Annotated in this window: 117 protein-coding genes, 2 tRNA genes and 1 other RNA gene (1 of these 120 running past the window's edge); 66 read left to right on the top strand and 54 right to left on the bottom strand. The window is 67.1% G+C overall.

Annotated elements, in window-relative coordinates; translation table 11 throughout:
* The 4 genes in view from ELY12_RS04990 to ELY12_RS04975 are tightly spaced (at most 13 nt apart) and all read right to left on the bottom strand, a layout consistent with a single transcriptional unit that may run on beyond the window.
* Nucleotides 1–93: the 5' end (the start) of a VOC family protein gene (locus tag ELY12_RS04990; RefSeq protein ID WP_126175599.1), read on the bottom strand. Its footprint begins 387 nt before the window's first position; only the first 93 of its 480 coding nucleotides appear in the window; it begins with the start codon at nt 91–93; its stop codon lies off the left edge, out of view.
* Nucleotides 94–98: 5 nt separating this feature from the next.
* Nucleotides 99–896 carry a VOC family protein gene (locus tag ELY12_RS04985; RefSeq protein ID WP_126175598.1) on the bottom strand — a complete coding sequence of 266 codons (798 nt, stop codon included), beginning with the start codon at nt 894–896 and terminating at the stop codon, nt 99–101.
* A complete protein-coding gene (locus ELY12_RS14665) occupies nt 896–1,633 on the bottom strand; it encodes a DUF1428 domain-containing protein (RefSeq protein ID WP_126175597.1) in 738 nt (245 codons plus the stop codon). The genes ELY12_RS04985 and ELY12_RS14665 overlap by 1 nt, the downstream gene beginning before the upstream one ends.
* Nucleotides 1,634–1,646: 13 nt before the next feature.
* On the bottom strand, nt 1,647–2,084 hold the full coding sequence (locus ELY12_RS04975; protein WP_126175596.1) for a VOC family protein: 438 nt from the start codon (nt 2,082–2,084) through the stop codon (nt 1,647–1,649).
* A gap of 69 nt (nt 2,085–2,153) precedes the next feature.
* Between ELY12_RS04975 and ELY12_RS04970 the strand changes: the two genes are divergently transcribed.
* Nucleotides 2,154–2,852: a winged helix-turn-helix transcriptional regulator gene (locus ELY12_RS04970; protein ID WP_126175595.1), complete on the top strand. Its 699-nt coding sequence runs from the start codon at nt 2,154–2,156 to the stop codon at nt 2,850–2,852.
* Here ELY12_RS04970 and ELY12_RS04965 read toward each other — a convergent pair.
* Nucleotides 2,849–3,694: an oxygenase MpaB family protein gene (locus ELY12_RS04965; protein WP_126175594.1), complete on the bottom strand. Its 846-nt coding sequence runs from the start codon at nt 3,692–3,694 to the stop codon at nt 2,849–2,851. The genes ELY12_RS04970 and ELY12_RS04965 overlap by 4 nt on opposite strands.
* Before the next feature lie 81 nt (nt 3,695–3,775).
* Here ELY12_RS04965 and cobS point away from each other — a divergent pair, with 81 nt between their 5' ends.
* Together cobS and ELY12_RS04955 are read left to right on the top strand one after the other, a co-directional pair.
* Nucleotides 3,776–4,765, top strand: a complete 990-nt coding sequence (cobS, locus tag ELY12_RS04960) for a cobaltochelatase subunit CobS (RefSeq protein WP_126175593.1) — start codon at nt 3,776–3,778, stop codon at nt 4,763–4,765.
* Between the two features lie 39 nt (nt 4,766–4,804).
* A complete protein-coding gene (locus ELY12_RS04955) occupies nt 4,805–6,940 on the top strand; it encodes a transglycosylase domain-containing protein (RefSeq protein WP_126175592.1) in 2,136 nt (711 codons plus the stop codon).
* On the opposite strand, the gene ELY12_RS04950 is transcribed toward ELY12_RS04955, so the two are convergent.
* The 5 genes from ELY12_RS04950 to ELY12_RS04930 form a co-directional block, all read right to left on the bottom strand.
* Entirely contained in the window at nt 6,937–7,332 is a 396-nt protein-coding gene (locus ELY12_RS04950; protein WP_126175591.1) for a PaaI family thioesterase, read from the bottom strand. The genes ELY12_RS04955 and ELY12_RS04950 overlap by 4 nt on opposite strands.
* Nucleotides 7,329–7,769, bottom strand: a complete 441-nt coding sequence (locus ELY12_RS04945) for a PaaI family thioesterase (protein WP_126175820.1) — start codon at nt 7,767–7,769, stop codon at nt 7,329–7,331. Before ELY12_RS04945 ends, ELY12_RS04950 begins: the two co-directional genes overlap by 4 nt.
* 127 nt (nt 7,770–7,896) lie before the next feature.
* Nucleotides 7,897–8,109: a hypothetical protein gene (locus ELY12_RS04940; protein WP_126175590.1), complete on the bottom strand. Its 213-nt coding sequence runs from the start codon at nt 8,107–8,109 to the stop codon at nt 7,897–7,899.
* 298 nt (nt 8,110–8,407) lie between these two features.
* Complete coding sequence (locus ELY12_RS04935) at nt 8,408–10,084, bottom strand: amidohydrolase (RefSeq protein WP_126175589.1); 1,677 nt, start codon at nt 10,082–10,084, stop codon at nt 8,408–8,410.
* An 8-nt stretch (nt 10,085–10,092) separates the two neighbouring features.
* Nucleotides 10,093–10,683 (bottom strand): J domain-containing protein, encoded by a 591-nt coding sequence (locus tag ELY12_RS04930; RefSeq protein WP_126175588.1) that lies wholly within the window; start codon nt 10,681–10,683, stop codon nt 10,093–10,095.
* Nucleotides 10,684–10,760: 77 nt separating this feature from the next.
* Here ELY12_RS04930 and ELY12_RS04925 point away from each other — a divergent pair, with 77 nt between their 5' ends.
* The 7 genes from ELY12_RS04925 to ELY12_RS04895 all read left to right on the top strand — a co-directional run bounded on the left by ELY12_RS04925 (nt 10,761) and on the right by ELY12_RS04895 (nt 15,209).
* Nucleotides 10,761–11,330: a 2OG-Fe(II) oxygenase gene (locus ELY12_RS04925; protein WP_126175587.1), complete on the top strand. Its 570-nt coding sequence runs from the start codon at nt 10,761–10,763 to the stop codon at nt 11,328–11,330.
* Complete coding sequence (locus ELY12_RS04920; RefSeq protein ID WP_479258776.1) at nt 11,327–11,602, top strand: BolA family protein; 276 nt, start codon at nt 11,327–11,329, stop codon at nt 11,600–11,602. Before ELY12_RS04925 ends, ELY12_RS04920 begins: the two co-directional genes overlap by 4 nt.
* Nucleotides 11,599–12,318: a glutathione S-transferase gene (locus ELY12_RS04915; protein WP_126175586.1), complete on the top strand. Its 720-nt coding sequence runs from the start codon at nt 11,599–11,601 to the stop codon at nt 12,316–12,318. The genes ELY12_RS04920 and ELY12_RS04915 overlap by 4 nt, the downstream gene beginning before the upstream one ends.
* Nucleotides 12,315–13,193 carry a pirin family protein gene (locus ELY12_RS04910; protein ID WP_126175585.1) on the top strand — a complete coding sequence of 293 codons (879 nt, stop codon included), beginning with the start codon at nt 12,315–12,317 and terminating at the stop codon, nt 13,191–13,193. Before ELY12_RS04915 ends, ELY12_RS04910 begins: the two co-directional genes overlap by 4 nt.
* A complete protein-coding gene (locus tag ELY12_RS04905) occupies nt 13,190–14,002 on the top strand; it encodes an SDR family NAD(P)-dependent oxidoreductase (protein WP_126175584.1) in 813 nt (270 codons plus the stop codon). The genes ELY12_RS04910 and ELY12_RS04905 overlap by 4 nt, the downstream gene beginning before the upstream one ends.
* Nucleotides 14,003–14,004: 2 nt before the next feature.
* Nucleotides 14,005–14,895, top strand: a complete 891-nt coding sequence (locus ELY12_RS04900) for an alpha/beta fold hydrolase (RefSeq protein ID WP_126175583.1) — start codon at nt 14,005–14,007, stop codon at nt 14,893–14,895.
* Between the two features lie 107 nt (nt 14,896–15,002).
* Entirely contained in the window at nt 15,003–15,209 is a 207-nt protein-coding gene (locus ELY12_RS04895; RefSeq protein WP_126175582.1) for a hypothetical protein, read from the top strand.
* Between the two features lie 9 nt (nt 15,210–15,218).
* On the opposite strand, the gene arr is transcribed toward ELY12_RS04895, so the two are convergent.
* On the bottom strand, nt 15,219–15,641 hold the full coding sequence (arr, locus tag ELY12_RS04890; RefSeq protein ID WP_126175581.1) for an NAD(+)--rifampin ADP-ribosyltransferase: 423 nt from the start codon (nt 15,639–15,641) through the stop codon (nt 15,219–15,221).
* Nucleotides 15,642–15,817: 176 nt separating this feature from the next.
* Here arr and ELY12_RS04885 point away from each other — a divergent pair, with 176 nt between their 5' ends.
* Nucleotides 15,818–16,675 carry a hypothetical protein gene (locus tag ELY12_RS04885; protein WP_126175580.1) on the top strand — a complete coding sequence of 286 codons (858 nt, stop codon included), beginning with the start codon at nt 15,818–15,820 and terminating at the stop codon, nt 16,673–16,675.
* Between the two features lie 49 nt (nt 16,676–16,724).
* Here the strand turns inward: ELY12_RS04885 and ELY12_RS04880 are convergent, their stop codons facing one another.
* Nucleotides 16,725–17,831: a DUF2332 domain-containing protein gene (locus ELY12_RS04880; protein WP_126175579.1), complete on the bottom strand. Its 1,107-nt coding sequence runs from the start codon at nt 17,829–17,831 to the stop codon at nt 16,725–16,727.
* A 42-nt stretch (nt 17,832–17,873) separates the two neighbouring features.
* On the opposite strand from ELY12_RS04880, the gene hisG reads away from it, so the two are divergent.
* The 10 genes from hisG to ELY12_RS04830 all read left to right on the top strand — a co-directional run bounded on the left by hisG (nt 17,874) and on the right by ELY12_RS04830 (nt 28,317).
* Nucleotides 17,874–18,515: an ATP phosphoribosyltransferase gene (gene hisG, locus ELY12_RS04875; RefSeq protein ID WP_126175578.1), complete on the top strand. Its 642-nt coding sequence runs from the start codon at nt 17,874–17,876 to the stop codon at nt 18,513–18,515.
* The gene (gene hisD / locus ELY12_RS04870) at nt 18,512–19,801 is read left to right on the top strand and encodes a histidinol dehydrogenase (RefSeq protein WP_126175577.1); all 1,290 of its coding nucleotides are present in this window, start codon (nt 18,512–18,514) and stop codon (nt 19,799–19,801) included. Before hisG ends, hisD begins: the two co-directional genes overlap by 4 nt.
* Nucleotides 19,798–20,253, top strand: coding sequence for a transcription antitermination factor NusB (gene nusB, locus ELY12_RS04865; protein WP_126175576.1), 456 nt, complete (start codon nt 19,798–19,800; stop codon nt 20,251–20,253). Before hisD ends, nusB begins: the two co-directional genes overlap by 4 nt.
* Nucleotides 20,250–21,122: a thiamine-phosphate kinase gene (gene thiL / locus ELY12_RS04860; RefSeq protein ID WP_126175818.1), complete on the top strand. Its 873-nt coding sequence runs from the start codon at nt 20,250–20,252 to the stop codon at nt 21,120–21,122. The genes nusB and thiL overlap by 4 nt, the downstream gene beginning before the upstream one ends.
* A 125-nt stretch (nt 21,123–21,247) precedes the next feature.
* Nucleotides 21,248–23,389, top strand: a complete 2,142-nt coding sequence (locus ELY12_RS04855) for a sodium-translocating pyrophosphatase (RefSeq protein WP_126175575.1) — start codon at nt 21,248–21,250, stop codon at nt 23,387–23,389.
* 111 nt (nt 23,390–23,500) lie between these two features.
* Nucleotides 23,501–24,631, top strand: a complete 1,131-nt coding sequence (locus ELY12_RS04850; RefSeq protein WP_241229729.1) for a GNAT family N-acetyltransferase — start codon at nt 23,501–23,503, stop codon at nt 24,629–24,631.
* 1 nt (nt 24,632) lies between these two features.
* Nucleotides 24,633–25,505 (top strand): cupin domain-containing protein, encoded by an 873-nt coding sequence (locus ELY12_RS04845; protein WP_126175573.1) that lies wholly within the window; start codon nt 24,633–24,635, stop codon nt 25,503–25,505.
* A gap of 32 nt (nt 25,506–25,537) precedes the next feature.
* A complete protein-coding gene (locus tag ELY12_RS04840) occupies nt 25,538–26,461 on the top strand; it encodes an acyl-CoA thioesterase (protein ID WP_126175572.1) in 924 nt (307 codons plus the stop codon).
* Between the two features lie 58 nt (nt 26,462–26,519).
* On the top strand, nt 26,520–27,158 hold the full coding sequence (locus ELY12_RS04835) for a helix-turn-helix domain-containing protein (RefSeq protein ID WP_126175571.1): 639 nt from the start codon (nt 26,520–26,522) through the stop codon (nt 27,156–27,158).
* Nucleotides 27,159–27,402: 244 nt separating this feature from the next.
* Nucleotides 27,403–28,317, top strand: coding sequence for a sensor domain-containing diguanylate cyclase (locus ELY12_RS04830; protein ID WP_164549408.1), 915 nt, complete (start codon nt 27,403–27,405; stop codon nt 28,315–28,317).
* A gap of 1 nt (nt 28,318) precedes the next feature.
* Here ELY12_RS04830 and gatB read toward each other — a convergent pair whose 3' ends face one another.
* The 4 genes from gatB to ELY12_RS14610 are packed head-to-tail and all read right to left on the bottom strand — an operon-like array spanning nt 28,319 to nt 31,883.
* Nucleotides 28,319–29,830 (bottom strand): Asp-tRNA(Asn)/Glu-tRNA(Gln) amidotransferase subunit GatB, encoded by a 1,512-nt coding sequence (gene gatB / locus ELY12_RS04825; RefSeq protein ID WP_126175569.1) that lies wholly within the window; start codon nt 29,828–29,830, stop codon nt 28,319–28,321.
* Between the two features lie 45 nt (nt 29,831–29,875).
* Entirely contained in the window at nt 29,876–30,853 is a 978-nt protein-coding gene (locus ELY12_RS04820) for a class I SAM-dependent methyltransferase (protein ID WP_126175568.1), read from the bottom strand.
* Nucleotides 30,853–31,518, bottom strand: a complete 666-nt coding sequence (locus tag ELY12_RS14480) for an acyltransferase family protein (protein WP_338142047.1) — start codon at nt 31,516–31,518, stop codon at nt 30,853–30,855. Before ELY12_RS14480 ends, ELY12_RS04820 begins: the two co-directional genes overlap by 1 nt.
* On the bottom strand, nt 31,446–31,883 hold the full coding sequence (locus tag ELY12_RS14610; RefSeq protein ID WP_126175566.1) for an acyltransferase family protein: 438 nt from the start codon (nt 31,881–31,883) through the stop codon (nt 31,446–31,448). Before ELY12_RS14610 ends, ELY12_RS14480 begins: the two co-directional genes overlap by 73 nt.
* On the opposite strand from ELY12_RS14610, the gene ELY12_RS04805 reads away from it, so the two are divergent.
* Complete coding sequence (locus tag ELY12_RS04805) at nt 31,863–32,195, top strand: hypothetical protein (RefSeq protein ID WP_126175565.1); 333 nt, start codon at nt 31,863–31,865, stop codon at nt 32,193–32,195. The genes ELY12_RS14610 and ELY12_RS04805 overlap by 21 nt on opposite strands.
* A 21-nt stretch (nt 32,196–32,216) precedes the next feature.
* Here the strand turns inward: ELY12_RS04805 and gatA are convergent, their stop codons facing one another.
* The 5 genes from gatA to rpsU form a co-directional block, all read right to left on the bottom strand.
* The gene (gatA, locus tag ELY12_RS04800) at nt 32,217–33,704 is read right to left on the bottom strand and encodes an Asp-tRNA(Asn)/Glu-tRNA(Gln) amidotransferase subunit GatA (RefSeq protein WP_126175564.1); all 1,488 of its coding nucleotides are present in this window, start codon (nt 33,702–33,704) and stop codon (nt 32,217–32,219) included.
* Complete coding sequence (gene gatC / locus ELY12_RS04795) at nt 33,705–34,007, bottom strand: Asp-tRNA(Asn)/Glu-tRNA(Gln) amidotransferase subunit GatC (protein ID WP_126175563.1); 303 nt, start codon at nt 34,005–34,007, stop codon at nt 33,705–33,707. It lies immediately after the preceding gene.
* 10 nt (nt 34,008–34,017) lie between these two features.
* Entirely contained in the window at nt 34,018–35,733 is a 1,716-nt protein-coding gene (locus tag ELY12_RS04790; RefSeq protein WP_126175562.1) for a DUF4153 domain-containing protein, read from the bottom strand.
* 85 nt (nt 35,734–35,818) lie between these two features.
* Nucleotides 35,819–36,406, bottom strand: a complete 588-nt coding sequence (locus ELY12_RS04785) for an FKBP-type peptidyl-prolyl cis-trans isomerase (RefSeq protein WP_126175561.1) — start codon at nt 36,404–36,406, stop codon at nt 35,819–35,821.
* A gap of 133 nt (nt 36,407–36,539) precedes the next feature.
* Nucleotides 36,540–36,746, bottom strand: a complete 207-nt coding sequence (gene rpsU, locus ELY12_RS04780) for a 30S ribosomal protein S21 (RefSeq protein WP_126175817.1) — start codon at nt 36,744–36,746, stop codon at nt 36,540–36,542.
* A gap of 199 nt (nt 36,747–36,945) precedes the next feature.
* Between rpsU and crcB the strand changes: the two genes are divergently transcribed.
* Genes crcB through ELY12_RS04750 form a run of 6 tightly spaced genes read left to right on the top strand, consistent with a single transcriptional unit; the run spans nt 36,946 to nt 40,665 of the window.
* Nucleotides 36,946–37,353, top strand: a complete 408-nt coding sequence (gene crcB / locus ELY12_RS04775; RefSeq protein WP_126175560.1) for a fluoride efflux transporter CrcB — start codon at nt 36,946–36,948, stop codon at nt 37,351–37,353.
* Nucleotides 37,350–38,468: an RluA family pseudouridine synthase gene (locus ELY12_RS04770; protein WP_126175559.1), complete on the top strand. Its 1,119-nt coding sequence runs from the start codon at nt 37,350–37,352 to the stop codon at nt 38,466–38,468. Before crcB ends, ELY12_RS04770 begins: the two co-directional genes overlap by 4 nt.
* A complete protein-coding gene (locus tag ELY12_RS04765) occupies nt 38,468–39,067 on the top strand; it encodes an FMN-binding negative transcriptional regulator (RefSeq protein WP_126175558.1) in 600 nt (199 codons plus the stop codon). Before ELY12_RS04770 ends, ELY12_RS04765 begins: the two co-directional genes overlap by 1 nt.
* Entirely contained in the window at nt 39,064–39,714 is a 651-nt protein-coding gene (locus tag ELY12_RS04760) for an HAD-IA family hydrolase (RefSeq protein ID WP_126175557.1), read from the top strand. Before ELY12_RS04765 ends, ELY12_RS04760 begins: the two co-directional genes overlap by 4 nt.
* Nucleotides 39,707–39,961, top strand: coding sequence for a hypothetical protein (locus ELY12_RS04755; RefSeq protein WP_126175556.1), 255 nt, complete (start codon nt 39,707–39,709; stop codon nt 39,959–39,961). The genes ELY12_RS04760 and ELY12_RS04755 overlap by 8 nt, the downstream gene beginning before the upstream one ends.
* Entirely contained in the window at nt 39,958–40,665 is a 708-nt protein-coding gene (locus tag ELY12_RS04750) for an ATP12 family chaperone protein (protein WP_126175555.1), read from the top strand. The genes ELY12_RS04755 and ELY12_RS04750 overlap by 4 nt, the downstream gene beginning before the upstream one ends.
* Here the strand turns inward: ELY12_RS04750 and ELY12_RS04745 are convergent.
* From ELY12_RS04745 to ELY12_RS04725, 5 genes are all read right to left on the bottom strand, one after another.
* The gene (locus tag ELY12_RS04745; RefSeq protein WP_126175554.1) at nt 40,662–41,534 is read right to left on the bottom strand and encodes a hypothetical protein; all 873 of its coding nucleotides are present in this window, start codon (nt 41,532–41,534) and stop codon (nt 40,662–40,664) included. The two genes, ELY12_RS04750 and ELY12_RS04745, sit on opposite strands and share 4 nt — an antisense overlap.
* Nucleotides 41,535–41,638: 104 nt before the next feature.
* The gene (locus tag ELY12_RS04740; protein ID WP_126175553.1) at nt 41,639–42,220 is read right to left on the bottom strand and encodes an ABC-type transport auxiliary lipoprotein family protein; all 582 of its coding nucleotides are present in this window, start codon (nt 42,218–42,220) and stop codon (nt 41,639–41,641) included.
* A gap of 11 nt (nt 42,221–42,231) precedes the next feature.
* Nucleotides 42,232–43,197, bottom strand: coding sequence for an MlaD family protein (locus tag ELY12_RS04735; RefSeq protein ID WP_126175552.1), 966 nt, complete (start codon nt 43,195–43,197; stop codon nt 42,232–42,234).
* Between the two features lie 10 nt (nt 43,198–43,207).
* Complete coding sequence (locus ELY12_RS04730) at nt 43,208–44,167, bottom strand: ABC transporter ATP-binding protein (RefSeq protein WP_126175551.1); 960 nt, start codon at nt 44,165–44,167, stop codon at nt 43,208–43,210.
* Nucleotides 44,164–45,267 (bottom strand): ABC transporter permease, encoded by a 1,104-nt coding sequence (locus ELY12_RS04725; RefSeq protein WP_126175550.1) that lies wholly within the window; start codon nt 45,265–45,267, stop codon nt 44,164–44,166. Before ELY12_RS04725 ends, ELY12_RS04730 begins: the two co-directional genes overlap by 4 nt.
* A 103-nt stretch (nt 45,268–45,370) precedes the next feature.
* Between ELY12_RS04725 and ELY12_RS04720 the strand changes: the two genes are divergently transcribed.
* The 9 genes from ELY12_RS04720 to nhaA all read left to right on the top strand — a co-directional run bounded on the left by ELY12_RS04720 (nt 45,371) and on the right by nhaA (nt 57,948).
* Nucleotides 45,371–48,175: a valine--tRNA ligase gene (locus tag ELY12_RS04720; RefSeq protein WP_126175549.1), complete on the top strand. Its 2,805-nt coding sequence runs from the start codon at nt 45,371–45,373 to the stop codon at nt 48,173–48,175.
* A 180-nt stretch (nt 48,176–48,355) separates the two neighbouring features.
* Nucleotides 48,356–49,090, top strand: coding sequence for a 7-carboxy-7-deazaguanine synthase QueE (locus ELY12_RS04715; RefSeq protein WP_126175548.1), 735 nt, complete (start codon nt 48,356–48,358; stop codon nt 49,088–49,090).
* Nucleotides 49,087–50,556, top strand: a complete 1,470-nt coding sequence (locus tag ELY12_RS04710; protein ID WP_126175547.1) for an MATE family efflux transporter — start codon at nt 49,087–49,089, stop codon at nt 50,554–50,556. Before ELY12_RS04715 ends, ELY12_RS04710 begins: the two co-directional genes overlap by 4 nt.
* Before the next feature lie 165 nt (nt 50,557–50,721).
* A complete protein-coding gene (locus ELY12_RS04705) occupies nt 50,722–52,086 on the top strand; it encodes a glycosyl transferase family protein (RefSeq protein WP_241229728.1) in 1,365 nt (454 codons plus the stop codon).
* 680 nt (nt 52,087–52,766) lie between these two features.
* Complete coding sequence (locus ELY12_RS04700; protein WP_126175546.1) at nt 52,767–53,186, top strand: hypothetical protein; 420 nt, start codon at nt 52,767–52,769, stop codon at nt 53,184–53,186.
* Nucleotides 53,187–53,233: 47 nt separating this feature from the next.
* Complete coding sequence (locus ELY12_RS04695; RefSeq protein ID WP_126175545.1) at nt 53,234–54,148, top strand: sulfite exporter TauE/SafE family protein; 915 nt, start codon at nt 53,234–53,236, stop codon at nt 54,146–54,148.
* Nucleotides 54,148–54,900: a TIGR02186 family protein gene (locus ELY12_RS04690; protein ID WP_126175815.1), complete on the top strand. Its 753-nt coding sequence runs from the start codon at nt 54,148–54,150 to the stop codon at nt 54,898–54,900. Before ELY12_RS04695 ends, ELY12_RS04690 begins: the two co-directional genes overlap by 1 nt.
* Before the next feature lie 89 nt (nt 54,901–54,989).
* Nucleotides 54,990–56,687: an ATP-binding protein gene (locus tag ELY12_RS04685; protein ID WP_126175544.1), complete on the top strand. Its 1,698-nt coding sequence runs from the start codon at nt 54,990–54,992 to the stop codon at nt 56,685–56,687.
* Between the two features lie 52 nt (nt 56,688–56,739).
* Entirely contained in the window at nt 56,740–57,948 is a 1,209-nt protein-coding gene (nhaA, locus tag ELY12_RS04680; protein WP_126175543.1) for a Na+/H+ antiporter NhaA, read from the top strand.
* Between the two features lie 3 nt (nt 57,949–57,951).
* On the opposite strand, the gene ELY12_RS04675 is transcribed toward nhaA, so the two are convergent.
* Nucleotides 57,952–58,389, bottom strand: a complete 438-nt coding sequence (locus ELY12_RS04675; protein ID WP_126175542.1) for a VOC family protein — start codon at nt 58,387–58,389, stop codon at nt 57,952–57,954.
* A gap of 84 nt (nt 58,390–58,473) precedes the next feature.
* On the opposite strand from ELY12_RS04675, the gene ELY12_RS04670 reads away from it, so the two are divergent.
* Entirely contained in the window at nt 58,474–59,244 is a 771-nt protein-coding gene (locus tag ELY12_RS04670; protein WP_126175541.1) for an SIMPL domain-containing protein, read from the top strand.
* Nucleotides 59,245–59,285: 41 nt separating this feature from the next.
* Here the strand turns inward: ELY12_RS04670 and ELY12_RS04665 are convergent, their stop codons facing one another.
* On the bottom strand, nt 59,286–60,044 hold the full coding sequence (locus ELY12_RS04665; RefSeq protein WP_126175540.1) for a TorF family putative porin: 759 nt from the start codon (nt 60,042–60,044) through the stop codon (nt 59,286–59,288).
* 237 nt (nt 60,045–60,281) lie between these two features.
* Here ELY12_RS04665 and ELY12_RS04660 point away from each other — a divergent pair, with 237 nt between their 5' ends.
* Together ELY12_RS04660 and ELY12_RS04655 are read left to right on the top strand one after the other, a co-directional pair.
* A complete protein-coding gene (locus tag ELY12_RS04660; protein WP_126175539.1) occupies nt 60,282–61,091 on the top strand; it encodes a metallophosphoesterase family protein in 810 nt (269 codons plus the stop codon).
* Entirely contained in the window at nt 61,088–62,398 is a 1,311-nt protein-coding gene (locus ELY12_RS04655; protein ID WP_126175538.1) for a UDP-glucose dehydrogenase family protein, read from the top strand. Before ELY12_RS04660 ends, ELY12_RS04655 begins: the two co-directional genes overlap by 4 nt.
* A 24-nt stretch (nt 62,399–62,422) precedes the next feature.
* Here the strand turns inward: ELY12_RS04655 and ELY12_RS04650 are convergent, their stop codons facing one another.
* From ELY12_RS04650 to ELY12_RS04630, 5 genes are all read right to left on the bottom strand, one after another.
* Nucleotides 62,423–64,456 (bottom strand): S46 family peptidase, encoded by a 2,034-nt coding sequence (locus ELY12_RS04650; protein WP_126175537.1) that lies wholly within the window; start codon nt 64,454–64,456, stop codon nt 62,423–62,425.
* Nucleotides 64,457–64,524: 68 nt separating this feature from the next.
* Nucleotides 64,525–64,914, bottom strand: an RNA gene (gene rnpB, locus ELY12_RS04645) — RNase P RNA component class A.
* Nucleotides 64,915–64,920: 6 nt separating this feature from the next.
* Nucleotides 64,921–65,625, bottom strand: coding sequence for an N-acetylmuramoyl-L-alanine amidase (locus ELY12_RS04640; protein WP_206435768.1), 705 nt, complete (start codon nt 65,623–65,625; stop codon nt 64,921–64,923).
* Nucleotides 65,625–66,269, bottom strand: coding sequence for a histidine phosphotransferase family protein (locus ELY12_RS04635; RefSeq protein WP_126175535.1), 645 nt, complete (start codon nt 66,267–66,269; stop codon nt 65,625–65,627). The genes ELY12_RS04640 and ELY12_RS04635 overlap by 1 nt, the downstream gene beginning before the upstream one ends.
* Nucleotides 66,270–66,395: 126 nt before the next feature.
* Nucleotides 66,396–66,785, bottom strand: a complete 390-nt coding sequence (locus ELY12_RS04630) for a Mov34/MPN/PAD-1 family protein (RefSeq protein WP_206435774.1) — start codon at nt 66,783–66,785, stop codon at nt 66,396–66,398.
* 129 nt (nt 66,786–66,914) lie between these two features.
* Here ELY12_RS04630 and ELY12_RS04625 point away from each other — a divergent pair, with 129 nt between their 5' ends.
* The 3 genes from ELY12_RS04625 (at nt 66,915) to ELY12_RS04615 (ending at nt 69,352) form a co-directional block, all read left to right on the top strand.
* Nucleotides 66,915–67,859 carry an RluA family pseudouridine synthase gene (locus ELY12_RS04625; RefSeq protein ID WP_126175533.1) on the top strand — a complete coding sequence of 315 codons (945 nt, stop codon included), beginning with the start codon at nt 66,915–66,917 and terminating at the stop codon, nt 67,857–67,859.
* Between the two features lie 105 nt (nt 67,860–67,964).
* Nucleotides 67,965–68,894 (top strand): RNA polymerase sigma factor RpoH, encoded by a 930-nt coding sequence (gene rpoH / locus ELY12_RS04620; RefSeq protein WP_126175532.1) that lies wholly within the window; start codon nt 67,965–67,967, stop codon nt 68,892–68,894.
* Between the two features lie 59 nt (nt 68,895–68,953).
* Nucleotides 68,954–69,352: a cupredoxin domain-containing protein gene (locus ELY12_RS04615; protein WP_126175531.1), complete on the top strand. Its 399-nt coding sequence runs from the start codon at nt 68,954–68,956 to the stop codon at nt 69,350–69,352.
* Nucleotides 69,353–69,355: 3 nt separating this feature from the next.
* On the opposite strand, the gene ELY12_RS04610 is transcribed toward ELY12_RS04615, so the two are convergent.
* The gene (locus ELY12_RS04610) at nt 69,356–69,628 is read right to left on the bottom strand and encodes a DUF4242 domain-containing protein (RefSeq protein ID WP_126175530.1); all 273 of its coding nucleotides are present in this window, start codon (nt 69,626–69,628) and stop codon (nt 69,356–69,358) included.
* 77 nt (nt 69,629–69,705) lie between these two features.
* On the opposite strand from ELY12_RS04610, the gene mtgA reads away from it, so the two are divergent.
* From mtgA to ELY12_RS04595, 3 genes are all read left to right on the top strand, one after another.
* Nucleotides 69,706–70,374 (top strand): monofunctional biosynthetic peptidoglycan transglycosylase, encoded by a 669-nt coding sequence (gene mtgA, locus ELY12_RS04605; RefSeq protein WP_126175529.1) that lies wholly within the window; start codon nt 69,706–69,708, stop codon nt 70,372–70,374.
* 4 nt (nt 70,375–70,378) lie between these two features.
* Nucleotides 70,379–71,284 (top strand): cation diffusion facilitator family transporter, encoded by a 906-nt coding sequence (locus ELY12_RS04600; RefSeq protein ID WP_126175528.1) that lies wholly within the window; start codon nt 70,379–70,381, stop codon nt 71,282–71,284.
* Between the two features lie 95 nt (nt 71,285–71,379).
* On the top strand, nt 71,380–71,784 hold the full coding sequence (locus ELY12_RS04595; RefSeq protein ID WP_126175527.1) for an META domain-containing protein: 405 nt from the start codon (nt 71,380–71,382) through the stop codon (nt 71,782–71,784).
* A gap of 19 nt (nt 71,785–71,803) precedes the next feature.
* On the opposite strand, the gene ELY12_RS04590 is transcribed toward ELY12_RS04595, so the two are convergent.
* The 3 genes from ELY12_RS04590 to ELY12_RS04580 all read right to left on the bottom strand — a co-directional run bounded on the left by ELY12_RS04590 (nt 71,804) and on the right by ELY12_RS04580 (nt 74,173).
* Nucleotides 71,804–72,055 carry a hypothetical protein gene (locus ELY12_RS04590; RefSeq protein WP_126175526.1) on the bottom strand — a complete coding sequence of 84 codons (252 nt, stop codon included), beginning with the start codon at nt 72,053–72,055 and terminating at the stop codon, nt 71,804–71,806.
* 3 nt (nt 72,056–72,058) lie between these two features.
* A complete protein-coding gene (gene clpX / locus ELY12_RS04585) occupies nt 72,059–73,324 on the bottom strand; it encodes an ATP-dependent Clp protease ATP-binding subunit ClpX (RefSeq protein WP_126175525.1) in 1,266 nt (421 codons plus the stop codon).
* A gap of 144 nt (nt 73,325–73,468) precedes the next feature.
* Nucleotides 73,469–74,173, bottom strand: a complete 705-nt coding sequence (locus ELY12_RS04580; RefSeq protein WP_126175524.1) for an ATP-dependent Clp protease proteolytic subunit — start codon at nt 74,171–74,173, stop codon at nt 73,469–73,471.
* A gap of 264 nt (nt 74,174–74,437) precedes the next feature.
* Between ELY12_RS04580 and ELY12_RS04575 the strand changes: the two genes are divergently transcribed.
* Entirely contained in the window at nt 74,438–76,477 is a 2,040-nt protein-coding gene (locus ELY12_RS04575) for a TonB-dependent receptor plug domain-containing protein (protein WP_164549406.1), read from the top strand.
* A 38-nt stretch (nt 76,478–76,515) separates the two neighbouring features.
* The gene (locus tag ELY12_RS04570; protein ID WP_126175522.1) at nt 76,516–78,015 is read left to right on the top strand and encodes an amidase; all 1,500 of its coding nucleotides are present in this window, start codon (nt 76,516–76,518) and stop codon (nt 78,013–78,015) included.
* Nucleotides 78,016–78,050: 35 nt separating this feature from the next.
* On the opposite strand, the gene tig is transcribed toward ELY12_RS04570, so the two are convergent.
* Nucleotides 78,051–79,604: a trigger factor gene (tig, locus tag ELY12_RS04565; RefSeq protein WP_126175521.1), complete on the bottom strand. Its 1,554-nt coding sequence runs from the start codon at nt 79,602–79,604 to the stop codon at nt 78,051–78,053.
* 62 nt (nt 79,605–79,666) lie between these two features.
* Nucleotides 79,667–79,751 (bottom strand) — tRNA-Leu (locus ELY12_RS04560).
* A gap of 142 nt (nt 79,752–79,893) precedes the next feature.
* Between ELY12_RS04560 and ELY12_RS04555 the strand changes: the two genes are divergently transcribed.
* Complete coding sequence (locus ELY12_RS04555) at nt 79,894–80,085, top strand: hypothetical protein (RefSeq protein WP_126175520.1); 192 nt, start codon at nt 79,894–79,896, stop codon at nt 80,083–80,085.
* Nucleotides 80,086–80,125: 40 nt separating this feature from the next.
* A complete protein-coding gene (locus ELY12_RS04550; protein ID WP_126175519.1) occupies nt 80,126–80,407 on the top strand; it encodes a DUF3297 family protein in 282 nt (93 codons plus the stop codon).
* Here the strand turns inward: ELY12_RS04550 and ELY12_RS04545 are convergent, their stop codons facing one another.
* A complete protein-coding gene (locus ELY12_RS04545; protein ID WP_338142045.1) occupies nt 80,408–81,169 on the bottom strand; it encodes a CHAP domain-containing protein in 762 nt (253 codons plus the stop codon). It abuts the gene before it with no gap.
* Nucleotides 81,170–81,259: 90 nt separating this feature from the next.
* Between ELY12_RS04545 and der the strand changes: the two genes are divergently transcribed.
* Nucleotides 81,260–82,645 (top strand): ribosome biogenesis GTPase Der, encoded by a 1,386-nt coding sequence (der, locus tag ELY12_RS04540; RefSeq protein ID WP_126175518.1) that lies wholly within the window; start codon nt 81,260–81,262, stop codon nt 82,643–82,645.
* Here the strand turns inward: der and ELY12_RS04535 are convergent.
* Nucleotides 82,642–83,895 (bottom strand): DUF418 domain-containing protein, encoded by a 1,254-nt coding sequence (locus ELY12_RS04535; protein ID WP_241229727.1) that lies wholly within the window; start codon nt 83,893–83,895, stop codon nt 82,642–82,644. The genes der and ELY12_RS04535 overlap by 4 nt on opposite strands.
* Before the next feature lie 31 nt (nt 83,896–83,926).
* The gene (locus ELY12_RS04530; RefSeq protein ID WP_126175517.1) at nt 83,927–85,078 is read right to left on the bottom strand and encodes an SPOR domain-containing protein; all 1,152 of its coding nucleotides are present in this window, start codon (nt 85,076–85,078) and stop codon (nt 83,927–83,929) included.
* A gap of 224 nt (nt 85,079–85,302) precedes the next feature.
* Between ELY12_RS04530 and ELY12_RS04525 the strand changes: the two genes are divergently transcribed.
* The 4 genes from ELY12_RS04525 (at nt 85,303) to ELY12_RS04510 (ending at nt 88,775) form a co-directional block, all read left to right on the top strand.
* Nucleotides 85,303–86,019 carry a ParA family protein gene (locus tag ELY12_RS04525; RefSeq protein WP_126175516.1) on the top strand — a complete coding sequence of 239 codons (717 nt, stop codon included), beginning with the start codon at nt 85,303–85,305 and terminating at the stop codon, nt 86,017–86,019.
* Between the two features lie 24 nt (nt 86,020–86,043).
* A complete protein-coding gene (locus ELY12_RS04520; RefSeq protein ID WP_164549405.1) occupies nt 86,044–86,559 on the top strand; it encodes a hypothetical protein in 516 nt (171 codons plus the stop codon).
* Nucleotides 86,560–86,581: 22 nt separating this feature from the next.
* On the top strand, nt 86,582–87,970 hold the full coding sequence (locus ELY12_RS04515; protein ID WP_126175514.1) for an SPOR domain-containing protein: 1,389 nt from the start codon (nt 86,582–86,584) through the stop codon (nt 87,968–87,970).
* Between the two features lie 115 nt (nt 87,971–88,085).
* A complete protein-coding gene (locus tag ELY12_RS04510; protein WP_126175513.1) occupies nt 88,086–88,775 on the top strand; it encodes a DUF899 family protein in 690 nt (229 codons plus the stop codon).
* On the opposite strand, the gene ELY12_RS04505 is transcribed toward ELY12_RS04510, so the two are convergent.
* Both ELY12_RS04505 and ELY12_RS04500 read right to left on the bottom strand, forming a co-directional pair.
* Nucleotides 88,772–89,992, bottom strand: a complete 1,221-nt coding sequence (locus tag ELY12_RS04505; RefSeq protein WP_126175512.1) for a dihydroorotase — start codon at nt 89,990–89,992, stop codon at nt 88,772–88,774. The genes ELY12_RS04510 and ELY12_RS04505 overlap by 4 nt on opposite strands.
* Nucleotides 89,989–91,005: an aspartate carbamoyltransferase catalytic subunit gene (locus ELY12_RS04500; protein WP_126175511.1), complete on the bottom strand. Its 1,017-nt coding sequence runs from the start codon at nt 91,003–91,005 to the stop codon at nt 89,989–89,991. Before ELY12_RS04500 ends, ELY12_RS04505 begins: the two co-directional genes overlap by 4 nt.
* Nucleotides 91,006–91,116: 111 nt before the next feature.
* Here ELY12_RS04500 and sppA point away from each other — a divergent pair, with 111 nt between their 5' ends.
* Nucleotides 91,117–92,994, top strand: a complete 1,878-nt coding sequence (sppA, locus tag ELY12_RS04495; RefSeq protein WP_126175812.1) for a signal peptide peptidase SppA — start codon at nt 91,117–91,119, stop codon at nt 92,992–92,994.
* Between the two features lie 66 nt (nt 92,995–93,060).
* Nucleotides 93,061–93,135: transfer RNA gene (locus tag ELY12_RS04490), tRNA-Val, on the top strand.
* 24 nt (nt 93,136–93,159) lie between these two features.
* On the opposite strand, the gene ELY12_RS04485 is transcribed toward ELY12_RS04490, so the two are convergent.
* Nucleotides 93,160–94,464, bottom strand: coding sequence for a sulfotransferase family protein (locus ELY12_RS04485; protein WP_241229725.1), 1,305 nt, complete (start codon nt 94,462–94,464; stop codon nt 93,160–93,162).
* Nucleotides 94,465–94,556: 92 nt separating this feature from the next.
* On the opposite strand from ELY12_RS04485, the gene serS reads away from it, so the two are divergent.
* Genes serS through ELY12_RS04470 form a run of 3 tightly spaced genes read left to right on the top strand, consistent with a single transcriptional unit; the run spans nt 94,557 to nt 97,625 of the window.
* On the top strand, nt 94,557–95,831 hold the full coding sequence (gene serS / locus ELY12_RS04480; RefSeq protein ID WP_126175509.1) for a serine--tRNA ligase: 1,275 nt from the start codon (nt 94,557–94,559) through the stop codon (nt 95,829–95,831).
* Nucleotides 95,828–96,589, top strand: a complete 762-nt coding sequence (surE, locus tag ELY12_RS04475) for a 5'/3'-nucleotidase SurE (protein ID WP_126175508.1) — start codon at nt 95,828–95,830, stop codon at nt 96,587–96,589. The genes serS and surE overlap by 4 nt, the downstream gene beginning before the upstream one ends.
* A gap of 13 nt (nt 96,590–96,602) precedes the next feature.
* Nucleotides 96,603–97,625 carry a potassium channel family protein gene (locus ELY12_RS04470; RefSeq protein ID WP_126175507.1) on the top strand — a complete coding sequence of 341 codons (1,023 nt, stop codon included), beginning with the start codon at nt 96,603–96,605 and terminating at the stop codon, nt 97,623–97,625.
* Here ELY12_RS04470 and ELY12_RS04465 read toward each other — a convergent pair.
* A complete protein-coding gene (locus ELY12_RS04465; RefSeq protein ID WP_126175506.1) occupies nt 97,622–98,032 on the bottom strand; it encodes a DUF1761 domain-containing protein in 411 nt (136 codons plus the stop codon). The two genes, ELY12_RS04470 and ELY12_RS04465, sit on opposite strands and share 4 nt — an antisense overlap.
* Before the next feature lie 77 nt (nt 98,033–98,109).
* Between ELY12_RS04465 and rimO the strand changes: the two genes are divergently transcribed.
* Nucleotides 98,110–99,498, top strand: a complete 1,389-nt coding sequence (gene rimO / locus ELY12_RS04460; RefSeq protein ID WP_126175505.1) for a 30S ribosomal protein S12 methylthiotransferase RimO — start codon at nt 98,110–98,112, stop codon at nt 99,496–99,498.
* A gap of 4 nt (nt 99,499–99,502) precedes the next feature.
* Here rimO and ELY12_RS04455 read toward each other — a convergent pair whose 3' ends face one another.
* From ELY12_RS04455 to ELY12_RS04430, 7 genes are all read right to left on the bottom strand, one after another.
* Nucleotides 99,503–99,859 carry a hypothetical protein gene (locus tag ELY12_RS04455; protein WP_126175504.1) on the bottom strand — a complete coding sequence of 119 codons (357 nt, stop codon included), beginning with the start codon at nt 99,857–99,859 and terminating at the stop codon, nt 99,503–99,505.
* 61 nt (nt 99,860–99,920) lie between these two features.
* Nucleotides 99,921–100,505 carry an alpha-ketoglutarate-dependent dioxygenase AlkB gene (locus ELY12_RS04450; RefSeq protein WP_241229724.1) on the bottom strand — a complete coding sequence of 195 codons (585 nt, stop codon included), beginning with the start codon at nt 100,503–100,505 and terminating at the stop codon, nt 99,921–99,923.
* 39 nt (nt 100,506–100,544) lie between these two features.
* Nucleotides 100,545–101,129 carry a JAB domain-containing protein gene (locus ELY12_RS14255; RefSeq protein ID WP_164549404.1) on the bottom strand — a complete coding sequence of 195 codons (585 nt, stop codon included), beginning with the start codon at nt 101,127–101,129 and terminating at the stop codon, nt 100,545–100,547.
* Nucleotides 101,069–101,581: a hypothetical protein gene (locus ELY12_RS14250; RefSeq protein WP_164549403.1), complete on the bottom strand. Its 513-nt coding sequence runs from the start codon at nt 101,579–101,581 to the stop codon at nt 101,069–101,071. Before ELY12_RS14250 ends, ELY12_RS14255 begins: the two co-directional genes overlap by 61 nt.
* A gap of 19 nt (nt 101,582–101,600) precedes the next feature.
* Nucleotides 101,601–101,972 carry a hypothetical protein gene (locus ELY12_RS04440; RefSeq protein WP_241229723.1) on the bottom strand — a complete coding sequence of 124 codons (372 nt, stop codon included), beginning with the start codon at nt 101,970–101,972 and terminating at the stop codon, nt 101,601–101,603.
* Nucleotides 101,969–102,526 carry a helix-turn-helix domain-containing protein gene (locus tag ELY12_RS04435; RefSeq protein ID WP_126175502.1) on the bottom strand — a complete coding sequence of 186 codons (558 nt, stop codon included), beginning with the start codon at nt 102,524–102,526 and terminating at the stop codon, nt 101,969–101,971. Before ELY12_RS04435 ends, ELY12_RS04440 begins: the two co-directional genes overlap by 4 nt.
* A 90-nt stretch (nt 102,527–102,616) precedes the next feature.
* Entirely contained in the window at nt 102,617–103,816 is a 1,200-nt protein-coding gene (locus ELY12_RS04430; RefSeq protein WP_126175501.1) for an LL-diaminopimelate aminotransferase, read from the bottom strand.
* 98 nt (nt 103,817–103,914) lie between these two features.
* Between ELY12_RS04430 and ELY12_RS04425 the strand changes: the two genes are divergently transcribed.
* The 3 genes from ELY12_RS04425 to clpS all read left to right on the top strand — a co-directional run bounded on the left by ELY12_RS04425 (nt 103,915) and on the right by clpS (nt 107,150).
* The gene (locus ELY12_RS04425; RefSeq protein ID WP_126175500.1) at nt 103,915–105,768 is read left to right on the top strand and encodes a PHA/PHB synthase family protein; all 1,854 of its coding nucleotides are present in this window, start codon (nt 103,915–103,917) and stop codon (nt 105,766–105,768) included.
* 108 nt (nt 105,769–105,876) lie between these two features.
* Nucleotides 105,877–106,656, top strand: a complete 780-nt coding sequence (locus tag ELY12_RS04420) for a phasin family protein (RefSeq protein ID WP_126175499.1) — start codon at nt 105,877–105,879, stop codon at nt 106,654–106,656.
* Nucleotides 106,657–106,784: 128 nt separating this feature from the next.
* The gene (clpS, locus tag ELY12_RS04415) at nt 106,785–107,150 is read left to right on the top strand and encodes an ATP-dependent Clp protease adapter ClpS (RefSeq protein ID WP_241229722.1); all 366 of its coding nucleotides are present in this window, start codon (nt 106,785–106,787) and stop codon (nt 107,148–107,150) included.
* A gap of 4 nt (nt 107,151–107,154) precedes the next feature.
* Here the strand turns inward: clpS and ELY12_RS04410 are convergent, their stop codons facing one another.
* Nucleotides 107,155–107,892 (bottom strand): SDR family oxidoreductase, encoded by a 738-nt coding sequence (locus ELY12_RS04410; protein WP_164549402.1) that lies wholly within the window; start codon nt 107,890–107,892, stop codon nt 107,155–107,157.
* A 146-nt stretch (nt 107,893–108,038) separates the two neighbouring features.
* On the opposite strand from ELY12_RS04410, the gene ELY12_RS04405 reads away from it, so the two are divergent.
* Together ELY12_RS04405 and lptG are read left to right on the top strand one after the other, a co-directional pair.
* Nucleotides 108,039–109,268 (top strand): LptF/LptG family permease, encoded by a 1,230-nt coding sequence (locus ELY12_RS04405; RefSeq protein WP_126175497.1) that lies wholly within the window; start codon nt 108,039–108,041, stop codon nt 109,266–109,268.
* An 8-nt stretch (nt 109,269–109,276) separates the two neighbouring features.
* A complete protein-coding gene (lptG, locus tag ELY12_RS04400) occupies nt 109,277–110,374 on the top strand; it encodes an LPS export ABC transporter permease LptG (RefSeq protein WP_126175496.1) in 1,098 nt (365 codons plus the stop codon).
* The last annotated feature ends 205 nt before the right edge of the window (nt 110,375–110,579 follow it).

Genomic DNA, 110,579 nt, shown 5'->3' with positions numbered 1-110,579 from the left:
CACCTGGCTGTCGGGGAAGACCGAGGCGTAAAACTCCGCCGCCTCGCGCGCGCCCTTATCGTACCAGACGCAAATCGTGTTCTTGTTAGGCATTGCTTCTACTCCTTGCGCGGGCCGACGAGGCCGATGGTCGCGCCGCTCGGGTCGTGGGCATAGACGGTGTATTCGCCGCCGGGGATCTGCTGCGGCTCGCCCAGCACCTCGCCGCCGTGCTCGACCGCCGCGGCGCACGCGCGGTCGATGTCGTCGACGCCGGCGAAATACTGCCAGCGAGTGCCCTCGCCGCCCGGCTGCGCCTTGGCGATCGCGCCGATGCCGCCGCCGTCGTGCTGGATGAACAGGTAGTCGCCCATCGGCCCCATCGGCATCGCGCCTTTCTGGGTCCAGCCGAACAGTTCGGTGTAGAGCGTCACCGCCGCTGCCTGGTCGGTGGTCCACAGCTCGTTCCAGCGGATGTGCTGCGCCTTGGCGTAATCGAACACGTCGCTCTTAGCGCCGGGCTCGGGCGGGGTGGGGTTCATGACATAGAACTGGGCGCCCTGCGGATCGGCGACCATCGCGATGCGGCCGACGCCCGGCATGTCCATCGGCGGCATATGCACCGCGCCGCCCGCAGCCTTGATTCGCGCGACCGCCGCATCGACCTCGGGATGGTGGATATAGCCGAGCCACACCGGCTTGGCGCCGTGGGCCTTCATGTCGTCGCTCATCGTCAGCACGCCGCCGGCGTTGCCGCCGTCGCTGCGCTGGATCATGCGGTAGGTGGTGCCGGTGGGCATTGCCTGTCCCTCGGCCGCGATTTCCCAGCCGACCACCGCGCGGTAGAAGTCGCGCGCCTTGTCGACATCGTCGGTGATCAGCTCGTACCAGACGAAGCCGCCGCGCTCGTCGCTCATCACTTGCCTCCCAGTTCGAGGACCGGCTCGAAGCCGCCGTAGATCATGCGCTGCGGATTGAAGGGCATGTTGTCGGGCATCTTCATGTCCGGATCGTTCATCATCTTCTCGGCCGCCGCGTCGCACACCGCGCGGCTGGGCCAGGTCATGTAGCTGAAGACAACGTTCTCGCCCTCTTCCGCCTTCACTGCCCTGTAGAAGTCGGTCTGCTGGCCTTGGGGAACGTCGTCGCCCCACGCCTCGACCACGCTGGTGGCGCCGTAGCCATCAAACATGGTCCAGGCATCGTCGGCCATCTTGCGGTAGTCCTCGCGCCGCCCCTGCGGCACCGGGATGACGAAGCCCTGGACATAGTCGCCCTTGTTCGGCGTGCCGTGCACGACCATCGGCTCGAACCCGCCGAAGATCATTCGCGCACCGTCGAACGGCACCGGGTTGGTCTCGCGGCTCATGCGCGGGTCAGCCTCCATCAGCGCGGTGATCTTGGCCATGCCGGCATCGCGGGTCGCCTTGTCGGGCCATTCGATCCACGCGAAGGCGACCGTCTCATCGTCCTTCGCGGCGACCGCGCCCTGGAAGTCGGTCGTCTCGCCGGGCTTGAGGTCGGCGCCCCAGCATTCGACGACGCGAAGCGCGCCATGCTCGAGGAACACCGGATCGACCGTGCTGGCGTGGCGGAGGAATTCGTCCTTGCCGGTGCTCGGCACCGGAATCACGAAGCCATCGAAATACGACATCGGTTCTCTCCTCTCAGGCCGTGGCGGCAGCGAAGGCTTCGGGGCCCTGCTCGACCGCGGCCTGGTCCATCCACATGACTTCCCAGTTGTGCCCGTCAGGGTCCTCGAAGCTGCGGCCGTACATGAAGCCGTAGTCCTGCGGCGGATCGCAATCGACGTTGCCACCCGCGGCCGCGACATCGGCCAGCGTGGCGTCGACATGTTCGCGGCTGTCGCGGCTGAGGCAGAGCATCACCTGCGCGCTCTGCCGGGCGTCGGGGATCGCCTTGGTGGTAAAGCTCTTCCACTTGTCGTGGGTGAGCAGCATCACGCAGATCGTGTCCGACAGCTGCATCGCGGCTGCGGCCTCGTCGGTGAACTTGGGCTCGTTGGTGAAGCCGATGGCCGAGTAGAATGCCTTCGACGCGTCGAGATCGGCCACCGGCAGGTTCACAAAAATCATCTGGGTCATCGCAGCTCTCTCCTTCGCTTGCGAATCGGAACTTGCCTTTTGTGAGAGACTCGGTTACAAAAAGCAACTGTGAAGTTACAAAAAGAAACTACGCTTGAAAAGCAGGGGCATGGCCGGTGGTACGGCGATGCCTGCGGGACGGCGTTCGCCATGGAACTGGTCGGCGAGCGGTGGTCCCTGCTGATCGTACGTGAACTTATGTTAGGCGCGCGACGGTTCTCCGACATTCGCGCCAGCTTGCCCGGAATCAGCGCCAAGGTGCTGACCGAGCGGCTCACCTCGCTGGAGGAAGCGGGTGTGCTGGTGCGCCGCCAGCTGCCGCCACCCGGCAAGGCGCAAGTCTATGAGCTGACCGAGTGGGGCTATGCCGCCGAGCCGCTGATCCAGGAGCTCGGCCGCTGGGCCGCGCAGTCGAGCGCGCATGACCCGACCCTGCCGCTGTCGCCCGTCTCGCTGATGCTCTCGATGCGGACGATGGTGCAGCACAACCGGCTGGCCCAGTTCGCCCGCCGCCGGATCGGCTTCGCAATCGGCGAGGAGGAATTCATCGCCGAGCCGACGATGCGCGAACTGCCGATCCGCCGCGAGTCTGTCCGGCATGCCGACACGGTATTCCGCGCGCCGATCGCCTCGATCGTCGCCGGCGGGTTCTATGCCGGCGTGCCGTGGGACGAGCTGGAGCGCGATGCCGGGCTATCGATCGAAGGCAACCGCGATCTCGCCATGCGCTTCGCCAGCCTGTTCCGCCTGCCGCCCAAGCTCGCCTAGCGCTGGCGGAAGGCCCAGCGCAGCGTCTCCGACATCGTCCGCGTCGCCATTCGCGCGGGCAGCGCGCTGACCAGCGGCCGCGTTAGCGCGAGCATCGTACGCGCATAAGGCGGCAACAGGTCCACCGCCGTGGTGCCGAGCGTGCGTTGCACCGCCGCCGGTGCGCCATCGGGCCGCTGGCTCAGCACGAGCCGCGCGACCTCGCGTGCCGCCTCACTGGTGGCGAGATCGCCGCGCAGCTCCACGATCAGCGCCTCGGCCTCAGCCTTGCTCTCCGGGACCGGATCGGCGCCGAGCGCGCGCGCAATGAGCGCGAACTGGCGGAAGTATTCGTCCTGCTCCGACAGCGGCATCCCGGGGCGGACGATGGCAAGATAGGCTTCGAGGAAGCTGGTCGCCTCCGCCACGTGCACCCACGCCAGCGTGCGCGGATCGGTCGCGGAATACGGCGTGCCGTCCGGCAGCGTCCCGCTGACCTTGGTGTGGATGCGATTCACCCGCTCGATCGCGGCCATCGCGTCGTCGCGGTGCGCGAAGGTCGTCACCGCAATGAACCGCGCGGTGCGGCGCAGGCGCCCGTGCATGTCCGCGCGGAAGTCCGAATGGTCGAGCACGCCCTGCAGCGCGTGCGGGTGCAGCATCTGCAGCAGCAGCGAGCGGATGCCGCCGACCAGCATCGACACCACGCCCGCGTGGACCATGCGGATCGGCGAATCGCGTCCGAAAAGCGCCTCGTCGCTCAGCGCGACCGGCTGCTGTCCCGCCGCGACATCGTTGAGCACGCCGCGCACCTTGCCGACCAGGCGGCGGCGCAGGAAATCGGCGGGCGAAGGCGGCGGCATCGCGGACTGTTATCGGGACAAGATAAGTTGCTCGCAAGGACGCTTGCGACCACCCGCGCCCGCGTATAGTCGGCACAGGCGATGAACGACATGACCGACGCCCTCGATAGCAGCCAACGCACCGTACTTGCCGCGCCCGACACCACCGTCAGCGCGCGCGAGGTGTTCGGGGTCGACGTCGACTGGCAGGTTCCCGCGTTCAGCAAGGCCGATCCGCGCGTGCCGGATATCGACGAAAGCTACGTGTTCGATCCGGACACCACGCTCGCGATCCTCGCTGGCTTCGCCAACGACCGCCGCGTGATGGTCCAGGGCTATCACGGCACCGGCAAGTCGACGCACATCGAGCAGGTCGCCGCGCGTCTCAAATGGCCGTGCATCCGCATCAACCTCGACGCGCACATCAGCCGCATCGACCTCGTCGGCCGCGATGCGATCGTGCTGCGCGACGGGTTGCAGGTGACCGAGTTCCGCGAGGGCCTGTTGCCGTGGGCGCTGCAGCACCCGGTGGCGCTGGTGTTCGACGAATACGACGCCGGCCGCCCCGACGTGATGTTCGTCATCCAGCGCGTGCTCGAACAGCAGGGCAAGCTGACCCTGCTCGACCAGAACCGGGTGATCCGACCCGATCCCAACTTCCGCCTGTTCGCCACCGCCAACACCGTCGGCCTCGGCGATACCAGCGGGCTCTATCACGGCACCCAGGCGATCAATCAGGGGCAGATGGACCGCTGGAACCTGGTCGTCGCGCTAAACTACCTGCCGGCGAAGACCGAGCAGGAGATCGTCCACGCCAAGAGCCCCGAGACCGACGCCAAGACCATCGCCGACATGGTCAAGGTCGCCGACATGACCCGCCAGGGGTTCATCGGCGGCGACATCTCGACCGTGATGAGCCCGCGCACGGTGATCACCTGGGCGCAGAACGCGGCGATCTTCGGCGACGTCGGATTCGCCTTCCGGCTCACCTTCCTCAACAAGTGTGACGAGGCGGAGCGGGTGCTGGTGGCCGAGTACTACCAGCGCGTGTTCGGCGTCGATCTGCCCGAGAGCGTCGTCGGCAAGAACTGACTTCTTGAAGCGCCGTGTTGAGGTGCTAATACACTAGCGATGGCGTTCTGGTCGCGTCCCAAGCCCGAGCCCGAGCCGCCGGCCCACGCCGGTTACTTCGCGCTGCACGAGGCGTACGGCGACGACGAGCCGGCCTACGACAAGTTCAATGACTGGGACCAGCGGCTCGACGCGCTGGAGCCCAAGCCCGCCCGACGCCTCTGGCTTGGCCGGCGGCGACGGTGGTGGATCGTGCGCATCGTCGCCGGCCTGCTGGCGCTGTTCATGCTCATCATCGCGTGGCTCGCGGTCACCGCGCCGCTGTCGAAATCGCTCCAGCCGATCGCCGCGCCTGAGTTGACCCTCCTCGCTAGCGACGGCACTCCGATCGCGCGCAACGGCGCGGTGATCGACGAGCCCGTGGAGGTGAAGAAGCTCCCCAAGCACGTCGTCGAGGCGTTTATCGCGATCGAGGACCGGCGTTTCTATACCCACTGGGGGATCGATCCCCGCGGCATGGCCCGCGCCGCGTGGACCGGATACGGCGGCGGCTCGACGATCACCCAACAACTCGCCAAGTTCACCTTCCTGACGCCCGAGCAGACACTGACCCGCAAGGGCCGCGAGATGCTGATCGCGTTCTGGCTCGAAGCATGGCTGACCAAGGACGAGATCCTCGAACGCTACCTCTCCAATGCCTATTTCGGCGACAACGTCTACGGCCTGCGCGCCGCGAGCCTGCACTACTTCTACCGCCAGCCCGAACGGCTGAAGCCCGAGCAGGCGGCGATGCTTGCGGGCCTGGTCCAGGCGCCCTCGCGCTTCGCGCCTACGAAACACTACGACCGCGCCGTCAAGCGGATGAAGCTGGTGGTGGGGTCGATGGAGGCGATGCACTTCATCACGCCCGCCGAAGCGCGCGCGATGCGGCCGCCCAAGCTCGACGTACGGCCGGACAAGACGATACCGACGGGCACCTACTTCGCCGACTGGGCGCTGCCGCAAGGTCGCCAGCTCGCCGAGGCGGGGTATGGCGGACAGACGCTCACGACCACGCTCGATTCGCGGCTGCAGGGTATTGCCCGGCGGGTGACCCAGCGGGTGCCCGGCAAAGCGCAGGTGGCGCTGGTGGCGATGCGGCCCAATGGCGAAGTGGTCGCGATGATCGGCGGCAAGGATTATTCGCGCTCGCCGTTCAATCGCGCGACCCAGGCACGGCGGCAGCCGGGCTCGACCTTCAAGCTGTTCGTCTGGCTCGCCGCGCTGCGCAGCGGCATGTCGCCCGACGACCGGATCGACAACCGGGAGATCACCACCGGCAGCTACCGGCCGAAGAACGCCGCGGGAAATTATTCCGAATCGATCACGCTCGAGGAGGCTTTCGCGCGCTCCAGCAACGTGGCCGCGGTGCGGCTGCTGCAAACGGTCGGGAGCGACAAGGTCATCGCCACCGCACGCGATCTCGGGGTCACCTCGCCGCTGGCGCCGGGCGACCCCAGCCTCGCGCTCGGCACTTCGACCATGACCCTCTTGGAGCTCACCAGTGCCTATGCAGGCGTGACCGCCAACGAGTTCCCGGTCCAGCCGCGCGCCTTCGCCACGCCCGAGCAGGGCTGGCTCTCCAAGGCGTGGGAATGGAGCAAGCACGAAAGCCTGTCGGGCCGCACGCACTCCGATATCGAGCAATTGCTGAAGGCGACGATCAGCCGCGGGACCGGGCGTGCGGCCGGCCTATCGGTGCCCGCATACGGCAAGACCGGCACCAGCCAGGACTATCGCGATGCGCTGTTCGTCGGATACGCCGGGGACCTGGTGGTCGGCGTCTGGGTCGGCAACGACGACAATACTCCATTGAATGGCGTGACCGGGGGCAGCGTGCCCGCCCGCATCTGGCGGGACTTCATGAGCCAGGCGCTCGGCCGGTCCGCGCCGCGCCCCGCTCCGGCGCCCGGCGCCAGCGAGGATCCAGGCACGCCGGTCGAGCCGATGGACGTGCCCAATCCGGATGCCATCCCCACCGCGGAATTCCCGCTCGGCGACGACCGCTCGCGCGTTCGCATCGGCGGCGAAGGCGTGACGGTAACGACAGATGTCGATGGCGTGCCCGTCGACGTGCGCCTCGGCCGCGACGGTCTGCGGGTGCAGCCCGTTCCTAGTCCGAGCGGGACGCCATCCGCTCCACCGAGCGGACCCTAGGCCGACTCCGCCATCAGGATGTTCATCGTCGCGCTGGCGATCGGCTTGGCCGGATCGTCCTGCCACGCCTCGACCACCAGATTGGCGTTACGCCGCCCGAGCCGGACAATCCGCCCGCGGGCATAGCTCGCCTGCGTCCGTCCGGTGGAGAGATACTGGACCGTGATGTTGATCGGCTTGAGCAAGGGATCGCGGCCTTGGGCGCTTAGCTCGGAGGTCAACGCCGCATAGCCCGCCGTCTCCAGCAAGCCCGCGATCGCGCCGCCATGCCACGCGCCAGGCCGGCCTTCGAGGTCGTGCCGGAACTCCAGCAGCAACGTCGGCGGGCCCGCGCCCTCCTCGGCGACGGACACGCCGAGCGCCTGTGCGTAAGCGGTCAGGCGCACGCTCATCGCATGCGCGCCGGATCGAGGGTCATGAACACGCCCGATACCTCCGCCACCGGATCGGCGAGATCGCCGTCGTGCGCGGTCCCGCGGACGAATGCGGCGGAGCGGGTGCGGCAATAGCAGGTGACCCGGCCGAACACCGATGCGCGTTCGCGTGCGGGGCGGATGTAGTCGACCCTGAGGTCGAGTGTCGCGACCGGGCGGAACTCGCCATTGGCTGCCCAGATCGACATGCCCGCGGCCATGTCCATCAGGCTGACGATGGGGCCGGACGCCAGCACCGGGCGGCGCCCGTCACCAACCAGGTCTGCGCGCCAGGGCAACTCGAGCTCGACCCAGTCGGTGCCGTGATCGCGATAGAGTAGGCCAAGCCAGCCCGGGTGCGCACGGGTCAACACCCAGCGTGACAACAATTCCGCGTTAAAGGCCCCCTGAAACATGTCCATCGCAGGTTTCGTGGCCGCCCGGCACCGCTTTGGCAACCGTAACGCCACACATTGCGCCTGCCGCGCACGCAAAAAAAACGGGGCCCGAAGGCCCCGTTTCAATTTCGCTTCGTCTCAGCTCTTACGGGCTGACGGGATCGTTGTTGTCCTTGGTCGCGATGATGATCGCGGCGATGATCGCAGCGAACGCCAGGATCGCGATGATCCACGAGCTGGCCATCTCGCTGCCCTCTTCGGTCGGGGCAGCAGCGCGCTGCGGCGCGGCCTGTGCGACGACCGGAGCCGCCAGAAGCGTAGTGGCTGCGGCGGCAGCGGCAAGATTGCGGAACTTCATACGGTATCTCCTCGAAGCGCTTATTTTTACCTGTCTCGGGTGCCCTAAGCGAAGGCTTTCAGTCAGGCAACCCCGATTTTTCGGCGTTTGTATGAAAAAGTTAGTACCTTGGACTTTCCGTAAGTGACTGCTGCAATTGAGCAACGCTTTCCAAAGACCGAGCACAATCACCCGCGTCGCAAACTCTCAAACCACGCAACGGTTCCCGGCCTGCTCAACCTTTTTTCGAGACCGAGCGCCGATGAGCGAACGCGCGGCCATCCCTGCACCGGTTGGCCCGATTATTGTTAAGATTTGATTACCGGCCCGGTCCGGGTGAAACCTCCCCACCCTCTTGATATACCCGCTCGCCGCCGACCCAGGTCTGCAGCACCCGCGTCTGCCGGATGTCCTGCGGCGTCGCGAGCAATGGGTCGCGGTCGATCACGACGAAATCCGCCCGCATGCCGGGCTTGAGCTCGCCAAAGCGGGACTCGGCGAATCCGGCATAGGCGCCCTGCGAGGTATATCCGGCCAGCGCGGCCTCACGGCCCACAGTTTCGCCCGGGAACCAGCCCCCGAACGGCTGCCCGTCGGGTCCGGTACGGCTGATCGCCGCGGCCATGCCGGCGAACGGATCGGGCGCTTCCACCGGAGCATCGGAGCCGAAGGCGAGCGGCGCGCCGGTCGCCGCGATCGAGCGCCACGCGTACGCTCCCGCGAGCCGATTCGGACCCAGCCGCGCTTCCGCCATCAGCCTGTCCGAGGTCTGGTGCACCGGCTGCATGGAGGCGATCACTCCATTGCGCCCGAAGCGCGCGATGTCTGCCGGATCGACGATCTGCGCGTGCTCGATCCGCCACCGCCGGTCGCCCTTGTAGGTTTCGGACAGCTCTTCGACCGCGCCCAGGACTTCGGCATTGGCGGCATCGCCGATCGCGTGGACTGCGACCTGGAACTTGTCGAGCGCCGCGCGGCTCATCAGGTTCCGAAGCTGGGTCCCGCTCATCAGCGGCAGACCGGTGTTCTTGGGATCGTCGGCGTAGGGCGCCTTCAACCAGGCGCCGCGCGAACCCAGCGCGCCATCCATGTAGAGCTTGACCCCGCCCATGTGCAGCTTGTCGGCATAGAGCCACGGTGTGGGACCGGGTCCCGCGATCAGCTCCATCGCCGGCACGCCGAAGGCGTAGGCCATCACCCGCACCCGCAGCCAGCCGGCGTCGCCCGCTCGCCGCATGCTCTGCCAGGCCTCGATCGTGGTGCCCATGTCGGCCGCGGCGGTGACCCCCCGTTTGAGCAGGATTTCCTGCGCCTTGGCGAGCGCGAGGTCGTAGTCGTCGGGCCGGGGCGCGGGGACGACCTTGGCGGCGAGGTCCTGCGCATTGTCGACCAGCACCCCGGCTGGCGCGCGCGAGCCGCTCAGCCGCTCGATTCGCCCACCCGCCGGGTCGGCGGTCTGCGCCGTAATGCCGGCGGCGGCGAGCGCGGCGCTGTTCGCCCACTGCGCGTGGCCATCGACCCGCGACAGCAGCACCGGGCGATCCGAGACCGCCGCATCGAGCTCCGCGGCGGTGGGAAACCGGCCCAGGCCCCAGACCTCCTGGTTCCAGCCGCGCCCGATGATCCACTTCCGGTCGGGATATTTCGCCGCATACTCGCGGATCTTCGCCTGCGCTTCGGCCAGCGAGCGTGTGTCGGTCAGGTCCAGCGTGAGCGCGCCGAAGCCAAGCTCCATGATGTGCAGGTGCGAATCGATCAGGCCCGGGATCACCACCGCGCCCTTGCCGTCGACCGCGAAATCGGTCCGCGGGCGCTTGTCCTTGCGGTCGAGCAGCTGCTTCACCTTGCCATCGTCATCGATCCAGATGCCGGTGAAGCGGGTGACGTGACCCTGCCGGTCGACCGATTCACCCTGGATATTATCGACCAGGGTGTCGGCCATGGCCGGTGCGGAGGCAGCTGCGAGCAGGAGCGCGGCGATGGAAAGCGATTTCATGCGCCCGGTTAGGCGAGCGCGGCGCTCTTCTTCAAGACCTGATAGGCTTCCACCACCCGGATAAGCCGGCCTTCATGGCTGCGATCGCCGCCGTTGCGATCAGGATGGTAACGGCGGACGAGCTCGCTGTAGCGCTTGCGCAGCGCGGTCCGGTCGAGGTCTGGCTCCAGCCCCATCATGTCGAGCGCGGCGCGCTCCTCGCCGGTGAAGCGGTGGCTACGCGCCGTGCTCTGTGCCCGGCGGCGGATGTCGGTGGCACGCGCGCCGATCGCGTCCAGCGGATCGTCGAAGTCGGCCCAGCGCGGCACGCCGTCGACCCCCGCGTCGGCGCGGAAGGCGCGCGTGGTGCTGGAGTTCGCCCAGCCCGCCGCCGGGTGCTGCGCCGCGACGATCTCGTCGGCAGTCATTCCGGCGAACCAGTTGTAGCTGGAATTGAACGCGCGGACGTGGTCGAGGCAGAACCAGCGCCATTGGCCCGGCCCGTCGAAGCCCGCCAATCGATCGCTCGGCGCGCGGAATTCGCCCGGCTCCTCGCACCCGACTGCTTCGCAGGCTTGCCCGCTGTCTTCATTCCGGCCATGAAATTTGTGCGGCTTCACAGGTTGCCATCTGGCGGCAGGCTGCCGCGATTTCAACGTGCCGGGCGGCGAACCGTGGGACCGGAGAGAAGGATCGAATGGAGCCGCAGCGCACGATCCGTCCGGTGGGAGAACGGTGGATCCAGGTGATCGACGGTGCGTTCGATCCGGCGTTCGTGGCCATGCTCGACCGGTGGCTGCACAAGCTCGCGTTCGTGCGGGAGGATTACGACAACGACGGCGCGACGGCGTTCCTGCACTTCGTTCACGACATCGCGCTGGACAAGCTGGATGCGCAGCCGCTCTATCGCCAGCTCCACTCGATAGTGCAGCGTGAGGTCGAGCATGCTTACGGTGCGCTGGCACCCGCGCTCTACCGGTCGCAGATCAATCTTGGGCCCTACGGCGACCATTACACCGCGCACATCGACAACAACCAGGGGGTGACCGCGATCTACTTCGCCAATGCCGAGTGGCGGGAGGAGTGGCAGGGGGAGACGCTGTTCTATGCCGACGGCGAGCCGGTGACCGCGGTCGCGCCGCGCCCCGGCCGGCTGGCGCTGCTGCCCGGAGACATGGTGCATCGCGTCGGTGCGCCATCGCGCCTGTTCGCCGGCGCGCGTTACACCATCGCGTTCAAATACAGCACCTCGGAGAAACCATCGTGACCGGACCGCTCGCCCAGGAAATGACCGAGCTGCTCACTGCCGCCTTCGCGCCGACGCACCTCGAAGTGATCAACGATAGCGCCAAGCACCGCGGCCATTCGGGCGACGACGGCAGCGGCGAATCGCATTTTACGGTAGCGATCGAGAGCGCCGCGTTCGCAGGCAAGTCGCGGCTGGAGCGGCAGCGGATGGTCAACGCGGCGCTGGGCGACATTCCCGGCAACCGGGTGCACGCGCTCGCCATCCGCGCTTTCGCGCCGGGGCAAGCGTGATGCTGGACCTGTGGTACTGGCCCTCGATCCCCGGCCGAGGGGAGTTCGTGCGGCTGGCGCTGGAGGCAGCGGAAGTGCCCTACCGCGACCGCGCGCGCGACGAGGGCGTGGAGGCGCTGGTCGCCGACATGAAGCCGAGGCACGGCATCAAGCCATTCGCCCCACCCTACATCACCTGCGAGGTCGAGGGGCGCGAGGTGACCATCGCGCAGGTCGGCCACATTCTCACCTGGCTGGCCGACGCGCACGGCTTCGGGGCGAGCGACCTGCCGAAAGACCTCGAACTGATCATGTTGCAATTGACGGTCAGCGACGTGGTGGCCGAAGTTCACGCGGTGCATCACCCAGTCGGAGTCAGCGCCTACTACGAAGACCAGAAGGACGCCGCGCTGGTGGCGGCGAAGCACTTCCGGGAGGAGCGCATTCCCAAATTCCTCGGCTATTTCGAGGATGCGCTGAGTGCCATCGACGGCCCGTTCGTGCTCGGCGCGAAGTGGAGCCACGTCGACACCTCGCTGTTCCAGCTCGTCGAAGGCCTGCGCTTCATGTTCCCCAAGCGGATGGCCGCGGTCGAAGCTGACTTCCCCAAACTGATCGCTTGCCACGACGCGGTCGCCGCACTGCCCGGCATCAAGGCCTACCGCGCCTCCGACCGCTGCATCCCTTTCAACCAGGACGGCATATTTCGTCACTATCCGGAGCTCGACGCCGCATGAGCGTGATCGACACCATCCAGCCAGTCACCCACGACCTCGGCCAGTTCCAGGTCCGACGCGTGCTGCCGAGCCGGGGGCGGACGATGGTCGGGCCCTTCATCTTCGTCGACGAGTTCGGCCCCGCCCAGCTCGACGTCGGCGCGGGAATGGACGTGCGGCCGCACCCGCACATCAACCTCGCGACGGTGACCTGGCTGTTCGAGGGCGCGATCGACCATCGCGACAGCCTCGGCACTTTCGCCACCATCCGACCGGGGCAGGTCAACCTGATGACCGCCGGGCGCGGGATCGTCCATTCGGAGCGCTCGCCCGCCGAGGAGCGGCAGGGCGGCAAGCTCTACGGCATGCAGACCTGGCTCGCGCTGCCCGATGGGGCGGAGGAGATCGACCCGACATTCGAGGCGCAGACCGGACTGCCGATCGTCGAGGACACCTGCGCGAAGGCCACCGTGATCATGGGCGAGTTGTGGGGCGCCCGCGCGCCGACCACCACCCACGCCGCGACGATCTACGCCGAGATCGTACTCGCCGCCTCGGGCGCGCTGCCCATCGATGCGGTGGCGGACGAGCGCGCGGTGATGCTCGTCGGCGGCGAGGCGACGCTCGATGGTCATCCGCTCGACCCATACGTACTGACCGTGCTCGCGCCCGGCGCGGCGATGCGGCTGGCGTCGGACACCGGCGGGCGGGTGATGCTGCTCGGCGGCGAGGCGTTCCAGACCAAGCGCCACGTATGGTGGAACTTCGTCAGCTCGAGCCGCGAGCGGATCAACCAGGCCAAGGACGACTGGCGTGCGGGCAACTTCCCGCGGGTGCCGGGCGAGCACGAATTCATCCCCATCCCCGAAGTCCCCAATACGGTGAGCTACCCATGACTACACGAGGACAAGTCGCCTGGATCACCGGCGCATCGAGCGGCATCGGCGCGGCGCTCGCGCGCGGCTGGGCGAGCCGCGGCGGGCACGTGATCCTGTCGGGCCGCGACGAGGCGCGGCTGGCCGAGGTCGCGGGATCGCTCACTGGCGAGACGCTGGTGCTGCCGTTCGACGTGCGCGACGATGCCGCGCTCGCCGATGCGACCGCCAAGGCGCTGGCGTGGAAGGGCGGCGTAGATCTGGCGGTTGCCAACGCGGGCATCTCGCAGCGCTCGATGGCGCTCGAGACCGACATGCGGGTTTATCGCGAGATCATCGAGGTCGACCTCATCGCCCAGATCGCCTTCGCGCAGGGCCTTATCGGGCCGATGAGCAAGCGAGGCAGCGGGGCGCTGGCGTTCATTTCCTCGATCGCCGGCAAAGTCGGAGTGCCGATGCGCACGGCCTACTCCGCCGCCAAGTTCGGCCTCTCCGGCTATGCCGACGCGCTGCGCGGCGAGCTGTCGCAAAGCGGCCTCACGGTCCACGCGATCTACCCCGGCTCGATCCGCACCGACGTCAGCCGCAATGCGCTGACCGCCGACGGCTCGGCCCGCGGGCGCAGCGACAAGGTGATCGACGAAGGCATCGACCCCGATGTCGCCGCCACCGAGATGCTCGACGCCATCGCTGCCGGCACGCGCGAGATCATCGTCGCGCAGGGCGGCGAGAAGGCGATGGGCGAGGCGCGCCGTACGCCCGACGCGCTGTTCGATCAGGTCGCGGGGATGGTCGCGGCAGGCTACATGGAACGGATGAAGGGAGAATAGCCATGAACCGGGTCACGCTCGAAAACGGCATCGCGCTCGATGTGGTCGACGAAGGCCCGGCCGACGCGCCGGCGCTGATTTTCTTGCACGGCTTTCCCGAAAGCCACCGCACCTGGCGCCACCAGGTCGCGCACTTTTCGGACCGCTTCCGCTGCGTCGCGCCCGACCAGCGCGGCTATCGCGGATCGTCCAAGCCGCCGGCGGTGAGCGACTACACGCCCGACAAGCTGATCGGCGACGTATTCCAGCTGGCCGACGCGCTCGACATCGACACGTTCACTGTGCTCGGCCACGACTGGGGCGGCGCGATCGCCTGGGGCACGGCCATCGCCGGGCAAATGAACGGCCGGGTCACGCGCGCGGTGATCGCCAATGCACCGCATCCGGCGGTGTTCCAGAAGCTGCTCTACACCAACTCGCACCAGCGCGAATCGAGCCAGTACATGCGCGGCTTCCGCGATCCCAAGAACGACGCGCTGGTGCGCGAGATGGGCCTCGCCGGCATCCTGCTGCAGGAGATCAAGTGGGACAGCGGCGACGTGATGGAGCCCGAAGAACGCGCCGAGCTCTTAAAGGACTGGCAGGACCGTGACGCCGCCTTCGCCATGCTCAACTGGTATCGCGCGAGCCCGATCGACATCCCGCCGCTCGACGCGCCATACGAGCTGCCCGCCGGCTGGAGTCCCCCGCCGCTCCCCAACCTGACCATCCCGACGCTGGTGGTTTGGGGCATGAACGACCTCGCTCTGCCCCCGGAGAATCTCGAAGGCCTGGATGAGATCATCGATGACTTGACCGTGGTGGAAGTGCCTGGCAGCGGCCACTTCGTCCCGTGGGAAGCAGCCGGCGAGGTTAACGCCGCGATCGAGGACTTCCTCACGCGCACCGCCTGATCGCTCCAAATCGGCGTTGATTTCCCACCGGAAATAGCCGGCGCGCCATTGTGCACAGCGTTAACCTAGAGTAGGTTTCATTTCAGGTTCGATCGCAAGGCCTCCAAATGAAGCAGCTCACCGATTTCGGAAGGGCGTACCTGCACCTGTGCACCGCGTTGCGGCTGGCCGACGAGCTCGGCCTGTCGATGGCCGGCGCGCGGATGAGCGCAGCCCTCGATGCCATGGAAAGTTCAGGTAACGCCCTCGACATCGATCTCGCCAGTTTGCGCGGGGTCGAGTGGCCGGAACTGCCGGGGGCCGTGCCGCACTGATATCGGTCGCTAGTTGATGATTTCCGCGGTGCTGTCCGACAGCAGTGCGGACAATCGCTCGCGCCACATCTGCAAGGCTTCGGGAGTCAGCCGCGTCCAGTCGGTAACCTCTCGCACGATCTTGATCGGCGCGCTGGAGCGATACGATCGCGTCGGATTGCCGGGGAATTTCTTGTCGGTGACGTTGGGATCGTTCTCGAACGCCCCGGTCGGCTCGACCTCGTACACCCGTGGGACGGCGTTCCCTCCGGCAAGCTCCACGGCAATCTCGGCGGCAAGTCCGGCACCGTCCTTGAGCGCGGTGAAGTAGATGTGGTTCATCACCACGTCGGGCCGATAGTTCGAGCGGAACCCGGCGGTCAGCAGGTCGCCCGCGCGCAGGTCGGCGATCGTACCGTGATAGAACGGTCCTTCGTCGAACGTTTGGCTCACGCGTGATGCTCCTGATCCCTCGTGCCTCAGCAACCTCGGGTGAAAGGCACTCTCCACCCGGCCCACTGCCGTCCGCATGGTGCCCTCGACCGAGGTCGTTTCCATCCAATGATCGACAGTCCGCTTGGTTCAAGAGGGATTGCAATCGCATTCGATCATCGGGGGAACGTCGCGCAATGATCCGGACCAGCTTGCTGCTCGCTACATTTTTTCTAGCGATGACATCGACGATGCTCGCAGCGCAGTCGCGCAGCATCGATGACGATGTCGCATATTGCGAAGAGTACTACGGCACCATCGATGCCAAGAGATACGCCGACGTCGCCGCTTCGGTGGAGACGAGCGGCGAGCTAAAGAGCCTCGCGTACGAATTGAAGTACAAGCAGAAAGAACGGCGCGAATGCCTCGAACCCCTTCGCGAGCGGGCCAAGTCCGACCCGGCCTCGCTCAAACGTCTGGACGCGATGCTCGGCTCGAACGACAAGACGATGGTCGATCGTTTTGCGGTCGCGAAAGCGGAATTCGAAGCGAATGTCGTGAAGTACCTGGACCCCGCGCTGTATTTCGGCAAGCCCGACATTGCTCCGTACAAAGCCGCGCTGGTGTCGGCGCGCAACGTGCCGAGTTTCCGGTCGGCGTGCGGAACCTTTGATTTCTCCTATGTGCCGGTGGAAAAGCGTGCGGTCGACGCAGCGCGCGCCCGGCACGAGGCGTTCAAAACATGCTTCGACAAATTTACGGATCGGGCGGCGCAGATTTCGGTAAACGAATTCGGCAGCTACCAGGTCGCGGCACAACGGCTGGCGGGCACGCTACCCTACACCTGCTCCCGCTGGGCGAAACCGAATTGCGTGCCCGACGAGAACTGGAAGAGGTTCGGGGGCGAGCTCTTCACGCAGAAGAATCGGGCGGCCGTAGATGCCGCCGAAGAGCGTCTGAAGGCCGAGACCGATCTCGCTTACGAGACCGACCGCCGGGTCAGCGAGTGGGTACGGGAACTGAGCGCCCGCATTCGGGCCGCCAACGGGAACTGACGGACGAACGTTTCCGCGGAAGGCGACCTCGTTTACCACCCGACCTCGCTCACCCCATCCACTTGATCCACGCCCCGTGCGGGTGCGCTTCGGTGAGGATCCGCCCCTTCTCGCCGCCAGGCCAGTAACGCACCACCATCTCATGCCGGTGCGTGTCGCGGTTGGCTTCGAGGGCAATCCACGCGAGCGGGCGGTCGGCGGAGGCCTGCGCGCCGGCGGCCTCCATCGCGGCGGTGACGCGGGCCTGCTGATCCTTGGGCACATACTGCCAGACGATCGAGTGCATCAGAACGCGCGTAGTGCCGGCGTCCTGCGGGCGGGCCAGTTCGGCCTCGACGAAGTCGGCGGCGTTCGCCTCAACCAGGTCGGGCGCCTTCGCCCGCGCAGCCTTGATCGCGGCGTCCATCCGCTCGAACCGCACGCCATGCTCGGGCCAGATGTAGCCCCTGAGCCGCAGCGCCTGAGCCGGGTCGGTCAGGTCGACCGGGGCGACGTCGCAGCCCTTGAGACTGGCGATCTCGATCGCGTGCGCGGGCGGCGCATCCCCCTGCCAGTCGGGGGTGAAGGCCATCACCGGATCGGCCGGCCCAACCTTCACGCCGCCGAGATCGTAGGCATAGCGGTCGATCATCAGGTTGATCCCCGCACTCGACCCGATCTCGAGGCACGCGAACCGCGCGGGCAGGCCCCGGTCGGCCAGCCACAGCATCGCGGCAATGAAGTTCGACGAGCGCCCCGCCTCGTTGGTTTGCGGCGGGCCGTCGAGCGAGGTCATCAACCGTTCCTCGTGCCGCGCGATGGCGTCGCGCACGATGGCGACGTCGTCCGCGTCCTCTCCGCGATAGATCGCACCCAAAGCCGGTTCGTCGCCCGAAAGCGATAGTGCATGGAGCCCGCCGGCGATGCGCAGCGGCAGCGCATCGGCCAGCGGAGCGCCCTGCCAGCCGCGGATGCGGTCGAGCAGCGCACCGGGCGTGCCGTCCTCCAGCAGCACCGCCACCGCCCCCACCACCCGCGCGGTGATCGGCGCGTCGGCAGCGGTGCAATAAGCGACCTGGTTGGAGAACGCGGTCGCCACGGTCCCCACGCCCTTGGCGTCCATATCGACCCGCTGATACTTCGGATTGGCCCCGAGGCCCGAAATCGTGTCAGCCATCTGGCGTTGCCCTTTCGAATGGTGCGCCCTAAGCGCGCCGCCATGCGCCAGCCGCTGACATTCGCCGTCCCGAAAGGGCGTATCCTCGACGAGGCGCTGCCGCTGATGGCGCGCGCGGGCGTGGTGCCCGAAGCGGGGTTTCACGACAAGGGCGACCGCCGGCTGGCTTTTCCTTGCGAGGATGAAGATTTCCGCCTCATCCGCGTGCGCGCGTTCGACGTCGCCACCTTCGTCGCCCATGGCGCTGCGCAGGCGGGCATCGTCGGCGCCGACGTGATCGAGGAATTCGACTACTCCGATCTCTATGCCCCGGTCGATCTCGGCATCGGCAAGTGCCGCCTCTCGGTCGCTGAGCCCGCCGCTGGGGCCGCGTCGATCGACGGCGCGAGCCACATCCGCGTCGCCACGAAGTACCCTGCCCTCACCCGCCGCCACTTCGAGGCGCGCGGGGTCCAGGCTGAGTGCGTCAAGCTCAACGGAGCGATGGAGATCGCCCCCGCGCTCGGACTGGCGGGCCGGATCGTCGATCTGGTCGAAAGCGGCCGCACGCTGGTCGACAACGGCCTGGTTGAGACCGCGACGATCATGGAGGTAACCGCGCGCCTGATCGTCAACCGTGCCGCGCTCAAGACCGACCCGCGCGTCGCCGCGCTGGTCGAGCGGTTCCGGGAACTGGCCGCATGAAGCTGCTGCGCACCACCGACAGTGGCTTCGACGCCGCGTTCCGCCGGATCGTCGAGGACCGGCGCGAGAGCGAGGGTGATGTCGCCGCCGATGTCGCCGCGATCATCGCCCGCGTCCGCGTCAAGGGCGACGCGGCGCTGTCCGAATACACCCAGCGGTTCGACGATCACCAGCTCACCGAAGAAGGTGACTGGCGCATCACACCCGCCGAGTGCCGCTCGGCGTTCGAGGCGCTCGAGCCGGGCTTGCGCGATGCGCTGACCCTCGCCGCCGACCGCATCCGCGCCTTCCACCAGAAGCAGCGCCCCGCCGACAGCGACGAGATCGACGCCGCCGGCGTCCGCCTCGGCTCGCGTTGGCGGCCGGTCGATGCCGCGGGCCTCTATGTTCCCGGCGGGCGCGCGGCCTATCCCTCCTCGCTGCTGATGAACGCGATTCCCGCCAAGGTCGCGGGAGTCGAGCGGCTGGTGGTCGTGACCCCGACGCCGGGCGGCAAGACCAATCCGCTGGTGCTCGCCGCCGCGCACATCGCGGAGGTGGACGAGATCTGGCGCATCGGCGGAGCGCAGGCGATCGCCGCGCTCGCTTACGGTACCGAGCGGATCGCGCGGGTCGATGTCGTTACCGGACCGGGCAACGCCTGGGTCGCGGAGGCCAAGCGCCAGCTCTACGGCGTGGTCGGCATCGACATGGTCGCGGGACCGAGCGAGATCCTGGTCATCGCCGATGCGAAGAACGATCCCGACTGGATTGCCGCCGACCTTCTGAGCCAGGCCGAGCACGATCCCGACGCGCAGTCGATCCTGATCACCGACGACGAGGACTTCGCCGACCAGGTCGCCGATCGGATCGACGTGCAGTGCGCGATGCTCAGCACCCGCCGCACCGCGCAGAAGAGCTGGGACGACCACGGGGTGATCGTGGTGGTCGAGCGGCTCGACCAGGCGATCCCCCTCGCCAACCAGCTCGCCGCCGAGCACGTCGAACTCGCGGTCGATGATCCCGCCCCGTTCCTCGACAACATCCGCCACGCCGGCAGCGTGTTCATGGGCCGCATGGCGCCCGAGGCGGTCGGCGATTACGTCGCCGGGCCCAACCACGTCCTTCCTACCGGGCGCCGCGCGCGCTTTTCCAGCGGGCTGTCGGTGCTCGACTTCATGAAGCGGACCAGCTTCATCGAGCTCGACGACGCTGCTTTCGCCAACATCGGCCCCGCCGCCGCCGCGCTCGCGCATGCCGAGGGGCTGCCGGCGCACGCCAATTCGATCGAGGTTCGCCTGACATGACCGCTTCGCCCCGCTCCCAGGCCCGCTCGGCCGCCCGCCTCGCCGCGGTTCAGGCGCTCTACCAGCACCAGCTTGAGAACACGCCGACGGCGCGCCTACTCGACGAATTCCACCAGCACCGCCTCGGCATGACCGACGACGAGGAGGACGCCGAATTCGCCGATGCCGAAGTCGATTTCTTCGACGACCTCGTGAAAGGCGCGCTCGCCCGCCGCGAGGAGATCGACGAGCTGCTGACGAGCAAGCTCGCCGAGGGCTGGACGCTGCGCCGGCTCGACAAGACCATGCTGCAGATCCTGCGCGCCGGCGCCTACGAACTGCTCGCCCGCCCCGACGTGCCGGTCGCCGCCGCGATCAGCGAGTGGGTCGACGTCGCCAAGGCCTTCTTCGACGACCGCGAGGCCAAGTTCGTCAACGGCGTGCTCGACGCGGTGGCGAAGAGCGTCCGCTGACCGGCGAACGCGCCTTCATCGAACGCTTACGCGGGCTGGCGACCGACCCCGCCGCCCGCAACCTGGCCGACGACGCCGCCGTCCTCGAAGTGGGCGGCGAGACGCTTGTCCTGACCCACGACATGATGGTCGAGGGCGTCCATTGGCTCCCCGGCCAGGACATGGCCGATGTGGCGTGGAAGCTCGTCGCGGTGAACCTGTCCGATCTCGCCGCCAAAGGTGCTCGGCCGCTCGGGGTGCTGTTCGGCTACATGTTCGGCGACCAGAACGAGCGCTTCATCGACGGCCTCGGCGATGCGCTCGCGGCGTTCGACGTCCCGCTGCTGGGCGGCGACACGGTCTCGGGCGGCCCGCCGCAATCGCTAGGCCTGACCGCGATCGGCCAGGCGACGCATCGCCCCGTCCCCTCCCGCTCGGGCGCTCAGCCGGGAGATGCGCTATGGCTCACCGGCCCCGTCGGGGCCGCGATGATGGGCTACGAGGCCTTGCGCGATAGCACCGGCGCCGACAGCGAGGCCTACCGCCGCCCGCGCCCGCTCCTCGCTGAGGGCCACGCGCTTGCGCCGCACGTCACGGCGATGATGGACGTCTCGGATGGCGTGCTGCTGGATGCCTCGCGGCTGGCCGAAGCGAGCGGAGTCACCATCGACATCGCCACCGAGAAAGTGCCCGTCGCCGCGCCCGAACACCGCCGCGCCGATGCGCTGCGCTGGGGAGACGACTACCAGCTTCTCTTCACCGCCCCCGACGGACAGCAGCCACCCGTTTCAGCCCATCGCATCGGTACGGTCCTCCCGCCCGGCGCCGCCCCACTCGTCCTCAACGGCGCCCCGACCGCGCTCGGCGACAGCCTCGGCTATCAGCACTAACGCCTACCCCGGTGAAACTCGCGCGTTTCGCTCTTGCGCGCCCGAGTCGCTTGCCTATACCCGGCGCCTCAATGCCGCTCGGGAGAAGCGGCCTTTCCACGCAGAGATAAGAAGAGGGGACTTACGTGGACCTTGTGATGATAGCGATAATTCTCGGGCTGCTGGCCGTGGTGTACGGTTTCGTCACCAGCCGGCAGGTGCTCGGCTCGGACGCCGGCAGCGCCCGGATGCAGGAAATCGCCGCGGCGATCCAGGAAGGCGCGCAGGCCTACCTCAAGCGCCAATACACCACCATCGCCATCGTCGGCGTCGTCGTGGCGGTCCTGGTGGCGGTGTTCCTCGGCCCGATCTCGGCGGTCGGCTTCGTCATCGGCGCGGTGCTGTCGGGCGTCGCGGGCTTCATCGGGATGAATATCTCGGTCCGCTCGAACGTCCGCACCGCGCAGGCGGCGAGCAAGGGACTGCAGCCGGGCCTGACGCTGGCGTTCCGCGCCGGCGCGATCACCGGCATGCTGGTCGCGGGCCTCGCGCTGCTCGGCATCTCGGTGTTCTACTGGTACCTCGTCGGCCCCGGCGGCTACACCGTCGGCGGTGAGGACCGCACCGTGGTCCAGGCGCTCACCGCGCTGGCCTTCGGCGCCTCGCTGATCTCGATCTTCGCGCGTCTCGGCGGCGGCATCTTCACCAAGGCGGCCGACGTCGGTGCCGACCTCGTGGGCAAGGTGGAAGCCGGTATCCCCGAGGACGATCCGCGCAACCCGGCGGTGATCGCCGACAACGTGGGCGACAATGTCGGCGACTGCGCCGGCATGGCCGCCGACCTGTTCGAGACTTACGTCGTGACGGTCGGCGCCACGATGGTGCTCACCGCGCTCCTCCTCAGCGGTTCGCCGCTGCTGATGGGCCTGATGACCCTGCCCCTGTTGATCGGCGGCGGTTGCATCGTGACCTCGATCATCGGGACGTACTTTGTGCGCCTCGGCAGCTCGAACAACGTCATGGGCGCGATGTACAAGGGCTTCCTGGTTTCGGCCGTGCTCGCCATCCCGGCGATCTGGTTCGCGACCTCGACCGCGCTTGGCGGCAACATCAACACGCAGGTCGCCACGCTGGCGGGCGGCGACAGCTACACCGGGATGGACCTGTTCTGGTGCGCGCTGCTGGGTCTCGTCATCACCGGCCTGATCATCTGGATCACCGAGTACTACACCGGTACCGGGTTCCGCCCGGTCCGCTCGATCGCCAAGTCGTCGGAAACCGGCCACGGCACTAACGTGATCCAGGGCCTCGCGATCAGCATGGAAGCGACCGCGCTGCCGACGCTGGTGATCGTCGCGGGCATCATCATCGCGTTCCAGCTCGCCGGGCTGATGGGGATCGCCTACGCCGCCACCGCGATGCTGGCGCTGGCCGGCATGGTCGTCGCGCTCGACGCCTACGGCCCGGTCACCGACAACGCCGGCGGCATCGCCGAGATGGCGGGCCTCGATGACAGCGTGCGCGAGAAGACCGACCTGCTCGACGCGGTGGGCAACACCACCAAGGCGGTGACCAAGGGTTATGCGATCGGTTCGGCGGGCCTCGGCGCGCTGGTGCTGTTCGCGGCTTTCACTACGGACCTGCGGGAATTCTTCCCGGCGTTCTCGGACGGCAACCTGGCCAACGGCGAGGTGAGCTTCAGCCTGGAAAATCCGTACGTCATCGTCGGTCTGCTGCTCGGCGCGCTGCTCCCCTACCTGTTCGGGTCGATGGGCATGACCGCGGTCGGACGCGCGGCTGGCGACGTGGTGATCGACGTGCGCGACCAGTTCAAGAACGACCCGGGCATCATGGCCGGCACTTCGAAGCCGAACTATGCCAAGACCGTCGACCTGGTCACCAAGGCAGCGATCAAGGAAATGATCGTGCCGTCGCTGCTGCCGGTGCTCGCGCCGATCGTGGTGTACTTCGTGATCAGCGCGGTGGCGGGCCAGGAGAACGGCTTTGCCGCATTGGGCGCGCTGCTTCTCGGCGTGATCGTCGGCGGGCTGTTCGTCGCGCTCTCGATGACTGCCGGCGGCGGTGCATGGGACAACGCGAAGAAGTACATCGAAGACGGCCACCACGGCGGCAAGGGCAGCGAAGCCCACAAGGCCGCGGTGACCGGCGACACGGTCGGCGATCCCTACAAGGATACCGCCGGGCCGGCCGTGAACCCGATGATCAAGATCACCAACATCGTCGCGTTGCTGCTGCTCGCGGCGCTCGCGGCGGGGGGTGCGGCCTAAGCCGACGCAGCCTTAACGGGTGACAAGAGCCCCGCCCTGTTTCGATACAGGGCGGGGTTTTTGCATGCGCCGTTAACGCTCCTTCCAGTGTGTTCGGCTAACCGCGCAGGCGTGGAACAGCCGCTTGGACTGACAGGAACCGCTGGCGATCGGGACGCGGGCTTTGCCGTGGTTCCGTGGCGTGCGTTCGGCGAGCACGAGGGGTGGGATTCGCTTGCTCGCCGTGCCACCGAGCCCAACCCATTCGCCGAGCGCTGGTGCCTGGAAGCTGGACTGAACGCATTCGGGGATGACGCGGTCCAGCTTGCCTCACTGAGCGTCGATGGCGAACTCGCCGGGGTGCTCCCGCTGGTCCGGCGGTGGAGCTACGAAGGCTACCCCTTCCCGCACATCGGTACCTGGCTGCACGCGAACGCATTCTGCGGCGCGCCGCTCGTGGCAGCGGGGCACGAGCATACCTTCTGGCGTGAGTTGCTCGGCTGGGCCGACGCTCATGCCGGCCGCGCGCTGTTCCTGCACCTCGAAGGCCTGCCACTGAACGGCCCACTCTACGCCGCGCTGCACGACGTGTGCGCGGTCGAGCACCGCGCGGCTGCCGTGGTGCACCGCCTTGATCGCGCGCTGCTGGCGTCTGACCTCAGCCCGCAAGCCTACTTCGATGCATCAATGAGCGGCAAGAAGCGCAAGGAATTGCGCCGCCAGCACACCCGCCTCGCCGAGCAGGGCACCGTGGCGTTCGAGCGCCACCGCGACGGCACGGCGCTCGGGCAATGGGCGGACCAGTTTCTCGAGCTCGAACGCGCCGGATGGAAGGGCCGCGAAGGCTCCGCACTTGCCTGCAATCCCGCCAAAACGGCCTACTTCCGCAATGCGCTCGCCGGAGCCGCCGCGCATGGCCGGCTTGAGCGGCTCGCCATCACGCTCAACGGCGCACCCATCGCGATGCTGGCGAACTTCATCACTCCGCCCGGCGCGTACAGCTTCAAAACTACGTACGACGAGCGCTACGCCCGCTTCTCCCCCGGCGTACTTCTCCAGCGCGAGAACCTCGACCTGCTCGCCCGCGAAGACATCGCCTGGTCGGATAGCTGCGCCGCCGCCGACCACCCGATGATCGAGCGCATCTGGCGCGAGAAGCGCACCATCGCGCGCATCAGCATCGCCATCGGCGGTCCGCTCCGCCGCACAGCCGCCACCGCCATCTTCCGCGCCGAGACGCGCGCCAAGCTCCAGGGATTGTGACATGGATGTCCTGACCGGATTTACCGCCCTCGACCGCCCGATTTTCGGACCTCAGGCCCGCGCGCAGTTCGCCACCGCCTATCCCGAAACGCCGACCGTGCTGCGCCACGAGCTGGCCGAGCACCCGCTGCTCACCCTCGATGCGCTCGCGAGCCTGGCGGGCCGCCTCCCCGATGCCTCGATCGAGTACAATCGCGGCGACTTGCCGATCGGTGTCGACGGCAAGCCCGCGCCGACCGGGATGGGCATCGAGGACACCATCCGCCACATCGCGATCAGCGATAGTTGGGCGGTGCTCAAGAACATCGAGCAGGATCCCGGCTACGAGGCGCTGCTGCTCTCGCTGCTGGGCGAGCTGCGCCCGCAGATCGAAGCCAAGACCGGCAAGATGCTGCGGCCGCAGGGCTTCATCTTCATCTCCAGCCCCGACGCGGTGACGCCCTATCACTTCGACCCCGAGCACAACATTCTGCTCCAACTGGTCGGCAAGAAGGTGATGACGCAGTTCCCGGCCGGGGACGCGCGCTACGCGCCCGATACCACGCACGAGAGCTACCATTCGGGCGGCCCGCGCGAGCTGCATTGGCGCGACGAGCTCGCGAGCGGCGGGCGCGAATTTCCGCTCGGCCCGGGCGATGCGTTGGTGGTGCCGGTGATGGCTCCCCACCACGTCAAGAACGGCCCGGCGAGCTCGATCTCGCTGTCGATCACCTGGCGCAGCGACTGGTCGTTTGCCGAGGCGGACGCCCGCTGCTGGAACGGAGTGCTCCGCAACGCCGGCCTCAACCCGCGCGCGCCGCGGCGTTGGCCGCACGGCAATCACGGCAAGGCCCTCGCCTTTCGCGCGTGGCGGCGCCTGTTCGGCGCAAGTTGACGGGCCCGTAAGCCTGCCGCAATGGCGGCGGGATGACTGACAAGCCGACCGATGAGCAACTGATTGCCGACCTGCTGACGCTGCTCGATCCGGCGCCGCTGGGCGACGACCGGTTCGAAGGCCCGCGCAAGAAGGGCGGCGTCGGCCGGGTGTTCGGCGGGCAAGTGATCGCGCAGGCGTTGATCGCGGCCGAGCGCACGGTCGATTCCGACCGCGCGGCGCATTCGCTTCATGCCTATTTCCTGCGCGGCGGCAGCGAGGATCACACGATCCAGTTCCAGGTCGATCGCCAGCTCGACGGCGGCAGCTTCTCCAATCGCCGCGTGGTTGCGAGCCAGCCCGGGCCGGATGGCGCCATGCAGCCGATCCTCAATCTCGCGGCGAGCTTCCAGAAGCACCAGCCGGGCCTCGAACACGAACAAGCGGAGATGCCGGAGGTGCCCCCGCCCGACGAGCTCGAGACCGATGAGGTTCTCCGCCAGCAGGTCGCCGAGAAGATGCCCGAACGCGCCCGCCGCTTCTTCACCGAGCCGCGCCCGATCGAGATCAAGGCCGCAACCGGCCGCCACTGGCTGACCGAGGGCCCGCAGCCTCCGGTGCAGAACTCGTGGTTCCGCGCCCGCGCCCCGCTGCCCGCTGACCCGGTGATCCACCGCGCGGTGCTCGCCTATTTGAGCGACATGCAACTGCTCGGCACCAGCATCATGCCGCATGGCCTCAGTTGGATGCGCGGCGAGGTGAAGAGCGCCAGCCTCGACCACGCGATCTGGTTCCACGCGCCGTTTCGCGCCGACGAGTGGATGCTCTATCACTGCGAGAGCCCGTGGTCCGGCGGCAGCCGCGGGTTCAACACCGGGCAAATCTTCCAGAACGGCCGCCTGATCGCCAGCGTCGCGCAAGAAGGCATGATCCGGCGAGTGGAGCCGCGCGCGCGACCGGCGGGGGGCGCAAGCTAACCCGGTCTTAACCCTCACCCGCGATTCTGGCGCTCACACGCCATAAGGGGAATCGCCGGTGTCATTTGCAGCCCGTTTCGAAGATGAGGCCGATGCCGAACGCCGCGATGCCCCGCGGCGCACGCTCCGGCTCGGCGTTCCCGGCCACTTCGGCGATGGCGGCGGAAGTGCGGTCACCGTTCACAACATCTCGGCGACCGGGCTGCTGATCGAGACCGCCTCATTACTCGACGAAGGCGAGCTCTTCGCGGTCGACCTGCCCGAAGCGGGCGAGCAGAGCGCCGAGGTCGTGTGGGCGAGCGCACCAATGTACGGCTGCCGCTTCGCCGGCCGGCTCAGCACCGCGGCATTGAGCGCAGCCGAGCTGCAGAGCGACGTCGTCGAATCCGGCCCCACTCAACCGATCGAGGATTTCGGCGCCCGCCTGCATCGCCTGCGGATCGAGCGGGGCATGTCGCTCGCTGACATCGCCAACCGGCTGGGCGTCAGCAAGCCCACGGTCTGGGCGTGGGAGCACGGCAAATCGCGCCCGGTCGAAAAGCGCCTCAGCGCGCTGGCCGAAGCGCTCGGAGTGACGCCAGGCGGCCTCGAGCCTGCGCCCTCCGGCCCCTCGGAAGAACTCGAGCGCAGCCGCCGGCGGATCGCCCAAGCCTACGGTGTCGAGCCGGCTCGCGTGCGCATCATGATCGAGCTGTAACACCCCGTAGTTGTGCAAAATCGCTTGCAGAATATTGCGAAATGACAAAAGACGTTTGTGGTTAACGAATCGCTTTTGTCTTGTTAATTCAAATCGTTAGTCGGAGCTAACGACATTCATAACGGCGATTGGTTGACTTGCGGGAGAATGATTACTCTCCCGGGTTCGTCGCGCGTTAGGCTTTGCTTACGCGAGTGGTGATTTGTCGTCTTATGGCTGGATGGGAACAGCCAGGAGACGGCCGATGCAGGGGCGTCGGAAAGGTATGTGGGGCACGATTTCGCCGGGCGAATGCTCGGCGCTGTACCGGCTGGTCGCGGCCAGCTCGACCGACCTGGTGGTCAAGACCGACCGGCGCGGACGGATCGTCCACGCGACGCCGGCAAGCGCCAACTTGGGACTGGCCTTCGCCGGCGACCCGATCGGGCGGCATCTGCTCGAACTGATCCACGAATCCTACGCCGACATCGTGCTGGCGGAACACTGCCTGGCGCTCGCGGGCAGCCGGGGCAGCGGCTGGATCGAGCTGCTGGCGGTCGCGCAGGACGGCGGCCAGCAGTGGATGGAGCTCAAGCTCGGCGGAGTGCCCGGCGGCGACGGGGTGCTCGGCATCATGCGCTCGATCGAGGACCGGCGCGCGCTGGAGAACCGGCTGTTCGTCACCGCGATGACCGATGCGCTGACCGGCCTCACCAACCGCAGCGCGTTCACCCGCATGCTCGCGCACCTGGTGGAGACCGGTGCGTCAGGGCACCTCGCCCTATTCGACCTCGACCACTTCCGCACGATCAACCTGCGTCACGGCCACAGCGGCGGCGACCGGGTGCTGGTGGCGTTCGCACGCCTGCTGCGCACGCTGCTGCGGGAGGACGACATCCTCAGCCGGATCGACGGCGGCACCTTCGGCGTGCTGCTGCCCGAGGCCGGCCAGTGGCAAGCGACCGCCGCCTGCGAGCGCGTGGTCGGCGCGATGGGCGAGATGGGCGTGACCACCCACCGCGGCCACCGCCTCACCGCCAGCGCCGGCGTGGCGGCCTTTGCCGGCAGTGCCGACGCCACCTTGCGCGAGGCCGAGCTGGCGCTCCTATCCGCCAAGTCGCGCGGCCGCGCGCGGGTCGAGCGCGCGGGCGCGGGGTTGTTTGGACGAACCGCCGCCTGAACTAGCCGTCGAGCTTAGCCTTCAAGAGCTGGTTGACCACGGCTGGGTTACCCTTGCCCGCCATCGCCTTCATCGTCTGGCCGACGAAGAAGCCAAACAGCTTGTCCTTGCCGCCGCGGTACTCGGCGACCTTGTCGGTGTTGGCGGCGAGAACCTTGTCGATCTCCGCCTCGATCGCGCCGGTGTCGGACTGCTGCTTGAGGCCTTCGGTTTCGGCGATCTCAGCCGGTTCACGGCCGGTCTTGAGGACGATTTCATAGATCTCCTTGGCCTGCCCGCCGCTGATCTCGCCCGCGCTCTGCATCGCGAGGATCGCGGCCTGCGCTTCGGCAGTCGCGTGGCCTTCATCGGCCTCCGAACCAAGCGCATTGAGCACGCCCGGCGCGACAGAGAGCGACCAGTTGGCGACCTGGGTCGACACGTCCTTCGCGCCCTTGCCGAGCTTGGCCGAAGTCGCCTCCAGCAGCTCCTCGAACCGGCGGAAGCTGTCGACGTCGGCGGTCAGCACGCCGGCGTTGTAGGCCGACAGTCCTAGCTCCTCGACATAGCGCCGCTTCTTGGCATCCGGCAGTTCGGGCAAGCTCTCGCGGCACTCGGCAAGGAACGCGTCGTCGAGCTCCAGCGGCAGCAGGTCCGGATCGGGGAAGTAGCGGTAATCGTGCGCGTCTTCCTTCGAGCGCATCGATCGCGTGGTGCCGGTTCCGGGATCGAACAGGCGGGTTTCCTGCACCACCGTGCCGCCATCCTCGATCAGGTCGACCTGCCGGCGCGCCTCGTGCTCGATCGTCTGCATGACGAAGCGCACCGAGTTGACGTTCTTGGTCTCGGTCCGGGTGCCAAACTCGTCACCGGGCTTGCGCACCGAGACGTTGACGTCGGCGCGCATCGAGCCCTCTTCCATGTTCCCGTCACAAGAGCCGACATAGCGCAGAATGGACCTGAGCTTCCGCACGTAAGCGCCTGCTTCGGCGGGCGAACGCATATCCGGCCGGCTGACGATCTCCATCAGCGCGACGCCGCTACGGTTGAGATCGACGTAGGACATGCTCGGATGCTGGTCGTGCATCAGCTTGCCCGCGTCCTGCTCGACGTGGATCCGCTCGATGCCGATCGTCTTGTCTTCGGGGATGCCGGCCTTCTCGTCCGCCTCGATGGTCAGCGCGCCTTCGCCCACCAGCGGGTGATAGAGCTGTGAAATCTGATAGCCCTGCGGCAAGTCGGCGTAGAAGTAGTTCTTGCGGTCGAAACGGCTCCAGCGGTTGATCCGCGCCTCGATCGCCATGCCCGTGCGCACCGCCTGGCGGATGCACTCGCGGTTGGGCACCGGCAGCATCCCCGGCATCGCCGCGTCGACCAGGCTCACCTGGCTGTTCGGCTCCGCCCCGAACGCGGTCGAGGCGCCCGAGAACAGCTTGGCGTTGGAGGTGACCTGCGCGTGGACTTCGAGGCCGATCACGACCTCCCATTCGCCGGTCGCGCCGTGGATACGGTAGGTGGAGGTGGTGGTGGTCATGGAGTGCCTGCTACCCTCGGCGCGGCGATTTGCAAGCGGAGCGCGCTAGCGGGCCGCCGGTTCGAGCACGAACCAACCCGCTTCGCCCTCGCCGACGGCATTGTGCCGGCGCGCCTCCCGCTCGAACGCGGCCATCTCGCCGCCATCGAAAGGCAGCGCATTCGCCCGCCCATTCGGTTCGTTCATCGGGATATCGCGGGCATAGCCCTCGCTCCAGGCAATCGACCAACCCATGCCGTCGAAGCCGTGCGAGGTGCAGGCAAGGCCCGAACGTTCGGCCAGGTTGATGAATGCCTCGGTGGTGAACAGGTAGAAATGGCGCGGCGGATCGAGCTGCGCCCACCGCGTGCCAAACCGCTCCCACGCCCACGGTTGCAGCAGCGGAATGCGGACCAATAAGCGGCCGCCCGGCGCCAGCCGGTCGCGCGCCTGCTCCAGCAAGCGGCCCGGCTCCTGCACGTGCTCCAGCGAATGATGCATGGTGATGAGATCGTACCGCCGATCGGCGGACGCCAATTCGCCACGCATGAGCGTGATGCCGCTGGAGGTCTTACCGGCGCGTTCGGGCGGAAGAAACGGATCGATGCCCGACAAGTCGCTGAAGCCGAGCGCGACCAAGGCTTCAAGCCGTGCCCCCTCTCCGCACCCGACATCGAGCACGCTATCGCTGCGCTTGAGGCCCGGCACCGCGGCGGTCCATGGCTCCGCCCCACGCTTGATCCGGTCGATCACGCCGCCACCGCGTGTTGCCCGGTCCGGGCGCCCGATCATGGTGCCCGCGACGACGCGCCGAACCGCGCGCTTGAGGAAGGACAGGCCGCCAGCGTTGTTGAACGAGTAATAGGCGCCCGGCGGGTAGTGCGCCGCCATGTCGGCGGGAAAATCGGCGATCTGCAAGGTGCCGCATGCCAGGCATGGGAGGTACGCAAATTCCTCGCGCGTGCCGAACATCATCTCGGGCGCGATGACGTGAGCGCCAAGACGCGACGATCCGCAGATGCGACAGGCAAGGCCGGTATTCATCACGCCTGCCTTTCGGATAGCCGCGTCACACGCTTGCCGATGGCAATGCCCGGTTTCTCGATGAACCGGAAGATCATGGCGGCGAGGGCACAGGTGATCGCTACTGTTCCCACAGCAAGGAAAAGGGTTGCCATCACGGGCTGCATGGGCGGGATCGAATAGGCCAATAACCGCAAAACCGGAAAGTGGATGAGATAGATGCTGTAGGACCAGTCGCCCAAGGCGCGCATAGGCCGCCACTCGAAGACGGCGCTGCGGAAGCGGTGGGAGGCGAGCGCCGCGATCAGCAGGACCGCCCCGGCGGTTTCGAGCAACGCGGGCGCAGCGGCATTGGTCCGGTACTCGATCGGCTGCAGGCTCCCCGTCATAAGCAGCCACCACAGCGGACGCGCGGCGAAGATCAGGGCCAGCCCTGCCAATGCAGCCGGATAGCCAGCCGATGGCTCACGCTTCCAAAAATACAATGCCAACCCGCAACCGGCCGCGAACTGAAGGGGGAACGCCAGCATCGACGCGCGAGAGTGAAGCTCACTGAATGCCACCGACGCTGCAATCAGAGCGATGACGATCAGAATCGCCAGGTTTCGGCGCTTCATTCCGGTGACGAGAAATGGGACCAGGATCGACCCGAAGATTTCAATCGTGATTGTCCAGGTAGGCGGCACGAGCGCGTTGTCGATCGCGAGAAATGAACGCGCAGCTCGCCCCGGCGCAACCTGCCGGTAGCTGTCATGCAGCCACTGTGAGAGGTTACTCCCTTCGGCACCAAGCGGGAAACAACCAGCAGTACTAAGGCAACCAGCGACGCGACCCACAGCGCTGGCAAGAGGCGAAATAGCCGCCGGACATAAAAGCGGTAAAGCGCGCGCGGCTCGCCGCAAATCCGCAGCCAGGCATAGGTCAGCACGTATCCGCTGAGCACGAAAAAGATCAGCACAGCCGCGCGCTGGTTGAGCGCGATGTCGATCAGCCGCCGGGCCTGCTCAGGCAGTCCGTAAACGAGCGTGCAGTGACCGAGCAGCACCACCATCGCCGCGATCCCGCGAAGTACGTCCAGCGCGACGACGTGCTTGCCGCTCTGCGCGCTTGCGGTCACCCGCTCACCCGCAGCCAGGAGCTCCGCGGCTCGATTTCGCGCCTCGGCGTCGGGCGTGCAAGGAAGCTGTCGGCGGCCCGGTCGACCGGTGCTTGCGCCTTACTCATCGCGCGGCGTTCATCAGCGGAAGGTTTCCACGTCTCGGCGCAGCGCGCGCTTCGCATTTCGCCGGCGCCGTCCGCTGCGCATCAGCTTCATACCCACGGGTATCGCGATCAGGGCGCCGAAGGAAACCAGCAAGCCTAGGATCGAGCCCACGAAGCCCGCCTACCACCAGCGATCGGGCCGTGCGGTAAATCCTGCGCGCCGCTCGATCGCGAGGCCGGCGTTGAGCACGCCCTGCTCGTCGAACGCCTTGCCGATGAGCTGCAGGCCGAGCGGCAGGCCCTGTGCGTTGAGCCCGGCGGGCACGCTCATCGCGGGCAGGCCTGCGAGGCTGGCGGGCACCGCGAACACGTCGTTGAGATACATCGCCAGGGGATCGTCGACCTTGTCGCCGAGCGCGAAGCTGGCGGTGGGCGTGGTCGGCGCGAGGATCACGTCGCAGGTCTCGAACGCCTGCTCGAAGTCGCGCGCGATCAGTGTGCGGACGCGCTGCGCTTGGTTGTAGTAGGCGTCGTAGAAGCCCGCCGAGAGCACGTAGGTGCCGATAAGGATGCGGCGCTTGACCTCTTCGCCGAAGCCGGCGGCGCGGGTCGCGGCGTACATCTCCTGCAAGTTCGCGCCCTGCGGCAGGTCGCGCAGGCCGTAGCGCACGCCGTCGTAGCGGGCGAGGTTGCTCGACGCTTCGGCGGGAGCGACGATGTAGTAGGCGGGCAGCGCGTACTTGGTGTGCGGCAGACTCACCTCGATCACTTCGGCGCCGGCGTCCTTGAGCCACTCGATGCCCTGGTCCCAGCTCGCAAGAATCTCCGGGTCGGTCCCGTCCATCCGGTATTCGCGCGGGATGCCGACGCGCTTGCCGCGCAGGTCGTCCGAGAGGTTCGCCGCCCATTCGGGCACCGGCAGGTTCAGGCTGGTCGCATCCTTGGGATCGAAGCCGGCCATCGCCTCCAGCATGATCGCGCAGTCGGTGACGTCGCGCGCCATCGGCCCGGCCTGATCGAGGCTGCTGGCAAACGCCACCACGCCCCAACGGCTGCACCGGCCATAGGTCGGCTTGATCCCGGAGATGCCGACGAACGCGGCCGGCTGGCGGATCGAGCCGCCGGTGTCGGTCCCGGTCGCCGCCGGGCACAGCCGCGCCGCAACCGCCGCAGAGCTGCCGCCCGACGAGCCACCGGGCGCAAGCGCGGCGTTTCCGCCGTCGCTCGTGCGCCACGGCGAGATGACGTTGCCGAAATAGCTCGTCTCGTTGGACGAGCCCATCGCGAACTGGTCCATGTTGAGCTTGCCGAGCATCCCGGCACCCGCACGCCACAGGTTGGCGCTCACGGTGCTTTCATACTCGGGCACGAAGCCTTCGAGGATGTGGCTCGCTGCGGTCGTCTGCACGCCCTTGGTGGCGAACAGGTCCTTCATGCCGATCGGCACGCCGGCCATCTTGCCGAGCTGTTCGCCCTTGGCGCGCGCAGCATCTACCGCGTCCGCAGCTTCCAGCGCCTTCTCCGGCGTAGCGACGATGAATGCGTTGAGCGCGTCCTGTGCCGCGGCGACGTTGGCGTTGAACGCCTCGGCCACTTCGCGGGCGGAGAACTGGCCAGAGGACACCCCGTCGCGGATCGCCGCGACGCCGAGATCGGTGAGGTCCGACATCTACTCGATCACCTTGGGCACGCCGAAGAACCCGTGCTCAGCCGCCGGGGCGTTGGCGAGCACGGATTCGCGCATCCCGCCCCCGGTCAGCGGATCGGCATCGACCACGTCGTCGCGCAGGCGCAGCGTGTTCGGGATCACCGCGGTCATCGGCTCGACGCCGCTGGTGTCGACCTCACCCAGTTGCTCGACCCAATCGAGGATGGCGTTGAATTCGGGCGCCATGCGATCGAGCGCCGCGTCATCCATTCGGATGCGCGCGAGGCTGGCGATCTTGGCCACGGTTTCGCGTGTGACTGACATGGGCCGCGCGTTAGCGGGGCGGCGGGGTGCCTTCAAGCGCATCGTCGAGCGGTTCGCCGACCGGCCTGCCGTCGATGGTGATGTAGCGCCGTTCGATGGTGCGGATTTCGACTTGGCTCTTGGACGTGAGCGGCGCGGCCGCTGGCACCACCATTGGCGGCTGCGTGCCGCCGCCGGCCTTGGGAAGCCGCACGCGCTGATAACCGCTGCCTGTCACGAGCGCGACCTCTCGCGCGCCATCGGCGGCTTGGCCGAGGTCGATCGCGACGCAATACTCGCCGCACTGCCAGCGATTGGCGCGCAGGTAATCGACCACCTTGCCGCGCAACGCGGCGTCTTCCGGCTGGAGGCGGACATTGATCTCTTCGGGCTCAGCAAACGGCCCTTCTTCGAGGCCGCGCCAGGTTCGTTCGGTCTGCGCGGCGGCGAGGCGGGCATAGTCGGCGACCTGCTTGTTGCCGCTCCTCTCCAGCCGGGCGAGCGCGCGACGGCCAGCATCGCCGAAGTCCCACCGGAGCGCTTCGTAGTCGAACGCCTTGGCGCTCACCTTGCCGCTTTCGAGGCGGGCGAGCTGCTGGCGCGCACTGATCGCGCCGAAATCGAGGATCGGCAGCGCGAGGAACAAGGCAACGACGCTGATTACGACCGCCAGGTTGAGGTTTGCCCGCCGCAACCGGTCACGCCAGACGCCGCCTTTCCACCCGCGCACCACCGCAACCAGCCAGGCGAGGCCGTAAGCGACCGCCACCGCGATCGCGACGAGGCCCCACAGCCGCTCGGGGCTCAGACCATGCTGCGCGATGCGGGTGCCGAGCGAGATCGCGGCGAACACGGTCAGAGGCAGCACCGCGACCGTCAGCACCAGCGCCGCGCTACGCAGCGCGCGGTTGGCGCTCGTCTCGGCATCGGTATCGCGCAAGATCGCGTTGGCGAGCAGCCATGCGCCCGCCGCGCACAGCAGCAGGATCGGCGTCGCGCTGCGGGTCGCCTGCCACAGCACGTCGGGGCCGGAGACGATCATCGCCACGAGGAAGATCGCGAGGCCCGCGGCGAGCGGCACGCCGAGGATGCTCATCACCACCATCACCACGCGCTGCAACGTGCCGATGATCTTCGCCTCGTTGCGCAGCACGCCCAGCGCCGCGCCGAACGCCGCGCCCGACCAGGTCCAGCCGAACCAGCCTTCGTCGATCAGGTCCTTGAGGAGGTCGATCTTGAGCAGGTGGAACAGTTCACTGAGCACGAACAGCAGCAGCCACGATGCGCCCGTGAACGCGAGCGAGCCCGCGGCGCTGATCGCATCGCCCCAGGCATAGCCGTGCAGCAGCGGATAGGGCGTGGCGAAGCGCGTGCGCTGGAACCCGGCCTGGAACAGCACCAGCGACAGGCCGGTCGCGATCACGCCGGCCATGAAGCCGTATTGCGGGCTGGCGTAAGTATCGCCCGCCGCGACCGCGCGCCACGCGAGCCCGGCCATGACCGCGCCCGCCACCGCGGCGAACAGCAGCGGCTCCTTCCACCGGCCGCGCTCAACGGTGAAAGCGAACGCGATGGGGCCGAAGAAGCACAACGCCACGAGCGCCGCGCGCCACGGCACCTTGGTGTCGGGTCCGTTACCGCTGCCAGCGAAGTACACCAGCAGGCCGGCGACACCGAGTAGCCCAGCCAGTAGCCACGGCCTCAGCGGCCATTCCTCGATCCTTGATGCGTGTTCGCTATCGCTCATGCCCTGCTCCCTTGCCTTGTGCGCAAGGGTCTAGCGCGGCGGGGCTAGCCGCGCATGAGCAAAGCCTGATCTTTCGGTGAAAAGCTTACTGCGGCCCGTTGGGGTCACGCGGCGCAGGCGCGCCGGGCTGCGCCTGGCTACCCTGCTGCTGTTGCTGCTGCTGCATCATCTGCTGCAACACCTGGAAGCGGCGCTGGGCATCGGCTTCACTCATGAAGTCGACCAGCTCGACATCGAAGGTAAGGTCGGCGTTGGGCGGGATCGGCGCTCCGGGAGGCGGCGTCGCCCCGTACGCCTTGTCGGCCGGAATGAAGAGCCGGTACTTGCCGCCCTTCTGCATCTGCTGCAGCCCTTCGCTGAAGCCCGGCACCACGCCCGACACCTGCATCGGCATGCCCTGCGGCAGCAGGCCGCCGGTATCGAACGGCAGTTCCTTCGACTGGTCGAACACCGTGCCGTCGGCAAGTTTGCCGGTGTAGCGCACGAACACGACATCCGACGGGCCCGGGCGTGGGCCGGTGCCCTCGGCGATGGTCTCGACATCGACGCCCTTGGGGGTTGCAGCCCACGCGAGGCCCGCCGCTACCAGCAGCGCCACGATCACGCCGAGCCACAGCTTGGTGAGCGATCCCTTGGCAATCGGCCGCAACGGTACGCGGGTGATCTCGGTCATGTCGGGTCCTGATACAGCAAGGGCGCGGATTTCTCCGCGCCCCGATGCCTTAGTGCGTTGTGCTAAGCAAGACGGGCCATTTCTGTCAGCCCTTCCGGGCGGCAAACCGGTGCCCACTTTGCCTGAAGGGCTTTTACTTGACCCCGTCGCGCTCCGCGCGCTTGCGCTCCATCTTGCGGGCGCGGCGAACGGCGGCGGCCTTTTCACGGGCGCGGACTTCGCTCGGCTTCTCGTAGTGACGGCGCAGCTTCATTTCGCGATAGACGCCTTCCCGCTGCAGCTTCTTCTTGAGCGCGCGGAGAGCCTGGTCGACATTGTTATCGCGAACCATGATTTGCATAAAACTCGAACACCTCACAGCAAGAGCGGCAGAGCCCGCGAGCGAATTGGCGGGATTGCGGCCTTGATAAATAACGAAAAACGCGAGATCCCCACGCGGGACGATCTCGTGACCGGAGGCGCCCTTAGCGCCGGGCTTGCGATTCTGCAACCCTGCGCGGCGCTTTGCATCGGCGGGCACCGTCGCTAAGGCGCGAGCGATGAACCCGCCCTCCCCTTTGGCCGCCAGCGCAATGGTATTCGCCGGCGGCGGCGCCGGCGCGGTGCTGCGCTACCAGGCCGGGCGCGCGATGACCGGCTGGCTCGGCCCGGCGGCGGTAAGCGCCTTCCCGTGGGCGACGCTGTTCGTCAACGTTTCCGGCAGCCTCGCGATGGGCCTGCTCGCGGGCTGGCTCGCGCGCCACGGCACCGGAGGCGAGCACTGGCGGCTGCTGCTCGGCGTCGGCCTGCTCGGCGGGTTCACGACCTTTTCGAGCTTCAGTCTCGAGATGATGCTGTTGCTGGAACGCGGCAACGGTCCGGGCGCGTTCCTCTACGCCTCGATCTCGGTGCTGGCGGGGCTGACCGGGCTCTATCTGGGCCTCATCGTCATGCGGCTCGCGGCATGAGCACGGACGTCCGTCAGTTCACGATTGCGGCCGACGACGACGGCGCGCGGCTTGACCGGTGGTTCAAGCGGCACTTGCCGCAGATCGGCTTCGCCACCGTCAGCCGCTGGGCACGCACCGGGCAGATCCGCCTCGACGGCAAGCGCGCCAAGCCGGAGGATCGGCTAGCGGCAGGGCAGGTCCTGCGTGTTCCGCCGGGCGGCGAGCTACCAAAGGGCAAGGGTGAGAAGCCGCGCCGCCAGCTGTCGGAAGAGCAGATCGCCGAGGCAGAGGCGATGGTGCTCGAGAAGACGCCGTCCGCGATTGTGCTCAACAAGCCGCCGGGCCTCGCCACCCAAGGCGGAACCAAGACGCACAGCCACGTCGACGGTCTGCTTGATGCATTCATCTTGGGAGAAGGACCGAGGCCGCGCCTCGTCCACCGGCTCGACAAGGACACCAGCGGCGTCCTCCTCATCGCCCGCACGCCCGGCAGCGCGGCGTTCTTTTCCAAGCGCTTCTCGGGGCGCTCGGCGAAGAAGATCTACTGGGCGCTTGTCACCGGCGTGCCCGACGTGGGCCACGGCCTGATTGACGCGCCGCTCGCCAAGCAGCCGGGCACCGGCGGCGAGAAGATGCACGTCGACGAGGAGAACGGCCAGGCCGCCAAGACCCGCTACCGCGTGGTCGAGCGCGCCGGCAACGCCGCGGCCTGGGTCGAGCTCGAACCGCTGACCGGCCGCACGCACCAGCTCCGCGCGCACATGGCGGCGATCGGGCACCCGATCGTCGGCGACGGCAAGTACGGCGGGCAGGAGGCATTCCTCACCGGCAGCGTCAGCCGCAAGATGCACCTCCACGCGCGGCGGCTGATCATCGACCATCCGGACGGCGACAAGCTCGACGTCACCGCCCCGCTGCCCGAGCATTTCGCGGCGAGCATGGTGCAGCTCGGCTTCGACGAATCCTTAAGCGATGCGTCGCCCACCGAAGGCCCGCCCGAGCGCACGCGCGAGGAGAAGAAGCAGGCCGCACGCCAGCACGCCAAGCAGGTGCGCAAGAGCAAGCCGACGCGGCGCGGGCGCAAGGATGCGCCCAAGCCCGGCCGCAAGTCCGCGCCGAAAGGCCGCCGCTGATGCACCCCAACCCGCTGTTCCGCAGCGAGGACCGGCCCCTGCTCGAAGCGCTGATCGACGAGATCGGCTTCGGCATGGTGTTCATGACCACCCCCGACGGCCCGCGCGTCGCGCATACCCCGTTGCTCTCGACTGGGGACGGCGCGGTGCAGTTCCACCTCTCGCGCGGCAATGCGCTGACGAAGTGGCTCGACGGCGGCATCGCGCTGGTCACGGTCAACGGCCCGGACGGCTACATCTCACCCCGCTGGTACGCCGACCGGGCGACGGTACCGACGTGGGACTACGTCGCGCTCGAACTCGAAGGCCGCGTCCGGCGGATGGATGCCGACGGGCTCGAAGGGCTCCTCAACGCGCTGATCTTGCGGCACGAAGGACGGGTCGAAGGCGAACAATGGCGCGCCGAGGAAACGCCGCCCGATTTGTGGCGCAAGCTGCTCGGCGCGATCGTCGGGTTCGAGCTCGAGGTGCTGGCCTGGCGCCCCACCATCAAGCTGTCTCAGAAGAAGTCCGCTGAGGAGCGCGAGACGATCGCCGCCGGGCTCGAAGCTTCCGGCGCGCCAGGTCTCGCGCAACTGATGCGCACGCTCGTCCAGTGAAGTTCGCGGTGTTCGACTGCGACGGGACGCTGGTCGATGGCCAGGCCGCGGTGTGTGATGCGATGGAAACCGCATTTCGCGAAGCTGGCCTGCCCCGGCCCGAGCGCGCGCAGGTGCGCCGCATCGTCGGGCTCAGCCTGCCGCAAGCGGTCCGCGCTCTCGTCCCGGACGCCGGTGCTATGCGGCAGTCGGCCGCGGTCGATGCCTACAAGGCCGCCTTCCGCGCCACCCGCGAGAGCGGGCAGTTGGAGGAACCGCTGTTCGAAGGCCTGCGCGATCTGCTCGCCGAACTACACCGCGATGGCTGGCAACTCGCCGTGGCGACCGGCAAGTCGAGCCGCGGGCTCGAGGCTTGCCTGGCCGGGCACGGCATCGCCGACCTGTTCTGCTCGCTGCAGACCGCCGACCGCCACCCTTCCAAGCCCGATCCGGCGATGCTGGAGGCGGCGATGCTGGAAGCGGGCGCCACGCCGGAGGAAACGGTGATGATCGGCGACACCAGCTTCGACATGACGATGGCGCGCGCCGCCGGCGTGCGCGCGATCGGGGTGGAGTGGGGCTATCACACCGCCGACGAACTGCGCGCCGCCGGGGCGGTGGCGGTCGCCGGGACGGTGTCCGAGCTCAGGGAGTTGATCGATGGCTAGCCGCCCGCCCGAAAACGCTACGCCCGTATCCGACGACGTCGCGCGCGGACGCTGGATGACCATCCAGGCCTCGCGTTTCGCGGGCTTCGCGTTGGTGGTGCTCGGTATCCTGCTGGTGCGCGACGTGGTCGATATCGCAGGCGAGACCAATCACCTGATCGGCTACGTCTTCATCGTCGTCGGCCTGGCTGACGGCTTCATCGTGCCGCAAGTCCTCGCGCGCAAATGGCGGACGCCGCCCGCATGAAGCGGTTCTGGAAGGAGGTCGCGGTCGAGCCGGTCGTAGGCGGCTGGCGTGTGACGCTCGACGGCCGCCCGATCAAGACCCAAGGCGGCACTCCGCAAGTCGTGCCGACCGAAGCCCTTGCCGAGTTGCTCGCCGCCGAATGGCGCGCGCAGGGCGAGGAGATCGACCCCGCCGCCTTCCCGGCCCGCGACATGGCCGACTATGCGATCGACATGGTCGCGGCCGACCCCGCCGCGATCGCCGCCAAGCTGATGCGCTACGGCGAGACCGACACCCTGTGCTATCGCGCCGATCCCGACGAGCCGCTCCACCAGCGCCAGTGGGCCGAGTGGGAACCGATCGTGACCGCCTTCGAAGCGCGCGAAGGCGTCCGGATGGAGCGCGTCAGCGGCATCGTCCACAAGCCCCAGCCCGCGGCGACCCTCGCCACCCTCCGGGCGCGGCTCGAAGCGCTCGACCCATTCACCCTTGCCGCGCTCGAAGTGCTGACGTCGCTTTCGGCTTCGCTCACGGTCGGCCTGTCCGCGATCGAGCCTGATGCCGACAACGAGGCACTATGGCAGGCCGCCGAGTTGGAAGAAGCCTGGCAGGCGGAACTGTGGGGCCGCGACTGGGAAGCTGAGCAACGCCGCGAACGACGCAAGGCGGATTTTAAACGGGCCGTGGAGTTCGCTCGCGGCGCCTTCGAAGGCAACGCGCGCTAGCGATCGACCCGCTTGTAATAGATTCCGGTGAGCACGGTCCCGTTGTCATAAAGTGTCCAATCCACGGTCGCGTCATCGTGGACGACGCGGACCACCTTCCCGCCCTTAACTGCACCGGTGTAGGTGAACGTGCGCGGGTATCCGAACGCTTTGACGGCGGCCGCATCGCGCTCCCTGGTTTTGTCGATAATCGCCAGCAGGTCGGGCGTGAAGTAATTGGTGTAGGTGTAGCCCTCGGCCGGGAACATCCAATACTTGGTGATTGCTTCGGATAGCATGGCATAGCTGCGCAGATGCGGGTTCGCGGCGCCGGCCTGCACCTGGATCGAGCGGAACGCCCGGTCGGCTATTGGCGAGCGATCCCCGCCATCCCAATGCGAATTGAACAGCAGAACTTGGTTGCCGCGCGCTACCACCAGTGTTCGATAATAAACTTGGCGGGAGTAACCGCCGAGAGGCGACGTGATGGTCTGCGAGGTGAGGTATTCGCGTGCCGGAAATCCGTTGACCGTCCTTGTCCGGCTCCAGTGCAGCTTATTGTCGGTGCCGCCCTTGATGGCATCCGCCTGCATCTGGTCGAACATGCCCTTGGTGTCGGCTACGTAATTGGAACCCAATTCCCACACCGCCGCCGAGAAGGTGGCGCAACCGAGCTCGTCCAGAAAATCCTGCTCGTTGGACGTGCTGGGAAAATTATCGCCGTAGGACACGAAGTAGCTGCGGCGAGGCGGCGCTGCCATTTCGTAGGTCGCTCCCGCGACGGTGTCGTTCACCGTTTGCCACGCCGCGCCGCATGCATCTTGCCCAGCGGCCGGTGCCGCCACCATTGCAAGCGTCGCCAGAACGATACGATGCACTCTTTTGATCATGTGCCGTCTCCGACCCTCAACGTTTTTCATGCGCGGCCCTTACGCCGCGTGACGATCGCAGGGATTGGATCAAAGCGACAGAAGCGGGAGGTCCCGTGGAGGGATTACCCCACCCAATCAGCCACCTGGCTTGCGACCTCGTTCGCCGCCTGATTGAGCGCCGCGCCTACCGGGGCGGCCTCGGCAGTCACACCCGGCACCGTCGCCGAAAAACGCCGCGTCATCACCTGGGTGCCGTTGACGTCGCGCACCGCGTCGAAGGTCACCACCGCGCTCGAGGTGCGGGCGTCGTAGCCGAAGTCGATCAGCGTGCCGCGGAGCTGGTTCTTGGGCGTGAGCGCCGCGTCGTCGTTGTCGATGACCAAGCGGTTGCCCTTGGCGCGGATGGTCTCGCCGAGCAGGCGGCGGAACAGGCGGGTCGGCTTATCGACCCACACCGCGTCCTTGACGTAGGCGATCTGGGTATCGTCGATCTGCACCGGGACGCGGGTGGTGGTGAGCTTCTGCGGCGCCTCGGGCTCGAGCACGGCGATTGCGTTCGCCACGTCGCCGTTGATCGCGGTGCCCGCTGGAACAGTCGTGGTCGGGGTCAGGCTGAGCAGGCTCTCGGGCGGCTTGCCGCCGAAGCTGATGCACCCGCCGAGCAGAGCCGTTGCACACAGGGCCGAAGCGATTTTCAGATTCATCGTCGCGTCCTTCACTTCGGCTTGTAGTCGGGCAGCTTCTGGCCGCCGATGAGGCCCCCGGCGCCTTGGCTCTCGATCTTCTCGGTCACCGCGCGCAACGCGCGGCTGGTTTCGCGCAGATCCTTCAAGGTCGCCTCGGCCGTCGGCAGCGTACTTTCGCTGAGCTGGCGCGCCGCAGGCCGGGCATCGTTGAGCGTCGCCGAGAGCGACTGCGCCGCGCTGTCGGCGGACTTGAGCGTGGTGCGCAGCTGCGCGGCGAGGCTCTGGCCTTCGTTGTTGAGCAGCTTGTCGGTCGAACCCATGACCTTTTCGAACTGGTCGAGCGCCTCACTCGCCTCGCGCAAGGTCACCTGCAGCTCGCTCAAGGTGCGCTGCACCTGCGGGGTCGCCTGCGCCAGATCGGCGGTCATGCGGTTGGTGTTGTCGAGGATGCCGCTGATCGATGCCTGGTTTTTGTCCGACAACATCATCGTCAGCCGCTCGGTCAGCGTCGCCAGCCGCTCGAGCAGCAGCGGGGCGTTGGCGAGCAGCTCGCCGAGGCCGCCGGGCTTGGTCGGGATCACCGGCACGCCTTCGGGGCAGGCGGTCTTGCCGACGCCGTCACCGTCACAGGTGATCGGCGGCGCCCCGCGGCGCGCGCCGTCGAGCAGGATGGTGGAGACGCCGGTGAAGGAGCCCTGGATGGTCGCCGTGGTGCCGACCAGGATCGGGGTGTCCTCATCGACCTTGATGCGGACGCGCACGAAGCCGGGGTCCTTCTTCCACAGCTCGATCAGGCTCACCTGACCCGAAGGAACGCCGGCGAAGCTGACCTCCGAACCCTTGGCAAGTCCGGCGACCGACTGCTTGAAAAAGATATCGTATTCGTCCTGCTCGCCCTTGTTGATGCCGGCGAGCCAGACGAAGAACAGCGCGAGCGCCGCGAGCAGCGCCAGGGTGATTGCCCCCACCCAGACATGATTGGCCCTGGTCTCCATGCCCCTGTGCCTATGCCTTTCTGCCGGCATCGTTGTCCAACGCTTTGATGGCGTTGACGGCAACCGGCTTGTCCATGTGCTTGCGCAGTTCGTCGAGCGCCTGCGCGGTCAGCGCGGCGCGCCCGCGCGGCCCGTTGAAGTATTCTTGGATCCACGGGTGATCGAGCTTCATCAGGTTGGGCACGGTGTCGACCGCGATCACCTTGTGATCGGCCAGCACCGCCACCCGGTCGCAGATCTCGTGCAGCGTATCGAGGTCGTGGGTGATCAGGAACACCGTCAGACCCAATGTTGCCTGCAGCTCCTTGGTCAGCCGGTCGAATGCCGCGGCGCCGATCGGGTCGAGGCCCGCGGTCGGCTCGTCGAGGAACAGTAGCTCGGGATCGAGCGCCAGCGCCCGGGCGAGGCCGGCGCGCTTCTTCATGCCGCCCGATAGCTCGCTGGGGTACTTCGACACCGCCTCTTCGGGCAGGCCCGAGAGCATCACCTTGTAGCGCGCGATCTCGTGCATCAGCGCGGACTCGATGCCGGGGTAGAACTGCTTCAGCGGCACTTCGACGTTCTCGCCGACGGTGAGGGTGGAGAACAGCGCGCCGCCCTGGAACAGCACGCCCCAGCGGTTGCGCACGCCGACCACCTCTTCCGGGTCGCCGTCGGTCAGCGAACGGCCGAACACCTCGATGTGGCCTTCGTCGGGAGTCTGCAGGCCGATGATCGAACGCATCAGCACCGACTTGCCGGTGCCCGACCCGCCGACCACACCGAGGATCTCCCCGCGGCGGACCTTGAGCGAAAGATCCTGGTGGATCACCTGCTCGCCGAAACTGTTGGTCAGCCCCTCGACCACGATCGGGTATTCACCGCGATACCGCTCGTAGTGGCGGTTGATATCGGGATCGCCGAAGGCTTCGGCGCCGTCGGGAGCGCCCTCGATTGGCTTGCCCTCGTCGGTGTGCTCATCGGGGGTCATGCCCAGCCCACGTTAGTGAAGAACACCGCGAAGAAAGCGTCGAGCACGATCACGGTGAAGATCGCGAACACCACCGCGTTGGTGGTCTTGAGGCCGACTTCCTCCGAGTTCCCCTCCACCTTCATGCCCTGGTAGCAGCCGGTCATGCCGACGATCAGGCCGAACACCGGCGCCTTCACCAGCCCGACCCACAGGTCATAGATGGGCACCACGTCCTTGATCCGGCTGAGGAACGAGCCGAACGGAATGCCGAGCGCGAGCTCGCCCACCACCGCGCCGCCGATGATCGCCATGCCGGCGGAGTAGAAGCCCAAAAGGATCATCATGAAGGTGACCGCGAGCACGCGGGGGATCACCAGCGCCTCCATCGGCGAGATGCCGATCGTGCGCATCGCGTCGACCTCCTCGGTCAGCTTCATCGTGCCGATCTGCGCGGCGAAGGCGCTGCCCGAGCGGCCGGCGACCATGATCGCGGTCATCAGCACGCCCAGTTCCCGCAGCGTTATCCGGCCCACTAGGTTCACGGTCAGCGTCTCGGCGCCGAACTGCTGCAGCTGCACCGCGCCCTGCTGCGCGATGACGATGCCGATGAGGAAGCTCATCAATCCGATGATCGCGAGCGCATCCACGCCCACCAGCTCCATCTGGCGGACGAACGCCTTGGTACGGAAGCGGCGCGGGTGGCGCAGCAGCGTGCCTGCCGCGAGCAGGAACTGGCCGAGGAAAGCGACCGCCCAGATCGTCCCGCGGCGGGCGGCATCGACGCGCGCGCCGGTCGCCTCGAACACGCGGGTGAACAGCGGCGCGCGCTCCGCCGCGACTTCGCCGCCGGACTCGGTCGCGCTGATCGCGTCGATCAGGCGCTGGGCCCGCTCGCTGGCGCCGACGATCTTGCCGCCGGTCGCACGCGACAGGCTGAGTGCGATCCACGCGCCGACGGTATCGATCTCGCGCACCTTGGAGAGGTCGATCTCGGAGAGCTGCTGGTCGATCGCGCGCAGATCGGTATCGACCGGGGCGATCGTCGAGACGAGGTAATTGCCCGACAGCGCCAGCCGCCGGCCTTTCTCGTCGATTGCGAATTCTGCCCCGTCGCTCATCTGGCACGCGTATGCGGCGAAAAGCGCGGGGCGACAAGCAGATGCGTGCCCGCTCCCCGCGAACCGTTGCGCCTCAACGGCGGCGCTGGCATGGCCGCGCGCGATGACGACCGAACTCGACAAGACTTTCGACCCCGCCGCGATCGAGGCGAAGTGGTACGCTCACTGGGAGGCGAACGGCCTGTTCCGGCCCGAGCGGCCGGACGCGCAGCCGTTCACCATCGTCAACCCACCGCCCAACGTGACGGGCTCGCTGCATATCGGCCACGCCCTCGACAACACGCTGCAGGACGTGGTCGTGCGTTACGAGCGGCTTCGCGGCAAGGACGCGCTGTGGGTGGTGGGCACCGATCACGCCGGGATCGCCACCCAGATGGTGGTCGAGCGGCAGATGGCGCTAAGCCAGGACAAGCGCACCAATTATTCGCGCGAACAGTTCGTCGACAAGGTGTGGGAGTGGAAGGCCGAAAGTGGCGGCACCATCACCCGCCAGCTCCGCCGGCTGGGCTGCTCGATGGACTGGTCTCGCGAGCAGTTCACCATGGACCCGCATTTCACCCGTGCCGTGGTGAAGGTGTTCGTCGACCTCTACAACCAGGGCCTGATCTACCGCGACAAGCGGCTGGTGAACTGGGACCCGGCGCTCGGCACCGCGATCAGCGACCTCGAGGTCGAGACGCAGGAGATCAAGGGCGGCTTCTGGCACTTCCGCTATCCGCTGGCCGACGGCGTCACCACCAGTGAGGGCGCGGATCACCTGGTGGTCGCGACCACGCGGCCCGAGACGATGCTGGCCGATATGGCGGTGGCTGTGCACCCCTCCGACGCGCGCTATGCCAGCGTGGTAGGCAAGGAGATCGTCCAGCCGATCACCGGCCGCCGGTTGAAGGTCATCGCCGACGAGCACGCCGACCCCGAGCTCGGTTCGGGCGTGGTGAAGATCACCCCAGGGCATGACTTCAACGACTTCGAAGTCGGCAAGCGCGCCGGCTTCGCGGCCGGCGAAATGCTCAACATGCTCGATGCCAAGGCCGCGGTGGTTCAGACCGCCGACGGCCTGGTGCCCGAGGAGTTCCTCGGCCTCGACCGCTTCGATGCGCGTGCGCTCGTGGTGCAGCGGATGAAGGAAGCAGGTTTCCTCATTCCCCACGTCGACAAGGACGGCACCGAGCACGACGCCGAGCCGCGCACGATCGCCACCCCCTTCGGCGACCGTGGCGGCGTGGTTATCGAGCCGTGGCTGACCGACCAGTGGTACGTCGATGCCAAGACCCTCGCCCAGCCGCCGCTGGAGGCGGTGCGTGACGGGCGGATCGAGATCGTCCCCAAGAGCTGGGAGAAGACCTTCTTCAACTGGATGGAGAACATCCAGCCGTGGTGCGTCAGCCGCCAGCTATGGTGGGGGCACCGAATTCCGGCGTGGTTTGGCCCAAGAGTCGACGGCGGCATGTTGATGATCGACCAGAGCATGTCGAACGCGAACATGATCTTCGTCGCCGAGACCGAAGAGGAGGCTTTGCAGCAGGCAGGCGAGTACTATCGCTCGCACGGTTTCGACAAGCCGGTCGAGGTGGTGGAAGACGACGCCTACGACGCGAACATCGAAGGCGAGTTCGACGGCATCTACCTCGTCCGCGAGGAGGACGTGCTCGACACCTGGTTCTCCAGCGCGCTGTGGCCGTTCGCCACGCTCGGCTGGCCGGAGCAGACTGACCTGCTCGCCCGCCACTACCCCAACGACCTCCTCATCTCCGGCTTCGACATCCTGTTCTTCTGGGACGCGCGGATGGCGATGCAGGGGATGCACTTCATGGGAGATGTGCCGTGGAAGCGGCTGTATCTCCACGGATTGGTGCGCGCGGCCGACGGGCAGAAGATGTCCAAGTCCAAGGGCAACGTGGTCGATCCGCTGGGCCTGATCGACCGGTTCGGGGCCGACGCCCTGCGCTTCTTCATGTGCGCGATGGAAAGCCAGGGTCGCGACGTGAAGATGGATGAGAGCCGGGTCGAGGGCTACCGCAACTTCGCGACCAAGCTGTGGAACGCGGCCCGCTTCTGTCAGGCCAACGGCATCGGCGGCTCGCAAACAATCGCAGCGCCGGCGGCGACCAGTGCGGTCAACCAGTGGATCGTCGGCGAAGTCTCCGCGACCGTCGCCGCGATCGACAAGGCGATGGCGGACCTGCGCTTCGATTCCGCCGCGGGCGCGATCTACCGGTTCGTGTGGGACACCTTCTGCGACTGGTACCTCGAGCTCATCAAGGGCCAGATCGACGACGAAACCCGCACGGTGGCCGGCTGGGTGCTCGACCAGATCCTGGTCATGCTGCACCCCTTCATGCCGTTCATCACCGAAGAGCTGTGGCACGCGCAGGGTAACCGGCCCTACGAGCTGATCGTCGCGCAGTGGCCGCAGGCGAGCGCGAACGCCAACCGGGCGGCAAGCGCCGAGGTCGAGTGGCTGATTGACCTCACCCGCTCTCTGCGCACCGCGAAGAACGAACTCGGCCTTCCGCCGGGCGCCAAGCTGGAGGCATGGCTCGCCACCCCGTCCGACACCGCCAGCCGCGTGCTCACCGGCAACAGCGCCGCGATCGAGCGGGTCGCGCGGCTCAGCGCGGTCAATGTCACGCCAGCCCCTGAGGGCCCGGCGATCCAGGTCAGTGCCGGCAGCGATGCGTTGGTCATCCCCCTCGAAGGCCTGATCGACGTCAATGCGGAGAAGGAGCGTCTGACCAAGGCGCTTGGCGTGAGCGAGAAGGAAGCCGCCGCACTTGCCGGCCGCCTGGGCAACGCCAACTTCGTCGAACGCGCCAAGCCCGAAGCGGTCGAGAAGGCCCGCGCCGATCACGCACACCACGCGGCGGAGGCGGAGCGGATCAAGGCGGCGCTCGAACGGCTGGGGTAACTCTCCGCCGGGGCGGTTTTCCTACACGGCGCGAATGTGCCAAGGCGCGCGGACCATGTCGTTCGCCGCACTCTCTGTTTCTGCTCGCAAGGCGACACTTTGGCCGCAAGGCGACACAATTGCGCGCAAGGCGACTCTTGTCCCTGGACAGTGTGACAAGTGTGACAAGTCCAACAGCCGATGCAGCTGACGCTCGCCACCGATGACACCGGCGGGCCGGAGATTTTCGCCTCTCCGCAAGGCGAGGGTCCGTCCGCCGGCATAGCGTGCAGCTTCATCCGGCTGAGCCGCTGCAACCTCGCGTGCCAGTGGTGCGACACCGCCTACACCTGGCGCTTCGACGGGGACGAACGCCCGCACCGTGCCGGCGTCAGCTATGACCGCAAGGCCAACCAGCTCGCATTGAGCCCGCTCGAAGCCGCGCGGATGATCGACCGGTTCGAGCCGCGCCGCCTCGTTGTCACCGGCGGCGAGCCGCTGCTCCAGGCCCCCGCCCTCGCCGAGCTCGCCGCGCTCCTCCCCGAGCACGCGATCGAGGTCGAAACGAACGGCACCGTCGAGCCGCATCCGCGCTTCGACGCCTATGTCGAGCAGTACAACGTCAGCCCCAAGCTATCGCACAGCGGCAACCCCGCCACGCTCGCGCTGCTGCCGCCGCGTATGCGGCAATGGGCGAGCGAGCCCCGCGCGTTCTTTAAGTTCGTGATCGCGGAACCCGCCGATGTGGACGAGGTTCTGTTCCTGCAGCGCGCCTATGCCATCTCGCCCGACAAAGTCTTCCTGATGCCCGAGGGCACCGATAGCGCGACGCTGCGCTCCCGCCTCGAATGGCTGGCCCCGCTCGCTGCCGGCCACGGCTTCAAGGTGTCCGATCGGTTGCATATCCACCTGTTCGGCGACACCCGCGGCACATGAGCGAAGGCGATGCCTCTCCCGCCGCCCCGCAGCGAAGCGGCATGCGCGATCTGACGAGTGGGCCAGTGCTGAGGACGCTCGTCATGTTCAGCTTGCCGACGCTCGGCTCGAACCTGCTCCAGTCGTTAAACGGCACGGTCAATTCGATCTGGGTCGGGCGGCTGATCGGCGATGCCGCGCTGGCGGCGACCGCCAATGCCAACATCGTCATGTTCCTAGTGTTCGCCGCCGTCTTCGGCTTCGGCATGGCGGCGACGGTCAAGATGGGCCAGGCGTTCGGCGCCGGCGAGGTCGATGTCGCGCGTCGCACCTTCGGCAGCGCGGTCGGGCTGTGCGTCGCGCTCGCGGTGGTGGTCGCGCTCGCCGGCTGGATCTTCGCGCCGAACCTGCTGACCCTGCTGGCGACACCCGGCGAAAGCTACGCGCTGGCGCTCGCGTACCTGCGGATCATCTTCGTCTCGATCCCGGGCGGCATGCTGACGGTGATGATCGCGATGGGGCTGCGCGGCGCGGGCGATTCCAAGACGCCGTTCCTGTTCATGGCGCTGTCGGTGGTGCTCGACGTGGTGCTCAACCCATTGCTGATCGCGGGCGTCGGGCCGTTCCCGAAGATGGGCATCGCCGGCTCGGCCGCCTCGACCGCCTTTGCCGGCTACGCGTCGCTCGCGGCGCTGCTCGCCTACGTCTACGCCAAGGACTTGCCGTTGCGGCTGCGCGGTACAGAACTCGGCTACCTGATCCCACGGCGCGCGGAGCTCGGTTACATCGTCGGCAAGGGCCTGCCGATGGGCGCGCAGATGCTGCTGATATCGTCGGCCGGCATCGTGATCGTGGGTCTGGTCAACCGCTACGGGATCAACGCCGCGGCCGCCTACGGCGCCTCGCTCCAGCTGTGGACTTATCTGCAGATGCCGGCGATGGCGATCGGCGCCGGGGTGAGCGCGATGGCCGCGCAGGCGATCGGTGCGCGGTTGCCCGAACGGCTCGACGCGATCAGTCGGGCGGGCATCCTCATCAACCTCGTCATGACCGGCACGATGACGGCGTTGCTGCTGCTATTCGACCGCCCGGCGCTGGTGCTGTTCCTCGGGCCCGACAGCCCGGCCGTGCCGCTCGCCCGGCACATCCAGTTCCTCGCCAGCTGGAGTTTCATCCTGTTCGGGGTGACGATCGTGCTGTTCGGCACGATGCGCGCGGGCGGCGTGGTCTGGGTGCCGCTGATTGCGCTCGGTATCGCGATGTTCCCCGCGCGGCTCGGTTTCTACTACGGATTCCGCGATGTGCTCGGGCAGGACGCGCTGTGGTGGTGCTTCTCGTTCGGGTCGCTGGTGTCGATGGTGATCGCGATCTGGTTCTACCGCCGGCCGGGTTGGCGCGAGTTGGGCCGCGCGATCAGTCCCGAGCGCGCGGCAGAGGAAGCGCACACCGACGGCGAGGCCGCGGGGCGGTTCAAGCCCGAATTGTAGGATGCGGGCAACAGTCGTTTGCCAGGGGAACAGGGTTTCGGCAAATTAAACATAAATAAGACTTCGTGATTATTGCCACGCCTGACTTGTACCGTTAGTTAGGTAACAAGGGTAATACAGGGGTCGCAGTTGCCAGCGGGAGGATTCACGCCTGCTGAATGGTTCGTGCTCGTCGAGCACGAATTGATGCTGTTCGCCGGCCTGCTGTTTCTTATCGGCACGCTCGACGAGCTGGCGGTCGACCTGCTCTGGCTGTGGCTGCGCCTGACGGGGCGGGCGCGGACCGAGCGGATTGCGGAGGATCAGGTCCACCGCGCGCTGACCGGCCCCGCCGCGGTGTTCATCCCGGCCTGGCGCGAAGCAGCGGTGATCGGCCCCACCGTCCGCCACGCCCTCCAGCACTGGCCGCACGACCGGCTGCGGCTATACGTCGGCTGCTACCGCAACGATCCCGCGACGATCGAGGCGGTGCTCGCCGCCGCCCAAGGCGATCCGCGCCTGCGCCTGGTCATCCATGGCCGCTACGGACCGAGCACCAAGGCCGACTGCCTCAACCGCCTCTATCGAGCGCTGGAGGACGACGAACGCCGCGCCGGCCGCACCGCCCGCATGGTGGTGATGCACGATGCCGAGGACATGATCGACCCCGCCGCGCTCAGCGTACTCGATACGCACATCGAAGCCGCGGATCTCGTCCAACTCCCGGTCCTGCCGCACCCACTCAGTGGGTCCCGCTGGGTCGCCTCACATTACTGCGAGGAGTTCGCCGAGGCGCACGGAAAGGCAATGGTCGTGCGCGACGCGTTGCGCGCGGGCCTGCCGACCGCCGGCGTTGGCTGCGCAATCGCTCGTCACGCACTCGCCCAGCTCGATAGCAAGAACGGCGGTCAGGGTCCGTTCGCGGCCGAGTGCCTGACCGAGGACTATGAGCTCGGCCTTGGCGTTGCCGCACTCGGCGGACGCTCGCGATTCGTGCGTTGCCGCACCGCCGACGGGCGGTTGGTGGCGACCCGCGCCTGCTTTCCAGCGCGTCTCGATTCGGCGGTGCGCCAGAAAACCCGTTGGGTGCACGGCATTGCCTTCCAGTCATGGGACCGGCTCGGTTGGGGCCGGCGACCAGTGGACCTGTGGATGCGGCTGCGCGACCGGCGTGGCCCCCTGACCGCGCTGGTGCTCGCGGTCGCGTACCTGCTGCTGGCGCTCGTCGCATTAGGGTGGATCGGCGAACTGGCAGGCTTCGGCTTCGCGCCCGATCCTTCGCCGGTGTTGTTCGTCCTGCTGGCGGTGAACCTGGCGGGCTTCGCCTGGCGCGCCGCTTGGCGGTTTGCCTTTACCGCCCGCGAGTACGGAGTCGCCGAGGGCGTGCGCGCTGTACTCCGCATTCCCGTAGCCAACGTGATCGCGATCATGGCTGGCCGCCGCGCATTGTGCGGCTATGTCGCCTCGCTCACCGGGCGAGAGCCGAGTTGGGACAAGACTAGCCACACGATTCATCCGGCCATCGCCCAAGAGGCCGGGGCAAACCAATGACCGCTCCTTCCGGCGTGCGCCGCCGTCGAGGCGAGCCCTTGATGGCGCTCGTGCTCTTGCTGGGAGGCTGGACTGGCGTGCGTGTCATGCTTTGGGAATCGCCATTCGCGAGGACCGCTTCACAATTTACGAATCCTGGCGAAAAAGCGATGCGGCAGGCGGCGGTCAGCGATCTTACGCTGCACTCGGTCGCGCCTGTCAGCATTGCATCAATTGGCAGCCGCGAGGTGCCGCGGTTCGCACCTGATCTTGGTCGAATTGCTCGATCCGGCATCCTGCATTCGTCGACTGCGCTCGAAGAAGCGGAAGGCGCGGCAGCGATCTCTAGGCCCATCCCATCAATCGCCATGGCCGGTTCAACATTGCTGACGATCGCGCCGCCTCCCGCTCCGGAATCCTCACCGCCCCTAATTCACCCTCTGCCGATCATCCCAACCGCTGGTCCGGGCCGCTGGCACCTCGCAGCATGGGCCGCGTGGCGACAGGGCACCGGATTGCCCCGGGTTGCGAACGGTCCGCGGCCCGCGAGCTATGGGGGCACCCAGATCGGCGCTTTGCTCCAATTCGATCTCGCTAACGGGGTTCATCGCCCGGCGGTTCACGTCCGTGCTACCCATGCGCCTGACCGTCCACGGCAGAGCGAGATTGCAGCTGGCGTCGGTATCCGTCCTTTGGCGGCGGTGCCAGTGCGCGTGATGGGCGAGGTCCGCGCCACCCGCAGCCTTGGCCAAGTCGACGTACGCCCCGCCCTGCTGGCCGTGACCGAACTGCCGCCGGCCGAACTTCCGCTCAAACTGACCGTTGAGGGCTATGCACAGGGCGGCTGGGTTGGCGGTAGCTATGCCACCGCATTCGCCGATGGACAGGTACGCGCGACGCGCGAGATATTCGCGGCCGGCCCGGCACGCCTCCACCTTGGAGCCGGCGCGTGGGGCGGCACCCAAAAGTTCGCCAGCCGCCTCGATGTCGGGCCGACCGTCGCGGTCGATCTCGGCCGCGGGGCAGTCTCCGCGCGATTGAGCATCGACTACCGCATGCGGGTGGCCGGCAACGCGTCTCCCGGCGACGGAGTGGCAGTGACGCTTTCGACCGGATTCTGACGTCGCCCACCTTCAATAGCGCGCCGCGAGGGGGTAGGGCCTCCTCGATGGACGTCTACCTTCCGATCGCGAACCTGTCGGTGAACGGGCTGGTGATCGTCCTGCTCGGCGCGCTGACGGGCGTGCTGTCGGGGCTGTTCGGGGTGGGCGGCGGCTTCCTCACCACTCCGCTGCTCATCTTCTACGGGGTTCCGCCGACCGTCGCCGCGGCCTCGGCCTCGACCCAGGTCACCGGCGCGAGCGTTTCCGGCGTGCTGGCGCACAACCGGCGCGGCGGGGTCGACTACCGCATGGGCGCGGTCACGATCGCGGGCGGCATGATCGGCAGCGGCATCGGCGCGCTGCTGTTTCGTTTCTTCCAGTCGATCGGGCAGATCGATACGGTCATCTCGATCCTTTACGTGGTCATGCTCGGCGCGATCGGCACGCTGATGGCGCGCGAGGCGTGGGGGACGCTGCGCGCGGACAAGAAGGGTGAGCGGCCACGTGCGGCGAAGCGGCGGCACCACCCGCTGGTGGCGGCTCTGCCAGGGCGGTGGCGGTTCTACCGCTCGGGTCTTTACATCTCACCGCTCGCGCCCCTCATCCTCGGGGCGCTGGTTGGCATCCTCACCATGCTCATGGGGGTCGGCGGCGGGTTCATGCTGGTTCCCGCGATGCTCTATATCCTCGGGATGAGCGCGGGGGTGGTGGTCGGCACCAGCCTGTTCAACATCCTGTTCGTGACGATGGTCACTACGATGATGCACGCCCTCACCACCAAGGCGGTCGACCTGGTGCTGGCCGCACTGCTGCTGTTGGGCTCGGTCTCGGGAGCCCAGATCGGCACCCAGATGGCGCAGAAGGTGAAGCCGGAGATGCTGCGCCTGATCCTCGCCGTAATCGTGCTGCTGATCGCGCTGCGCATGTTGTGGGGCCTCGGCGTGCGGCCGGACGAGATTTACACGGTGACCCCGCTGTGATTCGGATCGCGCTGCTGCTTCTGGCATTCTTCGCGCTGACGGGCGCGCGCGATCCCATCCTCGTGCCCGAGGTCAGCCAACATGAAGTGAAGGTGCGCCAGGGTTTCACCGGTACCGAGCTTCTGCTGTTCGGCGCGATCCTCGATCCAGCCGGCACCCGGGCAGCGCGCGGCTATGACGTGGTGGTCGTGCTCAAGGGCCCCAGCGAGCCGATCCGACTGCGCGAGAAATCGAAGATCGGTGGCATGTGGCTCAATGCCGCCAGCACGGACTTCCGCTCAGCACCGTCCTTCTTCGCGGTCGCCGCCTCGCGCCCGGTGAAGGACATCGTCGATGAGCGGACCGCCGCCATCTATGAATTCGGGACCGATTTCATCCAGCTCTCGCCCACCGGCGAGATCGATCCGGCTGAGCAAGCCCGGTTCACCTCGGGCCTGGTCGATCTCAAGCGCCGCCAGGGGCTCTACGAAGAGGACATGCACGGGGTGAAGATCAGCGGTCAGGTACTCTACCAGGCGCGCATCGCCCTGCCTTCGAATGTGCAGACCGGGACCTACACCGCCGAGACTTTTGCCGTCACCAACGGCCGCGTGGTCGCTTCCGCGATTGCGGAGGTCGAGGTCAAGAAAGTCGGCTTCGAACGCTTCGTCGAGGTGTTCGCGCAGCGGCAGGCGTTCTTCTACGGGTTGCTGGCGGTCAGCCTGTCGATTGCGATGGGCTGGATGGCTGGCCGGTTGTTCGCACTGATCTGAAAACTCGGCCTTTCGGGTAGCGTTGACCCGATCTTAACTGCACTTGAGGCATGCCCGCTCGTCGCAGATTTCGAGGGGCGTGTCCGGTTATGGACGAATTGGGTAAGCAGACGTTTCAGAGTTTCGAAGGCGCTGAGGCGTCCGCTTCGGCTCCTGCCGCGCGCACGAGCGGCGCGCCAGTCGACAATGCGATGCATCCGATTGGGGTGGTGCTGGAAATCGCGGGCTCCGGCTCACAGATCGCGCTCGACTTAGAACGGCTCAACGAATGCATGGCCGATGACGACCCGTCGATTGCACTCGCCGGCCAGGTCGGCAGCCAGATCAAGATTCGCGTCGGCAACTCGTGGCTGCTCGCCAGCGTCCGCAACCAGAAGCAGGACCGGCGGAGCGGTGGCGGAATCATCGCCAACATCGACTTCCTGGGCGAAGGGAGCGAGGAAAAGCTCACCGGCCGCATCCACGGGTTTCGCCGCGGTGTGACCCGCTATCCGATCCCGGGGGCGCTGATCTATCCGGCAACCACCGCGGACTTGCGCCAGATCTACGCCAGCGACGGGCGCTCGAACGTTCAAGTCGGTACCGTCTATCCGACCAAGGACATCCGCGCGGGCCTCTACATCGACGCGATGCTCGGCAAGCATTTCGCGCTGCTCGGATCGACCGGCACCGGTAAATCGACCAGCGCCGCGCTGATCCTGCACCGGATCTGCGATGCAGCGCCCGACGGCCACATCCTGATGATCGACCCGCATGGCGAGTACTCGGCGGCCTTCCGCAACACCGGCCTGATCCTCGACGTCTCGAACCTGCAGATGCCCTACTGGCTGATGAATTTCGAGGAGCACTGCGAGGTCCTGCTGACCAGCAGCGGCAACGACCGGCAGACCGATCAGGACATTCTTGCCAAATGCCTACTCAAGTCGCGCACCAAGAATCGCCTCGCGGAAACGATGGGCAAGATCACAGTCGATTCGCCGATCCCCTATCTCCTGTCGGACCTCGCTAACGAGATCCAAAATGAGATGGGTAAGCTCGACAAGGCGACCAACTCCGCCCCGTACATGCGGATCAAGACCAAGCTCGACGAGCTCAAGGCAGATCCGCGCTATCAGTTCATGTTCTCCGGCATGCTGGTCGGCGACACGATGGGCGAGTTCCTCGCCAAGATTTTCCGCATGCCCAGTTCGGGCAAGCCGATCTCGATCATCGATGTGTCGGGGGTGCCGAGCGACATCACCAGTACAGTGGTCGCGGTGCTCAGCCGCCTGGTGTTCGACTTCGCCATTTGGGGCCGTGAAGAGAAGACCCGGCCCATCCTGCTGGTGTGCGAAGAGGCGCACCGGTACGTGCCAAGTGAGAAGAACGCGGATGGCTCGTCGGTCGGCAAGATCCTCAGCCGCATCGCCAAGGAAGGCCGCAAGTACGGCATCAGCCTGGGGCTCATCACCCAGCGTCCGTCGGACCTTGCCGAGGGCGTGCTGTCGCAGTGCGGCACGATCCTGTCGATGCGCCTCAACAACGAGCGCGACCAGGCGTTCGTGAAGGCGGCGATGCCCGAAGGCGCGCGCGGCTTCCTCGACTCGATCCCCGCGCTGCGCAACCGCGAGTGCATCATCTGCGGCGAGGGTGTCGCGATCCCGATGCGCGTGAGCTTCGACAATCTCGAAGAGCAGAAGCGTCCGGCGTCCGAAGATCCCAGCTTCGTCGATTTGTGGCGCCAGTCTGGCGGCGAGGAGGACCGGGTGCACCGCATCGTCCAGCGCTGGCGGTCGCAAGGCAAATAGCGCCCTCGAGGCCTATACTTTCGGATAATTAGTTGCGAGGCGGATCGGCATCATGGCCGACCGCCCCAACCCACTTTCCGCCTTCGTCGCGCCCGTCCGAACCCTGTTCGTGCAGGATTGGGCCGCCGGCGTGCTGTTGATCCTCATTGCTGTTGCGGCGATGGCGGCCGCCAATTCACCGCTCGGCCACGCCTATCACGCGCTGTTCCACGATCCGCTCGCGTGGACGCCGATCGCCAAGCTGAGCAACCTGCATCTGTGGATCAACGACGGCCTGATGGCCGTGTTCTTCTTCGTCGTCGGTCTCGAAGTGAAGCGCGAGATGATCGAGGGGCAACTCGCGACTGCTGAACAGCGCCGCCTGCCGCTACTTGCTGCGATAGCCGGCATGGCGACGCCGGCCGCGATTTACCTCTTAGTTGCGGGAAGTGAACCGGAGTTGCAGCGCGGCTGGGCGATCCCGGCGGCGACCGATATCGCCTTTGCGATGGGCGTAGTCGGCCTGCTCGGACAGCGCGTGCCGCCTGCACTGCGCCTGTTCCTGCTGACCGTCGCCATCGTCGACGATATCGGCGCGGTGCTGATCATCGCGCTATTCTACTCGAGCGGGCTCGATCTCGCCTGGCTGATCGGCGCAGTGGTACTGCTCGGGATGCTCATCGCCCTCAACAGGGCGCGTGTTACGCGCCTGTGGCCGTTCCTGCTCGTCGCGCTGCTGCTGTGGTTCTGCGTGCTCCACTCGGGCGTCCACGCAACGATCGCCGGGGTGGCCGCCGCGCTCACCATCCCGATGGTGGGCAAGGACGACGACACGATGCTCGAGCGCGTCGAGCACGTGCTCGCGCCTTGGAGTTCCTACCTGATCGTGCCCCTGTTCGGCTTCGCCAACGCGGGGGTAAATCTTGCCGGCATCGGCTTGGCGGGCGTGCTCGCCCCGCTCCCGCTGGCGATCGGCGCAGGCCTTGTATTGGGCAAACAACTAGGAATCTTCGCCGCAATCGCGATTGCCAACGCGATCGGCTTCGCACCCAAGCCGGCGGGATCGAGTTGGCCGGCGATCTGGGGCGTCAGCATCCTGTGCGGCATCGGCTTCACGATGTCGCTGTTCATTTCCGAGCTGGCGTTCCCGCGGTCACAGCTCCTCGTCGAAGAGGCCAAGATCGGGATCCTGCTCGGGTCGCTGATATCCGCCGTGCTCGGCTTCGTGGTGCTGCGGCTGGTGACCCAGCCTCGCGATCCCGCAGAGAGCGCGAGCGCCTAACTGTTACCAGGTGCCGGTGTTGGGCATGCTCGCCCATGGCTCCTGTGGCGGCAAGTTGCCGTCCTGCAGCAGCTCGACTGAAATCCCGTCAGGCGATTTGACGAAGGCCATGTGACCATCACGCGGCGGTCGGTGGATCACGTGGCCGGCGTCAGCAATGCGCTGGCAGGTCTCGTAGATATTCTCCACCCGGTACGCGAGGTGGCCGAAGTTGCGCCCGCCCGCATACTCCTCCGGCGCGCTGCCATCATCCGGCGGCCAGTTGTAGGTCAACTCGACCTCAGCGAGGCCATCCTGTCCGGGTGCCGCCAGGAAGATCAGCGTGAATCGGCCTTGCTCGCTGTCGAACCGGCGAACCTCTTCAAGACCGATCAGCTTGAAGAAGGCGACCGTCGCATCGGGATCGGACACCCGGATCATCGAATGCAGATATTTGACCACCGCCTCGCACTCCATTCAAACTCGGTTCATCGACAGAAATGCACAACTTGTCTCACGGGTCGCGCCGTCCAACGGAGCCTAGCGATGAACGACCTGTCCGATCAATCCACCCCATCCAATGGTTCCGGTGCGCCGGGTTTCCCGCGCGACGATAAGTCGCTGCGCTGGCTGGGCACAGCGGCGGTCGTATCAGTGGGATTGGTGGCCAGCGGTTATCTGCTCGGGAACGGCCTGCTGCGCGCGAAGGAAGCTGATCGGGCAGTGACCGTCCGCGGCCTTGCGGAGCGCAACGTCACCGCGGACCTCGCGACCTGGACGATCTCGTACTCCGATACCGGCGCCGACCTCGGCACGGTGCAGGCCAAGGTCCGCAATGACACCCAGGCAATCGAGCAGTTCTTCGCCGGGCTGGGCTTTCCCAAGGGCGCGCTGCAGCCGACCGGCGCCAACGTTTCTACCTACACGGACCAGGGCGTGACGCGCTACACCGTGCGCCAGCGGCTGGCTTTGCGGACCAACGATATCCCGCGCGCACAGCGGGCGGTGGCGCGGCAGTTCGATCTGGTGAACCGCGGCGTCCTGCTCGAGGAAGGCAGCGGCATGGCTTACACCTTCACCAAGCTCAACGCGATCAAGCCGCCCATGGTGGCCGAGGCGACCAAAGATGCGCGGTCGGCGGCCGAACAGTTCGCCAAGGACAGCGGCACCAGCGTCGGCGCGATCAAGGATGCGACGCAGGGCTACTTCGAAATCGAATCGCGCGACGGAGAAAGCAGCGGCGGCGAGTGGGGTGCGTCGGACACGCCCTACAAGAAGGTTCGGGTGGTCACGACGGTCAGCTTCTCACTGAACTGACAGTGGCGGGGCCGGTGCGAATTGCGCCGGCCCCGTACGGGTCAGAAGCTGGCGCCTACCGAAAACACCACCGCGTCGTCGGTAAATCCGTCGATCGAGGGACCTTCGGTACCGACGTAGGACACGCCAAGGGTCAAGTTGCCCAACACCGCCGCACTCGCGCCGAGCGACCAGTCGAAGCCGGTGTCGTCGCCCGTGCCCGCCAGCAGCGGCGGAGCCTGAACGCCGTCGGTGTAGCCGAGGTGCGCCGAGAGGGTCAGCGGCGTCGCCGGAATACCCGAGCTGAGCTCGGTATGGATGTACAGGTTATCGTCCCCGCCGAGCGAGTCCTGTTCCCACGCGTAGTTCACGCCGAGCTTGGCTTGCACCGGCCCCAGCTCGCCGCTGATTGTGGCGTAGGGTTCGAAGTACTCGGCGTCGAAGCCCTTCGCGTTGCCGGGATACGCGTAGTAGAGCAGGCCGACATCGAGGCCGACGCCCTCGGCGACATTGCCGCTCCACCCGCCGAACAGATCGACCTCGGCGTCGCCGTAGATGTCAGTCCCGCCATCGTCGATCGACGAAGCCCAGGTTCCAACATAGAACCCGCTATTGCTGGTGACAGTGACCCCGCCCTGGATCGCCGGATCCCCGCCCGACAGCGAGACGCCGCGGAAGCGGTAATCGGAAACGAGCGTGACGCTTCCGGAAACAGTAATCGAACTGGTATCATCACCCTCTTCCTGCGCGAACGCGGGAGAAGCGACGAAGGCTGCAGAGAACATAAAGGCGGCGATCAAGCCGCGAGTGGACGTAAGCATGGCAAACTCCTCGTTTGTGCCTCGTCCCGCCTGCGCATCGTACGGTCGCCCATGGCAGCGGGTCTCTTCCGACGAATACGCAACTTTCTTGCCGCTCGATGCTGCGGTGCACAAGATAAAAATGCCCGCGCCGCGATGCGCCGCCCGTGTGTGGATTTTCGGCACCAGCCGCCGCTCGATTAACCCCAGCGTCATTCATTGCCGCGCATGGCGCGCTCGCCTATGCGGCTGCCACTCATGTTCGAGCCCCTTCGCAAGATCTTCTCCCGCGCCCGCCAGCCAGAGCGCCCACTTCCCGCGGTGCCACCCGGCACGCGCTGGTATGCGGTCGGCGACATCCACGGACGCCTCGATCTATTCGAGGAACTGATTGCGGCGATCGAGCGCGACGATGCCGAGGCGCCACCTGCGGATACCACTGTTGTGTTGCTCGGCGATCTGGTCGATCGCGGTCCGGATAGTGCCGGTGTGGTGGCCCGCGCTCGCGCGTGGCAGGCGCAGCGTCGGGTGCGACTGCTCGCGGGCAATCATGAGGAAATGTTTCTCTTCGCGCTCGAGGACATCGCCGTCCTGCGCCACTTCCTGCGCCACGGCGGCCGCCAGACCGCGCTGAGCTACGGAATACCGCGGGATCAGTACGACCGCGCGACGATGGAAGAGCTGCAGGAGATGCTCAACTCGGTACTGCCCGACGAGGATCGCCGGTTCCTGGCCGCCGCCAAGAACTACGTAGTCGCCGGTGACTACCTGTTCGTTCACGCAGGTATCGCGCCGCACGTTCCGCTCGAGGAACAGGAGGAGCACCACTTGCGGTGGATTCGCGAACCTTTCCTGGAGCACGCCGAGCCGCACGAGCACTTCGTGGTCCATGGGCACACGATCGCCGAGGCGATCGACGAGAGGCCCAATCGGATCGGCATCGACACCGGAGCCTACCGTTCGGGTTGCCTGACCGCGCTGGTGCTCGAAGGAACGAGCCGGCGGGTGATTCAGGCGATCGAGCGCGATGGGGTGATCACAATCGAAACGGGGACGGACGCCGCATGAAAATCGCCATGGTGGGGTCGGGGTACGTCGGCCTGGTGTCGGGGGCGTGCTTCGCCGACTTCGGGCACGATGTCGTGTGCATCGACAAGGATGCATCGAAGATCGAGCGGCTGGAGAACGGCGTCATGCCGATCTACGAGCCCGGCCTCGACGATCTGGTCGCCGCCAACGTCAAGGCGGGGCGCTTGTCGTTCACTACCGATCTGGCTGAAGGTATCCGCGGGGCGTCGGCGGTGTTCATCGCCGTCGGCACGCCCAGCCGACGCGGTGACGGGCACGCGGACCTGTCGTTTGTGTACGCCGTCGCGCAGGAAGTGGGCGAGCAATTGTCGAACGATACGGTTGTCGTCACCAAATCGACTGTGCCGGTCGGTACCGGCGACGAGGTGGAGCGAATCTTGCGCGAATCCGGCGCCAAGCACCGCGTCGCCGTCGTGTCCAACCCTGAGTTCCTGCGTGAGGGCGCGGCGATCGGCGACTTCAAGCGGCCTGACCGCATCGTCATCGGCGCGGAGGACGATTTCGGCCGCGAGGTTATGCGCGAGGTCTACCGCCCGCTGTTCCTGAACGAAGCACCGATGCTGTTCGTCAGCCGCCGTTCGAGCGAGCTGATCAAATACGCCGCCAACGCCTTCCTCGCGACCAAGATCACCTTCATCAACGAGATGGCGGACCTGTGCGAGAAGGTCGGCGCCAACGTGCAGGACGTCAGCCGCGGGATCGGCATGGACAACCGCATCGGCGCCAAGTTTCTGCACGCCGGGCCCGGCTACGGCGGCAGTTGCTTCCCCAAGGACACGCTGGCGCTGCTCAAGACCGCGGAGGACTACGACAGCCCGGTCCGGATCGTCGAGGCGGTGGTCAAGGTCAACGATCACCGCAAGCGCGCGATGGGCCGCAAGGTGCTCGAAGCGCTGGGCGGGATGGACGCCGCGCGCGGGAAGAAGGTCGCGCTGCTCGGCCTTACCTTCAAGCCCAACACCGACGACATGCGCGACAGCCCGGCGATCGCGGTCGCCCAGGCGCTGATCGACGCGGGCGTCACCGTCGCGGCTTACGATCCCGAAGGCATGGAGCAGGCGCGCCCGCTGATGCCCGAGGTCGAGATGTGCGACAGCCCCTACGCCGCGATCGAGCATGCGGATGCGGTGGCGATCGTCACCGAATGGGACGCCTTCCGCGCGCTCGACTTCGCCCGCATCAAGCAGATCGCCAAGGCGCCGGTGCTTGTAGACTTGCGCAACATCTACCGGCCGGACGACGTGCGTTCCGCGGGCTTCACCTACTCGAGCATCGGGCGCGACTGAGGTCAGCCGCGCCCGCGCCGTAGTTTACTTGGCGGCCAGTTCCTTCACCAAGGCGGGCGCCGGGTAGATCTTCTCCAGCGCTTCCTGCACCGCGTCGGTCGAAACCACGACCGTGCGGTTGACCGTGCCGTCGTAGCCGTAGTTGCCGCCCAGCGAGTTGATGTTGCCGTCGAACGCGGCGCCGATCACCGTGCCCGCGCGGTCGATCACCGGCGAGCCCGAGTTGCCGCCGATGATGTCGTTGGTCGTGACGAAGTCATAGGCGGTCGCCGGGTTGATCTTGCCCTTCGCCGCCAGGAAACCAGGGGCCGCATCATAGGGCTCGCTGCCGGTCGCCCGGTCGAAGGTGCCGCCCATGGTGGTCATGATCGGCACCGGGTTGCCGCGCTCGGTCCAGCCGGCGACCTTGCCGTAGCTGATCCGCAGCGTGAACGTCGCATCGGGATAAAGCGTATCGCCATAGGCGGCGAAGCGCGCGTCGGCGAGTTGCCCGCCGGCAATCGTCAGCGGACCCGTATAGACCGCGTCGGACTGCTGCTTCAGCTCGCGCTGGCGATCGGCGAGGCGCAGCGCGTAGACGATCATCGGATCGTCCGAGGCCTTGATCGCCTTCATCCCGCCGTCCCACAGCGCCTTGCGCACCGCCGGATCGGCGAGCTTCGAACCCGAGACGAGCGACTGCGCGAGGCCCTCCGGGCTGGCCTTGCCGAGCAGCAGCTTGGTGTCGGGGTCATCCGCGCCCAGATATTCGCGGGCCTTCGACAGGCTCCATTCGAGCGTCAGTTCATCGAGCCACGGGTAGATCGGCTTCTGGTCAAGCAGCCGCTTCTCGGTCAGCGGCAGCGCGCTGTCGGTGTAGCCGGGGAGGCGCTCGCCGTTCGGCTTGCCGCGCTCTTGCGCCGCGAACACCAGCGTTTGTGCGTAGCCGTAGAGCTCGCTCGAAGGCTGGGTGAAGCGCAGCGGCAGGTACAGCGAGCGATAGGCGCTGACCGCCGAGTCTACAGTCGTCCAAGGGTCCTTGCCGCCCGCGCCCTTGGCCCTGAGATCGGCTTCCGCTGCCGCCAGCTTACCGGTGAAGGCGGGGTCGTTGAGCGCCTTCACGCGGCCGATGTAGACCTTGAGGCTGTTCTCGATGCCGTTGAGTTCGTCGAGGCCCTCGCGCTTATGCTGGGGACTTTCGTCCATCGCGCGGATCAGGCGGCCGCGCAGTTCGGACAGCGTGGCCACGGTCACGGGCAGGCGCACTTCCCGCTCGAAGGCGAACTGGCTGCCGGTCCACAGACGGCTGGTCGAGCCGGGGTTGCCGACCACAAACGTCGCCTCGCCGTCCTTCGGGGGCCGCGGATTCCACTTGAGGTGATTGGGCGTCGCGACCGGCTTGCCGTTTTCGTAAGCGCGCAGAAAGCTCGCATCGAGCGAGTAGCGCGGGAAGTTGAAGTTGTCCGGATCGCCGCCGAACGTGGCCGCCCGGTCCTCGGGCGCCCAGACGAGCCGCACGTCCGAATACTTGCGGTACTGGTAGAGCTTGTACTGGCCGCCGCCGAACAGGGTGACGACCTGGCAGCGAGTGGTGGCGGTGTCGGTGCAGCCAGCCTTCTCGATCTCGGCGATCTTGGCATCGCGCGCTTTGGTCAGCGCTTCGCCGGTGAGCGTGCCGAATACGCCCTTCACGTCATTGGAAACGTCGGTGATCTTGGTCACCACCTCAGCCTGCTGGCCGGGGCACTTGAGCTCCAGATCGCGTCGATCGGCGACGTAACCGCGATTGAGATAGTCGTTGGTGTCGTTCGAATTGTCGAACAGGCAGCTCGCCACGCAGTGGTGATTGGTGAGGATCAGGCCCTGTCCCGACACGAAGCTGGCCGAGCAGCCGCCGGTCAGGCGCACCGCGGCGTTCTGCACGCGGTTGAGCCAGGCCTGGTCGGGCGCCCAGCCGTAGTCGGCCTTCATCTTGGCGGCCGGGAAGTTGTCGAAGGTCCACATGCCTTCATCGGCGGAGGCAGGCGCGGCGGCGAAGGCCAGAGCAGCGGCGGACAGGAACAGGCCGGAACGGATCATGTTTTAAGCTCCCCAAAAGACTCGTGAGGCCGCTCTGTCGCCACCCTTCGGAAATCGCAACGAAAGATAGTGCCAGGAGGCCTGTAAGCCGGGTTCTGTCCCGTGCGCGGTATCTCCCGAAGGAGACCGGCCGCTCGGGGGCAGCCATTCGTCTAGGCCGGCGATTGCCCGCCGGCTCGAGCAGCCAACCCGGGCCTCTCGGGACGAAACGTCCCTGCCACTTGCATGGCGCGAGGCCCCTATTTGGCCTTGCTCCGGGTGGGGTTTGCCGTGCGAGCGCTGTTGCCAGCACCCCGGTGCGCTCTTGCCGCACCCTTTCACCCTTACCTCGCGAACGAGGCGGTCTGCTCTCTGTGGCACTTTCCCTCGGGTTGCCCCGGGCGGGCGTTACCCGCCACCCTTGTTTCGTGGAGCCCGGACTTTCCTCGGCAAAAAGCCGCGACTGCCCAGCCTCCTGGCGCGCGCTATCTAGCGCGGCCTTGGTCGCGATCCAAGAGCAGCTGAAACAGGATTGCCCTCACCTGCCCGTCGACCTGGCCATCGATCTTCTCCGGCCGCCAGCGCCGCTGGAACGCCTCGACCGCCTTGTGCCCGTCGGTGATGTCGTAGCCGAAGCGCTCGAGCGCGAGGTAGAACGCCGCGTCGTTATCGAATGGATCGCCCTGTTCGAGCTTGTCCGGCCGCGCGAGGCAGAGCTTGTACTCGGCGAGGCGATCCCACGGAAACAGCTCGCCCGGATCGATCTTCCGCGCCGGCGCCACATCGGAGTGGCCGACGACGTTGGCGCGCGGCACGTCGTATTGCTGAACGATCCGCGCGAGCAGCGGGACCAGCGCGGCGAACTGCGCTTCGCTGAACTCGCGGTAGCCCAGCGCGTGACCGGGATGGTCGAGCTCGATGCCGATGCTGGCCGAGTTCACATCGGGATGCCCGCGCCAGTAGCTGAGACCGGCGTGCCAGGCGCGCTTGTCCTCGTCGACCAGCCGGATCACCTCGCCCGCCTCGCTGATCAGGTAATGCGCGCTGACCTTGGCTTCCGGATCAGTCAGGCGGGCGAGCGCGTCGTCGGCGCTCGCCATCTCAGTGTAATGCAGCACGACCATCGAGATCGGCAGCTTGCGCTCGTCCCAGTTGGGCGACGGGACCGTGCGGTGGACGAGCTCGTCCATCAGCCCTCAGGCAGTACCGCGCCGAGCACCAGCGCTTCTTCGGACAGCATGTACTGGAGGCCCCCGCCCGCCTGCGCCGCCAGCATCGACAGCATGTGCGCGGCGGCGGTGCGGCTGGTGAGTTCGCCCTGCGACAGCCCCCCTTCCAGCGCCCGTCCGATGGTCTCGTCGAACGCAATGCGAGGACCAGCGGCGCGCACCACGATCTCGCTCGCCCCGCCACGACTTTCGGCGCCGACATCGAGCGTGCCGCCGCGAACCAGCGCGTCGAGCCCGATCTGCGCGAAGTTGAGCAGGACCTTGACCGCGCCCTTGGGCAGGCGATCGGCGCTGAGCGCCCAGTTGAGCTCCACCCGCTTGGCGTCGCCGACCAGCGCTTCGGTCACCGCCTTGGCCTCGTCGACCGGCACGCTTTCGCCGAAGCCGCCGGCGGCGCCGAAGGCGAGGCGGAAGAACTTGAGCTTGTCTGCACTGATCTTGGCGCTCTGTTCGAGCAGTTCGAAGCAGCGCTGGCGCATGTCGGGGTCGCGCTCATCGGCCAGCAGTTCAAGCCCGTTGGTCAGCGCGCCGACCGGCGACAGCAGGTCATGGCACAGGCGCGAACAGAGCAGGCTGGCAAGGTCGAGCGGATCGGTCTGGGTCATCGAGTGGGGAGGTTTCCTGTTGGACTTGTCACACTTGTCACACTGTTCTGGCGAAGAAACCACCACTCATCGAACTGGCCGGAAAAAGGAGCAAAGGTGGTTGGCGAAACAGCGCACTACCGCGCCCTACCTGTCACACGGCGCGTAGGAAAGTGGCTGGAAACCATCCGGTGTGTCCCGCCACCAGCCGACCTTCCCTTCACCGACGATCGCCCACACCCGGCCGTCACCTGTGGCATGCGCGCGGTCGGTCACGCTGGGTTCGGGCGGGCCGGACGGATGGGAGTGAAAAGAGCCGAGCACGGAAGGTCCGCCGCCTCGTTCGGCGCGGTGCGCGTCGATCAGCGCTTGCGGGTCGATCTCGAAATGACGAGTGGGCTCAGGGTGCACGTTGGAGCACGAACGGGCCTCCGTGATCCGGTCGCCAACACCTAGCAATAAGCCGCACGCCTCCAATGGGTAGGCTGAATCAGCGAGAGCAAGCAAACCCTGCTCAATTGCCCCTCCAATTTCCACTAAACGCCCCACTCGTCATTCCCGCGCAGGCGGGAATCCATCCGACTTTCCCGCCGCGCCGAGGCCGGAGATGGATCCCCGCCTAAGCGGGGATGACGGAAATGGGGAGAAGTGGCTAGAGGGTGCCGGATGGCGGAAAGCGAAATCATCACCGGCGTGCTGGCGGGCCCGGCCCGCCTCGACAAGGCGCTCGCCGACGCGAGCGGCCTGTCGCGCGAACGCATCAAGACGCTGATCGCAGATGGGGCCGTCACGGTAAGCGGACGGGTGGCCGGGAACACATCGGCGAAGATCGCCGGGGGCGAGCAGTTCGCGATCGCCCTGCCCCCTCTCGCGCCGCTCGATGCCGAGGCGCAGGACATTCCGCTCGATGTCGTGTTCGAGGACGAGCATCTCATCGTCGTGAACAAGCCGGCCGGGCTGGTCGTGCACCCGGCGGCGGGCAATCTCGACGGTACGCTGGTCAATGCAATGCTGCATCACTGCGCGGGGCGCCTGTCGGGCATCAATGGCACTCTGCGGCCCGGGATCGTCCACCGGATCGACAAGGACACCTCCGGCCTGCTGGTCGTGGCCAAGAGCGACGCCGCGCACGAGGGACTGGCCCGGCAGTTCGCCGACCATTCGATCGAGCGCACCTACCTGGCGGTTTGCTCGGGCCATCCGCGCCCCGCCAAAGGCACGATCAGCGCCCGCCTCGGCCGCTCGGACGCCAACCGCAAGAAGATGGCGGTGCTTCCCGATACCGCCAATCGCGGCAAGCATGCGGTGACCCACTACCGCACGCTGAAACCCTTGCGCGATTGCGCGCTGATCGAGTGCAAGCTGGAAACCGGCCGCACGCACCAAGTGCGGGTTCACCTTGCATCAATCGGCCATCCGCTATTGGGTGACCCTGTCTATGGACGCGATCCCAAGGCGCTGCGGCCGCTCCTCCAGGAACTCGGTTTCGCCCGTCAGGCCCTCCACGCCGCGAGCCTCGGCTTCGTGCATCCCGTCACCGGAAAACGGCTCGCCTTTGCGGCGAAACCGCCCGCCGACATGGAGGAACTTATCGACCGAACCGGTCATTGAAATCGACGAAAGGCGCTGCACAGCGGCGCGCATTCCACTATATATGGAGAAGCGTGCCCCATCCGACGGATGCCCATTCGGGGTCCCGATAACGAGGGCGACGCGATGAAAGGTCAGGGTAAAGTGAGCACTTCCAAGAAGCTATCGGTCCCCGCGTTGAATGGCGAACAGAGCCTCAACCGGTATCTGGCCGAGATCAAGAAATTCCCCATCCTGAAGCCCGAGCAGGAGTACATGCTCGCCAAGCGCTATCAGGAGCACGAGGACCCCGATGCCGCGGCGCAGCTGGTGACCAGCCACCTGCGCCTCGTGGCCAAGATCGCCATGGGCTATCGCGGCTACGGCCTGCCCGTTTCGGATCTCATTTCCGAAGGCAACGTCGGCCTGATGCAAGGCGTCAAGAAGTTCGAGCCCGATCGCGGCTTCCGCCTCGCGACTTACGCGATGTGGTGGATCAAGGCGTCGATCCAGGAATTCATCCTCCGCTCCTGGTCGCTCGTGAAGATGGGTACCACCGCGGCGCAGAAGAAGCTGTTCTTCAACCTGCGGCGGATGAAGAAAGAGCTCGAAGCCTACGAGGACGCCGATCTCCATCCGGACGATGTCGCCAAGATCGCGACCGACTTGGGCGTGCCCGAGCAGGAAGTGATCAACATGAACCGGCGCATGATGATGGGCGGCGACGGCTCGCTCAACGTCAGCATGCGCAACGGCGAAGAAGGCGCCGGCGAGTGGCAGGACTGGCTGAAGGACGACCGTCCTCTGCAGGACGAAGTCACCGCCGAGGTCGAGGAAGCGCACGTGCGGCACGAGATGCTGGTCGAGGCGATGGACAGCCTCAACGACCGCGAGAAGCACATCCTCACCGAACGCCGTCTGACCGACGACCCGCAGACGCTCGAAGAGCTCAGCCAGGTCTACGACGTCAGCCGCGAACGTATCCGCCAGATCGAGGTGCGCGCGTTCGAGAAGCTGCAGAAGGCGATGCAGCGCATCGCCGGCGAGCGGCTGCTGCCGGCGCCGATGGCGGGCTAAGCGATTGAATTGATAGCCGGCAGGGTGTAGATTGAGGGTCTCGGCCACAGGAGGACCTCATGGACCTACGCCCTGCCGTTATCGCACTGACGCTCGCCGCCGCGTTCGTTGCGGCCCCCACGCATTCCGCCGCTCCGCCCGAGCAACGCGTGAGCGTTTCCATGTCCACGTTCCGGTTCAAGCCAGACGAGATCAAGCTCGTCCACGGGCAACCGTACGCGCTCGAACTGGTCAATTCATCCGACGAGAGCCATAACTTCGTCGCCACCGGGTTCTTCGCCGCGGCCCACATGGCACCGGCGGAGCGGGCCCGGCTCGCTGGCGACCGGATCGAGCTCAAACCGGGTGAACGCGTGACCCTGCACCTGATAGCCCCGGCCAAGGGCCGTTACTCGTACCGCTGCTCGCACCGCATCCACATGCCGATGGGCATGTCGGGCCTGATCAAGGTGAGTTGAGCGCTACTCGGCCGTGGTCGGATCGATCACGTTGCGCACCTCGGACACGCTGTTCGCGGGGAAGCCCGCGTCTTGCGCATGCTGGCGGATCATGTCGGCGTTGGGCGCGCGGTAGATGCAGTAGATCTTGTCGTCGGTGACGTAGCTGTGGACCCACTGGATGTCGGGGCCCATGCTCTTCAGCACGCTGCACGATTGTTGCGAGGCGCCCTGCAGCTCTCCGCCGGAGAGCGAGCCTGCGCCCGGCATTTCCCGTTCGATTACAAATTGCGGCATCGCATTTCTCCCCAAGCGACCCGCAGCCGATTGTGCGCCGCTTGCGGGCGGGAGTCGATAGCCCTAGCAGCATGCCGATGCTCCGGGTCGCGAAGTTCCTCGCCAAGATCGCCGTCGGCTTCGTCCTGCTCAGCCTTGCGCTGGTGCTGCTCTATGCGTTTGTCCCGGTGCCGGTAACCGCGACCATGCTGATGGACAGGAACGGGATCACCAAGGACTGGGAATCGCTGTCGAACATCGACCGCAACCTGGTCGACGCGGTGATCGCGGGCGAGGACGGCAAGTTCTGCAGCCACAACGGCTTCGACCAGGAAGCGATCGAGAAGGCGCTCAAACGCAACATGCAGGGCGGCCGCATCCGCGGCGGCTCCACGATCAGCCAGCAGACGGCGAAGAACGTGTTCCTGTGGCAGGGCGGCGGCTACTTCCGCAAAGGGCTGGAGGCGTGGTTCACCTTCCTGATCGAGAACGTGTGGGGCAAGCGGCGGATCATGGAGGTTTATCTCAACGTCGCCGAAACCGGGATTGGGACCTACGGCGCGGAGGCCGGGGCGCAGCGGTACTACAAACATTCCGCCGATCGCCTGAGCCGGACCGAGGCGGCGCGGATTGCGGCGGTGCTACCCCTGCCCAAGGAGCGCGCGGTCGTGGGCGCGTCCGGGTTCACCCGCCGCTACGGCAACACGATCGCCGCGCGGATCGGCGTCGTGCGGCGTGACGGCCTCGATTCCTGCATCTACGAGTAAGCTGATGGGAGCGGGGCACTCACACGATCATGGGCATGGGCACGCGCATGGCCCGGCCAGCCACGGCGCGGCGTTTGCGATCGGCGTCACGCTCAACCTGGCCTTCGTGGCGGTCGAGGCGACCTACGGCTTCCTGTCGGGCTCGATGGCGCTGGTGGCGGACGCCGGGCACAACCTGTCGGATGTCCTGAGCCTCGCGCTGGCATGGGGCGCGAGCGTGCTCGCCAGGCGTGCGCCGAGCGGGCGGTTCACCTACGGTTTCAAGAGCTCGACCATCCTCGCCGCGCTCGCCAACGCGGGCCTGCTGTTGGTCGCGATTGCCGGCATCGCCTACGAGACGGTGGGCCGGATGGCGGCGCCGCCCGCGGTCGAGGGGCGGACGATGATGGTGGTCGCCGGCATCGGCATCCTCATCAACGGCGCCACCGCGCTGCTGTTCGCCCGCGGGCGCGAGCACGACATCAACATCCGCGGCGCGTTCCTTCACATGGCGGCCGACGCGCTGGTGAGCCTGGGCGTGGTGGTCGCGGGCCTAGCGATCCTGCTGACCGGCGAGCGCTGGATCGATCCGGTCACCAGCCTGATCATCGTGCTGGTGATCGCCTGGGGCACCTGGGGCCTGCTCAAGGACAGCGTGAAGCTCGGCCTCAACGCGGTGCCCGAACACATCGACGAAGCAGCGGTGCGCGCCCATCTCGCCGCCCTGCCTGGCGTCACCGCGGTGCACGATCTCCACATCTGGCCGATGAGCACCACCGAGGCGGCGCTCACCGCGCACCTGGTGATGCCGGCGGGCTGCCCCGGCGACGCGTTCCTGCACGACCTCGCGCACCGGCTGGAGCACGACTTTAAGATCGGTCACACGACCGTGCAGGTGGAGACCGGCGCGCAGTGCGAGGTGGATTGCTGACCAGCGCTTCGATAGACTTCGGCGGGCAGGCCCTGGATACCGATCCGGACCCGGACGTTCATGTTCATACTGCTGCATTTTCGGAGGCCACTCCCATGAAGCGCGCGCTTTTCACCTCCGCCTTGGTTGCAACCTCGCTACTCTGCGGCTGTGTGACTGCACCCGGCACAGACGCTGCCTTGGTAGGCAAGACCTGGGCCGTTGAGGACATCTCCGGCCGCGGCGTGATCGACGACCCACGCGCGACGCTGGTGTTCGGCGCCGACGGGCGCCTGTCCGGCGACACGAGCTGCAACCGCTATTTCGCGGACTATACGGTCGATGGCGCCAAGCTCAGCATCGGCCAGGCCGGGGTGACCAGGCGCGCCTGCGTTCCCGCGGTGATGGACCAGGAGCGGCGTTTTCTCGATGTCCTGAACGCGGTCGATAGCTTCGCGATCGATGCCTCAGGCGCGCTGGTCCTGCGCACGCCCGCCGGGGCGGCTTTGACCGCACGCTGATTGGGCGCTCGGTTGCTCGTTACCGGTTGATCATCACGCTGCCGACCAGCGCCATCAGCAGGATCACCACTATCAGCAGCGCGAGCACCGCGAAGATGAAGCAGTAGCCGAGATTCCCGTCGCTGCGCCACGCGGTGACGAGGTAGCCGACCACCCCAACACCCAGGCCCGCGCGCGGTCCGACGAGATGCCAGACCGCGGCGGCTGCAACGATTGAAACGAAAGCGGCAACGGCGAAACGGTGCAGGCGCGACCGCTGCCGTGCCTCCACGGCTTAGGCCGCTTCTTCCTTGCCCTTCTTGGCTTCGACCACCCGGACCGGGTCCTTGCGGCCTTCGACCACGTCCTTGTCGACGACGATCTCGGTCACGCCGTCCATGTCGGGCAGGTCGAACATCGTGTCGAGCAGGATGCCCTCGACGATCGAGCGCAGGCCGCGCGCGCCGGTCTTGCGCTGGATGGCCTTCTCGGCGATCGCGCGCAGCGCGTCGTCGGTGAAGGTCAGCTCGACGTCCTCGAGCTCGAACAGCTTGGCGTACTGCTTGGCGAGCGCGTTCTTCGGCTCGCTGAGGATCTGCACCAGCGCCGCGACGTCGAGGTCGTTGAGCGTGGCGATCACCGGCAGGCGGCCGACGAATTCGGGGATCAGCCCGAACTTGAGCAGGTCTTCCGGCTCGCACTTCTGCAAGAGCTCGCCCACCCGGCGCTTGTCGGGATCGGCGACATGCGCGCCGAAGCCGATCGAGCGCTTCTGCAGCCGGTCGGCGATGATCTTGTCGAGGCCCGCGAAGGCGCCGCCGCAGATGAACAGGATGTTGGTCGTATCGACCTGCAGGAATTCCTGCTGCGGATGCTTGCGGCCGCCCTGCGGCGGGACCGAGGCGGTGGTGCCTTCCATCAGCTTGAGCAGCGCTTGCTGCACGCCTTCGCCCGACACGTCGCGGGTGATCGAGGGGTTTTCCGCCTTGCGGGTGATCTTGTCGATCTCGTCGATGTAGACGATGCCGTGTTGCGCCTTCTCCACGTTGTAGTCGCTCGCCTGCAGCAGCTTCAAAATGATGTTCTCGACGTCCTCGCCGACATAGCCCGCTTCCGTCAGCGTGGTCGCGTCAGCCATCGTGAAGGGCACGTCGAAGGTGCGCGCCAGCGTCTGCGCGAGCAGGGTCTTGCCGCAACCGGTCGGGCCGACGAGCAGGATGTTCGACTTGGCCAGCTCGACGTCGCCCGCCTTGCCGCCGTGCTTCAGCCGCTTGTAGTGGTTGTGCACCGCGACCGAGAGCACGCGCTTGGCGCGGTCCTGGCCGATCACGTAGTCGTTCAGCGTGGTGAAGATATCGAGCGGCGTCGGAACGTCGCCTTCCTTGCGCCCCGCGATGCCGGCCTTAGTCTCTTCCCGGATAATGTCGTTGCACAGCTCGACGCATTCATCGCAGATGAACACCGTGGGGCCGGCGATCAGCTTGCGCACCTCGTGCTGGGACTTACCGCAGAAACTGCAGTAAAGGGTGCTCTTGCTGTCGGTTCCGCTCAACTTGGTCATATCCTGAACTTCCGATCCCGCGATCGTCCAAGGGACTGGGGATTCGCCGACCCTAAGGCCGGAATCGTTATAATCAATCCATAGCGCCTAGCCTGTCCGCCCTTGCGGCAAGCTGAAGCGGCAGGGTTGCCGAAATGCTACGGATTACTCCGGCGCACCTCCAGAACCCGCGTCCTCGCCCGGAGTTTCGCTCTCGGGCCGGGTCTCGAACACCTTGTCGACGATGCCGAAGTCGCGCGCTTCTTCCGCTTCGAGGAAGGTATCGCGGTCCATCGCCCGCTCGATCTCCTCGATCGTCTTGCCGGTGTACTTGGCATAGAGGCTGTTGAGCCGCGTGCGCATGCGCAGGATCTCGCGCGCCTGGATCTCGATGTCGGAGGCCATGCCGCGCGCGCCGCCCGAGGGCTGGTGGACCATGATCCGCGCGTTGGGGAGCGCGATGCGCATGCCCGGCTCGCCCGCGGCGAGAAGGAAGCTGCCCATCGACGCCGCCTGGCCGACGCACACGGTCGAGACGCGCGGCTTGATGTACTGCATGGTGTCGTGGATCGCGAGGCCCGCGGTCACCACGCCGCCCGGCGAGTTGATGTACATGCTGATCGGCTTCGAGGGGTTCTCGCTCTCGAGGAACAGGAGCTGCGCCACGATCAGCGAGGCCATGTTGTCCTCCACCTGATCGGTCACGAACACGATGCGTTCGCGCAGCAGGCGGCTGAAGATATCGAAGCTGCGCTCGCCGCGGCTGGTCTGCTCGACCACCACCGGCACCAGCGCGCCGGTCAGCGGGTCGCGGGTGAACTTGCCCTGGCTGCCATAGGTTTCGCCGTAGCCGCCCAACACGTCGATCATGGGAAATTCGTCCTTCCGTCTAGAGGCACCTATGTCGCGAGTGGCCCGCGCATGTTCAAGGGCCTTAACCTTCCCTCGCCTTCCCGCTTGTGGACGACGCTCGTCGTTGATCGCCGCGTCCCAGCGGTTGGTCGACCGCCGGATGGCGCTGTCCGATTGTCGCAATACACCTCGTTGCCGGGGACCGATGGGGAGAATAACGTGCGAAAAGCACAGCTAAAATCTGTAACTGCTCTGTCCGCCGCGGTCTTTGCCTGTCTCGCAATGCCCACCCTCGCGCAGGACGCTCCAACCGGCGACGCCCCGCCCCCAGAGGCGCCCACGCCCGCCACCGTCGCGGGGCGGCAGACCTACACCCCGGCCGATTTCGCGCGCTTCAGCCCGAAGACCGCGCTCGACATGTTGAACCAGGTGCCCGGCTTCGTGGTCCGATCGGACGACCAGGGGCGCGGGCTCGGCGAGGCGAGCACCAATGTGCTGGTCAATGGCGAGCGCGTGGCGCTCAAGTCCGAAAGCATCGAGGATCGCCTGCAGCGCATCTCGGCCGAAAAGGTCGAGCGGATCGAAATCGTCGACGGCGCCACGCTCGGCATTCCCGGTCTCTCGGGACAAGTGGCCAACATCGTCACCAAAGCGGGCAGGCTGACCGGCCAGTTCGCGTGGCGGACTCGCTTCCGACCCGAATACGTGAAGCCCAACTGGTTCGGCGGCAATGTCTCCATCAGCGGCACCACCGACCGGCTCGAGTACTCGCTGTCGCTCGCCAACAACGCGGGGCGCGGAGCGGCCGAGGGTCCTTCGACCATCTACGACGGTACCGGCGCGGTGATCGAGACGCGGCAGACGCATATCAAGAACGTGATCGAGGCCCCCAAGGTCGCCGCGTCGCTCAAGTGGCGCGGGCCGGGTACGTCGGTGCTCAACCTTAGCGGGTCGTACCGCTGGACCTTCCAGGACAACAGCGACATCGAATTCAATCAGCGGCCGGGTCTGCCCGACCGCACGCGAATCTACGATCCGACCGATCGAGCGCGCGGTTACGAACTGGGCGGCGACTATGAATTCGCGCTCGGCCCCGGGCGGCTCAAGCTGATCGGCCTCGAACGGTACAATCACGACCGCTACCGCGAGGACTTCGTCTACTATCCCGCCGACGGCTCGCCCGCCAACGGCAGCCGCTACACCAACGTCAGCGAAAGCGGCGAGCATATCGGCCGCGCCGAGTACAGCTGGAAGATGTTGGACGGCGATTTCCAGCTCGCGGCTGAGGCGGCGTTCAACCGCTACAACGGCGAAGCGCACATCTTCGATCTCAACCCCGCGGGGATCAATTTCATCGAGATCCCCTTTCCCGCCGGCACCGGCGGGGTTACCGAGGATCGCTACGAAGCGATCCTCACTCACGGACGCCAGCTATCGGACAACCTGTCGCTGCAGGTGAGCGCGGGCGGCGAATACTCCAAGATCGCGCAGACCGGCTCGATGGGGCTGGTGCGCAGCTTCCGCCGGCCAAAGGGATCGGTGAGCCTCGCGTGGAAGCCGCAACCGGGCCTCGACCTGTCGCTGAAGCTCGCGCGCAAGGTCGGGCAGTTGTCGTTCGGCGACTTCCTAGCGACCGCCGACATCTACCAGGGCAACAACAACGCCGGTAATATCGAGCTTGTCCCGCCGCAGAGCTGGGAGCTGGATCTCGAAGCCAAGAAAGACCTCGGCGCGTGGGGCTCGACCACCCTCACCCTGTTCGGCCGCAAATATGACGATTACATCGACGTGATCCCGATCCCCGGCGGCGGGGAATCGCGCGGCAACATCGATCACGCCAGTCTCTACGGCGTCCAGTTGGTCAGCACGATCAAGCTCGACCCGATCGGGCTCAAGGGCGCCAAGATCGACAGCAACTTCCAGTGGCAGAGCTCGAACGTTATCGATCCGGTGCTCGGGATCGGCCGCCGGTTCAGCAACGACACCGACCGGCACGCCGACGCGACCTTGCGGCATGACCTTCCCGGCAGCGACTGGGCATACGGGGTGGGCTTCGAATACAACCACGTGCAGCCGTATTTCCGGCTGTTCGAGATCGGCCGGCAGTACGAAGGACCGACCTACACCTACGCGTTCGTGGAGAACAAGGACGTGTTCGGCCTGACCGTGCGGGCGCAATGGTTCAATGTCGCCAACGGACGGCGGATCGTGCGCCGGACCGTGTTCGACGGACCGCGCGATGTCTCGCCGGTGCTGTTCGTGGAGGACACCAATCAGGGCGTGGGCGACCTGTTCGACATCACGGTGTCCGGCAAGTTCTAGCCGCTTGATAAGGCGGCAGGTCGTGGCATGTTCGGCGCATGCCGAACGCCCGCCTGCTCGCCGCCTTCCTTCCCGTCTTCGCCGCGGGGTGCGTGCTGAAGGAGCCGCCGCAGTCCATCCCCGCCCCTCCGCCAGAAGCGACCGCGGTCTACCTCGAGCGGATCGACCATCTCGATGACGGCTGGCCGCGGCTGAATGCGGTGATCGCGTACGACAAGGATGCGGCAGCCAAGAGCGTCGCCGCTGCAGGCGTGGGCCCGCTTGAGGGGCGCGCGGTGCTGGTGAAGGACAACATCGAGACCCGCGAGTGGCCCACCACCGCGGGCAGCCTGGCGCTGGCGGACAACGCGACCGGCCGCGATGCACCGTTGATCGCACGCCTGCGCGCGGCGGGCGGCGTGGTGCTCGGCAAGACCAACCTCAGCGAGTGGGCCAACATCCGCTCGAACAACTCGACCAGCGGGTGGAGCGCGGTTGGCGGGCTGACGCAGAACCCGCACGCGACCGATCGCAACGCCTGCGGCTCGTCCTCGGGCAGCGGCGCAGCTGTCGCGGCCGACTTTGCGTGGGCGGCGATCGGGACCGAGACTGACGGCTCGATCACCTGCCCGGCGAGCGTGAACGGGATTGTCGGCTTCAAGCCTACGGTCGGCCTCGTCAGCCGCACGCACGTGGTGCCGATCAGCGTGACGCAGGACACCGCCGGACCGATGGCGCACACCGTCGCCGATGCAGCGCTGCTGCTCGATGCGATTTCGGGGAGTGACCCGGTTGATCCCGCGACAGCGCCGGCCGATCAGTACGCCGGGCGGTTCGCGGCGGGCCTCGCGGGGGCGTCGCTCATGGGCGTCCGGATCGGCGTATTGCGCAAGGCAGCCGGCAAACGCGCCGATGTGATCGCATTGTTCGACCGCGCGCTCGCAGATCTCAGGAATGCGGGCGCCGAGCTGGTCGAGGTCGACTACGCCTACAACCCCGCGATGGGCGAAGCCGAACACACCGTGCTCTACTACGAATTGCGCGAGGGGCTGGATGCTTACCTCAAGGGCTCGCCGGCCAACATCCCGGTGCGCAGCCTCGCCGATGTGGTCGCCTTCAACCGTGCGCACGCCGACAAGGAAATGCGTTGGTTCGGGCAAGAGAGCTTCGAGGAAGCGCTCCAGACCACCGACCGTGCCACTTACGAAAAGGCGCGCGTGGACGCGCGTCGGCTGGCGGGGAAGGAAGGCATTGACAAGCTGCTGAAGGACAATGGCGTTGCGCTGCTGGTCGCCCCGACCGAGGGCATGGCGTGGCCCAGCGACCTCGTTTACGGCGACGCGTTCCCCGGCGGCATCGGCGCCGGCAGCCTTGCCGCTGTCGCCGGCTACCCGCACCTCACCGTGCCGATGGGCACAGTCGATCGGTTGCCGGTTGGTCTAAGCTTCATGGGTGCGCAATGGGACGATCTCAACGTCCTGCGCGCGGGCGCGGCCTACGAGGCCGCGCGCACCGCCGAAGTACCCAAGCCGTCACTCGGGCCGTGGCATCCGGAGTGACCGGCGCGCATCCGCGCCGGTCACTCGCATAACGATTACTTCTTGGCGGCGGCCTTCTTCGCCGGGGCCTTCTTGGCGGCCGGCTTGTCGTCCGCAGCCGCCTTCTTGGCCGGAGCCTTCTTGGCGGCGGGCTTGTCCTCCGCCGGAGCCGCTTCCTTCTTGGCGGCAGGCTTCTTGGCCGGCTTGGCTTCGGCCGGAGCCTCTTCCTTGGCGGCCTTCTTCGCCGGAGCCTTTTTCTTCGCCGGAGCGGGCGCGGGGGTCTCTTCAGCCTCGATCGCGGCTTGAAGCTCCTCACGGGTCACTTCACGGTCGGTGATGTCGGCCTTGTCGAACAGGAAGTCGACGACCTTGTCCTCGTACAGCGGCGCGCGCAGCTGGGCGGCGGCCATGTCGTTGGTGCGGATGAGCTCGTTGAACCGCTCACGGTCTTCCGGGCGATACTGTTGGGCGGCCTGCTGGATCAGCATGCTCATTTCGGCTTGCGTCACCTGCACGCCGTTGGCCTGGCCGATTTCCGACAGGAGCAGACCGAGGCGCACGCGGCGCTCGGCGATCGCACGGTAATCGTCCTTCTCGGCTTCGATTTCCTTGAGCGCGGCCTTGGGATCGGCGTCGTTCGCAGCTTCCTGCTGGAGCTGGGCCCAGATCTGCTCGAACTCGGCATCGACCATGCCCTGCGGCACGGCGAAGTCGTGACCCGAAGCCAGCGTGTCGAGCAGCTGGCGCTTCATCGCGGTACGGGTGAGCCCGCCGAGCTCCTGCTCGAGCTGGCCCTTCAGCAGGCCGCGCAGTTGCTCCATGCTTTCGAGGCCGAGCGACTTGGCGAAGTCCTCGTCGACCTTGGTCTCATCCTCGACCTGCACCTTGTGCACGTGGATCGCGAACTGGGCGTCCTTGCCGGCAAGCTCCTTGGCCGGATAGTCGGCCGGGAAGGTCACGGTGATGGTCTTGTCATCGCCCGCCTTGGCACCGGCGAGCTGTTCCTCGAAGCCCGGGATGAAACGGCCCGCGCCGATCACCAGCGGAGTTTCCTCCGCCTTACCGCCTTCGAACTCGACGCCGTCGATCGAACCGACGAAGTCGATGATCAGCTGGTCGCCGTCGGCCGCCTTTTTGGTCTTGGGCGCGTCCTTCCAGCTCTTCTGCTGGCTGGCGATGTTGTTCACCGCCTCATCGACTTCGCTGTCGGCGACCGGCACCATCAGGCGCTCGAGCTTCAGGCCATCCAGCGAGGGCGTCTCGATCTCGGGCAGCACTTCGAGGTCGACGGTCAGCTTGGCGTCCTTGCCCTGCTCGTACCCGTCGCCGAATTCGACGCGCGGCTGCATCGCGGGACGCAGTTTCTTGTCGCGCATCAGCGAATCGACCGCGCCCTGGATCTGCTCGTTGACCACCTGGCCGTGGATCGCCTCGCCGTGCATCTTCTTGACGAGGTTGGAGGGCACCTTGCCGGGGCGAAAACCGGGCATGCGCACCTGCGGGGCGATCTTCTTCACCTCGGCCTCGATCGCGGCGTCGATGTCCTTCGCCGGAATGGTCACCGCATAGGCGCGGCGCAGGCCTTCGTTGGTGGTCTCTTCGATCTTCATGGGAGGGTCAAAAGCCTTTTCGAATCAAAACTCTTCCTGCGCTCGGTACCGGGGCGGGAGGCTGGTGCGGGCGAAGGGACTCGAACCCCCACATCTTGCGATACTGGTACCTAAAACCAGCGCGTCTACCAATTCCGCCACGCCCGCATCCGAACGCAGCCGCGCGGGGGCTCAAGAGCCCCGCCCGCGATCAGGGGAGCGCCGTTACAGCGCGCACGCGCAAAGGGCAAGCGCGCGGAACGGCCTGCCCGACGAAGGCGTTGTAGAGCCAGACGAAAGGACCCTTCCCATGGCCTCCAACCCCGAAATCCAGCCCGATCCCGGCCCCGATACGATCGAGCCGCAGAGCCCGCCGGAAACCCAGCCCTCGCAGACGCCCTCCGAAGAGCCGATGCAGCAGCCGGGTGAGATCGAATCGCCGCAGCACGACACCACCCAACCGAGCCAGCAGCCGACCGAAATTCCCATGCCGCCGGACTGAGCTTGCCGCTCGGGCCGCGGCTGATTAAGGGCGCGGCCCCATGAGCGACGACCAGAATCAGACCCCGCCCGACCATCTCTCGGTCAATCCGCAGAGCCCGCACTTCGACGCCGAAGTGCTCCAGCGTGGCATCGGCATCCGCTTCAAGGACCGGGTGCGCACCGATGTCGAGGAATACAGCATTTCCGAAGGATGGATCCGCGTGCAGGCTGGCAAGACGGTCGACCGCAAGGGCCAGCCGCTGACGCTCAAGCTCAACGGCCCGGTGGAAGCGTGGTTCGAAGACCTCGGCGACAATCCGCCGGTGGCCAAGAAGGCCTGATCAGCTGCCGTAGCGCGCGATCGCGGCGTCGATCGGGTCGCGCGGTTTGGCCTGCGCCGGAGTGACGCGGCGAGCGGGCACGGGCGCCACAGCTACCCGTCGCGCGGGAGCGGCCTCCGCCATGCGCGGCTCGCCGAACGAAGCAAAGGCCGAAGCGAACTTTTTCGATGGCTTGTCGGAGATTGGTCGCTGCATGACCGGCGGCAGCGCGTAGTTCGCGCTCGCCAGCACCCGCGGCCCGCCGAGCTCGCCGCCGTTGTCGCGCTCGTTGTAGATGAACCCCGCGACCGGCCAGGCCGTCGTGCCCAGGTCCTGCAGCGGATCGTACCACACGCGCACCTGGCTCCAGTCGTTCGCCGGCGAGACATCGACCGCCTTCACCCCGCGTTCGATCTGCCCGCGGCGGCCGTCAATCGGCGACCAGTTGGCGTGGTCGAGCAGCACGGTGCGACTATCGATCACCTTGGCGACCGCCGCGACGTGGCCGAGCGTCATGCCGGCATACGGCCGGAAGGTCATCACCGCGCCCGGACGCGGACGGTTGCCGCGCTTGTAGCGACCGGCAGCCTGGTCCCACCAGGTCCGCGCATCGCCATAGATCTGTACGCCGGACCGCTCGCGGGCATAGGGCACGCATTGCAGGTAGGGCGGCAGCTCGCGTTGCGGAACGCCGGTTTCGAAATCGCCCGCCGCATCGGCCTGCGCGGCACCCGGCCACGCGAGCGCGCACAACATCAGCAAAAGCGGCAGCGATCCCCTCATGCGGCCAAGCTGGCGCGACAAGGTTAAAATCGGCTTACCGGCGGCGGCGCTTGCCAAGCGCGCGCCAAGACGCCACCTGCGTGCGCGTCCATGAAACCGCAAGTCATCATCATCGGTCGGCCCAACGTCGGCAAGTCGACGCTGTTCAACCGGCTGGTCGGCAAGAAGCTGGCGCTGGTCGACGACCAGCCCGGGGTGACGCGCGACCGCCGGATGGGCGACGCCTCGCTGGCGGGGCTCGAATTCACCATCATCGACACCGCGGGCTGGGAAGACGAGGACGAGGACACGCTTCCGGGCCGGATGCGCAAGCAGACCGAAGTCAGCGTCGAAGGCGCCGACGCGGCGCTGTTCGTGATCGACGCGCGCGCCGGGCTCACCCCGCTCGATGAAGAAATCGCCCGCTGGCTGCGCACGCAGGAAGTGCCGGTGGTGGCGGTGGCCAACAAGGCAGAAGGCAGCGCGGGCGACGCGGGCCTGTTCGAGGCATTCTCGCTCGGCTTCGGCGAACCGGTCGCGCTCAGCGCCGAGCATGGGGAGGGGGTCGCGGACCTGTTCGACGCGCTGTGGCCGTTGATTGGAGCCGCGGAAGACGAACGCGAAGCCGCCGACCGCGCGGGCGAACCGGCTGAGCCCGACGATCTCGAGCTCGGTCCCCTCAAGCTGGCAATCGTCGGCCGCCCCAATGCGGGCAAATCGACCCTGATCAACCGCCTGCTAGGCGAGGACCGTTTGCTGACCGGCCCCGAGGCCGGCATCACCCGCGATTCGATCGCGGTCGACTGGCAGTGGGCCGCGCCCGACGGCGAAATGCGGGACGTGCGACTGATCGACACCGCCGGCATGCGCAAGCGGGCGCAGGTGGTCGAGAAGCTGGAGAAGCTGTCGGTCGCCGACGCGAAGCGCGCGGTCGATTTCGCCGAGGTTGTTGTACTGTTGCTCGACGCCACCCGCGGGCTCGAGCATCAGGATTTGAAGATTGCTGCGCACGTGCTCGAGGAAGGGCGCGCGCTGATGATCGCGATCAACAAGTGGGACATTGCCGAGAACGCCAGCAGCCTGTTCAACGGCATTAAGGGCGCGCTCGAGGACGGTCTATCGCAGGTCAAGGGCGTACCGGTGTTTGCGGTCAGCGCGCGCACCGGCAAGGGGCTCGACCAGATGCTGCAAGCCGCCTTCGTGTTACGCGAAGCGTGGTCGAAGCGCGTCCCGACCGCCGCGCTCAACCGCTGGTTCGACGATGCGCTGGAAGCCAATCCTCCCCCCGCGCCCAAGGGCAAGCGGATCAAGCTGCGCTACATTACCCAGGCCGGCACCCGCCCGCCGCGCTTCGTGGTGTTCGGGACGCGGCTCGACATGCTGCCCGCTAGCTATGAGCGGTATCTGCTCAATTCTATCCGCGGCGCGCTCGGCTTCGACGGGGTGCCGCTGCGCATCGTTCTGAAGAGTCCGAAGAATCCGTTCTCGAAAGACTAACGCTTGAGGGCGAAGAACCGTCCATAGGTCAGGCAGCGCCAGAGCCATTCGAGCGGGCCGTAGCGGAAGCGGGCGAGCCACGGCTTCGACCAAGCGAGCATCACGATCCAGGTCAGGAGGACCGCGGCGTAGAGCCGCGGCCGGTCGAGGGCGCCGAACAGGTCCAGGCCCCAGCTCTGGAACACGACCAGCATCAGCAGCGAAGTGCCGAGGTAATTCGAGAACGCCATGCGCCCGGCGGCGGTGACGCGAGTGCCGAGCCAGCCCGCCGCGCGCGGACCCCACAGCGCGAGCAGCGCGGCGAGGCCGAGCACTGCTGGCAGCCGCGTCAGCGCCTGCGGCCCCAGGAAGGCGAACATCGTGCCGCTGTAGCTCAGCCCGTCGGCGAGCGCCCACAGCGCCAGCGCCAGCGTCAGCACGGTGCCGATCGCAAGACCCCACCACCCCCAGCGCGCCTGCATGCGCGGATCGAGGCGGCCGTCGAACAGCCCGCCACGATAAAGCGCCATGCCCATCAGCATCAGCGGCAGTGTCTCGAGCACGGTGTACTGGAACAGGTCGACCCAGTTCCAGCGGTGGGCGTTGAACGCGTGGGCGACGAATCCGGCGTAATCGCCCCGGGTGTTGATCGCGATCTCGCGGATGGCATCGGCGCGCTCGCTGGCGAGAATACGCTCGGTTTCGCGCGCAATCGGCGCATAGCGTTCGCCGGAACCTAGCGCGGTCTGGTTCGCGGCCCAGATCAGGCCGAACTGAGCCGAACTCCACAACGCGCCGAAGACATAGACGGTCAGACCGACCGTGAACTGGTGAATGGCCGACCACCGCAGCAAAAGCAGCGCGATCGCGCCGCACAGGGCGTAGAGCGTCAGGATGTCCCCCCGCCACAGCAGGTAGAAATGCGCGAGGCCGAACAGGAATAGCCAGAACAACCGGCGAAGCTGCAACCATTGGGCCGCTCCTCGCGCCGCCGAACGCTCGGCGAACAGCACCAGACCGGCGCCGAACAGGAGGGTGAACAATCCGCGCATCTTGCCGTCGACGAGGACGAACTGCGCCACCCACAGCCAGTCCGACACCGTCCCGTGCGCGGTCGCGAACCCGCCCGGCCACATGTAGGCAAGATACGGCTGCCCGAAGGCGATGATGTTGGCACCGAGGATACCCATCACCGCCACGCCGCGAGTAAAATCGAGGCTGACGAGGCGTTCGCTGGCGCCGGTCGGCAGGGCGGGTTCGGCGGCGCTCACCGCCTGGTGGTAGAGCGGCGAGGGGCTCGGCTCAACGGGTGACGAGGCAGCTCTGTCCGCTCGCCTTGAGCGAGGCGCAGGCCGTTTGCGCGGCAGCTTCGCTCGGCCAGCCGCTTGCGAGCAAACGGGTCAGGCGGCCCGCCGGTGCGGTCAGCTTGCTCTTGCCCGCAAGAGCGGCCTTGCCGGCGAGCTGCGACCACAGGCGGTCCGCATTCCCGGCGACCGAGAATGCGCCGAGCTGTAGTTTCCATGGGCCGCCAGTGGTCGCACTGGGCTTCACCGGCGGATCGGCGCGCTGCACTTGCGCTTGCGCCACATCGCGAGCCGGACGGCTTGGCGGAGACGCGACCTGCTCCGGCCGCGCGAAGTCGGCACCCGCGGTGGCCGGGCTTTCCGTGCCGGTCGCGCGCATCGCCTCGGCGACGGCGGCCTCGGCAACCGCGATCGAAGACGGCGGCACGGCGACGCTTGCAACCGGTTGCGGCACTCGCGCGGGCGGCAGCACCGTCGGCGAGACGGCCGCAACCCTTGCAGGCATCGAAGTAACCGCCGCGACCCCGTCACCCAGATCGGCGGCGGCCATCTGGCTCGACCGCTGCGCATCGGCGCTCGCCCGCATCTGGGTAGCCAGCGTCTGCGCTTGCTGGCGCTGCGCCAGCGGCACGAACTCGTCCATTTGCTTGATCGCCGGGCCCGCCTGCGGCAGCCCTGCGCCGTTAGCCAACGTCAGCAAAGCGTAGGCGCGGACCCAGTCCTTGGGCACCAGGTCGCCGTTGAAATGCGCGATGCCCAGCAGGTACTGCGCACGCGGGTCCCCGCGCTCGGCGGCGGCCGTGACGTAGGGCATCGCCTGCTCGCGCCGGCCGTCCTGGAACAGCAGCAGCCCGTAGTTGTCGGCCGCCTTGATGTGGCCCTTCGCCGCCGCGCGGGCATAGAGCGTCTCGGCCTGCTTCAGGTCCTCCGGCACGCCGCGCCCGAGGCGGTACGCCTGCGCGAGGTTGAACAGCGCATCGGCATCGCCTTTGGCGGCCGGTCCCTTCCATTCCGCGACCGCGCGCGTGAAATCGCCGGCTGCCCACGCATCCACCCCGGCCTTCACGTCGGCGAGCGCGGGCGCGGCACACGCGAGAGCGATACCGGCGATCAGGCCGGCCGCAGCGATCGGAGCTCCGAAGCGCTTCATGGTAGCGAATTCTTCCCCTCGCGCCCGCCGGGGCGGGTTCGTTAACCAGCGTGACATAGTGAACGGCTCGTTAGCAAAGGGTTTCTTTTCGCGGCTTTTTTGGTGGCACTTCAAGGGGCCCCCGGTGCCGCGTCATTAACGTTAAATTAGGGGTATGCTGCGATCCCCCGGTCCGAAGGGTGCATGGGCGCACCTGGGTAACGGGTTTTTCAGGGGGACCAGCCTTGCGGGTACTGGCATTGGCTTCGCAGAAGGGCGGATCGGGCAAGACGACCCTGTCCGGGCACCTCGCCGTGCAGGCGCAGCGCGCCGGAGCAGGGCCGGTGGTGCTGATCGACATCGATCCGCAAGGATCGCTCGCCGATTGGTGGAACGAGCGTGAGGCCGAGTACCCGGCGTTCGCCCAAACCACCGTCGCGCGGCTCGCCAGCGATTTGCAGGTCCTGCGCCAGCAGGGCTTCAAGCTGGCGGTGATCGACACCCCGCCCGCCATCACCATGGCGATCCAGTCGGTCATCGGCGTTGCCGAACTGATCGTGGTGCCGACCCGCCCCTCTCCGCACGATCTGCGCGCCGTCGGCGCCACCGTCGATCTGTGCGAACGCGCCGGCAAGCCGCTGATCTTCGTGGTCAACGCTGCGACGCCCAAGGCCAAGATCACTTCGGAAGCCGCGGTCGCGCTGAGCCAGCACGGCACCGTCGCGCCGATCACGCTTCACCACCGCACCGATTTCGCCGCCTCGATGATCGACGGCCGCACGGTGATGGAAGTCGATCCGGAAGGCCGCTCGGCCGCCGAGATGGCCGCGCTGTGGAACTACGTGTCCGACCGGCTCGAAAAGAACTTCCGCCGCACCGTGTTCGCGGCGCCCAACGCGGTTTCGGCCGCCCCCAGCGCCTATCGTCCGCAAGGTGGCTTCGGCCGCCGGGTCGCGCAGTAAGTCAGGAACAAGGGGCCGATCGCAGTGGCCGAAATTTCCTTCGCCTCGCTCAGCCCGACGCTGCTGGCCCGCAAGGGCGGCGCCAAGCCGGCCATGCGTCCGCAGCACGCCGCGCTCGCCTCGATGCAGGCGGCCGAGCCGATGGCCGAGCCCGAATCGGAGCATCTCGAGGATCTCGGCTGGAACGACATGGGCGACAGCGAGACCGCGAGCGCCGAAGTCTATCACCTGACGCCGATGCCGCGCGTGCACGAGGACGACGATGCCGAGGCCAGGCGCCCGGCCGTGCTCGCCCAGCAGGAACAGATCGCCGAACGCCTCGTCGCGCCCGCCCCGACGGCCAAGCGCCGCGCGGTACGCGAAAAGAGCGGCCGCGCCGCATTCACGCTGCGGCTCGATGCCGACCGGCACCTCAAGCTGCGCCTCGCCACCACCATCAAGAACGTCAGCGCGCAGGCGCTGGTGACTGAGGCGCTCGATGCGCTGCTCGGCCGGATGCCCGAACTCGATACGCTCGCCGCGCAGGTCAAGCGGCACTGAACGGGACCACAGGGGAACGACCATGACGACCCGCACGAACCGGACCACTCGCATGCTGGTGCTCGCCGCCGGCACCGCGCTCGCCTCGACGAGCCTGGCGGGCTGCGCGACCAAGGCGGCGCCGCGCGCGGACTTGTCGGCCAACCGCGCCGAAGTGGCGCTCGCCAAGGGCAACACCGGCGACGCGATCGCCAATGCTGAGGCCGCCGTGCTGGCCGATCCGCGCAACGCGGCGTACCGCACGGTGCTCGGCGCGGTGTACATGAATGCGGGCCGCTTCCAGGCCGCGCGGACCAGCTTCGACGATGCAATAACGCTCGGTGACACCAGCGCCCGCACCGCGACCGGCTATGCGCTCGCCTCGATCGCCGTCGGCGACCGCGCTTCGGCGCTGAAGGTGCTGAGCGATTACCGCGATGACATTCCGGCGGCCGATCTCGGCCTGGCGCTCGCGCTGGCGGGTGAGATGCAGCAGGGCGTGTTCGTCCTGTCGAACGCCGTCCGCTCGGGCGACAACACGCCCAAGACGCGCCAGAACCTCGCCTACGCGCTCGCCTTGGGCGGCAATTGGGCGGGTGCGAAGCTGATGGCGGCCGAAGACGTGCCTGCCGACCAGCTCGACGCGCGCATCGCCCAGTGGGCCGCGCTTGCGACCTCGAGCGACACCACCACCCGCGTCGCCTCGCTGCTCGGCACCCGCGCGGTTGCCGATCCGGGCCAGCCGGCGATGCTGGCGCTCGCCAATCACCCGACCAACCAGCAGCTTGCGGCCGAAGCCGCCGCCATTGCCGTGCCAGTCGCCCATGCCTCTCCGGCGCAGGACGTCGCCTTTACCGGCGGCGAGCTGCCGGCGACCACGCCGGTCCCGATGGCTCCGGTCGTTACCGAGGAAGCGCCCGTGTTCGCGGTCGCCGAGACTCAGGTCGAAGCGCCGCAGAATTTCGAAGCCGCCTTCGCCGCGCCTGCGCCCACCGGCGCGACGCCCGCACAAATGATGGCCGCAGCGGTCGAGTTCGTCTCGCAGCCGGTCGTCCAGCAGGCGCCCGTCCGCGTCGCGGCAGCCGAGCAAGCTTCAACTCCGCGGCGTGTCGCCAGCCGCCAGATCGCCGCCGATCATTCCGGCGGCCACCTTGTCCAGCTCGGCTCGTTCTCGTCCGAACAGGGGGCCCGCCGCGCCTGGAGCATCTACGCCAAGCAGTTTCCGCAGTTGTCCGAATTCGAGATGGTGATCACCAAGGCGGTGGTCCGCGGCAAGACCTACTACCGGGTCAATGCCGGCGGCCTGCAGCGCGCCGAGGCGAACTCGGCCTGTTCGTCAGTCCGGGGCCGCGGGCAGCAGTGCTTCGCCTGGGCCGAGGGCCGTCCGCTACCCGGCGCGGTCGACCGCGGCGTGCGCATGGCTTCACGCTAACCAGCTTCACAGCCACCGAGCGAAAGGCCTCTCTCGCGCAAAGCGGGAGGGGCCTTTTTCGTTGCGCGGAACGCGGCCAGCGCATCATAGGTTAGCTTGGCCGAGGAGACGCCCCATGGATGACGCCGCCACGCTCGCCGCCAAGCGCGAGCCGCGCCCCGGCGAAAGCGCCGAATACAGCAAGGCGCGCACCGACCTGCTCGCCGACGAGATCGAACTGCAACGGCGGATCGATGCGTTGGCCGCCAAGCGGGCGGCGCTTCCGCCCGGCCCGGCGATCGATCAGGATTACCGCTTTCACGACATGAATGGCGAGACGGTCACGCTTGCCGGGCTGTTCGGCGCGCACGATACGTTGGTGACCTACTTCTGGATGTACGGGCCCGAGCGCGAGCGGCCCTGCCCGATGTGCACCAACCTGCTCGGCCCGCTCGACGCCAACGCACCCGACATCGAGCAGCGCGCGGCCCTGGTGGTGATCGGCCGCAGCCCGGTCGAACGCCAGATCGCCTTCGCGCGGGAGCGCGGCTGGCAGCACCTGAAGTTCGTGCAATGCGAAGGCGACGCCTACCCGCTCGATTTCGGCGGCTGGATCCCCGACAAGCAGTGGGAATACCCGATCATGGCCGTGTTCCGGAAGGACGGCGACCAGGTCCGCCTGTTCTGGAAGGGCGAGATGACCGGCGAGATGGCGGATGAAGGCAAGGACCCGCGCGGCGGGGTCGATCTCGCGCCGATGTGGAACGTGCTCGACATGACGCCAGAGGGCCGCGGCACCGACTGGTACCCCAAGCTCTCGTACTAGAGCGCGACGCCGCCCTTGTAGAGCGCGACCACGCGGCCCTGCGTCGGTTGGCGATCGAACGGGGTGTTGCCGGCAGTGGCGGCCATCTCGCGGCTGTCGACCACCCACGGGCGCCCGGGATCGATCAGCGCGATGTCGGCCTCGGCGCCTTCGCGCAAGGCGCCGGCATCGACACTCAGCAGCCGGGCTGGGTTCGCGGCGAGCAGGTCGAACGCGCGCGGCAGGTCGATTACTCCGTCGCGCCTCAGCGTCAGGGTCATTGCCAGCAGGGTCTCGGCGCCCGCCATGCCGGGAGCGGCATCGGCGAACGGCAGGCGCTTGTCCTCCGGACCGCGCGGATCGTGACCGCTGGCGATCACGTCGATCGTGCCGTCGGCGAGCGCCTCGCGCACCGCCAGCCGATCATCCTCGCAGCGCAAGGGCGGCGACAGGCGCGCGAACGTGCGGAAGTCCATCGTCGCGAGGTCGGACAGCATGAAGTGTGCCGGCGTGACCCCGGCGGTGACGCGTACGCTCCGCGCTTTGGCCGCTCTCACCAGCGCGAGCGCGGCGCGCGTCGTCACCTGGCGGAAGTGCACCCGCGCACCGCTCATCTCAGCGAGCGCGATGTCGCGTGCAACTGCCAGTACTTCAGCCTCGGCCGGCGCACTCGGGAGCCCAAGACGGGTCGCCACGTCGCCCGCTGTAGCCACCGCGTTGCCGGTGAGCCCGGCATCCTCGGCGTGCGTCACCACCACGAGGTCGAGCATCGCCGCGTATTGGAGGAGACGCAACATCACGCCCGAGTCGGCGATCCACCTGCGCCCGGTCGCGATCGCTCGCGCTCCGGCATCGCGCATGAGCGCAATCTCAGCGAGTTCCTTGCCTTCGAGACCGACCGTTGCCGCCGCGAGCGGGTGCACCCACAGGTCTGGCTTGCCGCTCTTGGCGATGAAATTGACCCGCGCCGCGTAGTCGAGCGGCGGGTTCTGATCGGGCATCAGCGCCGCGCGGGTGATCCCGCCGAAGCGAAACGCGGGCTTGTCGACCGCGAACACGCCGAGATCGACGAGGCCGGGCGCGACCAGCAGGCCCTTCGCGTCAACCACCTCGTCGCCGGGCTGCGCTCCGCCAAACCCCGCGATGCGGCCGTCGACCAGCCGCAGCGATCCCTCGCGCACACCTTCCGGCGTGACCAGCCGGCCGCCGACGATCGCGAGCGAGCGCTGCTGCTTCATGCCCAGCCCTCCACGCCGCGCCGGCGGCGGGTGAGCACGTCGAGACAGGCCATGCGGATCGCCACGCCCATCTCGACCTGTCCGGTGATGATCGAGCGGTCGAGCGCATCGGCTACTTCGCTGTCGATCTCGACCCCGCGGTTCATGGGGCCAGGGTGCATCACCAGCGCATCGGGGGCAGCCCGCGCGAGGCGCTTGCGGGTGAGTCCGTAGAGGTGATGATATTCGCGCGCCGAGGGCACAAACTGGCCGTTCATCCGCTCGGTCTGCAATCGCAGCATCATCGCGACGTCGGCCCCTTCAAGCGCCTGATCGAAGTCGGTGAAAGCGGTCACCCCCATCGCCTCGACATGGCTCGGCAGCAGCGAGGGCGGCGCGCACACCCGCACGCTGGCGCCGAGCGCCTGCAAGCACAGGATGTTCGAGCGCGCGACCCGGCTGTGCAGCACGTCGCCGCAGATCGTCACGGTCAGGCCTGTGAAATCGTCCGCGGCCTGCCCCCGCGCCCGTAGCGCATGGCGCAGCGCGAGCGCATCGAGCAGCGCCTGCGTCGGGTGCTCATGCTGCCCGTCGCCCGCATTGAGCACCGGACAATCGACCTTGTCGGCGATCAGCGCGGTCGCGCCGCTGCTGCCATGTCGGATGACGATCGCATCGGGCCGCATGGCATTGAGCGTGATCGCGGTGTCGATCAGCGTCTCGCCCTTCTTCACGCTCGATTGCGCCGCGTGCATGTTGACCACGTCGGCGCCGAGGCGCTTGCCGGCGATCTCGAAGCTCAGCAGCGTGCGGGTCGAGTTCTCGAAGAAGGCGTTGATCACCGTCAGCCCGGTGAGGAGGTCGGTCCGCTTGGCTGCCCCGCGGTTCAGTTCGACCCACTGTTCCGCCTCATCGAGCAGGAACAGGATCTCGTGCCGCTCCAGCCGCGAAATCGCCAGCAGGTCGCGGTGCGGGAAGGCGCGCGCGCCAGCCGGGTACCGGCTCGCGGTGCGAGGGTTTGCCGCCGATGTCATTGAAGCCATGCCCTTGGTCGAGGCCCATGGGTCGGTCAAGTGCATTCAGGTGGCGCGGGCGCGCGCGAAACCCTATCAGCACAGCCGATGACTACCGAAAGCCCTGAAAGAATGTCGTTCGCCCGCAAGGTCTGGCACCTGATCGTCGCCGTCAAGGACGGCCTCAGCCTGGTGTTCCTGCTGCTGTTCTTCTTCGCGCTCTACGCGGTACTGACCGCCCGCCCGAGCCCGGCGGCGGTGCGCGAGGGCGCGCTGCTGCTCAAGCTCGACGGGACGATCGTCGAGGAGAAGAGCCAGGTCGGCCTGTTCGACACGCTGATGTCGGGCCAGGCGCCGGCGGCCGAATACGACGTGCAGGAGCTGGTCCACGCGATCGACGCTGCGGCCAAGGACGACCGGATCAAGGCGGTGGTGCTCGACCTCTCGCGTTTCGTCGGCGGCGGGCAGGTGCATCTCGAGGAAGTCGGCGCCGCGCTCGACCGGGTGCGCAAGGCGAAGAAGCCGGTGCTGAGCTGGGCGGTCGCCTACAGCGACGACGGCGTGCTGCTGGCGAGCCACGCGAGCGAGGTGTGGGTCGATCCCCTGGGCGGCGCGTTCGTCGTCGGGCCCGGCGGCAATCACCTCTACTACGGCGAACTGCTCAAGAACCTCGACGTCAACGCGCGGGTGTACAAGGTCGGCACCTACAAGAGCGCGGTCGAGCCCTACATTCTCGACAAGATGTCCGATCCCGCGCGGGAGAACTACACGCAGCTCTACGGCGCATTATGGAGCGAGTGGCAGGCCAACGTCCTGAAGGCGCGGCCGCAGGCGAAGCTCGCCGCGCTCACCGCCGATCCGGTCGGGTGGTTCAAGGCTGCGGGCGGCGACGCGGCGACCGCGGCCAGGAACGCCGGCCTCGTCGACCAGCTTGGAGACAAGGTCGCATTCGGCAAGCGGGTGGCGGCGGTTGCCGGCGAAGATGCTTGGGACGACATGCCGGGCGCATACGCCAAGACGGAGCTCGAGCCGTGGATCGCCGACAACCCGCTCGACGACAGCGGCAAGGCGATTGGCGTGGTAACCATCGCGGGCGAGATCGTCGACGGCGACGCGGGCCCCGGCACCGCCGGCGGCGACCGCATCGCCAAGGTGCTCGACGAAGCGCTCGACGACGACCTCGCGGGACTTGTCGTGCGGGTCGATTCGCCGGGCGGATCGGTGATGGCGAGCGAGGAAATCCGCCGCGCGATCCTGCGCCACAAGGCGAAGGGCATTCCGGTCGCGGTGTCGATGGGCAACCTCGCGGCGAGCGGCGGTTACTGGGTCTCCACCCCCGCTCAGCGCATCTTCGCCGAGCCCGACACGATCACCGGCTCGATCGGCATCTTCGCGGTCGTGCCGACCTTCGAGAAGGCGGCGGCGAAATGGGGCGTGCACGCAGACGGAGTGAAGACCACCCCACTCTCCGGCCAGCCCGACCTCATCGGGGGCCTGCCGCCCGAGGCCGATGCGCTGCTGCAGGGCTACATCGAGAACGGCTACGGCGATTTCATCAGCCGCGTCGCCGCCTCTCGCAAGATGACCGCCGCGCGGGTCGACGAGATCGGCCAGGGCCGCGTGTGGGACGGCGGGACCGCGCGCCAGATCGGGCTGGTCGACCAGTATGGCGGCTTAAGCGATGCGCTCGAATGGGTCGCCAAGCAGGCCAAGCTCGGCGACGGCGATTGGCATGCCGAGTATCTCGGCGACGAAGGCCGCACGACCGACACGCTGCTGCGCCGCCTGCTGGTGGGCGACAGCGACGCGCGCACCGCCTCGACCGACCTGTTCGGCACGCTCGCCGGGCGGCAGCAGGCGCAGCTGGCGCAGATCGCGGCGGATGCCGAGCGGCTCGGCAAGGCGCAAGGCATGCAGGCCTATTGCCTCGAATGCGCGAGCACGCTGCGGACCGGGCCGGTGGGCACGCTGCAGGGCTGGCTGGCGAAGCTGATCGCGCTCATCGGATAGGCGCTTGCCAAGCGGCGGGACGGGTGGCAAAGGCGCGCCCCTGTCCCGGCCCCTGGCCGCTCGGACGGGCGCGTAGCTCAGCGGTAGAGCACACCCTTCACACGGGTGGGGTCACAGGTTCAATCCCTGTCGCGCCCACCATTCCTGCCCTCGCGGGAATGGCCCTTAGCGTGCAATGAAGCGCTTGATCGGCGGTGTTCGGCGCTCGATGAACACCCCGAACCGGTTGATGTAACCGTCCATTCGCTCGAGCACCTCACCTTCGCTGAGGTCGAACTCCTCCAGGCTGTAGCGGTGCGGCCGCCGCTTCAAGGCTCGGCTGCGGCGGATGTAGCGCTCCATTCCGGGCAAGGCGCCCTCGATTTCGAGGCCGAGGAACCGATAAACTCGCGCCATGGTCCCGCGCCAGTCGCGGTCCATGTCATCGTATTGCACGTCGATCATCCGGTCGGCGGGGATCGCGCGGCGGGCGGCCATCATGCGGCTGGTCATCAGCTCGGTCTTGTGCAGCCACTCGCGGCCGATGGTCGGCGCATCGGCATGGTCGGAGTAGATGATTGTCTGGTTCCACGCGAGGCTGGCGGCGCTGCCGACCACCGCGCGCGGATCGCGGTGGGTGAAGATCAGCCGCGCATCGGGGAACACTTTGAGCAGCGCGGGCAGGTCGAGCATGTGCTGCGGGGTCTTCAAGATCCACGGCCGCAGCGAGCTTTCCTGCTGCGACCAGCCGATCAGGCGCAGCAGGTTCGCCATGTGGCGATAGGCCGGCGTCGCGTCCTCACCCTCACACCAGCGGCCGTAGCTGGGCACATGCCACTGCGCCTCGTGCTTCATGCCCCACATGCTCGCGACCAGCAGGCCGAGCTCTTCCTCGGGCTCGTAGGGACCGGTCGGGTGGATCGAAAGCGTGCGCGGGTTGGCGAGCCGGGCGACCTTCATGATCCGGCTCGCCAGCTTGGGCCGGAAATCCGCCTTGCGCCCGGCCATCACCTCCTCGAACCCCGGCCGCGGGACCGGGCTGATGGTCTCGAAGCTGCGCAAGTGCGCGAAGCGGCGGTCGGCGGCGAGCAGGCGGTGGAGCCGCGTGGTGCCGGTGCGCATCGGACCGACGATCACCACCGGATGCGGGATCGGGCGATTGAGGATTTCCGGATGCCGATCGAACCACATCTGGGTCAGCAGCCGGTCGCGCAGGACGTGGAGGAACTGGTGCTTGGCCGCGAGATCGCCCGCTGCATTGAGCCGCGCCTCGCCGTTCACGGCCTCGAGCAGCACCTCCATCGGGCATTCGAACCAGCGGTCGCCGAAGTCGTCGAGGCCCGCCTCGGCGGCCGCGTGCTCCAGCAGCCAATCCTTCTCCAGATGCGCCGGTTCGATCAGCCCGAGCTTGCGCCCGGCGCGCACGCCGGTGTCGAGCAGGTCGATGAACGGAGTGCGCCGCGGCGGTGCGATGGATTGAACTGACTGCAAAATTTTCCCCTGTGCCTGGCTTGCTCTACCGCTCGCTTGCCCGCCGGTTCCCGCATTGCGCGCACCCGAGGCGTCGGGCATAGGCCGCGCCCATGCACGACATACGCCTGATCCGTGACGATCCCGCTGCATTCGACGCCGCCCTCGCGCGCCGGGGATTTGCCGCGTCGTCGGCGGAGATCCTGGCGCTCGACGAGCAGCGGCGCGCGGCGGCGACCAAGGCGCAGGAATTGCTCGCCCGGCGTAACGAAGCGTCGAAGGCGATCGGCGCGGCGATGGGTCGCGGCGACAAGGATGGTGCCGAGGCGCTCAAGGCCGAGGTTGCGGCCATCAAGACCGAGCTGCCGGCGGTCGAGGAAGAGGAGCGCGCCGCTGGAGCGACCCAGAATGACCTGCTTGCGCGGCTGCCTAACCTGCCTGCCGACGATGTGCCCGAGGGCGAGGACGAAGACGGCAACGTCGAAGCCGGCCGCTGGGGCACCCCGCGTGAATTCACCTTCCAGCCGCAGGAGCATGCCGATTTCGGCCCGGCGCTGGGCCTCGATTTCGAGACCGGCGCGGCGATCGCCGGGGCGCGCTTCACCTTCCTCCAAGGGCAAATGGCGCGGCTGCAGCGGGCGCTCGCACAGTTCATGCTCGACGCACAAACGGGTGAGCATGGCTACACCGAGTGCGCGACCCCACTGTTGGTTCGCGAAGAGGCGATGTTCGGCACGGGCCAGCTCCCCAAGTTCGCCGAGGACTCCTTCAGCACCACCGACGGCCGCTGGCTGATCCCTACCAGCGAGGTCAGCCTGACCAACTCGGTGCGCGAGCAGATTCTCGACCTCGCCGAGCCGCTGCGGCTGACCGCGCTGACCCCTTGCTTCCGCTCGGAGGCCGGTTCGGCGGGCCGCGATACGCGGGGCTACATCCGCCAGCACCAGTTCGACAAAGTTGAGCTGGTTTCGATCTGCCGCGCCGAGGATGCCGAGGCCGAGCACCAGCATATGCTGCGTTCGGCGCAGGTGATCCTCGAGCGGCTCGAGCTGCCCTACCGCACGATGTTGCTGTGCGCGGGCGACATGGGCTTCGGGGCGCGGAAGACCTTCGACCTCGAGGTGTGGCTGCCCGGCCAGGGCGCTTACCGCGAGATCAGCTCGGTCTCCTGGTGCGGCGACTTCCAGGCGCGGCGGATGAATGCGCGCTACCGGGCGGACAACGGCAAGCCGGCTTTCGTGCACACGCTCAACGGCTCAGGCCTCGCAGTCGGCCGCACGCTGGTGGCGGTGCTGGAGAACTACCAGCAGGAAGATGGATCGGTGCTGGTGCCCGAGGCGCTTAAGCCGTGGGCGGGCGGGCTCGAACGGCTGGTGCCGCAGTCGTGAAAATCCTCCTCACCAACGACGACGGCATCCACGCGCCCGGGTTGGCCGTGCTGGAACAGATAGCCCGCCAGTTCACCGACGACATCTGGATTTGCGCCCCGAGCGAGGAGCAGTCGGGCGCCGGACACTCGCTCACCCTCACCCGCCCAGTGCGGATGCGCAAGCACGACGAGCGGCGCTTCTCGGTCAGCGGCACCCCAACCGACGCGGTGACGATGGGCCTGCGCAAGGCGATGGACGGCATGCCCGACGTGATCCTGTCGGGCGTCAACCGCGGCGCGAACCTCGCCGACGACATCACTTATTCAGGCACCGTTTCGGCCGCGATCGAGGGTGCGCTGGCGGGCATCCGCGCGATCGCGCTCAGCCAGGTCTATGCTGGCGAAGGAATGGGCGACGCGGTGCCGTTCGACGCCGCGCTCGCCTGGGGCACCAAGGTGCTTGCCCCCTTGCTCGATGTGCCGCTGCCCAAGCGTACGCTGGTCAACGTCAACTTCCCTGCCCTCCCCGCCGACGCGATCAAGGGCATCCGCGTTGTTCGCCAGGGCTTCCACGATTACTCGCGCGGTACCGTGGTCGAAGGGCGCGATCCGCGCGGCTATCCCTACTACTGGTTCGGCCTGGATTCGATCGAGCACACGCTCGACCACGGTACCGATCTCGAAGCGATCTCCGAAGGATACATCTCGGTCACCCCGCTCCAGCTCGACCTGACGCATCATGCCTCGCTGGGCGATCTCGGCGAACGGTTCGCGTGAGGCACGCTGCCGGATGAGGCCCAAGCGCGTCGAGCCCGGCTACCATCCGCTTCGCCGCAAGCTGAAGCTGCCGGTCTGGGCCGACATCTTCATCCGGCTGGCGCTGGCGATCGGCTTGGTGGCGCTGGTGGTCACCATCCACTGGTTCGATCGCGAAGGGCTGCGCGATAGCCACGACGGGCACGTCAGCCTGCTCGACGTCGTCTATTTCACGATGATCTCGATCACCACTACCGGGTTCGGCGACATCACCCCGGTAAGCGACAAGGCGCGGCTGGTGGAGGCGGTGATCGTCACCCCGATCCGCTTCGCCGTGCTGTTCATTTTCGTGGGCGCGGCCTACGATTTCGTCATCCGCAGGGGCTGGGAGAAGTTCCGCATGAAGCGCATCCAGGAACGCCTGTCGAACCACGTGGTGGTGATCGGGTTCGGTATCTCGGGCTCCGAAGCAGTGCGCGAGCTGATCGAGCGCGGGACCGAGCCAAGCTGCATCGTGGTGATGGACACTAGCGAGGAGCGGCTCGAAGAGGCTGAAGAGCTCGGCTGCAACGTGATGGCGGCCGATGCTTCGCGCGACGAGAACCTGGTCGCCGTGCGGGTGCAGGCGGCAAAGACCGTGCTGGTCTCCGCCGGACGGGACGATAGCTCGATCCTGATCGTGCTCACCGTGCGGCACTTGGCGCCCAAAGTGCCGATCAGCGTGGTGGTGCGCGCCGACGACAACGAGCTGCTCGCGCGGCAGGCGGGCGCCGACAACGTGATCAACCCGGTGCGCTTCACCGGGCTGCTGCTCGCGGGCAGTGCGCAGGGGAGCCACGTGGCCGATTACATGGCCGACCTCGCTTCAGTCGGCGGGCAGGTTCAGCTGGTCGAACGGCCAGTGAAGCCGGAAGAAATCGGGCACAGCCTCCACGATCTCGCCACCGGGGGACGGGGCCTGCGCGTATATCGCGGCGAGCAGGAGCTCGGTTTCTGGGAAAGCTGCACGCTGGAGGAAGGCGACGTCGTGGTCGAAATCGTCCCGACGCACACCTAGCCGAACAGGTAAAACACCAGCCCCATCGCGAGATACGCGGCGAGCCAATATCCGGCGTCGATCAACGCTACCCGCGTCGCCACCCGGATATGGCTGAAACTGATCCACAGCGCGGGGATCACGAACGCGATCGCCAGCCCGCCGCTCATCATGAAATAGAGCCACGGCTTGGCAGCTAACGTCTCCGCTCCCACGCGGGCGAACATGTGGCCGAGCATGGTCGAGGTGACCAGCAGCAGGACGGCGGAGAGCGCGGCGATCCGTTCGGCAGGCGCCTTGGTCATCAATCGCCCGCCGGCGACCTTGCGGGTCTTGGCCCGCCCGAACGCCGGCCCGAACCAGGCGAGCGCGAGCACGCCCGCGGCAATCGCGGCAACGACGACGGCGATCCAGTTGACCGGTCCCACCCAGCAACCCCTCTCACTTTTGTTATTTTAGGTCGGTGTAGCGCAATCTTGCCAAGAGGTGTAGGGGCGCGCGCGTCATGACATCCCCGATCACCGCGATCCCCGACCAGAAGAAGGTCGGGATGGTCAGCCTTGGCTGTCCCAAGGCCCTCGTCGATAGTGAGCGCATCCTCACCGCGCTACGCGCCGACGGTTATGCGATGAGCCCCGATTATGCCGGTGCCGACGTGGTGCTGGTCAACACCTGCGGCTTCCTCGATTCCGCCAAGGAAGAAAGCCTGGAGGCGATCGGCGAGGCGATCGCCGAGAACGGCCGCGTGATCGTCACCGGCTGCATGGGCGACGAGGCCGACGCGATCCGCGCGCGCTTCCCCGACGTACTCGCGGTGACCGGCGCGCATCAGTACGAGGCAGTGGTCGATGCGGTGCGCGAAGCGGCGCCGGCGAGCCAGGGACCGTACGTCGATCTGGTCCCGCAAATCTACGGCGAGGACGGCGGGATCAAGCTGACCCCGCGCCACTACAGCTACCTCAAGATTTCCGAAGGGTGCAATCACTCCTGCGCCTTCTGCATCATCCCGTCGCTGCGCGGAAAGCTCGCCAGCCGGCGGATCGACGCGGTGCTGCGCGAGGCCGAGAAGCTGGTCGCGGCCGGGACCAAGGAACTGCTGGTGATCAGCCAGGATACGTCGGCTTACGGCGTGGACGTCCGGCACGAACCCCGCATGTGGCACGGGCACGAAGTGCGCGCCCATATGACCGACCTGGCGCGCGAACTCGGCCAGCTGCGGACGCCAGAGGGCCAGGTGCCGTGGGTGCGGCTGCACTACGTCTATCCCTACCCGCACGTCGACCAGGTCATCCCGCTGATGGCGGAGGGGCTGCTGACGCCCTACCTCGACATCCCCTTCCAGCACGCCAGCCCCAAGGTGCTGCGCGCGATGAAGCGCCCCGCCAACGACGCGCGCGTGCTCGAGCGAATCCGCAACTGGCGCGCGATCGCGCCCGACCTGACGATCCGATCCAGCTTCGTGGTCGGCTTCCCCGGCGAGACCGAGGACGATTTCCGCTATTTGCTCGACTGGCTGGAGGAAGCACAGCTCGACCGCGTCGGCGGCTTCCGGTTCGAGCCGGTCGCGGGGGCGCAGGCAAACCTGCTGCCCGATCCGGTGCCCGAGGAAGTCAAGGAAGAGCGCTACGCCCGCCTGATGGAAGTGACCGAGCGGATCAGCTCGGCCCGCCTCGCCGCCAAGGTCGGCCGCACGCTGCCGGTGATCGTCGACGAGGTCGGTGAGCCCGACGAGGACGGCGACGTGGGCGCGACCGCGCGCAGCCAGGCCGACGCGCCCGAGATCGACGGCCACGTGTTCCTGCGCAACGTCCCCGCCACGCTCAAGCCCGGCGACTTCGCCGATGCCTTGATCGAGGATTCAGATGCGCACGACCTCTACGGCGTGGTCGGCTGACGCGTCACTCGTACTCGGCGGTGGCCTTGCCGTTGTTCCAGTACAGCGTGATGTGGCTGACGGTGCACAGATCGAACTTGCGCCAGTCGGCCTCGTCTCCGTCGGTCCACACCACGCGGACATCGTAGACGCACTGCTTGTCCTTGGGCGCGAAGTGGATGTTGACGCTCTCGCCGTTGTCGAGCGTGTCCTCGCCCATCACGTCCTCTTCCCAGTTATCGGACGAGGTCGGCGCGACATAGACTTCGGCGATGTCGTAGCCGGTGGCGTTGGTCAGCTTGAAATCCTGCTTGCCCTGCGCGCCTGCGGGCGCGGCGGCGAAGGCGAGCGTGGCGGCGGCGAAAATGGTTGTCCTGAGCATCGTGGCATCCCCCCAGATCGAGTCCCCGAGAGCCAGCAGGATGCGCTCATTGGCGCGCGAATCAATCCGATTCCGCCATCGATCGCAGGGTCACGCTGCGCCTGGTCTGTTCCATCGGCACGATCGAGTGCTGCCACTCCGAGCGCGAGGGTCCGGTGAGGAGATAGGCCGAGCGCGGGGGTAGATCGACTCCGACCCGTTCGAACTTGCCGTCAGGCAGCTTGCGGCGAAAGCGCATGGTTGCGGGCGCCGACAGTGACAGGCCGATCACCTCGCCATACTGCGGCCGGTCGCGGTGCCAGCCGATGCCGGCGCCCGGATCGTAGCGGATCAGCAGGCCCTGTAGGAACGCCGCCGGCTCGCGCTCGAACAGTGGCGCAAGTTGGCTGCGCAGGTCTTCGAGCCACTCGGGGAGCGGCGGCGCGGGAATCGGGTGGGCTCTTTGATAGTCGTAAGCCGAGCCGCAGTTCGCAGTGAGGCGCTTGCCCTCCCACTGGCCGAACTGGAAGGGGGTAAGCGGGGAGGCGTCGATCCGCGCGGCGATCTGGGCTTCCTGCTCTGGGGTGATGGCGTCGAGAACCAGCCGCAGGCCGGGGATCGGCGGTGCCGGCGGATCATCGGCAAACAGGGCAAGCTGGCTCGGCACGGGGCCGAGATGGGAAACCCAGGCTGCTCTCGCAATCGCTTAGAAGCAGTTTCCCAAGCGCATCGAGAATACCCGCGTGCGGGTGACGATCAGGTGGTCGAGCAGGGTCAGCTCGAGCGCCTCGGCGATTTCCACCAGTCGCCGGGTGCCGGTGACATCGTCTTCGCTCGGGCGGCAGCGGCCGGACGGGTGATTGTGCGCCAGCAGGATACCCGACGCTCCGAGCGCCAGCGCGCGCTCCACCAGCGGCCGGACGCGCGCTTCGATGCGGGTGGAGGAGCCCATCGTGACCGGCTCGTCGAGGATGTAGCCCCGCGTGCGATCGGCGAAGATGGCGTGCAGCCGCTCCTCGCTCGCACCGCCAATCCGCGCTTGTAGGTAGCGGTGGATCGCCGGATCGCCGCCGTCGACCGGAGTTCCGACCAGCTCTTCGCCAAGCGCGGCCTCGACCAGCCGGCGGGCACCGAAGATCGCGCCGATCGCCGCCTCGTGACCGCCCGCAGCTGCCCGTAGCTGCGGCAGCGAGGCCGACAGCACGCGGCCGAGGCTACCGAAATTGGCGATCAGCCGTTCGGCCAGCTGCGGCGCGGCATCTCCGGCGAACGGGGCGAAAAGCTCCGCCACGACCGATAGGGACCGTATCGGCGCACCCGCCGCCGATGGAACCAGATGCCCAGTGCCAGGATGACTATCTGCAAATAGGACGGCGCGATGAACATGATCGCATAGACCGTCGGGACGATCTCCACCGCCATCGCCCGCGCCAGATGCGCGAACACCGCGAGAAGCTGGACTGCTGCGAACCATAGCGGGTAAATCCGGTTGGCATAAAGCGCGACCCCGAACGCGGCCACGCAGGCGACGACATCGATCAGGGCATGCGCCAGATCGATGTCGGTAAGCTGGAGCGCCGCGGCGAATACGCCGTGGTACAGCCAGTCGGCGATGCGAAACCAGGCCAGGATCGCCGCCAGCGCTCGTTCGGGCCCTGCCCCCCACCGCCATGCGGCAAGGGCCAGGAGCACGAAAGCAAACGTCTGGGCATCGACCCGGTTGGCGAGAACGAATTCGAACACATCGCCGGACTAACCGCGGTCAGGCGGCCTGCAAAGCGGGAGCTTCCTCCGCGATCGCGCCGGGGGCGATGTTGGTGTTCTCATCTCCGCCCATCGTCTCGCGGCCGATCTTGCTGAGCTCGTCGTGGACGCGCAGCAGGCTGGTGGAGAGCGCGAGGGCCTGGCCTTCGGCCTGGTTGAGGCGGATCAGCGCGCGCTGGCCGGCGTCTACTCCGAGCTCCGGATTCTGGCGGGCGCGGACCATCGCCTGCTTGAGGCGGGCGCAGGCAATCATGGCTTCGTCGCTGACGGCTTCGGCTTCGCGGATCAGTTTGCGGATCGCGAGGGCATCTTCACGCAGGGTGGCGGGCATGGTGGTGAACTCCGAACGGGTGCCCCCGCCGTTGCTCACCCGGCGGAGGCAGATCCTGTTTCGGGAGCGGCTTCAACCTTGTCCTCGAACGCCGCGCTCAGGGAGAGCGATGCCGTCATTACCAGCACGATCGCGGCGATAAGCCCGAACGCGAGACCGACAATGAGGGCGAGGCGCATGAGGACGGCGTTGTCACCGTCGAGCATCCCGGGGACTACCCGGGGCTCTATCATCGCCATCCACGGCGCCTCGATCGCAAGTGGCGCGGCATCGGCGAGGACGAATTCCCCGGGTGCGACCCGGCTCTTCGTTTCGCCGTGGACGTCATCGTCCGGAACCTGCGGAATTCTCCATGCAGAATTCCTGCAGATGTCTTCCATAGCCTTTTCAGGATCTTGCGTGCGCCACGCCTCGACCAGATCGGGCAGATTGTTGACGCCGTAACGCTCCTTGAGCGCGCGGATGTGCTGGTTGACCCGCGATTCCGAGATGCCGAGCTCGGCCGCGACGGCTTTCAGCGGCAAACGGCGATCGACTCCGTCGAGCACCGCACGCTCGCGATCGGACAGTCCTCGGTTTTTCGCGGCCGGCATGGCGCTCGTTTACTCCCCTTGGGGGGCAAGGAACAAGATAAACAAACTGCTAACTAACGGCGGGGCACTTGAGTGCCCCGGTCAGTAATTCTACGCAGCGCTAGAGTTGACGCCCATCTGCTGGAACCAGCGGCGCACGTTGCGCGCGGCCTGGCGGAGGCGCTGTTCGTTCTCCACCAGCGCGATGCGCACGAAGCCCTCGCCGTCCTCGCCGTAGCCGACGCCCGGCGCGACCGCGACATGCGCGTGGGTGAGCATCTGCTTGGAGAATTCGAGGCTGCCCATGTGCGCCAGAGCCGGCGGCAGCGGCGCCCAGGCGAACATGCTGGCGGCGGGCGGCGGAATATCCCACCCGGCGCGGCCCATCACCTCGACCAGCACGTCGCGCCGCTTGTGATAGAGCTGGCGGTTCTTCTCGACGATGTCCTGCGGCCCGTTGAGCGCGGCGCAGGCCGCCGCCTGGATCGGGGTGAACGCGCCGTAATCGAGGTAGCTCTTCACCCGCGTCATCGCCGCGATGAGCTGCTTGTTGCCGACCGCGAAGCCCATCCGCCAGCCGGCCATCGAGAAAGTCTTGCTGAGCGAGGTGAACTCGATCGCCACGTCCTTGGCGCCCGGGACCTGCAGGATCGAGACCGTCGGATTGCCGTCGTAGTAGAGCTCCGAATAGGCGAGGTCGGAGATGATCCAGACCTTGTTGTCCTTCGCCCACGCGACCAGCCGCTCGTAGAACGCGAGGTCCACGGTCTCCGCGGTGGGATTCGAGGGGTAATTGACCACCAGGATGCTCGGCCGTGGCACCGTGAAGGCCATCGCCCGCTCTAGGCTGCGGAAGTAGTTCTCGTCCGGCGTGGTCGGCACGCTGCGGATGGTCGCCCCGGCGATGATGAAGCCGAAAGTATGGATCGGGTAGCTCGGGTTGGGCGCCAGCACCACGTCGCCCGGCGCGGTGATCGCGGTCGCGAGGCTGGCGAGCCCTTCCTTGGAGCCCATCGTGACCACGACTTCGCTCTCGGGATCGAGATCGACCCCGAAGCGGCGGCCGTAGTAGTTCGCCTGGGCGCGCCTCAGCCCCGGAATGCCCTTCGACTGCGAATAGCCGTGCGCATCGGGCTTCATCGCCACTTCGCACAGCTTGTCGATCACGTGCTGCGGCGGCGGCAGGTCCGGATTGCCCATGCCGAGGTCGATGATGTCGAGGCCGCTGGCACGTGCTGCCGCGCGCATGCCGTTCACTTCGGCAATCACGTAGGGCGGCAGGCGCTTGATGCGGTAGAATTCCTCGGTCATCGTTCTCGTTCGTTGGAGCTTGGTGCGTTGCGACGCGTTTGGCTGTAAGCGAATTACAGTGCGGACGAAACCGCCAAGCGCGAACGGGAGACGATCCGATGGCCGAAGACGACCGCACGCCCGACCCGTTCTCCGCGTTCTTCGACATGCAGGGCGAAGCGATGCGCGAGATGTGGGGCCAGTTCGTCCCCGCCGGCGCGCCGCAGGTGATGAAGGATTGGAGCGAGATCCGCGCCTGGGCCGATACCGCGCGCAAGCTGCAGGCGATGTGGCTGGAATTCGTCGCCGCCAAGGCCAGCTCGAGCGGCGACGCGGCGCATGCGCTCGATCCCGCGCAGTTCATGCTGATGGGCCAGGGCTGGCAAGCGGCGGCGCAGCAGGGCGTTGCCGCGGCGCAGGGCATGGCGGAAGAGGGCATGAAGCTGTGGCAGAGCGTCGCGGCTGGTGCAGCCGGCGTGGGCGCGGCCGAGCCCGAACTGCCGCGCAAGGACAAGCGCTTCTCCGATCCGGCATGGCGAAACCACCCGGCGTTCGCGCTGCTCCACCAGACCTACCTGATGGTCGCCGATTACATGGTGAAGGCGGCGGCCGAGGTGCAAGGCGTCGACGCGGAGAAAAAGGAGCAGCTGACCTTCGCCACCAAGGCGCTGGTCGAGGCGATGAGTCCCGACAACTTCCTCGCCACCAACCCCGTGGTCCTGCAACGCACGATCGACAGCAAGGGCGAGAACCTGGTCAAGGGCATGGCGCACCTGATCAACGACCTCGAACGCGGGCAGCTGACCCACACCGACACCGAGGCATTCAAGCTGGGCGAGAACATCGCCACGACCCCCGGCAAGGTCGTGCATGAAGGGCCGCTCTACCAATTGATCCAGTACGCGCCGACCACGCCGCAAGTGCTGGAGACGCCGCTGGTCATCTTCCCGCCGTGGATCAACCGCTTCTACATCCTCGATCTCACGCCGAAGAAGAGCTTCATCAAGTGGGCGGTCGAGCAAGGCCTGACCGTGTTCGTGGTCAGCTGGAAATCGGCCGACGCGAGCATGAAGGACGTGGTGTGGGACGACTACATCCGCGCCCAGATGGAAGCGATCGACCTGATCCGCGAGCGGCTGGGGGTGAAGTCGGTCCACTCGATCGGCTATTGCGTCGCCGGCACCACCCTGGCGGCGACGCTAGCGATCCTCGCCCGGCGTGGTGAGGCGGACAAAGTCGCCAGCGCGACCTTCTTCACCGCGCAAGTCGATTTCGAGAAGGCCGGCGAGCTCAAGCATTTCATTGACGACGGCCAGCTCGAGATGATCGGCCAGATCGCCAAGGATGGGTACCTTGACGGACGCTACATGGCCGCGACCTTCAACCTGCTGCGCGGGCGGGATCTGATCTGGAACTACGTGGTCAACAACTACCTGCTGGGCGAGGACTACCCGGCGTTCGATCTGCTCCACTGGAACGGCGACGTCACCAACCTGCCCGCCAAGTGGCACGGCGACTACCTGCGCGATCTCTACCGCGGCAACAAGCTGGTGGTGCCCGATGCGATGGAAGCCGACGGCACGCCGATCGATCTCACCCGGATCGAGACCCCGATCTACATCCAGGCGGGCCGCGAGGATCACATCGCCCCGGCGGAGAGCGTGTGGCGGATGACCCGGCACGTGCGCGGCGACACGACGTTCGTGCTCGCCGGCTCGGGGCACATTGCCGGGGTGGTCAACCACCCGGATGCGGGCAAGTACCAGTACTGGACCGGCGACAGCGCCGCGCCATCGCTCGAGGCGTTCGTCGAGGGCGCGACCGAGCACAAGGGCAGTTGGTGGCCGCACTGGAGGGCGTGGCTGGAACAGCGCGGTGGCGAAATGGTCGCCGCAAAGGGCAAGCGCGTGCCCGGTTCGTCGGGCGACAAAGTGATCGAGGACGCACCGGGTCGCTACGTAAAGACGCGCTAGACAATTGACCTGAAATGCTAAACCGGCATATTGTGCACTGCACAAAAATCCATTGACTTCGCGCTTGCAATGCCTATTTTGTGCACTGCAACATAGGAGCGAAGTTCGATGGCCAGCACTGCCGACAACCCGGTCACCGACGCCAAGGCTGAAGCCGCGGTCGAGAAAGCCTACGCCGAAGCTGCCCAGGCCAAGCCTGTCGCCGCCAAGGTCGAAGCCCCCAAGATCGATAAGGCTCTCGCCGAAGTGAAGGCCGCTCCGAAGAAGAAGGCCGTCCGCAAGGCCGTTGCCAAGAAGGTGCCCGCGAAGAAGGCGGCCGCCAAGAAGACCCAGGCTCCGCGCCGTGCCGCTAAGGCCCAGCCGGTTGCCGCCCAAATCGCCCCCAAGAAATCTGTCGCCGCCCCGAAGCGTGCGATCCCCACTATCACCCAGTTGAAGGACAAGATAATGGCCAACACCAAGACCACCGACTTCGCCGCCTCGGTGAAGACCGCCGCCGCCGACGCCCAGACCCGCGCCAAGGCCGCCTACGACAAGTTCCAGGGCTTCGCCGGCGAAGTGAACGAGTTCACCAAGGGCAACGTCGAAGCGCTCGTCGAATCGGGCAAGATCCTCGGCGCCGGCGTGCAGGACATCGCGCGCGGTGAGTTCGAAGCCGCCAAGGGCGCGTTCGAGACCGCGACTGCCGACCTCAAGGCGATGGCCGCGGTCAAGAGCCCGACCGAGCTGTTCAAGCTGCAGGGCGAGATCGCCCGCCGCAACTTCGACGCCGCGGTTGCCCGCGCTTCGAAGAACGCCGAAGTCTCGGTCAAGCTCGCCAACGACGCCTTCGCGCCGATCTCGAGCCGCATGAGCCTCGCCGCCGAGCGTCTTTCGAACGCCGCGTAAGCGTCGCGCTGCAAGCGAACATCAGCGGGCCGGACGGTGCAAGCCGTCCGGCCCGTTCTCGTTTGCGCGGCCTTAACTCGTCCCCGCCATCTTGCGGCCCGGCCTTTGCATACGATATTGCGACCCCGATGACCGACTTCCCTGCCGCCACCCAATTCGCTGTCCGCTCCGCCGGGCGCGACGAGGATATCGGCACGGACGATCAGGTCGGCGTCGCCACCAAGACCCGCGCCAAGCCCAAGAAGCCGAGCCAATACAAGGTGTTGATGCTCAACGACGACTACACCCCGATGGAATTCGTGGTGATCGTCCTCAAGCGCTTCTTCCGCATGGACATGGAACAGGCGACGCGGGTGATGCTGCATGTCCACCAGCGCGGCGTGGGCGTGTGCGGGGTGTTCCCCTACGAAGTCGCCGAGACCAAGGTCAACCAGGTGATGGACTTCGCGCGCCAGAACCAGCACCCGCTCCAGTGCACGCTTGAAAAGGCGTGATCTCTCAGTAGATTTTCTGGACCATCGGCTCGATTCGCAAGGTCACGCAGTCGACGCCGACCGGCCGCGTCGCCGCAAACATGACTGCCTCCGCCACTTCTCCCGGGGGCAGCAGTTCTTCGGCGGCAATCAGCCGCGCGCGCTCTTCGGCATTGAACGGCTGCATCGCAGAACCGATCGCGCCCGGCTCGATCAGGGTCACCCGTATCGCGTCGGGGATCAATTCCTTGCGCAGCGTTTCGGCGAATGAGGCAACCCCGCCCTTCGCCGCGTTGTAGACGCTTTCGCCCACCGCCTTGATATGCACGCTGATCGATCCGAGCAGGATCACCGATCCCTCACCCCGCGAAGCCTTCCGGATTCGGTCGATCGCCCGGCGGGTGCAGGCGACGTAGCTTACCAGGTTGCTCGTAATGACATCGCGCCAGCTTTCGTCGTGGAAGGCCATTAGCGGTTCGGAACCGATACCGGCGCAGGCCACCATGATGTCGAGCCCACCGAGCTGCGCATCGACTTCGGCGAACAGGCGTTCGACGCCTTCGGGGCTTCCGAGATCCGCTGCGACTGTGCAAGCCCCACTCTCGCCCAAATCACCGAGCACGGCATCGAGCGTCTCGGTGTTCCGGTCGGTCAGCAGCAGCGCCGCGCCCTCGTCCGCCATCCGCTGTGCCAGTGCCCGACCGACGCCGCCGCCGGCACCGGTGATCAGCACGCGCTTGCCGTTCAAGTTCAGAGCACCCATTTCCTCGCGACCTCCGTTCAACCTGGGATGATGATGGCTGAACCGCTCAAGGCCCGCGCCGTTTCCCACGGCACGTCCGATTGGGGCATGACCTTGCCGCATCGCGCGGCTATAGCGCCGCACCCCGCCAGCAAACGCAGAGCCGCTTGAAGTTCCTGCCCGCCATCGACCGCTACATCCTGCGCCTGACGGTGGTACCGATGCTGGGTGTGTTCGCGCTCGCGGCATCGCTGCTGGTGCTCGACAAGATGCTGCGGCTGCTCGATTTCGTCGCGGTTCAGGGCGGGCCGATCGGCGTCGTGTTCAAGATGCTGGCGACGATGATGCCCGAATACGCGTCGCTGGCGATCCCGCTCGGGCTGCTCCTCGGGGTGCTGTTCGCCTTCCGTAAGCTCGCCACCACCAGCGAGCTCGACATCATGCGCGCGGTCGGCCTCGGTTACACCCGGCTGCTGCGTGTGCCTTACGCAATCGCCCTGGTACTGATCGCCGCCAACGTCGCGCTGGTGTTCTACATCCAGCCGGTGAGCCGGTACTGGTACGAGCGACTCGACTACGAACTGCGCTCGGGCGCGCTGGGCGCCTCGATCAAGGTCGGCGAGTTCACCACTCTCAAGGACCGCATGGCGCTGCGCATCGAGCGGAGCGAGGATGACGGCCGCCGCCTGATCGGCATCTTCGCCCGCGTCGCCAACGAGAAGGGCCAGGAACTGTCGATCTCGGCCAACGAGGGGACCTTCCTCGCCACCACCGACAATCCCGACACGATCATCCTGCGCCTGACCGACGGGGTGATCGTGCAGGACATGGGCGGCAAGTCGACCCCGCGGGTGCTCAGCTTCACCCGCCACGACCTGCCGATCGACCTGCCGACCGTGGCCAAGTTCCGCAATCGCGGCGATGCCGAGCGCGAATACATCCTTCCCGAACTGCTCCGCATCGGCTGGGGCGAGCGGCAGACGACCGAAGCGCAGCGCGACGGCAGCCAGGCGAGCTTCAACTTCCGCCTGGTCGAAGTGATCATGATGTTCCTGATGCCGCTGCTCGGCGTGGCGCTGGCCATCCCGCCCAAGCGATCGACCAGCGCACTGGGCGTGTTCGTGTCGATCGTGATGGTCGTCGCCTATCACAAGATCAACCAGTACGCGGAGGACGTGGCGACGCTCGGGCGGTTCGATCCCACGCTGGCGCTGTGGGTGCCGTTCGTGCTGTTCGCGGCGCTGATCGCGTGGATGTACTGGCGGGTTGCTTACGTCCCCGGCGGACAGGCGATCGGCGCGCTCGAGACCTGGTTCGCCAAGCTCGGCAAGCGGATCCGCGCGCTGCTGCGCCGCCGCGGACACGCGCCCGTGCTGGCCGAAGCTCCGGCCGAGTAGCGCACGCCATGCAGTTCGATTTCTTCCCCTCGCGCACGCTGACGCTGTATCTCGCGAAGCTGTTCGTCGTGCGCATCTTCGCCGTGCTGGTGATGCTGGTGCTGGTCCTGCTGATGATGGATCTGCTGTCGAGCACGGGGAAGATCCTCGCCGTGCCCGGCAATGGACAGGCGGAGATCTGGACTTACGCCACGCTGCGGGCGCCGCAGCTGGTCGCGCGCTTCCTGCCTTATTCGGTCTTACTGGCGACCATCATCACGCTTGTCGGGCTCAACCAGAACAGCGAAGTGATCTCGATGAAGGCGGCGGGGCTTTCCGCGCACCAGATCCTCGCCCCGCTGCTGCTGACCGCCTTGGTGATCGGGATCGGCAGCTTCGCGTTCAACGAACGCGTGGTCACCCGCGCCAACGCGACGCTCAAGGCGTGGGACGCCAACGAGTTCAAGAAGGTGCCGGCGGATTCGGGGGTCAAGACCAACGTCTACCTGACCGACGGGACCGACATCCTCGCCGCCGCGACCGTGACCGGTTCCGGCGCGGCGACAGAGATGACCGGCGTCAACTGGTACCGCCGCACGCCCAGCGGGGCGATCGCCGACCAGGTCCGCAGCGAGCATGCGACGTACGCCAACCCCGGCTGGCGGCTGGAGAACGCGACCCGCTTCGACGTCGCGGGCGCGCGGACCGAAAAGCTCGCCAGCGTGGTCGTCGCGCCCAAGATCACGCCTGAGCAGGTCGCGCTGGGCAAGGTCGATCCGGACGCGCAGTCGTTCTGGCAGCTGCGCCGCTCGATCGACGATTACGAGGCCGCGGGGCGGCGGACGGCGGAGTTCAAGGCCAAGTGGTGGCACAAGCTTGCCGGGCCCTTGTCCTCCGTGTTGATGCCGCTCCTCGGCGCGGTCGCCGCCTTCGGACTGGCGCGGTCCGGCCAGCTGTTCGTGCGCGCGATAATCGGCATGGCGCTCGGCTTTGCCTACTTCGTGGTCGACAACGCGGCGCTCGCGATGGGCAACTTCGGCGGCTACCCGCCGCTGCTCGCGGCGTGGGCGCCGTTCGTGCTGTTCGCCCTCATTGGCGAGACCGTGCTCATACGCACAGAAGAATGACGATTCCCAATTGTGGCGTAATCATGTCCATTGTATAGGGCCCGCGGCAGGCTCGTCTGCCCAGGAGATTACGTCCATGAAGAAGTTCGTCCTTCCGGCCCTCGCGGCCGCTCTCTCGCTCGCCGCTTGCGACAAGGCTCCGGAAGCCACCGCGACCGACGCCGCCGCGACCGACGCCGCCATGTCGGCTGACGCCGCCGCGACC

The organism is Tsuneonella rigui (genome assembly GCF_003958625.1).
Classification (GTDB): domain Bacteria; phylum Pseudomonadota; class Alphaproteobacteria; order Sphingomonadales; family Sphingomonadaceae; genus Tsuneonella; species Tsuneonella rigui.
This window is presented reverse-complemented; position numbering and strand designations above follow the sequence as displayed.

Bases quoted from the DNA above. Each gene is read 5' to 3' on its own strand.
- ELY12_RS04555 (WP_126175520.1), top strand. From the start codon at position 79,894: ATGGCCTCCAACCCCGAAATCCAGCCCGATCCCGGCCCCGATACGATC.
- ELY12_RS04830 (WP_164549408.1), top strand. From the start codon at position 27,403: ATGCAGGGGCGTCGGAAAGGTATGTGGGGCACGATTTCGCCGGGCGAA.
- ELY12_RS04715 (WP_126175548.1), top strand. From the start codon at position 48,356: ATGCAGCTGACGCTCGCCACCGATGACACCGGCGGGCCGGAGATTTTC.
- ELY12_RS04545 (WP_338142045.1), bottom strand. From the start codon at position 81,169: ATGAGGGGATCGCTGCCGCTTTTGCTGATGTTGTGCGCGCTCGCGTGG.
- rimO (WP_126175505.1), top strand. From the start codon at position 98,110: ATGACATCCCCGATCACCGCGATCCCCGACCAGAAGAAGGTCGGGATG.
- ELY12_RS04910 (WP_126175585.1), top strand. From the start codon at position 12,315: ATGAGCGTGATCGACACCATCCAGCCAGTCACCCACGACCTCGGCCAG.
- ELY12_RS04650 (WP_126175537.1), bottom strand. From the start codon at position 64,456: ATGATCCGTTCCGGCCTGTTCCTGTCCGCCGCTGCTCTGGCCTTCGCC.
- ELY12_RS04430 (WP_126175501.1), bottom strand. From the start codon at position 103,816: ATGACCGAGGAATTCTACCGCATCAAGCGCCTGCCGCCCTACGTGATT.
- ELY12_RS04755 (WP_126175556.1), top strand. From the start codon at position 39,707: ATGGCTAGCCGCCCGCCCGAAAACGCTACGCCCGTATCCGACGACGTC.
- ELY12_RS04985 (WP_126175598.1), bottom strand. From the start codon at position 896: ATGAGCGACGAGCGCGGCGGCTTCGTCTGGTACGAGCTGATCACCGAC.
- ELY12_RS04595 (WP_126175527.1), top strand. From the start codon at position 71,380: ATGAAGCGCGCGCTTTTCACCTCCGCCTTGGTTGCAACCTCGCTACTC.
- ELY12_RS04735 (WP_126175552.1), bottom strand. From the start codon at position 43,197: ATGGAGACCAGGGCCAATCATGTCTGGGTGGGGGCAATCACCCTGGCG.
- ELY12_RS04895 (WP_126175582.1), top strand. From the start codon at position 15,003: ATGAAGCAGCTCACCGATTTCGGAAGGGCGTACCTGCACCTGTGCACC.
- ELY12_RS04625 (WP_126175533.1), top strand. From the start codon at position 66,915: ATGGCGGAAAGCGAAATCATCACCGGCGTGCTGGCGGGCCCGGCCCGC.
- ELY12_RS04550 (WP_126175519.1), top strand. From the start codon at position 80,126: ATGAGCGACGACCAGAATCAGACCCCGCCCGACCATCTCTCGGTCAAT.
- ELY12_RS04900 (WP_126175583.1), top strand. From the start codon at position 14,005: ATGAACCGGGTCACGCTCGAAAACGGCATCGCGCTCGATGTGGTCGAC.
- ELY12_RS04745 (WP_126175554.1), bottom strand. From the start codon at position 41,534: ATGATCAAAAGAGTGCATCGTATCGTTCTGGCGACGCTTGCAATGGTG.
- ELY12_RS04935 (WP_126175589.1), bottom strand. From the start codon at position 10,084: ATGAAATCGCTTTCCATCGCCGCGCTCCTGCTCGCAGCTGCCTCCGCA.
- ELY12_RS04905 (WP_126175584.1), top strand. From the start codon at position 13,190: ATGACTACACGAGGACAAGTCGCCTGGATCACCGGCGCATCGAGCGGC.
- ELY12_RS04635 (WP_126175535.1), bottom strand. From the start codon at position 66,269: ATGACCCAGACCGATCCGCTCGACCTTGCCAGCCTGCTCTGTTCGCGC.
- ELY12_RS04425 (WP_126175500.1), top strand. From the start codon at position 103,915: ATGGCCGAAGACGACCGCACGCCCGACCCGTTCTCCGCGTTCTTCGAC.
- der (WP_126175518.1), top strand. From the start codon at position 81,260: ATGAAACCGCAAGTCATCATCATCGGTCGGCCCAACGTCGGCAAGTCG.
- ELY12_RS04570 (WP_126175522.1), top strand. From the start codon at position 76,516: ATGCCGAACGCCCGCCTGCTCGCCGCCTTCCTTCCCGTCTTCGCCGCG.
- ELY12_RS04670 (WP_126175541.1), top strand. From the start codon at position 58,474: ATGAACGACCTGTCCGATCAATCCACCCCATCCAATGGTTCCGGTGCG.
- ELY12_RS04655 (WP_126175538.1), top strand. From the start codon at position 61,088: ATGAAAATCGCCATGGTGGGGTCGGGGTACGTCGGCCTGGTGTCGGGG.
- ELY12_RS04965 (WP_126175594.1), bottom strand. From the start codon at position 3,694: ATGCCGCCGCCTTCGCCCGCCGATTTCCTGCGCCGCCGCCTGGTCGGC.
- sppA (WP_126175812.1), top strand. From the start codon at position 91,117: ATGTCGTTCGCCCGCAAGGTCTGGCACCTGATCGTCGCCGTCAAGGAC.
- ELY12_RS04710 (WP_126175547.1), top strand. From the start codon at position 49,087: ATGAGCGAAGGCGATGCCTCTCCCGCCGCCCCGCAGCGAAGCGGCATG.
- rpsU (WP_126175817.1), bottom strand. From the start codon at position 36,746: ATGCAAATCATGGTTCGCGATAACAATGTCGACCAGGCTCTCCGCGCG.
- crcB (WP_126175560.1), top strand. From the start codon at position 36,946: ATGAACCCGCCCTCCCCTTTGGCCGCCAGCGCAATGGTATTCGCCGGC.
- ELY12_RS04720 (WP_126175549.1), top strand. From the start codon at position 45,371: ATGACGACCGAACTCGACAAGACTTTCGACCCCGCCGCGATCGAGGCG.
- mtgA (WP_126175529.1), top strand. From the start codon at position 69,706: ATGCTCCGGGTCGCGAAGTTCCTCGCCAAGATCGCCGTCGGCTTCGTC.
- ELY12_RS04685 (WP_126175544.1), top strand. From the start codon at position 54,990: ATGGACGAATTGGGTAAGCAGACGTTTCAGAGTTTCGAAGGCGCTGAG.
- ELY12_RS04790 (WP_126175562.1), bottom strand. From the start codon at position 35,733: ATGAGCGATAGCGAACACGCATCAAGGATCGAGGAATGGCCGCTGAGG.
- ELY12_RS04740 (WP_126175553.1), bottom strand. From the start codon at position 42,220: ATGAATCTGAAAATCGCTTCGGCCCTGTGTGCAACGGCTCTGCTCGGC.
- ELY12_RS04940 (WP_126175590.1), bottom strand. From the start codon at position 8,109: ATGAAGTTCCGCAATCTTGCCGCTGCCGCCGCAGCCACTACGCTTCTG.
- ELY12_RS04840 (WP_126175572.1), top strand. From the start codon at position 25,538: ATGACTGACAAGCCGACCGATGAGCAACTGATTGCCGACCTGCTGACG.
- ELY12_RS14665 (WP_126175597.1), bottom strand. From the start codon at position 1,633: ATGTCGTATTTCGATGGCTTCGTGATTCCGGTGCCGAGCACCGGCAAG.
- gatA (WP_126175564.1), bottom strand. From the start codon at position 33,704: ATGTCGGACCTCACCGATCTCGGCGTCGCGGCGATCCGCGACGGGGTG.
- tig (WP_126175521.1), bottom strand. From the start codon at position 79,604: ATGAAGATCGAAGAGACCACCAACGAAGGCCTGCGCCGCGCCTATGCG.
- ELY12_RS04455 (WP_126175504.1), bottom strand. From the start codon at position 99,859: ATGCTCAGGACAACCATTTTCGCCGCCGCCACGCTCGCCTTCGCCGCC.
- ELY12_RS04500 (WP_126175511.1), bottom strand. From the start codon at position 91,005: ATGACATCGGCGGCAAACCCTCGCACCGCGAGCCGGTACCCGGCTGGC.
- clpX (WP_126175525.1), bottom strand. From the start codon at position 73,324: ATGACCAAGTTGAGCGGAACCGACAGCAAGAGCACCCTTTACTGCAGT.
- ELY12_RS04880 (WP_126175579.1), bottom strand. From the start codon at position 17,831: ATGGCTGACACGATTTCGGGCCTCGGGGCCAATCCGAAGTATCAGCGG.
- rpoH (WP_126175532.1), top strand. From the start codon at position 67,965: ATGAAAGGTCAGGGTAAAGTGAGCACTTCCAAGAAGCTATCGGTCCCC.
- ELY12_RS04470 (WP_126175507.1), top strand. From the start codon at position 96,603: ATGAGGCCCAAGCGCGTCGAGCCCGGCTACCATCCGCTTCGCCGCAAG.
- ELY12_RS04950 (WP_126175591.1), bottom strand. From the start codon at position 7,332: ATGAGCGTGCGCCTGACCGCTTACGCACAGGCGCTCGGCGTGTCCGTC.
- ELY12_RS14610 (WP_126175566.1), bottom strand. From the start codon at position 31,883: ATGGTGGTGCTGCTCGGTCACTGCACGCTCGTTTACGGACTGCCTGAG.
- ELY12_RS04750 (WP_126175555.1), top strand. From the start codon at position 39,958: ATGAAGCGGTTCTGGAAGGAGGTCGCGGTCGAGCCGGTCGTAGGCGGC.
- ELY12_RS04580 (WP_126175524.1), bottom strand. From the start codon at position 74,173: ATGATCGACGTGTTGGGCGGCTACGGCGAAACCTATGGCAGCCAGGGC.
- ELY12_RS04530 (WP_126175517.1), bottom strand. From the start codon at position 85,078: ATGAAGCGCTTCGGAGCTCCGATCGCTGCGGCCGGCCTGATCGCCGGT.
- ELY12_RS04660 (WP_126175539.1), top strand. From the start codon at position 60,282: ATGTTCGAGCCCCTTCGCAAGATCTTCTCCCGCGCCCGCCAGCCAGAG.
- ELY12_RS04510 (WP_126175513.1), top strand. From the start codon at position 88,086: ATGGATGACGCCGCCACGCTCGCCGCCAAGCGCGAGCCGCGCCCCGGC.
- ELY12_RS04955 (WP_126175592.1), top strand. From the start codon at position 4,805: ATGGCGTTCTGGTCGCGTCCCAAGCCCGAGCCCGAGCCGCCGGCCCAC.
- gatC (WP_126175563.1), bottom strand. From the start codon at position 34,007: ATGTCAGTCACACGCGAAACCGTGGCCAAGATCGCCAGCCTCGCGCGC.
- ELY12_RS04435 (WP_126175502.1), bottom strand. From the start codon at position 102,526: ATGCCGGCCGCGAAAAACCGAGGACTGTCCGATCGCGAGCGTGCGGTG.
- ELY12_RS04695 (WP_126175545.1), top strand. From the start codon at position 53,234: ATGGACGTCTACCTTCCGATCGCGAACCTGTCGGTGAACGGGCTGGTG.
- ELY12_RS04785 (WP_126175561.1), bottom strand. From the start codon at position 36,406: ATGACCGAGATCACCCGCGTACCGTTGCGGCCGATTGCCAAGGGATCG.
- nusB (WP_126175576.1), top strand. From the start codon at position 19,798: ATGACCGCTTCGCCCCGCTCCCAGGCCCGCTCGGCCGCCCGCCTCGCC.
- ELY12_RS04610 (WP_126175530.1), bottom strand. From the start codon at position 69,628: ATGCCGCAATTTGTAATCGAACGGGAAATGCCGGGCGCAGGCTCGCTC.
- ELY12_RS04765 (WP_126175558.1), top strand. From the start codon at position 38,468: ATGCACCCCAACCCGCTGTTCCGCAGCGAGGACCGGCCCCTGCTCGAA.
- ELY12_RS04505 (WP_126175512.1), bottom strand. From the start codon at position 89,992: ATGAAGCAGCAGCGCTCGCTCGCGATCGTCGGCGGCCGGCTGGTCACG.
- ELY12_RS04925 (WP_126175587.1), top strand. From the start codon at position 10,761: ATGGAGCCGCAGCGCACGATCCGTCCGGTGGGAGAACGGTGGATCCAG.
- ELY12_RS04575 (WP_164549406.1), top strand. From the start codon at position 74,438: ATGCCCACCCTCGCGCAGGACGCTCCAACCGGCGACGCCCCGCCCCCA.
- ELY12_RS04600 (WP_126175528.1), top strand. From the start codon at position 70,379: ATGGGAGCGGGGCACTCACACGATCATGGGCATGGGCACGCGCATGGC.
- cobS (WP_126175593.1), top strand. From the start codon at position 3,776: ATGAACGACATGACCGACGCCCTCGATAGCAGCCAACGCACCGTACTT.
- nhaA (WP_126175543.1), top strand. From the start codon at position 56,740: ATGGCCGACCGCCCCAACCCACTTTCCGCCTTCGTCGCGCCCGTCCGA.
- ELY12_RS04420 (WP_126175499.1), top strand. From the start codon at position 105,877: ATGGCCAGCACTGCCGACAACCCGGTCACCGACGCCAAGGCTGAAGCC.
- ELY12_RS04945 (WP_126175820.1), bottom strand. From the start codon at position 7,769: ATGTTTCAGGGGGCCTTTAACGCGGAATTGTTGTCACGCTGGGTGTTG.
- ELY12_RS04975 (WP_126175596.1), bottom strand. From the start codon at position 2,084: ATGACCCAGATGATTTTTGTGAACCTGCCGGTGGCCGATCTCGACGCG.
- ELY12_RS04640 (WP_206435768.1), bottom strand. From the start codon at position 65,625: ATGGACGAGCTCGTCCACCGCACGGTCCCGTCGCCCAACTGGGACGAG.
- ELY12_RS04770 (WP_126175559.1), top strand. From the start codon at position 37,350: ATGAGCACGGACGTCCGTCAGTTCACGATTGCGGCCGACGACGACGGC.
- ELY12_RS04665 (WP_126175540.1), bottom strand. From the start codon at position 60,044: ATGCTTACGTCCACTCGCGGCTTGATCGCCGCCTTTATGTTCTCTGCA.
- ELY12_RS04515 (WP_126175514.1), top strand. From the start codon at position 86,582: ATGACGACCCGCACGAACCGGACCACTCGCATGCTGGTGCTCGCCGCC.
- clpS (WP_241229722.1), top strand. From the start codon at position 106,785: ATGACCGACTTCCCTGCCGCCACCCAATTCGCTGTCCGCTCCGCCGGG.
- ELY12_RS04820 (WP_126175568.1), bottom strand. From the start codon at position 30,853: ATGAATACCGGCCTTGCCTGTCGCATCTGCGGATCGTCGCGTCTTGGC.
- ELY12_RS04615 (WP_126175531.1), top strand. From the start codon at position 68,954: ATGGACCTACGCCCTGCCGTTATCGCACTGACGCTCGCCGCCGCGTTC.
- ELY12_RS04845 (WP_126175573.1), top strand. From the start codon at position 24,633: ATGGATGTCCTGACCGGATTTACCGCCCTCGACCGCCCGATTTTCGGA.
- lptG (WP_126175496.1), top strand. From the start codon at position 109,277: ATGCAGTTCGATTTCTTCCCCTCGCGCACGCTGACGCTGTATCTCGCG.
- serS (WP_126175509.1), top strand. From the start codon at position 94,557: ATGCACGACATACGCCTGATCCGTGACGATCCCGCTGCATTCGACGCC.
- ELY12_RS04885 (WP_126175580.1), top strand. From the start codon at position 15,818: ATGATCCGGACCAGCTTGCTGCTCGCTACATTTTTTCTAGCGATGACA.
- hisG (WP_126175578.1), top strand. From the start codon at position 17,874: ATGCGCCAGCCGCTGACATTCGCCGTCCCGAAAGGGCGTATCCTCGAC.
- ELY12_RS04410 (WP_164549402.1), bottom strand. From the start codon at position 107,892: ATGGGTGCTCTGAACTTGAACGGCAAGCGCGTGCTGATCACCGGTGCC.
- ELY12_RS04725 (WP_126175550.1), bottom strand. From the start codon at position 45,267: ATGAGCGACGGGGCAGAATTCGCAATCGACGAGAAAGGCCGGCGGCTG.
- ELY12_RS04730 (WP_126175551.1), bottom strand. From the start codon at position 44,167: ATGACCCCCGATGAGCACACCGACGAGGGCAAGCCAATCGAGGGCGCT.
- hisD (WP_126175577.1), top strand. From the start codon at position 18,512: ATGAAGCTGCTGCGCACCACCGACAGTGGCTTCGACGCCGCGTTCCGC.
- gatB (WP_126175569.1), bottom strand. From the start codon at position 29,830: ATGACCACCACCACCTCCACCTACCGTATCCACGGCGCGACCGGCGAA.